98 protein-coding genes and 1 tRNA gene (1 of these 99 only partly in view) are annotated in these 113,255 nt (G+C 69.4%); 61 read left to right on the forward strand and 38 right to left on the reverse strand.

The features are described from left to right. Position 1 precedes the first annotated feature (1 nt). Positions 2–571, forward strand: coding sequence for a hypothetical protein (locus ACLBWX_RS04225; protein WP_447675830.1), 570 nt, complete (start codon positions 2–4; stop codon positions 569–571). Between the two features lie 27 nt (positions 572–598). Here ACLBWX_RS04225 and ACLBWX_RS04230 read toward each other — a convergent pair whose 3' ends face one another. Beyond that, positions 599–886, reverse strand: coding sequence for a hypothetical protein (locus tag ACLBWX_RS04230; protein ID WP_447675831.1), 288 nt, complete (start codon positions 884–886; stop codon positions 599–601). A gap of 275 nt (positions 887–1,161) precedes the next feature. Between ACLBWX_RS04230 and ACLBWX_RS04235 the strand changes: the two genes are divergently transcribed. Next, a complete protein-coding gene (locus tag ACLBWX_RS04235; RefSeq protein WP_447675832.1) occupies positions 1,162–2,223 on the forward strand; it encodes a hypothetical protein in 1,062 nt (353 codons plus the stop codon). Positions 2,224–2,255: 32 nt separating this feature from the next. On the opposite strand, the gene ACLBWX_RS04240 is transcribed toward ACLBWX_RS04235, so the two are convergent. Further along, positions 2,256–3,086: an oxidoreductase gene (locus ACLBWX_RS04240; RefSeq protein ID WP_447676057.1), complete on the reverse strand. Its 831-nt coding sequence runs from the start codon at positions 3,084–3,086 to the stop codon at positions 2,256–2,258. A 109-nt stretch (positions 3,087–3,195) separates the two neighbouring features. Next, positions 3,196–6,189, reverse strand: coding sequence for an FAD-binding and (Fe-S)-binding domain-containing protein (locus ACLBWX_RS04245; RefSeq protein WP_447675833.1), 2,994 nt, complete (start codon positions 6,187–6,189; stop codon positions 3,196–3,198). Between the two features lie 92 nt (positions 6,190–6,281). Here ACLBWX_RS04245 and ACLBWX_RS04250 point away from each other — a divergent pair, with 92 nt between their 5' ends. Further along, positions 6,282–7,328, forward strand: a complete 1,047-nt coding sequence (locus tag ACLBWX_RS04250) for a threonine aldolase family protein (RefSeq protein WP_447675834.1) — start codon at positions 6,282–6,284, stop codon at positions 7,326–7,328. Positions 7,329–7,368: 40 nt separating this feature from the next. Here the strand turns inward: ACLBWX_RS04250 and ACLBWX_RS04255 are convergent, their stop codons facing one another. After that, positions 7,369–8,097 (reverse strand): GntR family transcriptional regulator, encoded by a 729-nt coding sequence (locus tag ACLBWX_RS04255; protein WP_447675835.1) that lies wholly within the window; start codon positions 8,095–8,097, stop codon positions 7,369–7,371. A 236-nt stretch (positions 8,098–8,333) separates the two neighbouring features. On the opposite strand from ACLBWX_RS04255, the gene ACLBWX_RS04260 reads away from it, so the two are divergent. Continuing rightward, entirely contained in the window at positions 8,334–9,509 is a 1,176-nt protein-coding gene (locus ACLBWX_RS04260; RefSeq protein WP_447675836.1) for a pyridoxal-phosphate-dependent aminotransferase family protein, read from the forward strand. 148 nt (positions 9,510–9,657) lie between these two features. Here the strand turns inward: ACLBWX_RS04260 and ACLBWX_RS04265 are convergent, their stop codons facing one another. Further along, positions 9,658–9,804 (reverse strand): hypothetical protein, encoded by a 147-nt coding sequence (locus tag ACLBWX_RS04265; RefSeq protein WP_447675837.1) that lies wholly within the window; start codon positions 9,802–9,804, stop codon positions 9,658–9,660. On the opposite strand from ACLBWX_RS04265, the gene ACLBWX_RS04270 reads away from it, so the two are divergent. The 9 genes from ACLBWX_RS04270 (at position 9,803) to ACLBWX_RS04310 (ending at position 18,380) form a co-directional block, all read left to right on the forward strand. Then, positions 9,803–11,059, forward strand: a complete 1,257-nt coding sequence (locus tag ACLBWX_RS04270; RefSeq protein WP_447675838.1) for an MFS transporter — start codon at positions 9,803–9,805, stop codon at positions 11,057–11,059. The genes ACLBWX_RS04265 and ACLBWX_RS04270 overlap by 2 nt on opposite strands. Before the next feature lie 121 nt (positions 11,060–11,180). Next, on the forward strand, positions 11,181–12,410 hold the full coding sequence (locus tag ACLBWX_RS04275; RefSeq protein ID WP_447675839.1) for a CaiB/BaiF CoA transferase family protein: 1,230 nt from the start codon (positions 11,181–11,183) through the stop codon (positions 12,408–12,410). Then, a complete protein-coding gene (locus tag ACLBWX_RS04280) occupies positions 12,407–13,192 on the forward strand; it encodes an enoyl-CoA hydratase (RefSeq protein WP_447675840.1) in 786 nt (261 codons plus the stop codon). Before ACLBWX_RS04275 ends, ACLBWX_RS04280 begins: the two co-directional genes overlap by 4 nt. A 30-nt stretch (positions 13,193–13,222) precedes the next feature. Next, complete coding sequence (locus tag ACLBWX_RS04285) at positions 13,223–13,753, forward strand: gamma carbonic anhydrase family protein (protein ID WP_447675841.1); 531 nt, start codon at positions 13,223–13,225, stop codon at positions 13,751–13,753. 308 nt (positions 13,754–14,061) lie between these two features. Then, entirely contained in the window at positions 14,062–14,643 is a 582-nt protein-coding gene (locus tag ACLBWX_RS04290) for a helix-turn-helix transcriptional regulator (protein ID WP_447675842.1), read from the forward strand. A 254-nt stretch (positions 14,644–14,897) separates the two neighbouring features. Beyond that, positions 14,898–15,140, forward strand: a complete 243-nt coding sequence (locus ACLBWX_RS04295; protein WP_447675843.1) for a hypothetical protein — start codon at positions 14,898–14,900, stop codon at positions 15,138–15,140. 333 nt (positions 15,141–15,473) lie between these two features. Then, positions 15,474–16,895, forward strand: a complete 1,422-nt coding sequence (gene pyk / locus ACLBWX_RS04300; RefSeq protein WP_447675844.1) for a pyruvate kinase — start codon at positions 15,474–15,476, stop codon at positions 16,893–16,895. 320 nt (positions 16,896–17,215) lie between these two features. Then, complete coding sequence (locus ACLBWX_RS04305) at positions 17,216–17,863, forward strand: FecR family protein (RefSeq protein ID WP_447676058.1); 648 nt, start codon at positions 17,216–17,218, stop codon at positions 17,861–17,863. Positions 17,864–17,879: 16 nt separating this feature from the next. After that, complete coding sequence (locus tag ACLBWX_RS04310) at positions 17,880–18,380, forward strand: DUF3307 domain-containing protein (RefSeq protein ID WP_447675845.1); 501 nt, start codon at positions 17,880–17,882, stop codon at positions 18,378–18,380. Positions 18,381–18,411: 31 nt separating this feature from the next. On the opposite strand, the gene ACLBWX_RS04315 is transcribed toward ACLBWX_RS04310, so the two are convergent. After that, positions 18,412–20,538, reverse strand: a complete 2,127-nt coding sequence (locus tag ACLBWX_RS04315; RefSeq protein ID WP_447675846.1) for a CHASE2 domain-containing protein — start codon at positions 20,536–20,538, stop codon at positions 18,412–18,414. 177 nt (positions 20,539–20,715) lie between these two features. On the opposite strand from ACLBWX_RS04315, the gene ACLBWX_RS04320 reads away from it, so the two are divergent. Next, on the forward strand, positions 20,716–21,984 hold the full coding sequence (locus tag ACLBWX_RS04320) for an EAL domain-containing protein (RefSeq protein ID WP_447675847.1): 1,269 nt from the start codon (positions 20,716–20,718) through the stop codon (positions 21,982–21,984). A gap of 57 nt (positions 21,985–22,041) precedes the next feature. Here ACLBWX_RS04320 and ACLBWX_RS04325 read toward each other — a convergent pair whose 3' ends face one another. The 4 genes from ACLBWX_RS04325 to ACLBWX_RS04340 all read right to left on the reverse strand — a co-directional run bounded on the left by ACLBWX_RS04325 (position 22,042) and on the right by ACLBWX_RS04340 (position 25,897). Beyond that, positions 22,042–23,706 carry an OFA family MFS transporter gene (locus ACLBWX_RS04325; RefSeq protein WP_447675848.1) on the reverse strand — a complete coding sequence of 555 codons (1,665 nt, stop codon included), beginning with the start codon at positions 23,704–23,706 and terminating at the stop codon, positions 22,042–22,044. Positions 23,707–24,035: 329 nt separating this feature from the next. After that, positions 24,036–25,067: an arsenic resistance protein gene (locus ACLBWX_RS04330; protein ID WP_447675849.1), complete on the reverse strand. Its 1,032-nt coding sequence runs from the start codon at positions 25,065–25,067 to the stop codon at positions 24,036–24,038. Beyond that, positions 25,067–25,702: a DUF938 domain-containing protein gene (locus tag ACLBWX_RS04335; RefSeq protein ID WP_447675850.1), complete on the reverse strand. Its 636-nt coding sequence runs from the start codon at positions 25,700–25,702 to the stop codon at positions 25,067–25,069. Before ACLBWX_RS04335 ends, ACLBWX_RS04330 begins: the two co-directional genes overlap by 1 nt. Positions 25,703–25,735: 33 nt before the next feature. Next, entirely contained in the window at positions 25,736–25,897 is a 162-nt protein-coding gene (locus ACLBWX_RS04340) for a hypothetical protein (protein ID WP_447675851.1), read from the reverse strand. Between the two features lie 22 nt (positions 25,898–25,919). On the opposite strand from ACLBWX_RS04340, the gene ACLBWX_RS04345 reads away from it, so the two are divergent. The 3 genes from ACLBWX_RS04345 (at position 25,920) to ACLBWX_RS04355 (ending at position 29,524) form a co-directional block, all read left to right on the forward strand. Next, on the forward strand, positions 25,920–27,056 hold the full coding sequence (locus ACLBWX_RS04345) for an S-(hydroxymethyl)glutathione dehydrogenase/class III alcohol dehydrogenase (RefSeq protein WP_447675852.1): 1,137 nt from the start codon (positions 25,920–25,922) through the stop codon (positions 27,054–27,056). Positions 27,057–27,244: 188 nt separating this feature from the next. Continuing rightward, the gene (gene fghA, locus ACLBWX_RS04350; protein ID WP_447675853.1) at positions 27,245–28,078 is read left to right on the forward strand and encodes an S-formylglutathione hydrolase; all 834 of its coding nucleotides are present in this window, start codon (positions 27,245–27,247) and stop codon (positions 28,076–28,078) included. 516 nt (positions 28,079–28,594) lie between these two features. After that, positions 28,595–29,524 carry an AEC family transporter gene (locus tag ACLBWX_RS04355; protein WP_447675854.1) on the forward strand — a complete coding sequence of 310 codons (930 nt, stop codon included), beginning with the start codon at positions 28,595–28,597 and terminating at the stop codon, positions 29,522–29,524. A 5-nt stretch (positions 29,525–29,529) separates the two neighbouring features. Here ACLBWX_RS04355 and ACLBWX_RS04360 read toward each other — a convergent pair whose 3' ends face one another. Next, positions 29,530–30,786, reverse strand: a complete 1,257-nt coding sequence (locus ACLBWX_RS04360) for a D-amino acid dehydrogenase (RefSeq protein WP_447675855.1) — start codon at positions 30,784–30,786, stop codon at positions 29,530–29,532. A gap of 209 nt (positions 30,787–30,995) precedes the next feature. Here ACLBWX_RS04360 and ACLBWX_RS04365 point away from each other — a divergent pair, with 209 nt between their 5' ends. The 6 genes from ACLBWX_RS04365 to ACLBWX_RS04390 all read left to right on the forward strand — a co-directional run bounded on the left by ACLBWX_RS04365 (position 30,996) and on the right by ACLBWX_RS04390 (position 34,465). Then, positions 30,996–31,436: an Lrp/AsnC family transcriptional regulator gene (locus tag ACLBWX_RS04365; RefSeq protein ID WP_447675856.1), complete on the forward strand. Its 441-nt coding sequence runs from the start codon at positions 30,996–30,998 to the stop codon at positions 31,434–31,436. Positions 31,437–31,535: 99 nt separating this feature from the next. Continuing rightward, complete coding sequence (locus tag ACLBWX_RS04370) at positions 31,536–32,192, forward strand: DUF47 domain-containing protein (protein WP_447675857.1); 657 nt, start codon at positions 31,536–31,538, stop codon at positions 32,190–32,192. Positions 32,193–32,200: 8 nt separating this feature from the next. Further along, positions 32,201–33,211, forward strand: a complete 1,011-nt coding sequence (locus ACLBWX_RS04375; RefSeq protein ID WP_447675858.1) for an anion permease — start codon at positions 32,201–32,203, stop codon at positions 33,209–33,211. A gap of 48 nt (positions 33,212–33,259) precedes the next feature. Continuing rightward, positions 33,260–33,943 carry an MgtC/SapB family protein gene (locus ACLBWX_RS04380; protein ID WP_447675859.1) on the forward strand — a complete coding sequence of 228 codons (684 nt, stop codon included), beginning with the start codon at positions 33,260–33,262 and terminating at the stop codon, positions 33,941–33,943. Positions 33,944–33,989: 46 nt separating this feature from the next. Then, entirely contained in the window at positions 33,990–34,208 is a 219-nt protein-coding gene (locus tag ACLBWX_RS04385) for a hypothetical protein (protein ID WP_447675860.1), read from the forward strand. Continuing rightward, positions 34,205–34,465 (forward strand): hypothetical protein, encoded by a 261-nt coding sequence (locus tag ACLBWX_RS04390; RefSeq protein ID WP_447675861.1) that lies wholly within the window; start codon positions 34,205–34,207, stop codon positions 34,463–34,465. Before ACLBWX_RS04385 ends, ACLBWX_RS04390 begins: the two co-directional genes overlap by 4 nt. A gap of 12 nt (positions 34,466–34,477) precedes the next feature. Here ACLBWX_RS04390 and ACLBWX_RS04395 read toward each other — a convergent pair whose 3' ends face one another. Then, positions 34,478–34,894, reverse strand: a complete 417-nt coding sequence (locus tag ACLBWX_RS04395; protein WP_447675862.1) for a hypothetical protein — start codon at positions 34,892–34,894, stop codon at positions 34,478–34,480. Positions 34,895–35,740: 846 nt separating this feature from the next. Here ACLBWX_RS04395 and paoA point away from each other — a divergent pair. From paoA to paoC, 3 genes are read left to right on the forward strand one after another with little or no spacing between them, the layout of a single operon-like run. After that, positions 35,741–36,340, forward strand: coding sequence for an aldehyde dehydrogenase iron-sulfur subunit PaoA (paoA, locus tag ACLBWX_RS04400; protein WP_447676059.1), 600 nt, complete (start codon positions 35,741–35,743; stop codon positions 36,338–36,340). Further along, a complete protein-coding gene (locus ACLBWX_RS04405; RefSeq protein WP_447675863.1) occupies positions 36,337–37,287 on the forward strand; it encodes an FAD binding domain-containing protein in 951 nt (316 codons plus the stop codon). The genes paoA and ACLBWX_RS04405 overlap by 4 nt, the downstream gene beginning before the upstream one ends. 3 nt (positions 37,288–37,290) lie before the next feature. Further along, positions 37,291–39,510: an aldehyde oxidoreductase molybdenum-binding subunit PaoC gene (gene paoC / locus ACLBWX_RS04410; protein ID WP_447675864.1), complete on the forward strand. Its 2,220-nt coding sequence runs from the start codon at positions 37,291–37,293 to the stop codon at positions 39,508–39,510. A 97-nt stretch (positions 39,511–39,607) separates the two neighbouring features. Here paoC and ACLBWX_RS04415 read toward each other — a convergent pair whose 3' ends face one another. The 8 genes from ACLBWX_RS04415 to glyA all read right to left on the reverse strand — a co-directional run bounded on the left by ACLBWX_RS04415 (position 39,608) and on the right by glyA (position 48,113). Beyond that, positions 39,608–41,755 (reverse strand): sodium-translocating pyrophosphatase, encoded by a 2,148-nt coding sequence (locus ACLBWX_RS04415; protein ID WP_447675865.1) that lies wholly within the window; start codon positions 41,753–41,755, stop codon positions 39,608–39,610. A gap of 344 nt (positions 41,756–42,099) precedes the next feature. Then, entirely contained in the window at positions 42,100–43,089 is a 990-nt protein-coding gene (gene thiL, locus ACLBWX_RS04420) for a thiamine-phosphate kinase (protein WP_447675866.1), read from the reverse strand. Between the two features lie 5 nt (positions 43,090–43,094). Then, entirely contained in the window at positions 43,095–43,571 is a 477-nt protein-coding gene (gene nusB, locus ACLBWX_RS04425; RefSeq protein WP_056474401.1) for a transcription antitermination factor NusB, read from the reverse strand. A gap of 23 nt (positions 43,572–43,594) precedes the next feature. Next, on the reverse strand, positions 43,595–44,101 hold the full coding sequence (ribH, locus tag ACLBWX_RS04430; protein ID WP_447675867.1) for a 6,7-dimethyl-8-ribityllumazine synthase: 507 nt from the start codon (positions 44,099–44,101) through the stop codon (positions 43,595–43,597). A 207-nt stretch (positions 44,102–44,308) separates the two neighbouring features. Then, positions 44,309–44,953 carry a riboflavin synthase gene (locus ACLBWX_RS04435; RefSeq protein WP_447675868.1) on the reverse strand — a complete coding sequence of 215 codons (645 nt, stop codon included), beginning with the start codon at positions 44,951–44,953 and terminating at the stop codon, positions 44,309–44,311. Between the two features lies 1 nt (position 44,954). Beyond that, the gene (gene ribD / locus ACLBWX_RS04440) at positions 44,955–46,067 is read right to left on the reverse strand and encodes a bifunctional diaminohydroxyphosphoribosylaminopyrimidine deaminase/5-amino-6-(5-phosphoribosylamino)uracil reductase RibD (RefSeq protein WP_447675869.1); all 1,113 of its coding nucleotides are present in this window, start codon (positions 46,065–46,067) and stop codon (positions 44,955–44,957) included. 41 nt (positions 46,068–46,108) lie between these two features. After that, positions 46,109–46,690, reverse strand: coding sequence for a transcriptional regulator NrdR (gene nrdR, locus ACLBWX_RS04445; protein ID WP_447675870.1), 582 nt, complete (start codon positions 46,688–46,690; stop codon positions 46,109–46,111). A 118-nt stretch (positions 46,691–46,808) separates the two neighbouring features. Further along, on the reverse strand, positions 46,809–48,113 hold the full coding sequence (gene glyA, locus ACLBWX_RS04450; RefSeq protein ID WP_447675871.1) for a serine hydroxymethyltransferase: 1,305 nt from the start codon (positions 48,111–48,113) through the stop codon (positions 46,809–46,811). Between the two features lie 214 nt (positions 48,114–48,327). On the opposite strand from glyA, the gene ACLBWX_RS04455 reads away from it, so the two are divergent. Beyond that, on the forward strand, positions 48,328–48,930 hold the full coding sequence (locus ACLBWX_RS04455) for a hypothetical protein (RefSeq protein WP_447675872.1): 603 nt from the start codon (positions 48,328–48,330) through the stop codon (positions 48,928–48,930). A 200-nt stretch (positions 48,931–49,130) separates the two neighbouring features. Further along, positions 49,131–49,502: a hypothetical protein gene (locus ACLBWX_RS04460; RefSeq protein WP_447675873.1), complete on the forward strand. Its 372-nt coding sequence runs from the start codon at positions 49,131–49,133 to the stop codon at positions 49,500–49,502. An 84-nt stretch (positions 49,503–49,586) separates the two neighbouring features. On the opposite strand, the gene ACLBWX_RS04465 is transcribed toward ACLBWX_RS04460, so the two are convergent. Next, a complete protein-coding gene (locus ACLBWX_RS04465; RefSeq protein ID WP_447675874.1) occupies positions 49,587–50,885 on the reverse strand; it encodes a L,D-transpeptidase family protein in 1,299 nt (432 codons plus the stop codon). Between the two features lie 269 nt (positions 50,886–51,154). On the opposite strand from ACLBWX_RS04465, the gene ACLBWX_RS04470 reads away from it, so the two are divergent. The 4 genes from ACLBWX_RS04470 to ACLBWX_RS04485 all read left to right on the forward strand — a co-directional run bounded on the left by ACLBWX_RS04470 (position 51,155) and on the right by ACLBWX_RS04485 (position 55,971). Then, positions 51,155–51,541 carry a hypothetical protein gene (locus ACLBWX_RS04470; RefSeq protein ID WP_447675875.1) on the forward strand — a complete coding sequence of 129 codons (387 nt, stop codon included), beginning with the start codon at positions 51,155–51,157 and terminating at the stop codon, positions 51,539–51,541. 43 nt (positions 51,542–51,584) lie between these two features. Further along, entirely contained in the window at positions 51,585–52,574 is a 990-nt protein-coding gene (locus ACLBWX_RS04475) for a DUF1775 domain-containing protein (protein ID WP_447675876.1), read from the forward strand. Between the two features lie 227 nt (positions 52,575–52,801). Further along, positions 52,802–54,928: a TonB-dependent receptor family protein gene (locus tag ACLBWX_RS04480; RefSeq protein WP_447675877.1), complete on the forward strand. Its 2,127-nt coding sequence runs from the start codon at positions 52,802–52,804 to the stop codon at positions 54,926–54,928. A gap of 62 nt (positions 54,929–54,990) precedes the next feature. Then, on the forward strand, positions 54,991–55,971 hold the full coding sequence (locus tag ACLBWX_RS04485; RefSeq protein ID WP_447675878.1) for an alginate O-acetyltransferase AlgX-related protein: 981 nt from the start codon (positions 54,991–54,993) through the stop codon (positions 55,969–55,971). Between the two features lie 54 nt (positions 55,972–56,025). Here ACLBWX_RS04485 and ACLBWX_RS04490 read toward each other — a convergent pair whose 3' ends face one another. Then, on the reverse strand, positions 56,026–58,458 hold the full coding sequence (locus ACLBWX_RS04490) for a penicillin-binding protein 1A (protein WP_447675879.1): 2,433 nt from the start codon (positions 58,456–58,458) through the stop codon (positions 56,026–56,028). Positions 58,459–58,693: 235 nt separating this feature from the next. Beyond that, positions 58,694–59,977 (reverse strand): N-acetylmuramoyl-L-alanine amidase, encoded by a 1,284-nt coding sequence (locus ACLBWX_RS04495; RefSeq protein ID WP_447675880.1) that lies wholly within the window; start codon positions 59,975–59,977, stop codon positions 58,694–58,696. A 782-nt stretch (positions 59,978–60,759) separates the two neighbouring features. Between ACLBWX_RS04495 and ACLBWX_RS04500 the strand changes: the two genes are divergently transcribed. After that, positions 60,760–63,792, forward strand: a complete 3,033-nt coding sequence (locus ACLBWX_RS04500) for an Rne/Rng family ribonuclease (protein ID WP_447675881.1) — start codon at positions 60,760–60,762, stop codon at positions 63,790–63,792. A 60-nt stretch (positions 63,793–63,852) separates the two neighbouring features. Here the strand turns inward: ACLBWX_RS04500 and ACLBWX_RS04505 are convergent, their stop codons facing one another. Next, positions 63,853–65,031, reverse strand: a complete 1,179-nt coding sequence (locus ACLBWX_RS04505) for a pyridoxal phosphate-dependent aminotransferase (RefSeq protein WP_447675882.1) — start codon at positions 65,029–65,031, stop codon at positions 63,853–63,855. Positions 65,032–65,193: 162 nt separating this feature from the next. On the opposite strand from ACLBWX_RS04505, the gene ACLBWX_RS04510 reads away from it, so the two are divergent. From ACLBWX_RS04510 to aat, 6 genes are all read left to right on the forward strand, one after another. Next, complete coding sequence (locus tag ACLBWX_RS04510; protein ID WP_447675883.1) at positions 65,194–65,997, forward strand: DsbA family protein; 804 nt, start codon at positions 65,194–65,196, stop codon at positions 65,995–65,997. A gap of 129 nt (positions 65,998–66,126) precedes the next feature. After that, on the forward strand, positions 66,127–66,606 hold the full coding sequence (gene accB / locus ACLBWX_RS04515) for an acetyl-CoA carboxylase biotin carboxyl carrier protein (RefSeq protein WP_447675884.1): 480 nt from the start codon (positions 66,127–66,129) through the stop codon (positions 66,604–66,606). A gap of 14 nt (positions 66,607–66,620) precedes the next feature. Next, the gene (accC, locus tag ACLBWX_RS04520) at positions 66,621–67,976 is read left to right on the forward strand and encodes an acetyl-CoA carboxylase biotin carboxylase subunit (protein WP_447675885.1); all 1,356 of its coding nucleotides are present in this window, start codon (positions 66,621–66,623) and stop codon (positions 67,974–67,976) included. A gap of 111 nt (positions 67,977–68,087) precedes the next feature. Further along, positions 68,088–68,426 carry a hypothetical protein gene (locus ACLBWX_RS04525; protein WP_447675886.1) on the forward strand — a complete coding sequence of 113 codons (339 nt, stop codon included), beginning with the start codon at positions 68,088–68,090 and terminating at the stop codon, positions 68,424–68,426. A gap of 436 nt (positions 68,427–68,862) precedes the next feature. After that, a complete protein-coding gene (locus ACLBWX_RS04530; protein WP_447675887.1) occupies positions 68,863–69,195 on the forward strand; it encodes a hypothetical protein in 333 nt (110 codons plus the stop codon). Positions 69,196–69,334: 139 nt separating this feature from the next. Beyond that, positions 69,335–70,003: a leucyl/phenylalanyl-tRNA--protein transferase gene (aat, locus tag ACLBWX_RS04535; protein WP_447675888.1), complete on the forward strand. Its 669-nt coding sequence runs from the start codon at positions 69,335–69,337 to the stop codon at positions 70,001–70,003. 16 nt (positions 70,004–70,019) lie between these two features. On the opposite strand, the gene ACLBWX_RS04540 is transcribed toward aat, so the two are convergent. Next, on the reverse strand, positions 70,020–70,661 hold the full coding sequence (locus ACLBWX_RS04540) for a DUF2155 domain-containing protein (RefSeq protein ID WP_447675889.1): 642 nt from the start codon (positions 70,659–70,661) through the stop codon (positions 70,020–70,022). Positions 70,662–70,801: 140 nt separating this feature from the next. After that, on the reverse strand, positions 70,802–71,218 hold the full coding sequence (locus ACLBWX_RS04545) for an NADH:ubiquinone oxidoreductase subunit NDUFA12 (protein ID WP_082511312.1): 417 nt from the start codon (positions 71,216–71,218) through the stop codon (positions 70,802–70,804). 495 nt (positions 71,219–71,713) lie between these two features. Between ACLBWX_RS04545 and ACLBWX_RS04550 the strand changes: the two genes are divergently transcribed. Next, entirely contained in the window at positions 71,714–75,460 is a 3,747-nt protein-coding gene (locus ACLBWX_RS04550) for a vitamin B12-dependent ribonucleotide reductase (RefSeq protein WP_447675890.1), read from the forward strand. Between the two features lie 288 nt (positions 75,461–75,748). Here ACLBWX_RS04550 and ACLBWX_RS04555 read toward each other — a convergent pair whose 3' ends face one another. Beyond that, positions 75,749–76,759 carry a LacI family DNA-binding transcriptional regulator gene (locus ACLBWX_RS04555; RefSeq protein ID WP_447675891.1) on the reverse strand — a complete coding sequence of 337 codons (1,011 nt, stop codon included), beginning with the start codon at positions 76,757–76,759 and terminating at the stop codon, positions 75,749–75,751. 180 nt (positions 76,760–76,939) lie between these two features. Here ACLBWX_RS04555 and ACLBWX_RS04560 point away from each other — a divergent pair, with 180 nt between their 5' ends. From ACLBWX_RS04560 to ACLBWX_RS04580, 5 genes are all read left to right on the forward strand, one after another. After that, on the forward strand, positions 76,940–78,097 hold the full coding sequence (locus tag ACLBWX_RS04560; RefSeq protein ID WP_447675892.1) for a Gfo/Idh/MocA family protein: 1,158 nt from the start codon (positions 76,940–76,942) through the stop codon (positions 78,095–78,097). Positions 78,098–78,233: 136 nt separating this feature from the next. Then, positions 78,234–79,508, forward strand: coding sequence for an MFS transporter (locus tag ACLBWX_RS04565; protein WP_447675893.1), 1,275 nt, complete (start codon positions 78,234–78,236; stop codon positions 79,506–79,508). A 93-nt stretch (positions 79,509–79,601) separates the two neighbouring features. Beyond that, positions 79,602–80,480 carry an SMP-30/gluconolactonase/LRE family protein gene (locus ACLBWX_RS04570; RefSeq protein WP_447675894.1) on the forward strand — a complete coding sequence of 293 codons (879 nt, stop codon included), beginning with the start codon at positions 79,602–79,604 and terminating at the stop codon, positions 80,478–80,480. 108 nt (positions 80,481–80,588) lie between these two features. Further along, positions 80,589–81,875: an MFS transporter gene (locus ACLBWX_RS04575; protein WP_447675895.1), complete on the forward strand. Its 1,287-nt coding sequence runs from the start codon at positions 80,589–80,591 to the stop codon at positions 81,873–81,875. A gap of 257 nt (positions 81,876–82,132) precedes the next feature. Beyond that, positions 82,133–84,670, forward strand: a complete 2,538-nt coding sequence (locus tag ACLBWX_RS04580; RefSeq protein ID WP_447675896.1) for an MASE4 domain-containing protein — start codon at positions 82,133–82,135, stop codon at positions 84,668–84,670. On the opposite strand, the gene ACLBWX_RS04585 is transcribed toward ACLBWX_RS04580, so the two are convergent. After that, the gene (locus ACLBWX_RS04585; RefSeq protein ID WP_447675897.1) at positions 84,577–85,803 is read right to left on the reverse strand and encodes an acyl-CoA dehydrogenase family protein; all 1,227 of its coding nucleotides are present in this window, start codon (positions 85,801–85,803) and stop codon (positions 84,577–84,579) included. The two genes, ACLBWX_RS04580 and ACLBWX_RS04585, sit on opposite strands and share 94 nt — an antisense overlap. 240 nt (positions 85,804–86,043) lie before the next feature. On the opposite strand from ACLBWX_RS04585, the gene ACLBWX_RS04590 reads away from it, so the two are divergent. Genes ACLBWX_RS04590 through ACLBWX_RS04600 form a run of 3 tightly spaced genes read left to right on the forward strand, consistent with a single transcriptional unit; the run spans position 86,044 to position 90,633 of the window. After that, entirely contained in the window at positions 86,044–88,404 is a 2,361-nt protein-coding gene (locus ACLBWX_RS04590) for an ATP-binding protein (protein ID WP_447675898.1), read from the forward strand. A gap of 4 nt (positions 88,405–88,408) precedes the next feature. Continuing rightward, a complete protein-coding gene (locus ACLBWX_RS04595) occupies positions 88,409–88,873 on the forward strand; it encodes a response regulator (RefSeq protein WP_447675899.1) in 465 nt (154 codons plus the stop codon). Beyond that, entirely contained in the window at positions 88,855–90,633 is a 1,779-nt protein-coding gene (locus ACLBWX_RS04600) for a response regulator (RefSeq protein WP_447675900.1), read from the forward strand. Before ACLBWX_RS04595 ends, ACLBWX_RS04600 begins: the two co-directional genes overlap by 19 nt. An 18-nt stretch (positions 90,634–90,651) precedes the next feature. Here the strand turns inward: ACLBWX_RS04600 and ACLBWX_RS04605 are convergent, their stop codons facing one another. The 7 genes from ACLBWX_RS04605 to ACLBWX_RS04635 all read right to left on the reverse strand — a co-directional run bounded on the left by ACLBWX_RS04605 (position 90,652) and on the right by ACLBWX_RS04635 (position 97,382). After that, the gene (locus ACLBWX_RS04605; protein ID WP_447675901.1) at positions 90,652–91,551 is read right to left on the reverse strand and encodes an NmrA family NAD(P)-binding protein; all 900 of its coding nucleotides are present in this window, start codon (positions 91,549–91,551) and stop codon (positions 90,652–90,654) included. A gap of 120 nt (positions 91,552–91,671) precedes the next feature. After that, the gene (locus ACLBWX_RS04610; protein WP_447675902.1) at positions 91,672–92,403 is read right to left on the reverse strand and encodes an MIP/aquaporin family protein; all 732 of its coding nucleotides are present in this window, start codon (positions 92,401–92,403) and stop codon (positions 91,672–91,674) included. Between the two features lie 56 nt (positions 92,404–92,459). Further along, positions 92,460–93,965, reverse strand: coding sequence for a glycerol kinase GlpK (gene glpK / locus ACLBWX_RS04615; RefSeq protein ID WP_447675903.1), 1,506 nt, complete (start codon positions 93,963–93,965; stop codon positions 92,460–92,462). Positions 93,966–94,046: 81 nt separating this feature from the next. Further along, complete coding sequence (glpD, locus tag ACLBWX_RS04620; protein WP_447675904.1) at positions 94,047–95,579, reverse strand: glycerol-3-phosphate dehydrogenase; 1,533 nt, start codon at positions 95,577–95,579, stop codon at positions 94,047–94,049. Between the two features lie 77 nt (positions 95,580–95,656). Beyond that, positions 95,657–96,499 (reverse strand): DeoR/GlpR family DNA-binding transcription regulator, encoded by an 843-nt coding sequence (locus ACLBWX_RS04625; protein WP_447675905.1) that lies wholly within the window; start codon positions 96,497–96,499, stop codon positions 95,657–95,659. A 190-nt stretch (positions 96,500–96,689) separates the two neighbouring features. Next, a complete protein-coding gene (locus ACLBWX_RS04630; protein WP_447675906.1) occupies positions 96,690–97,025 on the reverse strand; it encodes an alpha/beta fold hydrolase in 336 nt (111 codons plus the stop codon). 75 nt (positions 97,026–97,100) lie between these two features. After that, positions 97,101–97,382: an alpha/beta fold hydrolase gene (locus tag ACLBWX_RS04635; RefSeq protein WP_447675907.1), complete on the reverse strand. Its 282-nt coding sequence runs from the start codon at positions 97,380–97,382 to the stop codon at positions 97,101–97,103. A gap of 161 nt (positions 97,383–97,543) precedes the next feature. Between ACLBWX_RS04635 and ACLBWX_RS04640 the strand changes: the two genes are divergently transcribed. Further along, complete coding sequence (locus ACLBWX_RS04640) at positions 97,544–98,764, forward strand: MFS transporter (protein WP_447675908.1); 1,221 nt, start codon at positions 97,544–97,546, stop codon at positions 98,762–98,764. Between the two features lie 23 nt (positions 98,765–98,787). Here the strand turns inward: ACLBWX_RS04640 and ACLBWX_RS04645 are convergent. Further along, a tRNA-Arg gene (locus tag ACLBWX_RS04645) sits at positions 98,788–98,864 on the reverse strand. Positions 98,865–99,078: 214 nt separating this feature from the next. Here ACLBWX_RS04645 and ACLBWX_RS04650 point away from each other — a divergent pair. The 6 genes from ACLBWX_RS04650 to ACLBWX_RS04675 all read left to right on the forward strand — a co-directional run bounded on the left by ACLBWX_RS04650 (position 99,079) and on the right by ACLBWX_RS04675 (position 103,107). Further along, positions 99,079–99,465, forward strand: a complete 387-nt coding sequence (locus tag ACLBWX_RS04650) for a YciI family protein (RefSeq protein ID WP_447675909.1) — start codon at positions 99,079–99,081, stop codon at positions 99,463–99,465. After that, on the forward strand, positions 99,462–100,715 hold the full coding sequence (locus ACLBWX_RS04655) for an RNA polymerase sigma factor (protein ID WP_447675910.1): 1,254 nt from the start codon (positions 99,462–99,464) through the stop codon (positions 100,713–100,715). The genes ACLBWX_RS04650 and ACLBWX_RS04655 overlap by 4 nt, the downstream gene beginning before the upstream one ends. A gap of 137 nt (positions 100,716–100,852) precedes the next feature. Continuing rightward, the gene (locus tag ACLBWX_RS04660; RefSeq protein ID WP_447675911.1) at positions 100,853–101,275 is read left to right on the forward strand and encodes a VOC family protein; all 423 of its coding nucleotides are present in this window, start codon (positions 100,853–100,855) and stop codon (positions 101,273–101,275) included. 44 nt (positions 101,276–101,319) lie between these two features. After that, positions 101,320–101,784, forward strand: a complete 465-nt coding sequence (locus ACLBWX_RS04665) for an SRPBCC family protein (RefSeq protein ID WP_447675912.1) — start codon at positions 101,320–101,322, stop codon at positions 101,782–101,784. A 62-nt stretch (positions 101,785–101,846) separates the two neighbouring features. Continuing rightward, positions 101,847–102,329, forward strand: a complete 483-nt coding sequence (locus tag ACLBWX_RS04670) for a VOC family protein (RefSeq protein WP_447675913.1) — start codon at positions 101,847–101,849, stop codon at positions 102,327–102,329. 115 nt (positions 102,330–102,444) lie between these two features. Continuing rightward, positions 102,445–103,107 carry a L,D-transpeptidase gene (locus tag ACLBWX_RS04675; RefSeq protein WP_447675914.1) on the forward strand — a complete coding sequence of 221 codons (663 nt, stop codon included), beginning with the start codon at positions 102,445–102,447 and terminating at the stop codon, positions 103,105–103,107. A 92-nt stretch (positions 103,108–103,199) separates the two neighbouring features. On the opposite strand, the gene ACLBWX_RS04680 is transcribed toward ACLBWX_RS04675, so the two are convergent. Then, positions 103,200–103,514, reverse strand: coding sequence for a hypothetical protein (locus tag ACLBWX_RS04680; RefSeq protein WP_447675915.1), 315 nt, complete (start codon positions 103,512–103,514; stop codon positions 103,200–103,202). A 187-nt stretch (positions 103,515–103,701) separates the two neighbouring features. Further along, complete coding sequence (locus ACLBWX_RS04685) at positions 103,702–104,193, reverse strand: phasin (protein WP_447675916.1); 492 nt, start codon at positions 104,191–104,193, stop codon at positions 103,702–103,704. 327 nt (positions 104,194–104,520) lie between these two features. Between ACLBWX_RS04685 and ACLBWX_RS04690 the strand changes: the two genes are divergently transcribed. The 6 genes from ACLBWX_RS04690 to ACLBWX_RS04715 all read left to right on the forward strand — a co-directional run. Continuing rightward, positions 104,521–106,977 (forward strand): ATP-binding protein, encoded by a 2,457-nt coding sequence (locus ACLBWX_RS04690; RefSeq protein WP_447675917.1) that lies wholly within the window; start codon positions 104,521–104,523, stop codon positions 106,975–106,977. Positions 106,978–107,067: 90 nt separating this feature from the next. Further along, entirely contained in the window at positions 107,068–107,313 is a 246-nt protein-coding gene (locus ACLBWX_RS04695) for a hypothetical protein (protein WP_447675918.1), read from the forward strand. A gap of 147 nt (positions 107,314–107,460) precedes the next feature. Beyond that, positions 107,461–109,410: an acetate--CoA ligase gene (gene acs / locus ACLBWX_RS04700; protein ID WP_447675919.1), complete on the forward strand. Its 1,950-nt coding sequence runs from the start codon at positions 107,461–107,463 to the stop codon at positions 109,408–109,410. A gap of 146 nt (positions 109,411–109,556) precedes the next feature. Next, positions 109,557–109,865 carry a DUF485 domain-containing protein gene (locus ACLBWX_RS04705; protein WP_447675920.1) on the forward strand — a complete coding sequence of 103 codons (309 nt, stop codon included), beginning with the start codon at positions 109,557–109,559 and terminating at the stop codon, positions 109,863–109,865. Continuing rightward, the gene (locus ACLBWX_RS04710) at positions 109,862–111,556 is read left to right on the forward strand and encodes a cation acetate symporter (protein ID WP_447675921.1); all 1,695 of its coding nucleotides are present in this window, start codon (positions 109,862–109,864) and stop codon (positions 111,554–111,556) included. Before ACLBWX_RS04705 ends, ACLBWX_RS04710 begins: the two co-directional genes overlap by 4 nt. Positions 111,557–111,889: 333 nt before the next feature. Further along, positions 111,890–113,255, forward strand: partial view of an MFS transporter gene (locus ACLBWX_RS04715; RefSeq protein ID WP_447675922.1) — the 5' portion only. It continues 392 nt past the right edge of the window; only the first 1,366 of its 1,758 coding nucleotides appear in the window; it begins with the start codon at positions 111,890–111,892; its stop codon lies off the right edge, out of view.

Raw genomic sequence — 113,255 nt, forward strand, 5'->3', positions numbered from 1 at the left:
GTTGGCGACCATCGCCTGCGAGCGCCTGACCGGTCGTTCTGCGCCCCGCATCCTGATCGGTGGCTTGGGCATGGGCTTCACGCTTCGGGCCGCCCTCGCTGCTCTCGGACCGGACGCGAAGGTGGTCGTCGCCGAACTGATCCCAGCCGTGGTGGTTTGGGCGCGGGGCCCCCTCGCCCATCTCTTCGGCGACAGCCTCGACGATCCACGGGTCGAGATCATTGAGTCGGATGTCAATCGCGTGATCCAGTCAGGACCCGAGCTATTCGACGCGATCCTGCTCGACGTGGACAATGGTCCGTCGGGCATGACCCGGCGGGAGAATGACCGCCTCTACGATACTTGGGGCTTGAGGCGCGCGCATTTTTCCCTGCGGAGCGGCGGCACCCTCGCGGTCTGGTCCGGCAAGCCGGACCGACGCTTCAAGGCGCGTCTACGCCTGCACGGCTTTGCGGTCGACGAATTCCGCATCCACGCCAATGGCCGCGCGGACGGCCCCCGCCACGTTCTCTGGATGGCGACGCGCCCCGCCGAACCGCTGCGGTTCGCATCACCGGAAAACAGGGACTGACGCCATCTGCGGCCCCGGTACAGAGCGTCAGTAGCTGTAGTTGCGGCGCGCGGGACCCTGGACCTGACCGTAGCCGGCCCCGCGCGGCTCGACCCGAGAGCCGTAATCGATGTCCCGCTGCCGCTTCGCCTGACGATTCGCGAGGTAGCGGCCACCGAGGCATCCCGCGACCGCGCCGACCACGCCGCGCTCGGCAAGGTAGTGCCCGGCAATTCCGCCGATGATCGCGCCCTTGATGCAACCCTTGGCCTCGGCCGCGCCGACACTGCCGAAGGTGAGGAGCACGAGGGCCGACGCTGTTGCAATGATCCGCATGTTCAATCTCCCGGCTGATGCGTCGAAGAAACCGTCCCGCACTCCACCCGTTCCGATCGGAATGGGCGGATCCGGGAAATTCTTGGTCAGACTGCTGTCCGAGCCCGCTCGCGTATGAAGCTGTGTTCTTAATCCAGCGGCATCGTCATTTTCTCGATCTGTGTCTCATTCGCAGCAGGCGGAATAGGCGAGGGCGTGTCTAACGTGAGGATCAGGGTCCGCCAGTCATCGCAGCGGGAGCCGGGACAGGATTTCGCCAGATGACTTTGGGTTGCGTGCGTCCGATCATGTGCATCGTCGGTGTCATCGTGGCGCTGTCTTCACCGACGGCTGGTGCTGCTCAGAAGGACGATCCAACGGCCGCCAAGCCTCAGGTCCGAGCATCGAAGGACAGACGATCCGGCGTAGCACGCACAGGTGCTCAGGCGCAGAAGGATCAGGCGGACGGCCGGGACGCCAAAGCGGGCGGGTCCTCGAAGGACGACCAGGGAAGTGGCGGCGACGGTGGACAGTCCAAGGACGTCGACACCGAGCATCTCTTCGGCTTCACCGAAGGCTCGGATGCGGGCGAGAAGGGTGAGCAGGAAGTCACTGTCGATACGATTTCACGGCTGGGTAAGCGGCTGTCCGGCCCGGGCGGGGGGCGATATCGCGTCCTCGACACCAAGCTAGGATACCAATTCGACCCGATCGACCGCCTCAGCATCGAGTTCGGCGCGTTCGGTACCTTTCGTCAGGTCCGCAACATCATCGATCTCGACGAGAAGTCCTACGGGACGTTCGATGGGGTCTCCGTGGAGGTGAAGTACCAGTTCCTGAAGGGCGACAAGGATCAGCCGCTCGGGCTCGCCCTCGAACTCCGGCCGCGCTTCTCCCGTGTGTTGCCCATCGAGGGAAATGGAGCCGACATCTTCGACATGGAGACCGTGCTCCAACTCGATCTGCAACTCGTGCCTGACAAGCTCTGGTACGGCAGCAACATCAGTTTCGAGCCGGCGGCCGGTCGGCAGCGCGGTCCGGGTGCACCCGGTTACCGCTCATCGACCTTTCTCTGGTCCAATGCCCTGGTGGCTCGCGTCGGAGAAAGCACCTATCTCGGGCCGGAGATTCGCTATCTGCGCGGTTACAACGGCACATTCCTCAACGAATTGGAGAGCGAGGCGCTGTTCGTCGGCCCTGCCCTGCACCATCGCTTCACCGAGAAGATCTGGCTGACGGTGGCGTATGCCGGACAGGTCTGGGGTCGCGATGCCGACCCGACCCTGGCCGGTCGTGCTCTTGGCCTGAACCAATTCGAACGGCACAATGTTCGGGTCAAGTTCGGGATGGAGTTCTGAACGATGCCAGCAGGCCTTTTGCCGGACCCTCTTCAATTCGGCAGCTTCATCTGCTTCCTGAGGCTCTTGTCGAAGAGGTGGGCGGGGACGAAGCGCCGAAGCAGGCTGATCTGGCGCGCGACCTTGCCGGCCGTGTAGCGCCGCCGCGGGACGGAAGCCTCGGCTGCGGCGAGTACGGTATCGGCCACGACCTCAGGCGCGTCGGCCGTCGTCATGGCCTCCTGCATCGTCCGGTCGACGCCGGCTCGGGCCTCGGCGTAGAAGCTCAGCTGAGCATCGGGCGCGACCAGGTTCTGGTCGAACGCCGTGCGTGTATAGGCCGGTTCGATCAGGACGACGCGGATCCCGTGACTACGGACCTCGTGGTCGAGGGATTCCGAATAGCCTTCCACCGCGTGCTTGCTGGCGGCATAGAGGGCCATGTACGGGGCCGGAATCAAGCCGAGCACCGAGCTGATATTGACGATGCGGGCGCTCTTCTGCGCGCGCATCGCCGGCAGCACCGCGCGGATGGCGCGGATCACGCCGAACACGTTCACGTCGAACAGCCCCTGCGCCTGGACGATCGAGGATTCCTCCGCGCCACCAGTGATGCCGAAACCGGCATTGTTGACGAGGAGGTCGATCCGGCCGGTCTCGTCCAGCACCGTCTTCACCATGGCGCCGACCGACGCCTCATCGGTGATGTCGCAGGTCAGAAGGGTGCCGGCATCGCCGAGGACGGCGCTGCTGCGGCGGCTTGTCCCGAACACCCGATAACCGGCCTTGTGCAGCGCCCGCACGGTGGCGAGGCCGATGCCGGAGGAGGCCCCGGTGACGATGGCGGTTTTCCGAATGGTCTGCTTGCGATTCAGTTGGCTCATGACGCGCTCCCGGCGGGTCCGATCCACCGGCCCCTCTCGACTTAGATGACGTACGTAATCTAAAATCACAAGCGGACGGGGGTGCTGTGGCACACGCGCATCGTTGGTATTACAGCGGCAAAAAGGGCTTTCCTTTTCGCAACGCGGGCGAAGGACGTGTCGAGGTCACGAGGGCTTCGTCGAGAACGCGCGCGACGTGACGTGCGGTCAGACCGAGCCCGTCGTGGATCTGGTGGCGGCAGCTCGTGCCGTCGGCCACGACGAGATCGTCGGGGCCGGCTTGCCGCAGGGCCGGGAACAGCGACAGCTCGGCCATGGCCAGGGAAACGTCGATGGTTTCGGCGCCGTAGCCGAAGGCGCCGGCCATGCCGCAGCAACTCGACTCGATCGGCCGGACGTCGAGACCGGGCACTGCGCGCAGGACCGTCTCCACGGCGCCCATGGCGGCGAAGGCCTTCTGGTGGCAATGGCCGTGGAGATGGGCGACCCGGCCGCCCTGGTCGGCGAGCGGCAGGTCGATCCGACCCGCCGTGAGGTCGGCGGCGAGCAACTCCTCGAACAGGAAGCTCGCGCCCCCGAGTTCGGCCGCCTCGGCGCCTGGAAGGAGCGAAGCGAACTCGTCGCGGAAGGTGAGGAGGCAGGAGGGTTCGAGGCCGACGACGCGGGCGCCGGCGCGGATGAAGGGCAGCAGCGCGGTGAGCGTCCGCCGGGCCTCGGCGCGGGCCCGGTCGGTCTGGCCGGAGGCGAGGTAGGTCCGTCCGCAGCAGAGCGGGCGACGGCCACGATGGGGGAAGACCCGGTGCAGGCGGTAGCCGGCCGCGATCAGCACCCGCTCCGCGGCCTCCAGGTTCTCGCGCTCGAAGGCCCGGTTGAAGGTGTCGCCGAACAGCACGACGTCGCGGAAATCGCCGGACACGTCGCCGGGATGCGCGGGCTCCCCGGATTCGCGCCAGGGCCGGCGCCATTGCGGCAGGGTCCGGCGGGCCGAGAGGCCGATCAGGCGCTCGGACAGCCGGGCGAGGGCCGGCACGCGGTCGCGCAGGTTGAGGAGGGGCGCCAGCCGCGCCGCCGTGCTCGCGTAGAGCGGAAGCGCGGCCACCAGCCGCTCCTTCAGGGGCAGGCCGTGGCGGGCATGGTAATGGTGCAGGAACTCGACCTTCATCTTAGCCATGTCGACGCCCGTGGGGCATTCGCGCCGGCAGGCCTTGCACGAGACGCAGAGATCCAGGGTCCGCTTCATCTCGGGACTGGTGAAGGCGTCCGGCCCGAGTTGGCCCGAGATCGCCAGCCGCAGGGAATTGGCCCGGCCGCGGGTCAGGTGCTGCTCCTCCTTGGTGACGCGGTAGGAGGGGCACATCGCGCCGCCGGCCAGCTTCCGGCAGGTGCCGTTGCTGTTGCACATCTCGACGGCGGGGCCGAACCCGCCCCAGTCCGACCAGTCGAGGGCCGTGGTGGCGGGTTGCGTCACCGCGTAGCCCGGCTGGAAGCGCATCAGCGCGCGGTCGTCCATGCGCAGGGGCCGGACGATTTTGCCGGGGTTCAGGCGGTTGTCCGGGTCGAAGCCGTCCTTCACCGTCTCGAAGGCGCGCGTGAGGCGGGCGCCGAACATCGGCTCGATGTATTCGGAGCGCGAGATGCCGTCGCCGTGCTCGCCGGAATAGGAGCCCTTGAAGCGGCGCACGGCGGCGCTGGCCTCCTCGGCGATGGCCCGCATCTTGGCGACGTCGCCGCCCTGCTTCATGTCGAGGATGGGTCGCACATGCAGGCAGCCGACCGAGGCGTGGGCGTACCAGGTGCCGCGGGTGCCGTGCCGGGCGAAGACCTCGGTGACGGTGTCAGTGTAGTCGGCGAGGTGCTCCAGGGGCACCGCGCAATCCTCGATGAAGGAGACCGGCTTCGCGTCGCCCTTCATCGACATCATGATGTTGAGGCAGGCCTCGCGCACCTCCCAGACCGATTTCTGGCGGACGGTCTCGGGCACCTCCACCACGGCGTCCCGGAAGCCGTGGTCGCTCATGCAGGCGTCGAGGCGCCTGAGGTCGGCCAGCAGCGTGTCGCGGTCGTCGCCGGCGAATTCCACCAGCAGCAGGCAGTTCGGCGTGCCGCGGGTGATGTCGGCGAGCGTCGTGCGAAACAGCGGGATGTCGGCCCCGAGCACGAGGACGTTGTTGTCGACGAGTTCGACGGCTACCGGGCCGAGATCGACCAGCGCCTTCGTGGTCTCCATGGCGGAGCGGAAGGACGGGAAGTGGCAGACGCCCATGACCCGGTGGGCGGGCAGCCGCGACAGCTTCAGGGTGACGCCGGTGGTGGCCGCGAGCGTCCCCTCTGAGCCGACGAGGAGATGGGCGAGGTTCGGCCGGGGCTCGATGAGCGCATCGAGGTTGTAGCCGCCGACCCGCCGCTGGACCCGCGGATAGCGCGCCAGGATCTCCTCACGCTCGGACTCGGCGAGCGCCCGCATCGCCGCGGCCAGGTGCTCGGCCCGGTCCGGACCCGTCACGCCGGTGCCGTCGTTGCCGGTCGGCCCGAAGCCGAAGGGGGTGCCGTCGGGAAACAGCGCGTCCACCGCCAGGACGTTGTCGCTCATCTTGCCGAACCGCAGCGAGCGCGCACCGCAGGAATTGTTGCCGGCCATGCCGCCGATGGTGCAGCGGGTGGCGGTGGAGGGCTCGACGGGAAAGAACCAGCCGTCCGCCTTCACCCGGGTGTTCAGGCGTTCCAGCACCATGCCCGGCTCGACGGTGATGGTGCCCCCCTCGGGATCGTAGGCGATGATGCCGTTGAAGTGGCGGGAGCAATCGACCACGAGGCCGTGCCCGATCGGCTGGCCGTTCTGCGAGGTGCCGCCGCCGCGCAGGATGACCGGCACGTCGTGCTCGGCCGCGATCTTCAGCGTCGCGGCGATGTCCGCCGCGGAGCGCGGCAGGACGATTCCGGCCGGCATGATCTGGTAGATCGAGGCGTCGGTGGCGTAGCGTCCGCGTGTGAAGGGATCGAAGCGGGCCTCGCCCTGCAGCGCCTCGGCCAGCCTGCGGGCGAGTCCGGCGTTCCGGCGGGTGGCCGCCCGGGGCGTGGTCGATGGCTCAGCCGTGGCGGTCATGCTTCATCGTCCTCGCGAGCCGGATGGGGTGGCGGCCGGGGCCGCCGCAGCTAAGATGCCGGTGATATTTTGAATGCAAACGGGCTTGCAAGATGATCGACCTGTTCAGCGACACCCAGACGCGGCCCACGGCGGGGATGCGGGACGCCATGGCGCGGGCCGAGGTGGGCGACGAGCAGTCGGATTCCGACCCGACGACCCTCGCGCTCTGCGCGCGGGTGGCGGACCTGCTCGGCCAGGAGGCGGGCGTCTTCATGCCCTCCGGCACGATGTGCAACCTGGTCGCGATCCTGGTCCAGACCCGGCCCGGTGACGAGATCATCGTCGACGACCAGTCCCACATCTACAACACCGAGGCCGCGGGCTCGGCCGCCATCGGCGGCATCTCCGTGGCGGCCCTGAAGACCCCGGCGGGGGTCTACACGCCGGAGGCCTTCGAAGCCGCGATCCGGCCGCCGGCCCGGACGGCGCCGCGCTCGGCCCTGGTGTCGATCGAGCAGACGACGAGTTTCTCGGGCGGTTCGGTCTGGGCGCTCCCGGACATGCGGCGCATCCTCGACATCGCCCACGCGAGTGGTCTGCGGGCGCATATCGACGGCGCCCGGCTCCTCAACGCGGTGGCGGCCACCGGCATCGCCGCGAAGGACTACGCGCAGGGCTTCGACAGCGCCTGGATCGATCTCAGCAAGGGCCTCGGCTGCCCGGTGGGCGCCGTCCTGTGCGGGAAGCAGGATTTCATCACCGAAGCCTGGCGCTGGAAGTACCGCCTCGGCGGGGCCATGCGCCAATCCGGCATCCTGGCGGCGGCGGGCCTCTACGCCCTCGATCACCACCTCGATCAACTGATCCGCGACAACAACCACGCGGCCCTGCTGCGCGACCGGATCGCCGAGGCGCCCGGCCTCGCCATCGAGGCCGGCGCGGCCCAGTCCAACATCCTGTGCTTCTCGGTGGAGCCCCTGGGGGTGACGGCCGCCGCCTTCGCGAAGGCCTGCCTCGCGCACGACATCCGGGTCCGGGCGATCGGCGCACATCAGATCCGCGCCACGACCCATCTCGAGGTGGACGAGGCCGGCGTGTTCCGGGCGGCCGCGGTGATCCGCGCCGAGGCCGAGCGCCTGGCGGCGAGCGCCGTCTGATCCGTTCGGCGTCCGGTGGAGGCGGCTCCCGGCGCCGCCATCAGGCTTCGGCCGCCGCGGACTCCCGAACCGCCGCGGCGCGGCGCTTGTTGCGCAGGTGGCGGAACAGGATGTCGCTGAGTTCCGTGCCTGCCCGCCGCCGCAGGGCGTCGAGGATTTCCTCGTGCTCGCGCATGGCCTCGCCCCAGCGGTCCCGGTCCTTGTCGAGGTTGGCCGCGTAGCGCACCCGGCGGAGGCGGCCCGCGAAATTGGCGTAGGTCGTCCGCAGCGGCTCGTTGTCGGCGGCCTCGACGATCCGGTCGTGGATCGCCTGGTTGCCGGTGAAGTAGCCGTGCAGGTCGCGCCGCAGGTAGGCGGCGTACATCGCGTGGTGCAGGCGCTCGATCTCGGAAAAGGCCGCCTCGGTGATCTTCTCGCAGGCGAGCCGCCCGGCCAGGGCCTCGAGCCCGCCCATCACGTCGAACAGCGCCACCATCTCCTCGGGGCCGAGCTGGCGGACCCGGGCGCCCCGGTTCGGGAGCAGGTCGATCAGCCCCTCCGAAGCCAGCACCTTGAGGGCTTCGCGCAGGGGCGTGCGGGAAACGCCGAAGCGCTCGCAGAGGAGCCGTTCCGGCACCCGGGCACCGGGGGCGAGGTTGCCCTCGACGACGTAGTCGCGCAGCTGCGCCAGCAGGGTCCCGTGCAGGGAGGCGGCGACCGTTCCCACGATCCGGGGCAGGGACGGAGCCTCCGGGTCGACCGCGGAATCCGGGACGGAATCGAGCATCATCGTTCCAGAATTATCAGCCGGGAGCGCCGGGGTCGAGGGCGATCGAGCGCAAAATAATGCTTGTGTCGCGCAGAAATGAATGCAAATTTTTGGTCGACCAAATCGGATGCGGATCGTATCGACGACAATTCAGAGCTGTCTGGGGTCGCATCCCCTGGCGCTCCTCCCGTCCCGCGACCTGCCAGCCGCGATCCGCCAGCCTCGTCTGGCGCCCCCGAAAGCCTGCGAGGCCCCCGATGACGACACGAACCGGACGCCATTTCCTGCACATCCCGGGTCCGAGCCCGGTGCCCGAGCGCGTCCTGCGCGCCATGGACATGCCGGTGATCGACCACCGTGGCCCCGACTTCGCCAAGCTCGGGCGGGCGGTGCTGGAGGGCGCGCAGGCCGTGTTCCAGACCCGGGCGCCGGTCATCCTCTATCCCGGTTCGGGCACGGGGGCCTGGGAGGCCGCCATCGTCAACACGCTCTCGGCCGGCGACCGGGTGCTGATGTTCGAGACCGGGCACTTCGCCACCCTGTGGCGCCAGATGGCGGCGCGCTGGGGCATCGAGGTCGAGTTCGTGCCGGGCGACTGGCGCCGGGGCGTCGATCCCGCGAAGGTCGAGGCGATCCTGGCCGAGGACCGCGCCAAATCGATCAAGGCCGTGATGGTGGTCCACAACGAGACCTCCACCGGCGCCACGAGCCGGATCGCCGAGATCCGCAAGGCCATCGACCGGGCCAACCACCCGGCGCTGTTCCTGGTCGACACCATCTCGGGCCTCGGCTCCGCCGAGTACGCCCACGACGCCTGGGGCGTCGACGTCTCGGTGAGCTGCTCGCAGAAGGGCCTGATGCTGCCGCCCGGCCTCGGCCTCGTCGCCCTCTCCGACAAGGCGCTCGCCGCCACCAAGACCGCGACCCTGCCGCGCTCCTACTGGGACTGGCAGGACATGCTGAAGCCGAATGCGGCCGGCTACTTCCCCTACACCCCGGCCACCAACCTGCTCTACGGCCTGCGCGAGGCCATCGCCATGCTGCTGGAGGAGGGCTTGGCCTCGGTCTTCGCCCGACACCAGCGCCTCGCTGCGGCCACCCGCGCCGCCGTCGAGGCCTGGGGCCTCGAGGTGCTGTGCCAGGAGCCGTCGGAGTATTCGCCGGTCCTCACCGCCGTGGTGATGCCCGACGGCCACGACGCGGACGCCCTGCGCAACCTCATCCTCGAGAAGTACGATCTTTCCCTCGGCACCGGGCTCGCCAAGGTCGCCGGCAAGGTCTTCCGCATCGGGCATCTCGGCGAGACCAACGATCTCACGCTGATGGCCGCCCTGTCCGGCGTCGAGATGGGTCTCAAGGCCGGCGGCGTGCCCCATGCGCGCGGCGGCGTCCTGGCGGCGATGGACGCGCTCCGTTCCGGCCTCGACGATTGAGGGACAGGTTCCCCTCCCCCAGGTTCCCCTCCCCCTTGCGGGGAGGGGTCAGGGGTGGGGATGGCGCCGCCGGCCTTCGCCCCCTGAGGGTCACCCAACCGCCCCCACCTCCAACTCCTCCCCGCAAGGGGGAGGAGAGCCGCGCCGATCACACCACCCGCGTGCCCTTCGCAAAAAGCCCGGCGATCAGATCGGGCGGGGGGACGCGTTCAACCGAGGAAACCCCGATGACGCCAGCCAGTGGACGCGTTACCGCGTCGAAACCTGCCAAACGACGCGTCTCCGCGTCGAACATGGTCCTGTTCCTGCTCTGCCTGATGTACTTCGTCACCTATCTCGACCGGGTGAACATCGCGACGGCGGGCGGCGAGATCATGAAGGATCTCGGCATGTCGAACACCCAGTTCGGCCTGATCCTGTCCGCCTTCGCCTATCCCTACGCCATCTTCCAGGTGATCGGCGGCTCGGTGGGCGACAAGTTCGGCGCGCGCCGCACGCTGCTCGTCTGCGGCCTGATCTGGGCCTCGGCGACGATCCTCACCGGCTTCGTCGGCGGGCTGGTGAGCCTCTTCCTCGCCCGCGTGCTGCTCGGCTTCGGCGAGGGCGCGACCTTCCCCACCGCCACCCGTGCCATGCAGAACTGGACGGCGCCCGGCAAGCGCGGCTTCGCGCAGGGCATCACCCATGCCTTCGCGCGGCTCGGCAACGCGGTGGCGCCCCCGATCGTCGCGGTGCTGATCTACCATGTGGGCTGGCGCCTCGGCTTCGTCGTCCTGGGTGTCGCCAGCTTCGCCTGGGTCGTGGTCTGGTACCTGTACTTTCGCGATGATCCCAAGGATCACCCGGCCATCACGCCGGAGGAGCTCGCGGTGCTGCCCGAGCCGCGGAAGGTCGGTGCCAAGCAGAACATTCCCTGGAGCCGCCTGACGATGCGGATCCTGCCCGTCACCCTGACCTACTTCTGCTACGGCTGGACCCTGTGGCTGTTCCTCGGCTGGCTGCCGAGCTTCTTCAAGCTGAACTACGGCCTCGACCTGAAGAACTCGGCGCTGTTCGCCTCCGGCGTGTTCTTCGCCGGCGTCGTCGGCGACACCCTGGGCGGCGTCTTCAGCGACCGCATTCTCAAGCGGACCGGCGATCTCAAGCTCGCCCGGCTCAGCGTCATCGTGGTCGGCTTCCTCGGGGCGGCGGCCAGCCTTACGGGGGTGTTCTTCACCAAGGACCTGACCCTCGTGGCGCTGCTGCTGAGCTCGGGCTTCTTCTTCGCCGAGCTCGTCATCGGCCCGATCTGGTCGGTGCCGATGGACATCGCGCCGACCTATTCGGGCACCGCGGCCGGCTTGATGAACACCGGCTCGGCGGTGGCGGCGATCATCTCTCCGATCGTCTTCGGGATGATCGTCGACATGACGGGGAGCTGGACCCTGCCCTTCGTCGGCTCGATCGGCCTCTGCCTCCTGGGCGCCGGGCTCGCCTTCACCATGCACCCCGAGCGCCCCTTCGTGGAGGAGCCCGCGGTGCCGCTGGCGCGGGCCGTCCCGGCGGAGTAGCGGGCCTTCCCCTCCCCCTTGCGGGGAGCCGCCCCGGGGGTCGCCCAGCCACCCCCACCTCCGACTCCTCGCCGCGAGGGGGAGGTGGGCCGCGTCGCGCAACACACAGGACCTGAGCACGATGGACGAACCCGTGCACGACACCCCCGCGCCCCGCCCCCTCCCCCTCTCCGGCCTGCGCGTCCTCGACGTCACGCAGGTGATGGCGGGGCCGGTCTGCAGCATGCTGTTGGCGGATCTCGGGGCGGACGTGATCAAGATCGAGCCGCCCGGCACCGGCGACCAGACCCGCGGCGCCATGGGGTTCAAGATGAAGGGGCCCGACAGCATGGGCTTCCTCAACATGAACCGGAACAAGCGCAGCCTCGCCCTCAACCTGAAGAGCCCGGCCGGGCGCGACCTCCTCCTCGACATGGCGGAGGGGGCCGACATCGTGGTCGAGAACTACCGCCCCGGCGTCATGGCCCGGCTCGGCCTCGGCTACGAGGCCATGCGGGCGCGCAACCCCGGCCTGATCTACGCCAGCATCTCGGGGTTCGGACAGACCGGACCCTGGGCCAAGCGCCCCGGCTACGACCTCATGGCCCAGGCCATGTCCGGCGTGATGAGCGTCACCGGCCATCCCGGCGGGCCGCCGGTGAAGGCCGGCGTGCCGGTGGCCGATATCGGCTGCGCCCTGTTCGCGGTCTACGGCATCCTCAGCGCCTATATCGGCCGGCAGGCCAGCGGCGAGGGCCAGTACGTCGACGCATCGCTGTTCGATTCGGCGCTGGCCTTCTCGATCTGGGACGTGTCCGAGTACTGGGGCACCGGCCGGATTCCCGAGCCCCTCGGCACCGCCAACCGCATGAGCGCGCCCTATCAGGCCGTGCGGGCGGCGGACGGCTACTTCGTCATGGGGGCGACGAACCAAAAGCTCTGGCGCCTGCTCTGCGACGTCCTCGGCCGCGAGGACCTGCTCGCCGACGACCGCTTTCGCGACATCGCGGGGCGGCTCGCCCACCGCGAAGCCCTGATCGCCGCGCTGGAGACGAGTTTCGCCGCCAAGGACGCCGAGGACTGGGTCGCCGATCTGCTGGCCGCCGGCATTCCGGCCGGGCGCATGAACACCTACCCGGAGGCCTTCGAGAGCGCCCATGGCCGGCACCGGGAGATGCGCATCGAAGTGCCCCATCCGAACGAGGGCAGCGTGCCGAATATCGGCTTCCCGGTGAAGCTCTCGGGCACGCCCGCCCGGGTGCGCCGCCACGCGCCGCTGCTGGGCGAGCACGCCGACGAGATCCTGGCCGAGCTCGGCCTGTCCGCGGAGGCGGTCGAGCGCCTGCGCACGGAGGGAGCCTTCGCCCCATGAGTGCCACCGACGACGACGGCGCCGTCCGCTACCGGGTCGAGGGCGGCGTCGCCCACCTCACCTTCGACCGGCCGGCCGCCCGCAACGCCCTCACCTTCGCCATGTACGACGCGCTGGCGGAGGGCCTCGCGCGGATCGAGGCCGACCCGTCCGTGCGCGTCGCCGTGCTGCGGGGCGCCGGCGGCAAGGCCTTCGTGGCCGGCACGGACATCGAGCAGTTCGTCGGCTTCACGGGCGCAGACGGCGTCGCCTACGAGGCCCGCATCGAGGGGTACGTCGCCGGGCTGGAAAGCTGCCGCGTGCCGACCGTCGCCGTGATCGAGGGCTTCGCGGTGGGCGGAGGCCTCGCCATCGCCAATGCCTGCGACATCCGGGTGGCGCAGGCCGGTGCGCGGTTCGGAGTGCCGATCGCCCGCACCCTGGGCAACTGCCTCTCGCCGGCCAATCTGCGGCGCCTGACCGCGACCCTGGGCCAGGGGCTCGTCACCCGCATGATGCTGCTGGCCGAGATGCCCGCCGCCGAAACCCTGGCGCCGCTCGGTTACCTCGCCGCCGTGGCGGAGCCGGTCGAACTCGACGCCGCGGTGACGGCGATCTGCGATCGCCTCCTCGGGCACGCCCCCGTGACCCTGCGGGTGACGCGGGAGATGCTGCGCCGGCTGGAACGCGACCCCGCTGCCGAGGCGACGGACCTGATCGCGGAATGCTATGGCAGCGGCGATTTCGCCGAGGGCGTCGCGGCCTTCCTGGCCAAGCGCCCCGCGGCCTGGACCGGGTCCTGATCCGGCCCCCCGAAACACCATGGATTCCGCATGACCCTCTACGCCCTGGGCCCCCATCGGCCGCAGATCGCCGACGCCGCCCGCCTCTGGATCGCTCCCGGCGCGCACGTGATCGGCCAGGTCCATCTCGGACTCGACGTCTCGATCTGGTTCGGGGCGGTCATCCGCGGGGACAACGACACGATCCGGATCGGCGCGCGCAGCAACATCCAGGACGGGGCCGTGCTGCACGCCGATCCCGGCTTTCCCCTCGACCTCGGCGAGGACGTCACGGTCGGCCACCGCGCCATCGTGCACGGCTGCACCATCGGAGCCGGAACCCTGGTGGGCATGGGCGCCACCATCCTCAACGGCGCCCGGATCGGGCGCAACTGTCTCATCGGCGCCAATGCGCTGGTCACGGAGGGCAAGGTGTTTCCCGACGACAGCCTCGTCGTCGGCGCCCCCGCCAAGGCCGTGCGAACCCTGGACGCCGAGTCCGCCGCGCGGCTCGCGCAGACCGCCGGGAACTACGTCACCAACGGCCGCCGCTTCCGGCAGGACCTGCGCGGGCTCGACTGAACCCGTCACCCGTCCCGCGCGCGACGATGGCTGATCCGTCGAGCGCCGGCGGGAAATGAAGGGTCGGATTGTGCGCATCGTCCGCCGCCGACGCGGGCGGACGGCAGGCGACTGCGTTCGTGCGAGGGCCGGGCGCGGTACCGGGTCTGTTGAGACCTCGGCGGCGTTCCGGCAGTCGCCGAAAAACGATCCGGCGGGATGACAAGTATCCATCACAGCGCGGGTGTATTGACCCGATCTGGATATTGCCTAACCTCCCGTATGACAGGCTCTGCGCCGAACCGGCATACGGGGGACGTGTTGCGACCATGCTTGTCGGGATACCATTCCTGCAGGTCTTCGACCGGATGGGCTATGGCGGGCTCGTCATCTCGACCAGCGGCGACGTGCTCGCCATGAACGACCACGCCCGACGCATCTTTCAAAATCTCTTCTGCCTCAGCCGGTCGGAGGTCGAAGTCGATGTCCTGAACGGCCTGGGGCGCGGGATCGTCAAGCGGCTCCTCGGTCAGGGACAGCCCCGCGTGCAACTGGACAACGAGAGCTGGATCCTGGTCGAACGCGCGGACCAGCGCCCGCTGATCATGAACGCCGTTCCGGTCCCGCTGACCGGCGACGGCGGGCCGCGTTCGGTCCTCCTGCTGATCGACCTCGACGCGACGCCGGCCCTGAACTGCGGTGCGCTCAAGCAGATCTTCGGGTTGACCCCGAGCGAGGCGAAGCTCGCCACCCTGATGGCGAAGGGCGCCTCCCTGGCGGAGGCGGCCACCCTCCAGGGCGTGCGCGTCGCCACGGTGCGGGCGCAGCTCCGTTCGATCTTCACCAAGACGCACACCCATCGGCAGGCCGAACTGGTCATGCTGGTCTCCCGGCTCTCCAGCCTTCCCTGAGGGGAAGGCTGCCTTCGCGTCGATCGAAGACAGCGCTGCGGGTCTCGGGGATGATCCGTGTTCGGACTGCCATTTCCACTCATGGCGCGGGCGATTGCCGAGGATTGGAATACCAGCGTCTATAGGATCGTGTATTCGGGTATCGATGAACCAGATCTATTTTCGAATATTGTTCATCTGTAATCAATATGGGGGATGACAAGTTTTCGGATTGATCGATTCTCCCGCTGTCGCAAAGACGACGGGAGGAAACGATGAAACATTCAGTCTCTGTGATCGTATTGGCCGGCCTGTCCGTGGCCGCCACGGCCTTCGTACCCGCCTCGGCCGCCGCGAAGCGTCACCGTCCCCCGGCGCAGTACACTTCGATGAATGCGGAACGCACCACACCGACCGTCCCGGTCCAGCCCATCACCGCAGGCCAGGACTTCGGCGGCGACGGCACCGACATCGCCATCCGCCTGCAGGATGGCCATCACGGCGAAGGCCAGCTCTGAAGACGGTACGCCGGTCCGGAACGGACCTGCACCGGATCTTCGACCCGCGCCCCATCGGAGTCCCGCCCCGGGCGCGGGCCCCGGCGCGCGTGCCACCCGCGTGGGCAGGGTCCTGCGGGACGGCCCTGCGCGCCACCAAAGCCCCAGCATCAGCCCCTCCGGCGGTTTACAGCCGGGCCGGCTTCCGGGAACATGGCACGTGTTCGGTCGCGCCGACCTTCGGGCGGGCGCGGTCGGGCGCCCGGGAGGCGCAGGTGGGCGCGCGACGATGCGCCTCGCCGCGATCCTCCGCCCTCGATTCCAGGGAGGCGGCCGCGCGCGGTCGCGGGACACATGCGCCGCAACCGCCACGCCAAGATCGTCGCCACCGTCGGGCCGGCTTCGTCGACGCCGGAGATGCTGCACCGCCTGTTCCTGGCGGGGGTCGATACCTTCCGCCTCAACTTCAGCCACGGCACCCAGGACGATCACGCCCGGGTCCACGCGGCGATCCGCGCCCTGGAGCGCGAGACCGGCCGTCCGATCGGCATCCTGCAGGACCTGCAGGGACCCAAGATCCGCGTCGGGACCCTGGCGGGCGGACGCTTCGACGTCGTGCCCGGCGAGACCCTGCGCTTCGTGCTCGACGGCGCCGAGGGCGACCGGGACGCCATCCCCCTGCCCCATCGCGAGATCTTCCTGGCGGTCGCCCCGGGGCAGGATCTGCTCATCGACGACGGGCGCGTGCGCGTGCGCATCACCGGCCTGACCGGCGACAGTCTGGACGCCGAGGTGATCACCGGCGGCACGATCTCGAACCGCAAGGGCGTGAACCTGCCCGGCACGCTCCTCGACCTCTCGCCCCTCACCGCCAAGGACCGGGCCGACCTCGCCTTCGGGCTCGATCTCGGGGTGGACTGGGTGGCACTCTCCTTCGTGCAGAAGCCGGCCGACCTCATCGAGGCGCGCGCCCTGATCGGGGACCGGGCCGGGGTGATGACCAAGGTCGAGAAGCCCCAGGCCCTGGAGCGCATCGACGACATCATCCGCCTCTCCGATGCCGTGATGGTGGCGCGCGGGGACCTCGGGGTCGAGATCCCGCACGAGGACGTGCCCGGGCGCCAGAAGGAACTGATCCGCGCCTGCCGGCTGGCGGCCAAGCCCGTGATCGTGGCCACCCAGATGCTCGACTCGATGGTCTCGGCCCCGACCCCGACCCGGGCGGAGGCCTCGGACGTGGCCACCGCCATCTACGACGGGGCGGACGCGGTGATGCTCTCGGCGGAATCCGCCACGGGGCAGTACCCGGTCGAGACCGTGGCGATGATGGCGCGCATCATCCACCGCACCGAGACGCACAAGCTCTACCGGTCGCTGATCACCGCCACCGAGCCGGGCGAGGAGGAGACGCCGCCCCATGCCGTCGCCAGCGCCACCGCGACCCTGGCCGATGCCGTGGGAGCGGCGGCCATCGTGGCCTATACCTTGAGCGGGACCACCGCGGCCCGGATCGCGCGGCGCCGGCCGCAGGTGCCGATCCTGGCGCTGACGCCGGACCTGGCGACCTCGCGCCGCCTGAGCCTGCTCTGGGGAGCGCACAGCCTGCGCGCCGACGAGGTGGCCTCCTACGAGGCGATGGTGGAGAACGCTCTCGCCCACGCGGTGGAGGAGGGCTTCGCCCTGCCCCATGCCCGCGTGGTGATCGCCGCCGGCATCCCCTTCGCAGTGGCCGGCACCACCAACAACATCCGCGTCGCGCAGGTTCCGCCCGCCTGAGCGCAGCCACGGCCCGGTACCCCCGGTGCCGCGAGGCTCCATGCACCGGGCACACCGTTCGCCCGGCCGCAACGACCTTGCCTTGTTCTTGGCCTTCGGGGTCACGCTCGGGAATTCGGGAAGAAGAACAGACGGTTCATCTGGATCGGATGCGGTGACTTAGCGATGCCTTAAGAGCATCGGCCTTAGGCAGGACGTGCACCGATGCCATCCCGTCCGGCGCCCAGGCGGACGGGCGCGCCGCGCCATCGACGTGCTCGATTTCCTTCCCCTTCCCCTACGCTTCCCCTTCCCCTGTTTCGTGGACGATCACCGTGACGATGAAAGTTGCCGGCGCCTTCGCTGCCCTGTCCCTCGCCGCGCTCGTGCCGGCCCAGGCCGCCCCCCAGCAGGTCGGCGTCGTCGCGAAGGTCGACCGCCAGGCCGTGGCCTCGCAGGCCGGCCAAGCCCGCGACATGGCTCCGCAGGGACCGGTGTTCTTCAAGGACATGATCCGCACCGGCGCCGAATCCCGCCTCGAGGCGAAGCTCGCCGACGACACCGTCCTGACCCTCGGCGAGAACGGCAGGATCACGGTGGACGAGTTCGTCTACAAGCCCGGCGCCCAGGGCGGGAAGCTCGCCCTCTCGGTGGCCCGCGGCGCCTTCCTCTTCGTGGGCGGCAAGATCGAGGGGCCGAGCGGCGGCAACGTCGCGATCAAGACGGCCGTCGGGACCCTCGGCGTGCGCGGGACCACGGTCTGGGGCGGCGCCATCGACGGGGGCTACGGCGTCCTCGTCCTCGACGGCGAGGTGCTGCTGAAGACCAAGCGCGGCAGCGTGCTGATGCGCAAGGGCGAGGGCACCATGGTGTATGGCGGCCGGGCGCCGGAGGCGGCCGCTCCCTGGCCGGAGGACCGCACCAAGCGGGCCGTCGCGACGATCACGATCAGCGACCAGGCCCGCTTCGTTCCGACCCTGAGGCGCTGACGCCCCGCGCAACCGGATGCCGGGCGGTGGGATCTCGCCTGCCGTTCCGGTCGCCTTCGACCATGGTAAGCCGGGCGGTGCGGCGCGCCCGGCCCGCCCGACCCTCCTGGAGATCGTCCTGGTGCAGGCCCTCGACACGCCCGTCCCCCTGTCGACGCTGGCCGCCCTCATGGTCGCGATGGCGGCCAAGCACTACCTCATCGACTTCGTCGCGCAGACCGACTGGATGGCCCGCGGCAAGGAGCGGGTCGACGGCTGGGCGGCGCCGCTCGCGGTCCATGCCGGCACCCATGCCCTCGGCACCCTGGCGATCGCCCTGCTCTACCGGCCGGCCCTGTGGTGGCTCGCCCTTCTGGACCTCGTCGTCCACGGGCTGATCGACCGCGGCAAGACCCTGGTCGCCCAGCGGACGCGCTGGCCCATGACCGACCCGCGCTTCTGGTGGCTGATGGGCTTCGACCAGTTCCTGCACCAGGTCACGAACATCGCCCTCGTGGTGCTGCTGATCGTCGGCTGATCCGGCGTTCAGGCGCCGATCAGGCCGCCGATCAGGCCGCCATGCGGACCGAGCGCTCGCCGGCGCGGATCCGGCGGGCATGCAGCGCCAGGATCGGGTCGTCCGGGTCGGCCTCGTGCAGGCGCAGCAGGGCCTCGGCGGCCCCCGCCTCGCCGGCGACCAGGCGTCCGAAGGCCTCGCGATAGGCGCTCAGGTTGCCGGCGGCCTGCCGCACCGGCTCGAACACCTCGACGCCCACGGACTTGCCCTTCAGCATCAGGGTCCCGATCGGGCGGAAGCTGACGCCGGAGACCTGGTCGCAGGTGGTGCGGGCGATGCAGATGCGGGTGCCCAGGGCCTTGTTGGCGGATTCGAGCCGCGCGGCCGTGTTGATGGCGTCGCCGTGGGCCGTGTAGTCGAAGCGCCGCGTGCCGCCGAAGTTGCCGACCACGGCGCGCCCGGTGTTGATGCCGATGCGCGTCGCCCCGAAGGGCACGCCCTCGGCCCGCTGCCCCTGCCGGAAGGTCTCCGCGAAGTCGTCGAGGGCGAGCGCGCAGGCCACCGCCCGCTCGGCATGGTCGGGCTGGTCGAGGGGCGCGTTGAACATGATGTGCACCGCGTCGCCGACGATCTTGTCGACGGTGCCCCCATGGGCCATCGCGATGGAGCACATCCCGTCGAGATAGGCGTTGAGCAGGTTGACCAGGGCCTCGGCGCCGGAGGCCTCGGTCATCGCCGTGAAGCCCTCGAGGTCCGTGAACAGGAACGTCATCTCGCGGCTCTCGCCGCCGAGCTTGAGCCGGCCGGGATCGCTCGCCAGCACCGCCACGAGGTCCGGCGAGAGGTAGTGCGTGAAGGCCGCGCGCAGGCGCTGGGCCGCGCGCTCCGATCCGGCGTAGCGGGCGAGGCTCCCGCCCGCATGGGCGACGAGGAGGCCGAAGGTCGGCAGGGTCGGATCGAGGAGCAGGCCGCCTCGGGCGAAGAGCGCCACGGCGGCGAAGGCCGGCACGGGGGCCAGGAAGGCGATGCCGAGCCCGGCGCTGCGCAGGCGGGCGAAGGCGCAGGCCAGGGCCGCGGCGAGGCCCAGCAGCAGCGCGGCCACGACCTCCGCGCCGAGCGCCCAGGCCGGGCGGATCAGCGCCTCCCCGGTGAGCATCTGGTCGAGGCCGATGGCGTGCAGGTTCACGCCCGGCTCGAACGGCGACATCGGCGTCGGGCGCAGGTCCGACAGGCCGAGCGCGCTGGTGCCGACGAAGATCGCCCGGCCCGCGATCTCGTCGCGCCGGCCGGCGCGCGTGGCGGGGTCGAGGACGTGCCAGGCGGGGATCGTGCGCGTCGAGCGGGCCGCCGGGAAGCGCAGGGCCAGCGCGCCGGTGGCGTCCACCGCCACGTCGACCGCGCCGACGCGGATCGTGTAGCCGGTCAGGATGGCGCCGTCGCGCTCGGCCCGCACCTTGAAGATCTCCTCGTCCTGCATCACCCGCAGGGCGTCGAGGGCGAGGGACGGGACCAGGCGCCCGCCGACCGACATGAGGAGCTGCAGGCGCCGGTTGATCTCGTCGCTGCCCGCGCCGACGCCGAAGCTGCCGTGGCCCGCCGCCGCCGCATCGAGCACCGGCAGGTTGGGGACGGAGCCGCCGAAAGACGGGACGGTGGCGACGGGATCGCCGTCGATCGTCGCGAAGCCGGCGCTGCGCGGGACGGGAGCGCCCTGCGGCCCCGGGGTGAGCGCGAAGCCGGCGACGACCCGCCCGCGCGCGAAGACCGCCGCCAGGGCGGCGTCGTGATCCGGCAGGGGCGTCGCGGTCTCGGCCGCGCGAAAGCCGAATCGCTGCGCCCATTCCGGGACGAGGAGCGCCGGAGAGGTGCGGTCGGGCTCGGCGAAGACCATGTCGAGGGCGACGACGCCGGCCCCAAGATCCTGCAGGGCCGCCACGAGATCCGCCACCACGTGGCGGGGCCACGGCCATTGGCCGTACCGCTTCAGGCTCTCCTCGTCGATGTCCACGACCCGGACCGGACTGTCCGCGGTGACCCGGGGGCTCAGACGCTGGAAGCCGTCGAAGGTCGCCTGCCGCAGGCGCTCGAACGGCGCCGGGGCCGCGCTGCGCAGGCCGAGCAGCGCCAGCACCAGCGCAAGGGCCGCGCCCACCGGGACGAGGCGTCGTGACAGGATCATCGGGGCGTCGGGCTCCGCGCGGGGACGTCTTCGCGGACAGTCTCGCGCCGCGGTGCTGAGATCCCGTTAAGGATAGGACGCAGGGCGGGGTAGAAAGCGCTTGCCGTTCGCCTGCCCTTAACCCGCGACGGCCACGGTCCGGCCCTGGCCACCACTGCGCCCTGCCTGGAACCTTCCGTGCCGAGTTCCCAAGCGACGACCCTGGACCATCTTCACCTGCCTGCGGGCGCGCGCCTGTTCTCGGCCGGAGACGTGGGGGGCGCCGCCTACCTCATCGTCAGCGGCCGGCTGGAGATCGTCCTGGAGCGCCCGGAGGGCGACCTCATCCTCGCCCATCGCGGTCCCGGCGAGATCGTCGGCGAGATGGCGATCCTCGATCAGCAGCCGCGCTCGGCCGCGGTCCGTGCCCTGGAAGCCAGCGAACTCGTCATCATCACCGAGGAGCAGCTCTCCCACCGGATCGCCCAGACGGATCCGATCCTGCGCATGTGCCTCGGCGTGGTGCTGTCCCGCTACCGCCAGACCGTGGCGATCCTGGAGCAGATGAAGGGTGTCGCCCCGCCGCCCATCCTCGGTGCCGATGCGCCGCCTTCGGAAACCTTCGCGGCCGCCCTCGGCGCCCTGTCCCTCGAGCGCGAGATCCGCGCCGGCCTGCGCAACGGCGAGTTCGAGCTGTTCTTCCAGCCGATCGTGCGGCTGTCGTCCCGGCGGCTCGCCGGCTTCGAGGCCCTGATGCGCTGGCGCCACCCGACCCGCGGTCTGGTCGCCCCCATCGAGTTCATCCCGGCGGCCGAGGCGTCCGGCCTCATCGTCGACCTCACCGCGTACGCCTTCGACGAGGTCGGCCGCGTCTTCCCCGAGCTGATGCTCGCGGCTCAGAACAACGAGGGCGCGCTCGACGGCCCCCTGTTCATGACGGTCAACGTCTCGGGCCGCGACCTCGCCGGCGCCTCGTTCCCGCAGATGATCGCCGACTTCCTCGCCCGCACCGAGATCGCGCCCGCCAGCCTCAAGATCGAGGTGACGGAGAGCATGCTGATGGACGATCCGGAGCGCGCCGCGGCCGCCCTCACCCAGTGCCGGCAAGCCGGCCTCGGCATCGCCATCGACGATTTCGGAACGGGCTATTCCTCGCTGAGCTATCTCAGCACCCTTCCGGTGACGACGCTCAAGATCGACCGGGCCTTCGTGCGGACCCTGCTCGCCGACCAGACCAGCCGGGGCATCGTGCAGACGATCCTGCGCCTGGCGGACGACCTCGCCGTCACCGTGGTGGCCGAGGGCATCGAGCAGGCGGCCGAGGCCGACCTCCTGACGGGGATGGGCTGCGCTTTCGGTCAGGGCTACCATTTCGGACGGCCGGCTCCCCTGGCCGGCGCGCTCCAGGCGATCCGCGACTGGCCGGCGGCACGGCCCGTGCCGGCCGGCCTCCGCCTGATCGCCTGACCGGCACGCCGCCCGGACGCCGGGAGGCGTCGGGATCCGGCGGCGGGCCTGTGGCGATCAGCCGAAGAGGATCATCGCCTTCGACACCGTGCTCCAGATGCCCCAGGCGATCGGCAGGCCGACGGCGGCCCAGGCCAGCACCGCGAGCGGCGTGACGCCGCCACGGCCGATGCCGCCATCGCCCGACCGGCCCGCCACCGCGGCGTTCCCGCCCTTCGTCGTCGCGGCGAGTTCGGCATCGTTCATGAACCAGCGGGCCGCGAGCGGTCGTACCAGGAGGTTGGCGACGAAGCCCGCCGCCAGGAAGCCCGCCAGGATGTACATGGTGCGGGTATAGAGCGCCGCACCCTGGATGCCGGCATCGACCTGGGCCTGGCGGATCGCCGTCACGACGAAGGGCCCGACCACGCCCGCCGTCGACCAGGCGGTGAGGAGCCGCCCGTGGATGGCGCCGACGAACTGCGTTCCGAAGATGTCGGCGAGGTAGGCCGGGATCGTGGCGAAGCCACCGCCATACATCGACAGGATCACGCAGAAGAACGTCACGAACAGCGCCTTCGAGCCGATCGACGCCGCCCAGGGCGCACCCGCGTAGAGCAGGCATCCGAGGGCGAAGAAGGTCGCGTAGGTGACCTTGCGGCCGATCTTGTCCGACATCGAGGCCCAGAAGAAGCGCCCCAGGATGTTGAACAGCGACAGCAGCCCGACGAACCCGGCCGCCACCGCCGCGATCTGGGTCTTCTGTCCGGCATCGAGCTGGCCGAAGCCGAGCCCGGGCTGGCCGATCAGCGCGCCGCCGAAGATCTCCTGCAGCATCGGCGACGCGAGGGCGAGCACGCCGATGCCGGCCGAGACGTTGAGGCAGAGCACCGCCCAGAGCAGCCAGAACTGCGGCGTCCGGTGCGCCCGGTCGAGGTGGACGTGGCCCGAGGTGATCATCGCGCTCCTGGCGGCCGGTGCGGTGAAGCCCTCCGGCTGCCAGCCGGCGGGGGGCACGCGGTAGCCGAAGGCGCCGCAGAGCATCGCCACGATGTAGACTCCACCCATGACCGCGAGGGTCTGCCAGACCCCGGCCGAATCCGGGGTCTTGAAGGTATTGATCAGCAGGGTGGCGAGGGGCGAACCGATCATGGCGCCGCCGCCGAAGCCCATGATGGCCATGCCGGTGGCCATGCCGCGGCGGTCCGGGAACCACTTCACCAGGGTCGAGACCGGCGAGATGTAACCGAGGCCGAGGCCGATGCCGCCGATCAGGCCCATGCCGAGCCAGATCAGCCAGAGCTGATGGATGTAGACGCCGAAGGCTCCGATCAGAAAGCCGCCGCCCCAGCACAGGGCCGCGACGAGGCCGGCCTTTCGGGGGCCGGCCCGCTCCAGCCAGCCGCCGAACACCGCCGCCGACAGGCCCAGCATGACGATGCCGATGGAGAAGACGATGACGAGATCGCTGATACGCCAATCGCAGGTGGTGGTGACGAGAGCGGTGGCGATGCTCATGTCCGGGCAGGAGGCCGGTGCCGGCTGGCCGACGCTGAGCGCCCGGGACAGGGGCAGCCAGAACACCGACAGCCCGTAGGACATCCCGATGCAGAGATGGATGGCCAGGGCCGCGGGCGGCACCAGCCACCGGTTGAAGCCGGGCTTGGCGACGATCGCTTCGCGAGAGAGCCACCCTGGCGTGTGTGCATCCGACAAGGACACGTCTGATACGCGAACGTCCATCGCCAGCTTTTCTCCCCTCGATATGCCGCCATTCGGCTATTTTGAGGGATTAAAGCATGTGGAAAAACGTGACGCTATGGCGGGCGGTCGCGTTCGTCGGATGAATTGCTTGTCCTGTCAGCACGGCATGGCGGGCTGCAGCGTTTCGATCGCAGGCCCGTCTTGGTTTCAGGGCGATCCCACGCTGGATGCCAGCGCGCGGCTTGGGGATGTTTCACGCCGACGAGATCAGCCGAAGCGATCGGGCGCGGTTCGACGACCGTTCGTCGTTGCGCGGCCCTCTCGCGATCATCCGATGCCGGCCGCTCGGAGAAGAGTCCGAACGCTCTTCATTCCGCAGGCGCCGGTCCCGCTGCCCCGCGCCCCAGCCTCGGGAGCAGCCGCACATAGATCAGCGCGCTCGCCAGCTCGATCAGGGTCTGCGTGACGATCACCGCCGGCAGCAGGGGAGCCCCGCCGGGGACCGCGAAGGCCAGCGGCAGGACGACGAGCGAGTTGCGGGTCGCGGCGCTGAAGGCCAGGGTCCGGCCGATGGACGCGTCGAGCCGGAACAGGCGTCCGGTTCCCCAGCCGATGAGCGGTGCCGCGACGGCATAGGCCACGTAGACCGGAACGACCTGGGCGGCCTGATCCAGGGCCGAGCCGAGTTGCGGCAGCATCGCGGCGATGACCGCGAACAGGACCAGGGCCGTCGCGGGCACCGGCAGAAGTCCCAGCACGGCTGCGGCCCATCGGCCGGTGCGGCTCCGCCCTGCCCAGGCCTGCACGAGGAATGCCGCCGCCAGCGGCAGCGCGATCAACCAGACGAAGGCATGGACGAACGGTCCGACCCGCACGAACCGCGCCGCATCCTCTCCGAGGAAGACGGTCAGGTAGAGGGGCAACAGCGCCATCTGCGCCGCGAGGAGCGCCGGGGTCGCGGCCAGAAGGATTCCGGAATCCGCACGCCCGAGATGCGCGAACGTCACGACGTAGTCGATGCAGGGCGTCAGCAGGACCATCAGCACGCCGAGACGCAGCATCGGGTCGACCGGAAGCAGTTGAACGAGACCGGCGACCAGCAGCGGGATCGCGAGGAAGTTGACGCCCATGAGGGCGGCCAGGAAGCGGACACGGATGAAGGTACGGCCGAGCTCCCGCAGGGGCACCTGCAGGAAGGTCACGAACAGCATCAGCGCCAGGGCCGGATCGATCCCGGCCTCCAGCGCGGCGGTTCCCGGCACGGTGAGTGCCGCGCCGGCGGCCGCGGCCATCGCGGCGAAGTAGATCCCGATCTGGCGGTCCTCGAACAAGTCCCGAAGCGGCCCGATGCGGTCGCGCGGGGATCGATTCTCGGGGCTGGTCCCGGGGCTGGCGGACATCAGGCCCCGACCGCCGACGCATCGCGCCGAAAGACCAGCGCGAGGTTGTTCGCCGGCAGGGTCAGACGGGAGTCGAGGCGCAGGCCGCGCCGTGCGGCGGTCTCGACGACGGCCTCGAGGTCGCGCACGCCCCAGCGCGGGTCCCGCGCGCGCAAGTCCTCGTCGAAGGCGGCATTGCTCTCCGCCGTGTGCCGCCCACCCTCGCGGAAGGCGCCGTAGAGGAACAGGACGCTGCCCGGCGCAAGCGTGCGGGCCGCTGCCGCCATCAGCCCCTCGGTGGCGGCCCATGGCGCGATGTGGACCATGTTGATGCACAGGACGGCGTCGGCGTGCGGGATCGGCCAGGCCGAAGAGGTGGCGTCGAGGTCGAGGGGCGGCCGGAGGTTGGCGAGGCCCGCGGCCTCCGCATGGGCCGCGATGCTGCGGCGATAGGCCGGCTCGGGGTCGCTCGGCTGCCAGGTCAGCCCCGGCAGGGCGGCGGCGAAGTGCACGGCGTGCTCGCCCGACCCGCTGGCGATCTCCAGGACCGTGCCGGTCTCGGGCAGGACGTCGCGCAGCACGGCGAGGATCGCCGCACGGTTGCGCGCCACCGCCGGCGCGACCAGTGCGCTGTGTCCCGAATCCCAATCCTTCATGGCCCGTCCGATCCTGCCGCCTCGCCGCGCCCGTCATTCCAAATTCGCATCCCTGGCGCAAACGGACGAGCACGGCTGTTGCATCTCGACGCCGGAGGCATCAAACACCATCCAGATTTTCGGGCCGTTCGGCTTGCCACCCTCCGGGTGCAGCGAGGCGAAGCGCCGGCATCCATCGCCGCCGTCCGTCATCATCACAGCTCTGAAGGACAACGCTATGAAGACGCGCGCCGCGGTCGCGTGGGAGGCCAAGAAGCCGCTCACGATCGAGACCATCGACATCGAGGGACCCAAGGCCGGCGAGGTTCTCGTCGAGCTGATGGCCACCGGCATCTGCCACACCGACGCCTACACCCTGTCGGGCCTCGATTCCGAGGGCAAGTTCCCGGCGATCCTCGGCCACGAAGGGGCGGGCATCGTCCGCGAGGTCGGCGCCGGCGTGACCGCGCTGAAGCCGGGCGACCACGTCATCCCGCTCTACACCCCGGAATGCCGCAACTGTAAGTCCTGCCTGTCGCAGCGCACGAACCTCTGCACCGCCATCCGGGCGACGCAGGGACAGGGCGTGATGCCGGACGGCACCTCGCGCTTCTCCTGCGTCTCCACCGGCGGCAGCCCGGGCGGCGCCAACACCTTGTTCCATTACATGGGCTGCTCGACCTTCTCGAACTTCACGGTGTTGCCGGCGATCGCGCTGGCCAAGATCCGGGAAGACGCGCCCTTCGACAAGATCTGCTACATCGGCTGCGGCGTCACCACCGGCATCGGCGCGGTGATCTACACCGCCAAGGTCTGGCCCGGCGCCAACGTCGTGGTGTTCGGCCTCGGCGGCATCGGCCTCAACGTGCTCCAGGCCGCCCGCATGGTCGGCGCCGACAAGATCATCGGCGTCGACATCAATCCGGACAAGCAGGAGATGGCGGCTAAGTTCGGCATGACCCACTTCATCAATCCGAAGGAGGTCGGCAACGACCACGTCGTCCAGGCGATCCTCGACGTGACGGGCGGCGGCGCGGACTTCTCCTTCGACTGTACCGGCAACGTCAACGTGATGCGCCAGGCCCTCGAGTGCTGCCACCGCGGCTGGGGCGAGTCGATCGTCATCGGCGTGGCCGAGGCCGGCAAGGAGATCGCGACCCGTCCGTTCCAGCTCGTCACCGGCCGCGTCTGGAAGGGCTCGGCCTTCGGCGGCGCCCGCGGCCGCACCGACGTGCCCAAGATCGTCGACTGGTACATGGAGGGGAAGATCAACATCGACGATCTCATCACCCACACCATGCCGCTCGAGGAGATCAACCACGGCTTCGACCTCATGCACGAGGGCAAGTCGATCCGGTCGGTGGTGGTTTACTAGGAACGATGCGCTTTCCCCTCCCCCTTGCGGGGAGGGGTCGGGGGTGGGTGGCTCCGCCAGCCTCCGGAGCTTCAGGGTCGCCCAACCACCCCCGCCTCCGACTCCTCCCCGCAAGGGGGAGGAGCGGCGCGGATCCGAGACGCGTTCGGCGACGGCGACAGCCTCGCCCCCATCAGGAGAGCAGCTTCATGGAAACCATCTCGAAGGCCCGCGCCCATGGCGGCATGCAGGGCGTCTACAAGCACGATGCGCAGACCACGGGCTGCCCGATGACCTTCGCGGTGTTCGTGCCGCCGCAGGCCGAGGCCGGCCCGGTCCCGGTGCTGTGGTACCTGTCGGGGCTGACCTGCACCCACGCCAACGTCATGGACAAGGGCGAATACCGCAAGGCGGCCGCCGAGCACGGCGTGATCATCGTGGCCCCCGACACCAGCCCGCGCGGGCCCGGCATCCCCGACGGGGCGGATAACTGGCAGTTCGGCTCCGGCGCCGGGTTCTACCTCGACGCCACCCAGGCCCCCTACGCCACGAACTACCGGATGTGGAGCTACGTGACCGAGGAGCTGCCCGCCCTCATCGCCAAGGAATTCCCGGCCGACATGTCCCGCCAGGGCATCTTCGGCCACTCCATGGGCGGCCACGGGGCGCTCACCATCGCCCTCACCTACCCCGACCGCTTCAAGTCCTGCTCGGCCTTCGCGCCGATCGCCCAGCCCTCCACCGCCGGCTGGTCGAAGCCCGCCTTCGAGAAGTATCTCGGCCCCGACGCGAGCACCTGGCGCGCCCACGACGCCACCGCGCTGATCGCCGATGGCCATCGCTTCTCGGAATTCCTGGTCGACCAGGGCACCGCCGACAGCTTCCTCGACGACGGTCTGCGTCCGTGGCTCCTGGAGGAGGCCTGCAAGACGGCGGGCATTCCCCTGACCCTGAACATGCGCGAGGGCTACGACCACTCGTACTACTTCATCTCGACCTTCATGGCGGACCACATCGCCTGGGCGGCCGCCCGCCTGAAGTGAGCGCTCCTCCCCGGATGCGGCGACCGGCCGGTCGGCGCGTCGGTGCGCCCATCGGCGTCGGTGACGACGCTCTTGACGAGGCGCCGGGCGCCGCCCGCCCTCACCGAAAAATCGACGCGAACCTCCGGTGCCGAGCGCCCGCGATCCGCGTCGACGACCTGTGGTGATACCGGCCAGGACGCCTCGGGCTTCGCGAAGGCTGCGGCGCGTGAAGGCCACGGGTCCATGGCGTCCGTTCCTCCGGGTCGGGCGGGTTCGCGCGCGGCGTGCGGGCGGGCCGGGGCTGCGGGTTCGGCGGGACGAGGGTGACGTTTTTTCGTCCAGGATGAACCCGGTGCGCGAATCGGTCTCGGCGCGGCGGCGATGTGCCGAGCCGGGTACGATTCTGCAATCCGCCCCCTGTAAGAGGACGCATCGCCCTCCCTCCCAGCCCCGTCCCATGTGCCTGTATTCCGCTGCCGGTCTCGCCGCTGCCGGTCTCGCCGCCGCCGGCCCCATCTTCGTCGGCTGCGGCGCGTGACCGCGACGGTCGTCCTCGCCCTCGTGCCGATCGCGTTTTTGATCGGACTCGGCGTGTATCTGCGCCGCAGCGGCCTCCTGGCCGAGTCGTTCTGGGCTCAGGCGGAGCGCCTCGGCTACTACGTGCTGCTGCCGGCGCTCTTCGTTCACGGCCTCGCCACCGCCCGACTCGACGGCGTCCCGGTCCTGGCGCTCGCGGGTGTCCTCGTGGGGTCGACCCTCGCGGTGGCCCTGGTGCTGCTGGCGATCCGGCCGTGGCTCGGCCTCGATGGAGCGGCCTTCACCTCGGTGTTCCAGGGCGGGGTGCGGTTCAACAACTATGTCGGGGTCTCGGCGGCGGCCGGGCTCTTCGGTGCGCAGGGGATCGCCCTCGCGGCCGTCGCCAACGCGGCGATCGTGCCGACCGTCAACATCCTGTGCGTCCTCGTCTTCGCCCGCTTCGGTTCGGGCGGCCGGCTTTCGTCGCGGGCGATCCTTCGACAGCTCATGCTCAACCCGCTGGTGGTCGCCTGCGCCGTCGGTATCTCCCTGCAGGCCACGGGCCTCGGCCTGCCGCCGGGCCTCGAGCCGACCCTGAAGGCGCTCGGCCAGGCCTCCCTCCCCCTCGGGCTCCTGTGCGTCGGTGCCGCCCTCGATCCCGGCACGGTGCGAACCTGGCTCCGGCCGGTCCTCGTCGCCTCGGCCGCGAAGTTCGTCCTGATGCCGGCGGTGACGATCCTGGCCTGCCGCGCCGCCGGCCTGCACGGCCCGGCCGCCGCCACAGCCCTGCTGTTCCAGACCCTGCCGACGGCCTCCTCGTCCTACATCATGGCCCGCCAGCTCGGCGGCGATGCCCCGCTGATGGCCGGCATCCTCGCCCTGCAGACGGTCCTCGCAGGGCTCGCCATTCCGCTGGTGATGCTCATTCTGGAGGGCTTCACGGCCTGAGATCCTCAGGCGCCGTAGCGGGCGAGCGCCAGATCGGAATGGTCGATGTCGGGCGTGCGGCCGGACATGAGGTCGGCCAGCATCCGCCCGGAGCCGCAGGCCATCGTCCAGCCCAAGGTGCCGTGCCCGGTATTCGTGTAGAGGTTGGCGTAGCGGGTGGCGCCGACGATGGGCGTGCCGTCCGGCGTCATCGGACGCAGCCCGGTCCAGAACTTGGCCGCCGAGAGATCGCCGCCGTCCGGAAACAGGTCGCGGACGCAGCGCTCCAGGGTCGCCCGGCGCGGCGCGCGCAGGGCGTCGCTGAAACCGGCGAGCTCGGCCGTGCCGCCCACCCGGATCCGGTCGCCCAGGCGCGTCAGCGCGACCTTGAAGGTCTCGTCCATGACGGTGGAGACCGGCGCCTTGTCGGGGTCGGTGACCGGGAGGGTCAGCGAGTAGCCCTTCACCGGATAGATCGGCAGCCGCAGGCCGAGGGGATGCAGCAGGGCGGCGGTGAACGAGCTCATGGCGGCGACGTAGGCATCGGCCCGGAGGGTCTCGGCGCCGCAGACCACGCCCGTCACCGCATCGCCCGCGGTCTCGAGGCCGTCGATGCGGGTCCCGTAGCGGAAGCGCACGCCCAGCCGCTCGCACAGGACCGCCAAGCTTTGCGTGAACAGGTGCGCGTCCCCGGTCTCGTCGCCGGTCAGGCGAAGGCCGCCGACGATCTTGTCCCGCACCGCGGCCAGCGCCGGTTCGGCCGCGATGCACCCGGCGGGGTCCAGCACCGCATAGGCGACGCGGTAGGTGTCGAGGACGCGGGTGTCGTCGCCGACGTGATCGAGCTGCTTCTGGGTACGGAAGAGCTGGAGCGTGCCGCGCGTGCGATGATCGTAGGCGATTCCGGTCTCGGCGCGCAGGTCGCGCAGGACGTCGCGGCTGTACTCGGCGAGCCGGACCATGCGGCCCTTGTTGCGGATGTAGGCGTCCTCGGTGCAGTTCGCGAGCATGCGCGCGAGCCAGCCGTAGAAGCGCGGTTCGAAGGTCGGCCACAGCACAAGGGGCCGGTGGCGCATCATCAGCCACTTCATGGCCTTGATCGGGATGCCGGGCGCCGCCCAGGGGGCCGAGTAGCCCGGCGAGACCTGCCCGGCATTGGCGAAGCTGGTCTCCATGCCGGCGGCGGGCTGCCGGTCCACCACCGTGACCGCGTGACCGGCCTTGGCGAGATAATAGGCCGTGGTGACACCGACCACGCCGCTTCCGAGCACCAGAACCCGCATCGCACGTCTCCCGCAGAGTCGAAGGCCCCAAGCATGGGCGAGGCCAGGACGCGGCGGCCTCGATCGCTCCCGGGTCTCCACCCGTAGAGACACCGTTTCCTGCGAGCGGTGCCACGGATATGCTGCAGATCCTGCGGCGTTTGCCGCACATTGCACGTGATCCTGCGAACCGACGCATGATCCTTGTGAAACCCGGTGTGGGAACGGACATGCCGCTGGACGAGATCGATGCCGCCATCATCCGGGTCCTGCGCGAGGATGCGCGGATCCCGAACGCCGCCCTGGCCGAGCGCGTCGGACTTTCGGCCTCCGCCTGCCTGCGCCGCCTGCGGATGCTGGAGCGCAACGGCACGATCCGCGGCTACACCGTGCTCCTCGACGGGCCCGGCTCCGCCGGCCTCGTGGTGATGACCCGGATTTCCCTGGAGCGGCAGACCGAGGATTGCCTCAATCGCTTCGAGGCGGCCGTGCGGCGCTGCCCGGACGTCCAGGACTGCCACCTGACGACCGGGGATTCCGACTACCTGCTGAAGATCCGCGTCGCCGACATGGCGGAGTACGAACGGCTTCATCGCTCGGTGCTCTCCAAGCTGCCCGGCGTGGCCCGCATCCAGTCGAGTTTCACCATCCGCAGCGTCGTCGGCCGCTGACCCCGCTTCGAAAGGCGTGGCCGTGAACGCGCTGGCCCTGGTCCCGCTCACATCGGAACCCTAGTTGGCTAACGAAGCGGGTCGGGGCCGGAGTCCGGGATGTTGGGTTGGTTCAAGGCATTGATGCCGCGCGAGGACCGGTTCTTCGACCTCTTCGAGCGGCATTCGCGCACCCTCGTGGCCGGCGCCGAAGCGCTGCAGGGCGTTCTCCAGGGGGGCGACGCCGTTCCGCGCTACTGCCAGCAGGTGGTCGAGCGCGAGCACGAGGCGGATACCATCACCGCCGAGGTGCTGCTTGCCGTGCGCCGCAGCTTCATCACGCCCTTCGACCGCGGCGACATCAAGGATCTGATCCAGTCGATGGACGACGCCATCGACCAGATGAACAAGACGGTCAAGACGATCGCCCTCTACGAGGTCCGCAGCTTCGAGCCCCTGATGCGGGAGATGGGCGGCACCGTGATCGAGGCGGCCCGGCTGACGGCCGAGGCGATCCCGCTCCTGACCGCCGTCGGAACCCATGCGGGGCGCATCAACACGCTGACCGAGCAGATCACCCGGGTCGAGGGGCTCTCGGACGAGATGCAGGAGCGTGGCCTGAAGGCCCTCTACCAGGCCCACCGCAAGGATGGCGGCGATGGCGACACCATGGCCTACCTCATCGGCGCCGAGATCTACGGCCATCTCGAGGACGTGGTCGACCGGTTCGAGGACGTCGCCAACGAGATCAGCGGCATCGTGATCGAGAACGTGTAGGCGACCCGATGACCGAGGCCACCGCGCTCGCCCTGCCCGCCCTCGCCGGCCTGATCGCCGTCGCGCTGTTATTCGATTTCCTCAACGGCCTGCACGATGCGGCCAACTCCATCGCCACCATCGTGTCGACGCGGGTGCTGCGGCCGCAATACGCGGTGCTCTGGGCCGCGTTCTTCAACTTCATCGCGTTCCTGTTCTTCGGGCTGCACGTGGCCCAGACCCTCGGAACCGGCATCGTCGATGCCGGGATCATCGATCCGCGGGTGATCTTCAGCGCGCTGCTGGGTGCCATCGCGTGGAACATCGCCACCTGGATCTTCGGCATCCCGTCGAGCAGTTCGCACGCCCTCGTCGGCGGCCTCGTCGGGGCGGGCATCGCCAAGGCGGGCTTCAGCGCGGTGGTCTGGAGCGGGCTGACCAAGACGGCCGCGGCCATCGTGCTCTCGCCGCTCCTCGGATTCCTCCTCGCCCTGCTCCTGGTACTGATCGTGTCCTGGCTCTGCGTGCGCGCGACGCCCTTCGCGGTCGACCGACGGTTCCGCGCCCTGCAGTTCGTCTCGGCCTCGCTCTACTCCCTCGGGCACGGCGGAAACGACGCCCAGAAGACCATGGGCATCATCGCGGTGCTGCTCTACTCGCAGGGCCATCTCGGGGCCTCGTTCCACGTGCCGCTCTGGGTGGTGATCTCCTGCCAGTCGGCCATGGCGCTCGGCACGCTCTTCGGCGGCTGGCGCATCGTGCACACCATGGGTTCGAAGATCACGCGGCTGAACCCGATGCAGGGCTTCTGCGCGGAGACCGGCGGGGCGATCACGCTGTTCGCCGCGACCTGGCTCGGCATACCGGTCTCGACCACTCACACGATCACGGGCGCCATCATCGGCGTCGGCGCGGCGCGGCGGACCTCGGCGGTGCGGTGGGGGATCGCGGGCAACATCGTGATCGCCTGGGTGCTGACCCTGCCGGCCGCCGGCCTGATCGCGGCAGCCTGCTACGGGCTCACCGCACTCCTCGGGTGAGGCCGTGCCGCGCCCCCTCGCGACCCCTTCACCGGAGGTGACGGAAGCATGCTCAGCAATGTCGAGATCGTCTGGCGCCTGCTCCTGGCCGCGATCCTGAGCGGGCTGATCGGCATCGAGCGCGAGCGCCTGCTCTGGGCCGCGGGCATGCGGACGCACATGCTGGTCGGCGTCGGCGCCTGCCTGATCATGATCGTCTCGGCCTTCGGGTTCGCCGACGTGCTCGGGACGCAGAACGTCAGCCTCGATCCCTCGCGCATGGCCGCCCAGGTCGTGTCGGGCATCGGGTTTCTCGGGGCGGGGACGATCCTGCTGCGCGGCGAGGTGGTGAAGGGGCTCACCACCGCCGCCAGCCTCTGGGCGGTCGCCGCGGTGGGCCTCGCGGTCGGCGGCGGCCTCTACGTGGCGGGCATCGCCACCACGGTGATCCTGCTCGTGATCCTCGTGGGCATGAAGCCGCTGCAGGAGCGCTACCACGACCGGATGCATGTTCGTCCCCTGCGGGTGGTCGCCAAGCCCGGCTGCCTCTCCATCGACCTCCTCCAGGCGGTGTCCGGGGTGCGGTCTTCCCGCGTGCGCCAGTTCGTGACCCGGCGCGGAGACGATTCAGAGTTCGACGAGACGCTGATCACCTTCGCACGGCTCTCGCGCCGCTCTGTGCAGGGCATCGCACAGAAACTTCGGGATCATCCCGGTGTCATCAAGGTCGAAGATCTTCCGGATGCCGGCTAGGCATGCATGATGGCGCCGCGGACGCTGGCGGCACGACAGCGGCGTCATGTCGGATGGAACCCAAGTGCTGGCGAAAGGCTTCGATGCCATGCAAATCGTCGGCATTGGATCGACCCGGACCGGGCACTCGGTGCAGGGCGCCCTGAGCCTCGCAGGGATTCCGGGGACCATCGCGGCTCAGGAAATCGAGGGAGGTTCGGACGTGAGGTTTCGAAGCACGGCGGCGCGGATCGCCGACCCCGAGCGGGTGCCGGTCCATCCTTGAGCGGTCGGAGCGCAGTCCCGATTCCCGCCCCCGAGGACAAGCGCAAGCGGGCCAAGAGCCACGTCTTCCTGATCGCCGTGAAGCAGCGGCGCGAGGGGCTGCGGGTCTATGCCGTGCGGGCGTCCTCCCAGGACGACGCTCTGGCCATCGTGGCCGCTTCGAGCTCCGAGGGGGCCGCGGTCGAGGCGGCGGGACGCCTCTCCAAGAAACTGGCGCGGCCCCTCAAGCTGCAGCCGGAGGTGCCGCGCCCGGTCTGAGGGGCGCGACGCCTAGCGCGGCCCGCAGACCGCGCGGTCGGTGTACAGCACCACATCGCCCTGCTTCGGGTTGTTGACGGAGAACGGCTCGAGGCTCTCGCGGGGCAGGAAGCCGCGGCCGAGTTCGCGATCGAAGAAGTCGTGCCCGATCTCGACGTAGCAGCGGTCGAGGACGGCGGTGTAGCGCAGGGAGGTCTGAACCGCGGCCGGCCCGCCCGAGACACCGTCGGCCGAGCAGTAGCCCGACAAGTCGAGGCTGCCGGGACCCGAGAGTCGGATCGCGCGCGAGGCGCCCGGCCGCACCAGGAAGGACGGACCGCCCTGTTGCGAACCCACCAACGTCAGGGGGGAACGGTTGTAGACGTGCCGGATGCAATCGGCGCTCGCCGCGCCTCCGACGACGACCAGCGCCGCGACGGGCAGCGCCATCCGGACGAACCATCGAATTCCGTTTCGCATCACGCACCTTCCGCCAGGACGGCCTGCTTCGAGACCCTGTGCAGGGAGCTAGGGCGACCCGTCCTCCATGGCGAGGCCGCGCCAGGTCGTGATCGGCCGCGTCGGAGTGCGGATGGTGCCGAGGGTTTCCAGAGTGTTCAGCCGACCGATGCGTTCGTCGTCTTCGTCGAGGCGGGTGACTTCGCCGGGGCCGATGACCGGCCGGGTGAGATCGCGAACCTGTCCTCACGCGCCCGGTGTTCGCCGGTTCTTCCTCGTGGCGGGAGGATGCTGGCTCATGGGCTCGACGGTATGCCCGTCGATACAGGATGTCCGGTCGCCGCGCACGCCGTGAAGCGCCCCCCTGTCGCGTCCCGGACAGCGCGCCCGCCTGCGTACGTGCGGAAAGCGCCCGGCGTCCCCCCGCAAGCTTGAGTGCGGCGTCCTTCCGCGCGTCGGCCGCAATCCTCGCTCGCTTTCCGACGACGAAGAGCTCGTTTTACGAGCCCAGAGGATGTCGAATTCCGCGACGTCGTGCGACGCCGCGAAGTGTTCGTGCGCACACGAAGACGCAGACACGTGCAGTCTGGAGAAATTCCAGGGACCGGTATCCGCCGTTCCGCGTTCTCCCCTCAGCGCTCCTTGCAGAGGGCAGGCGCATGTCTGGACGGATCCTGCGTGGTCCCGTGTCACGTCTCGGACCGAGTTCGCCTCGTCGGGCGTTCTCCCGGCCTGCAACGTATCCGGGTGCCCGCCCATCGGCAGCCTCCTCCCGCAACAGGTTCGAAGAACGCCATGCCAAGTTTCGGAGAGAACGAATTGAGTCGACGTGACGTGATGGCCGGCGCAACGGCCTGTGCGGCCCTCGCGGCGGTCCCGGCGCGAGCCGAAGGTCGCCCCGACGCCGCCGGCCCCGACAAGCCGGTGCTCGCCAAGGTGTCGCTCACGGTGAACGGGCAGCGCCGCGAGCTCGAACTCGACACCCGCACCAGCCTGCTCGACGCGGCGCGCGAACACCTGCACCTGACCGGCTCCAAGAAGGGCTGCGACCACGGCCAGTGCGGCGCCTGCACGATGATCGTCGACGGCCGGCGCATCAATGCCTGCCTGACGCTGGCGGTCATGCACCAGGGCTCGGAGATCACCACCATCGAGGGACTGGGCCAGCCCGAGAACCTGCATCCGATGCAGGCCGCCTTCATCAAGCACGACGGCTTTCAGTGCGGCTACTGCACCCCGGGCCAGATCTGCTCCGGCGTCGCGGTGCTCGCCGAGATCAAGGCCGGGATTCCGAGCCACGTCACCGCTGACCTCAATGCTCCGATGCAGGTCACGGATGCCGAGATCCGCGAGCGCATGAGCGGCAACATCTGCCGCTGCGGCGCCTACTCCAATATCGTCGAGGCGATGACCGAGGTCGCCGGGAGGCCCGCATGAAATCCTTCACCTACGAGCGCCCGAACTCGCCCGCCGAAGCCGCCGCGGCCGTGTCCCGCAACCCGAACGCCAAGTTCATCGCCGGCGGCACCAACCTCCTCGACCTGATGAAGCTGCAGATCGAGACGCCGACGCACCTCGTGGACGTCAACGGGCTGGGGCTCGACCAGATCGAAGCTGCGCCGGAGGGCGGGCTGCGCATCGGCGCGCTGGTCCGCAACACCGACCTCGCCGCCGATGCCCGCGTGCGCAAGGACTACGCCGTCCTCTCCCGTGCCCTGCTCGCGGGTGCGTCGGGCCAGCTGCGCAACAAGGCGACCACCGCCGGAAACCTCCTGCAGCGGACCCGGTGCCCGTATTTCTACGACACCGCGCAAGCCTGCAACAAGCGTCAGCCGGGCTCCGGCTGCTCGGCCCTCGACGGCGTCTCGCGCCAGCTCGCCGTGATCGGCGCCAGCGACGCCTGCATCGCCACGCATCCGGGCGACATGGCGGTGGCCATGCGGGTGCTCGACGCCACCGTCGAGACCGTCGATGCCAAGGGCGGGCAGCGCAAGATCCCGATCGCCGAGTTCCACCGCCTGCCGGGCGACCGGCCGGAGGTCGACACCACGCTGGCACCGGGCGAGCTGATCACGGCGGTGACGCTGCCGAAGCCGCTCGGCGGTACGCACATTTACCGCAAGGTCCGCGACCGGGCCTCCTACGCCTATGCGTTGGTTTCGGTGGCGGCCGTGGTGCAGCCGGACGGCAGCGGCCGGGCGGCCTTCGGCGGCGTGGCGCACAAGCCCTGGCGCGTGGAAGCGGCGGAGGGCGAGATGGCCCGGGGTGCCAAAGCGGTGACCGCACAGGTCTTCGCCGGCGCCAAGCCGACCCACGACAACGCCTACAAGCTCACTTTGGCCGAGCGCACGCTCGGCGCGGCGCTGACCGAAGCGAGGGCCTGAGCCATGAAGTTCGACACCCCCGCCGGCCAGAACCCCATCGACCGACTGAAGCGCGTCGGAAAGGCCACGGACCGCATCGACGGCAAGTTCAAGACCACGGGCACCGCGCCCTATGCCTATGAGCGTCACGACGTCGTGGCGAACCAGGCCTACGGCTACGTGCTCGGCGCCGGCATCGCCAAGGGCCGCGTCCGCGCCATCGACGCGAAGGCGGCGAAGGCGTCGCCCGGCGTCGTCGCCGTCGTCACCACCCTCGATATGCCCGCCCTCGGCCTCGGCCGGATGAACGCCGCGAACCTCTTCGGCGGGAACGAGGTCCAGCATTACCATCAGGCCGTCGCCGTCGTGGTGGCCGAGACCTTCGAGCAGGCCCGGGCCGCGGCCTTCCTGGTCAAGATCGACTATGTCCGCGAGGCCGGTCAGTTCGACCTCGCCGCCGTGGCGGCGTCCGCCAAGCCCGTGCCCGGCGACAGCGGCGAGGGCAGCGGCGGCGGTGGCGAGGATCGGCATGGGGATTTCGAGGGCGCCTTCGCGTCGGCCGCCGTCAAGTTCGACGAGACCTACACGACCCCCGACGAGAGCCATGCGATGATGGAGCCGCACGCGACCATCGCCGCCTGGGAGGGCGACAAGCTCACCCTCTGGACGTCCAACCAGATGATCGCCTGGACCAAGGGCAGCATCGCCAAGATCCTCGGCATCCCGGAGGCGTCGATCCGCGTCGACTCGCCCTATATCGGCGGCGGCTTCGGCGGAAAGCTCTTCGTGCGTTCCGATGCCGTCGTGGCGGCGCTGGCCGCCAAGGCCGCCGGTCGCCCGGTCAAGGTCGCGCTGACCCGGCCGCTGGTGGCCAACAACACCACGCACCGGCCGGCCACGATCCAGCGCATCCGCATCGGCGCGACGCCGGACGGGACGATCACCGCCATCGCGCACGAGAGCACCTCGGGCAACCTGCCGAAGGGCAAGCCCGAGACGGCGGTGGATCAGACCAAGCTCCTCTACGCCGGGGCCAATCGCCTGACCGGGATGAAGCTCGCCCATCTCGACCTGCCCGAAGGCAACTCGATGCGGGCGCCGGGCGAGGCGCCGGGCCTGATGGCGCTGGAAATCGCCATGGACGAGATGGCCGAGAAGCTGGGCATGGACCCGGTCGCCTTCCGGGTCCGCAACGACACGCAGGTCGACCCGGGGCATCCGGAACGTCCGTTCTCCCACCGCAATCTCGTCGGCTGCCTCAAGCTCGGTGCCGAGAGATTCAACTGGTCGGCCCGCAATCCCAAGCCCGGCCAGGTCCGCGACGGGCGCTGGCTCGTCGGCATCGGCATGGCGGCGGGCTTCCGCAACAACCTGCTGATGAAGTCGGGCGCCCGCGTCCGCCTCGGGCGCGATGGCATCGTGACGGTCGAGACCGACATGACCGACATCGGCACCGGCTCCTACACCATCATCGCGCAGACCGCCGCCGAGATGATGGGTGTCTCCCTCGACAAGGTCGTGGTGCGCCTCGGCGATTCGTCCTACCCGGTCTCGGCCGGTTCGGGGGGACAGTTCGGCGCGAACAACGCCACCGCCGGCGTCTACGCCGCGTGCGTCCAGCTCCGCGAGGCGGTGGCGCAGCGTCTCGGCTTCAACTCGGCCGACGTGGTGTTCGAGGAAGGGCAGGTCCGCTCCGGCAACCGCACCGAGGCGCTGGCGCAGGCGGCGCGCGACGGCGAACTCGTGGCCGAGGATTCGATCGAGTACGGCGACCTCGCCAAGAAGCAGCAGCAATCGACCTTCGCGGGCCATTTCGTCGAAGTCGGCGTCGACGTCGACACCGCCGAGATCCGGGTGCGGCGGATGCTGGCCGTCTGCGCGGCGGGCCGCATCCTGAACCCCAAATCGGCGCGCAGCCAGGTCATCGGCGGCATGACGATGGGTGTGGGCGGGGCGCTGATGGAAGAACTCGCCGTCGACACCAAGCGTGGCTTCTTCGTGAACCACGATCTGGCCGGCTACGAGGTGCCGGTCCACGCCGACATCCCCCACCAGGAGGTGATCTTCCTCGACGAGGTCGACCCGCAATCCTCGCCGATGAAGGCCAAGGGCGTGGGCGAACTCGGCATCTGCGGCGTCGGCGCGGCGGTGGCCAACGCGGTCTACAACGCCACGGGCGTGCGGGTGCGGAGCTATCCGATCACCCTCGACAAGCTCCTCGGCCAGATGCCGGACGCGGCCTGAGGGCGAGCGCGCGAGGGCCGCGTCAGATCATCCCGCCGCGGCCCGCGTTCCGGATCGCGACCTCCGGCGGCTCCGGGCCGCCGGGGGTCGTCCGCGTTCAGCTATGGGCCAGCACCGCCAGCAGCAGAAGGGCGATGATGTTCGTGATCTTGATCGCCGGGTTCACGGCGGGGCCGGCGGTGTCCTTGTAGGGATCGCCGACGGTGTCGCCGGTCACTGCGGCCTTGTGGGCCTCCGAGCCCTTTCCACCGTGATGCCCGTCCTCGATGTATTTCTTGGCATTGTCCCAGGCGCCGCCGCCCGAGGTCATCGAGATCGCGACGTAGAGCCCGGTGAGGATGACGCCGAGGAGCATCGCGCCCACGGTGGCGAAGGCCTGGCTCTTGCCGCCGATCGGCTGGATCACGAAGAACAGCACGATCGGCGACAGCACCGGCAGCAGCGACGGAATGATCATCTCCTTGATCGCCGCCCGAGTCAGCATGTCGACGGCGCGGCCGTAATCCGGCCGGTCGGTGCCCTGCATGATGCCGGGCTTTTCCCGGAACTGGCGGCGGACTTCCTCGACGACCGCGCCGGCCGCGCGACCGACCGCGGTCATCGCCATGCCGCTGAACAGGAACGGGATGAGGCCGCCGAGCAGCAGACCCACCACGACGTAGGGGTTGGAGAGCGAGAAATCGACGCTGACGCCCTGGAAGAAGCGGTACTGGGTCGGGCTCGCATGGGCGATGAAATAGTTCAGGTCGGAGGTGTAGGCGGCGAACAGCACCAGGGCGCCGAGACCCGCCGAACCGATGGCGTAGCCCTTGGTCACCGCCTTGGTGGTGTTGCCGACGGCGTCGAGCGCGTCGGTGGACTTTCGGACATCCGGCGGCAAGCCCGCCATCTCCGCGATGCCGCCGGCATTGTCGGTGACGGGGCCGAAGGCATCGAGCGCCACGATGAAGCCGGCGAGCGCCAGCATGGCGGTGACCGCGATGGCGATGCCGAACAGCCCGGCCAACGAGTAGGTGCTGATGATGCCGGCGACGATGACCAGCGCGGGCAGCGCGGTGGATTCGAGCGAGATCGCCAGCCCCTGGATCACGTTGGTGCCGTGCCCGGTCACCGATGCGTCGGCGATGGATTTCACCGGGCGGAAGTTGGTGCCGGTGTAGTACTCGGTGATGACGACGATGAGCGCCGTGATGACGAGGCCGATCACCGCGCAGCCGAGGAGGCCGCCGGAGGTGAAGGTCACCCCCGCATTGGTGGTGAAGGTCGTGGAAAAGCCGCCGAAGAGGGCGTAGTTCACGCCTGCGATGGCGACGATCGAGAGGGCGCCGGCGGTGACCAGCCCCTTGTAGAGCGCGCCCATGATCGACTGGTTGGCCCCGAGCCGCACCGCGTATGTGCCGGCGATCGAGGTCAGGATGCAGGCCGAGCCGATGGCCAGCGGATAGAGCAGCATCGCCTCGAGGACGTTCCGGCCGCCGACCTCGGTCTGTCCCGAGAAGAAGATCGCGGCCAGCACCATGGTGGCGACCACGGTCACCGCGTAGGTCTCGAACAGGTCGGCCGCCATGCCGGCGCAATCGCCGACGTTGTCGCCGACGTTGTCCGCGATGGTGGCCGGGTTGCGCGGGTCGTCCTCCGGAATTCCCGCCTCGACCTTTCCGACGAGGTCGCCGCCCACATCGGCGCCCTTGGTGAAGATGCCGCCGCCGAGACGGGCGAAGATTGAGATCAGCGAGGCGCCGAAGCCCAGCGCCACCAGGGCGTCGATGACGTCGCGGCTGGCCGGCGACAGGCCGGCGACGCGGGTGAGATAGCCGTAGTAGAGCGCCACCCCGAGGAGGGCGAGGCCCGCCACGAACATGCCGGTGACGGCGCCCGACTTGAAGGCCACGTCGAGCCCGCCGCCGAGCGACGTCGAGGCCGCCTGTGCGGTGCGCACGTTGGCGCGCACCGAGACGTTCATCCCGATGAAGCCGGCCGCCCCGGAGAGCACGGCGCCGATCAGGAAGCCGATGCCGACCTTCAACCCGAGGAAGTAGGCGAGCGCCACGAACAGCACGAGCCCGACGATGGCGATGGTGGCGTATTGGCGCCGGAGATAGGCCTGCGCTCCCTCGGCGATCGCCCCCGCGATCTCCTGCATGCGCGGGGTGCCGGCGTCGCGCTTCATGACGTCGTTGATCGTGATGATGCCATAGGCGACGGCGCACAGCCCGCCCAGGATGATAAGCAACAAAGCTGTCATTCGACCGTCCTTGATTGGCGATGCCCGTGCGGGTCTGTCGTGGCGTTGTTGGACGTTGTGGCCGTGCTTTCCGTCGATGCGAGGCTGATCGTTCACGCAGGCGTCTCGCGCCGCGCGTTTCGTGTTTGTGCATCTCCTCCCAAGGAATGCCTGCTCTGAGTGCCAAACTTCACAACCGCTTGCAAATGCTGCTTAGCTTTTTGCGCGACGAATAGTTGTGCGACGCAGCATCGGTCGGGCTCGGCGTAAGTTTTCGCAAGGGTATCGGGCTGTCGGATGGGTCTGGGGCCGAGCCGGACACTGCGGTGGAGGTCCGTCGCACGCGCGCGCGGCGCCGCCCAGGCTCAGAAGTGGCTGAAGGATCCGGCACCGAGCGCGCGCGCCGTGCCGTCCGCCTCACGGAAGATCGGCGGCGCCGAGCCGGTCGTGACGCTGCCGATGCAGGTCAGGGGCGTGCCGGCCGCGGCGGCCTCGGCCAGGCAGGCGTCCAGGGTCTCGGGCGCCACGGCGAAAAGGATCTCGTAATCGTCGCCACCGGTGACGATCGGAGTCATGAGGGCGGGCTCCAGCGACAGAGCCCTCGCGGCGGCAGGGGAGAGCGGGATGCGGGCGAGGTCGATCTCGGCGGAGCGCCCCTCCCCATTCAGCATCTTGGCGAGGTCGCCGGCGAGGCCGTCCGAGACATCCATGGCGGCCCGGGCGTGTCGCCTCAGGACCGGGGCCAGGGCGATGCGCGGGCGTGGATGCCAGTAGCGGTCGACGAGCGCGTCGCGGTCCGCCGCGGCAAGCGCCTGGCCCCAGCCCGGTGGCCGGGGGCTGCGCAGGTGCAGGCCCAGCGCAGCGTCCCCGATCGTGCCGCTGACGCAGATCCGGTCGCCGATCCGCGCGGTTCCGCGACGGACCAGGCCGCCCGCGGGCACCTCGCCGATGGCGGTCACGCCGATCATCGCCGGTCCGGCGGCCCGCACCGTGTCGCCGCCCAGGAGGTCGAGGCCGAAATCCGCGAGGCCGTCGCCGAGGCCGGCCGCGAATCCGGCGAGCCAGGCCTCGGTCCAGTCGTCGGGCAGGGCCAGGGTGAGCAGGATGGCGCGCGGGCGCGCGCCCTTGGCGGCGAGGTCCGAGACGTTCACCCCGAGGGCCTTTCGGGCGATCGAGCCCGGCGGATCGTCGGGAAAGTAATGCACGCCGGCCACGATGGCGTCGGCGGTCAGAACGAGGTCGCAGCCAGGGCTCGGCGTCAGGGTCGCGGCGTCGTCGCGCAGGCCGTCCGCACCGGGTCCGGCCAGGGGCGCGAAGTAGCGCGCGATCAGCCCGTCCTCGTCGGGCCGGGCCACGGGGCTCAGGCCCGGCCGGAAGCCGGCAGGCCGGCGAACTCGTTGCCGCGCACGTCGCGGGCCACCTTGTCGAGGACGCCGTTGACCATGCCGGGCTCATCGCCGCCGTAGAAGCTGTGGGCGACGTCGACGTATTCGGAGATGACCACCCGAGCCGGCACGTCGCGACGGGACATCAGTTCGTAGGCGCCGGCCCGCAGGATGGCGCGCAGCACCGCCTCGATCCGCTTGAGGGGCCAGCCGGCCGCCAGCGCCCCATCGAGGACCGGATCGATCGCGCGCTGCTCGTCGACGACCCCGCGCAGGAGGTCGCGGAAGAACGCGATCTCAGCGGCCGGATGTTCGATACCGTCGACCTCGCGGCCGATCCAGAAGGTCTCGAACTCGGCGAGCGCCTCGATCACGCCCTTGCCCGAGATCTCCATGTCGTAGAGCGCCTGCACCACGGAGAGGCGTGCGCCGCTGCGCTCTGCGGTCTTCATCCCAGGGTCGTTGGCCATGATGCTCAATCCTCTCCGACCGACGCCGCCGACGCGTCGCGCTTCAGCGACAGCACCGCGAGCGCGGCCTCGGCGGCACCGCCGCCCTTGTTCAGTTCGGCGACCCGGGCGCGCGCCTGGGCCTGGGCCTCGGTCTCCACCGTCAGGATGCCGTTGCCCAGCGGCAGGCGCAGGGTGACCGACAGGTCCATCAGCGCCCGCGCGCTCTCGCCCGCCACGATGTCGTAATGTCCGGTCTCGCCGCGGATGACGCAGCCGAGCGCCACGACGGCATCGTAGGGCTGGCCGGCGCGGGCGGCGGCCTCGACCAGGATCGCGATCGCGGCGGGGATCTCCAGGGCTCCGGGCACGGTCACCACCGTGGCCACCGCCTCGGCCGCCGCCAGGGCGCCCTCCGCGCCGGCCAGGAGCTCGTCGGCGAGATCCTCGTAGTAGCGGGCCTCGACCACCAGGACGCGCGCGCCCTTGACGTTCGTGGGGGCGGTGCGGGAAGCGTAGGCGAGCGATACCATCGAGGGGCCTTCACGGGACACGGTCGGCGGACGGCGCGGCGGCCGGGACCGGGCGCGCTTGGCGGGACCCGCGGGGTTCCGTCGGCGCGCAAGACTCGACCGGCCGGACGTGCCCTGCGCCCGCAGGCGCGAGCGATAGACCGAAGGCGGCGTGGCGACAAGCGCGGGGCCCGCTTATCGAACCTGCGTGCGCGGGCAGGCCGTCGCTCAGGTCTCGATCGCGGCGCGGCTCTCGGACAGGCGCGCGGCATAGCGGGCGATGAGGTCGACCTCGAGATTGAGGCGGTCCCCGGCCCGGCGTTCGCCCCAGGTGGTCACCGCCAGGGTGTGCGGGATGAGCAGCACAGAGAACAGGTCGCCCTCCACCGTGTTCACGGTCAGCGAGGTCCCGTCGAGGCAGACGGAGCCCTTCTCGGCGATGAAGCGCGCGAGCTGGGGCGGCGCCCGCAGGGTGAAGCGATCGGAGGGCGCCCATTGCGGATCGCCTTCGCCGCCCGTGACGGGATCGCGGGCCACGAGCTCGGCGAGGCCGTCGACATGGCCGGTGACGAGGTGGCCGCCGAGCTCGTCGCCGATCTTCAAGGAGCGCTCCAGGTTCAGGCGCCGCCCTTCGCGCCACGATCCGACATGGGTGCGGGCCAGCGTCTCGGCCGCCGCGTCCACGGCAAAGATGCATCCGCCCTCCGTCGGCTCGACCGCCACCGCCGTCAGGCAGGGACCGGAGCAGGCGATGGAGGCGCCCAGCGCGATGGTGGCGGGATCGTAGTGGGAGCGGATGCGGATGCGGCGCAGGCGGTCGTCGCCTGCGACCGACACGACTTCCCCGACATCCGTGACGAGACCGGTGAACATCTCAGGCACTCCGTTCGTGGGTGACGGCCCGGTCGGGACCGAGAATCCGGGTCTCGACGACTCTGAGGTGGCCGCCCTCGAGCCGGTCGCGCAGGACCGGGCCGATCGCGGGGAGGCCGCCCGTCTCGCCAAGGGTGTTCGGGCCGGTGATGAGCGTGAAGACGTCGACGAGGTCTGCGGCCGCCAGCGCGTCGGCGAGGTGCGGGCCGCCCTCGCAGCAGAGCCGCGTCACGCCACGCTCGGCCAGCGCCTTCAGCGCGGCGAGCGGGTCGACCCGTCCGGCGCCGTCGGCATCGACGCCGATCACCTCGACGCCGAAGGAGGCCAGCATGCGCCTGGCATGGACCGGCGCCCGGCGGGTGGTGAGCACGAGCGTCGGGACGTCCCGGGCGCTGCGCACCAGGGTGGCGGAGGGCAGCAGGCGCAGGTTCGAGTCGAGCACGACCCGCAGGGGCGAGCGGTCTGACAGGCCGGGCAGCCGGACCGTGAGCGAAGGATCGTCGGCGCGCGCGGTGCCGATGCCGACGAGGATCGCATCCGCGCGCGCCCGCCAGAGATGCACGGCGCCGTCGGCGATGGGGCCGGTGATCCGCAGGCGCTCGGTGGGGGCTCCGGCGAAGCCATCCCGGGTCTGGGCGAGCTTGAGATGCAGGCTCGGGCGCCCCTGCGTCACCCGGGTGACGTGACCGCGATGGTCTCGGGCGGCCTCCGGTGCCAGGACACCCGTGGTCACCGCGAGGCCGGCGGCGGCCAGGAGGCCGTGGCCGCGCCCGGCCACCCGCGGATCGGGGTCTTCCAGGGCGGTGACGACACGGGCGATGCCGGCGGCGACGATGGCGTCGGTGCAGGGGGGCGTGCGGCCGTGATGCGAGCACGGCTCCAGGCTGACGTAGAGCGTGGCCCCGCGCGCGGCCTCGCCCGCCATGGCGAGGGCGATCGGCTCGGCATGCGGCCGCCCGCCGGGGGCGGTGACGCCCTGCCCGACGATCCGCTCCGCGCTGGGCGGACCCGCCACCACGACCGCACCGACGGAGGGGTTCGGCCAGGTCCGGCCGAGATTGCGATGCCCGAGGGCGAGCGCGAGGCGCATGTAGCGGCGGTCCGTCTCGCTCATCGCCGTGCTCCCCATGCCCATGCTGCCGACGCCGACGCTCCTCACGGCCGGGATTTCGGCTGTCGCTTCGGGCGAAGGGGCGTGACCTTCGCCGAGATGTCCGTGGCGGCCGGTTCGTCGGTTTCGTCCTCCACGGTGAGCGCGCCGGAGGTCGATCCGGACGGAAGGGCGGCCGGGTCCGAGAGAGTCCCGAGCAGCGCCTTGAAGTCGCTGGCCTCGCGGAAATTCTTGTAGACCGAGGCGAAGCGGACGTAGGCGACGTCGTCGAGACCCTTCAGGCCCTCCATCACCAGTTCGCCGATGGCCTCGCTGCCGATCTCGGCCTCGCCGCCGCTTTCCAACTGCCGGGTGATGCCGCTGACGAGGCGCTCGATCCGTTCCGGGTCCACGGGGCGCTTGCGCAGGGCCACGCCGATGGAGCGCTGGAGCTTGTCGCGGTCGAAGGGGACGCGCTTGCCCGAGCGTTTGAGCACCGTGAGTTCGCGCAGTTGAACCCGCTCGAAGGTGGTGAAGCGGCCCCCGCAATCCGGGCAGACCCGGCGCCGGCGGATCGCCGCCGCGTCGTCGCTGGGACGCGAATCCTTCACCTGGGTGTCGGGACCGCCGCAATAGGGACACCGCATCGGACGGATACCTGGGAAGGGGAGCGTTGGAAAAGACAACGGCCGNNGATGGTCCGCGGCCGTTGCATGGCATGGTGAGGGGCGCCGGTTCAAGCGCCCCCGGTCGGGGCGTTGCGCCTCAGCCGTAGATGGGGAACCGGTCGGTGAGGGCGTGCACCCGCTGCTTCACGTTCGCCTCGACGGCGGCATCGCCCTGTTCGCCCTTGGCCACGAGTCCATCGAGCACCTCGACGATGAAGCCGCCGATCTGCTTGAACTCGGCGACGCCGAAGCCGCGCGAGGTGCCGGCCGGCGTGCCGAGGCGGATGCCCGAGGTGATGGTGGGCTTCTGCGTGTCGAACGGCACGCCGTTCTTGTTGCAGGTGATGTCGGCACGGCTCAGCGCCGCTTCCGCCGCCTTGCCGGTCAGGCCCTTGCTGGTGAGGTCGACCAGCATGAGGTGGTTGTCGGTGCCGCCCGAGGTGATGTTGTAGCCGCTCGACATCAGGGTATCGGCCAGCGCCTTGGCGTTCTCGATCACCTGCTTGGCGTAGATCTTGAACTCGGGCTTCAGGGCCTCGCCGAAGGCCACGGCCTTTCCGGCGATGACGTGCATGAGCGGGCCGCCCTGGATGCCGGGGAAGATCGCCGAGTTGAACTTCTTGGCCAGCGCCTCGTCGTTCGTCAGGATCATGCCGCCGCGCGGTCCGCGCAGGGTCTTGTGCGTGGTCGTGGTGACGACGTGCGCGTGCGGGAACGGCGACGGATGGACGCCCGCCGCGATCAGGCCCGCAAAGTGCGCCGCGTCGACGAAGAAGTACGCGCCGACGGCATCGGCGATCTCACGGAACTTGGCGAAGTCCCAGTGGCGCGGGTAGCCCGAGCCGCCGGCGATGATCACCTTGGGCTTGTGCTCGTGCGCGAGGGCCTCGACCTGCTCCATGTCGATGCGCTGATCGTCGCGGCGCACGGTGTAGGAGACCGGCTTGAACCACTTGCCCGAGACGTTCGGGGGGGCGCCGTGGGTCAGGTGGCCACCGGCCGCGAGGTCGAGGCCGAGGAAGGTGTCGCCCGGCTGCATGAGAGCCAGGAACACGCCCTGGTTCGCCTGGCTGCCGGAGTTCGGCTGCACGTTGGCGAAGCCGCAGTTGAAGAGGCGCTTGGCGCGCTCGATGGCCAGGTTCTCGGCGATGTCGACGAACTGGCAGCCGCCGTAGTAGCGACGGCCCGGATAGCCCTCGGCGTACTTGTTGGTGAGCACCGAGCCCTGCGCTTCGAGGACGGCGCGCGAGACGATGTTCTCGGAGGCGATCAGCTCGATCTCGTGCTGCTGGCGGCCGAGTTCCTGGGCCACCGCCTGCGCGATCTCCGGATCCGCCTCGGTGAGGGGGGCTGCGAAGAACGAGTTGGAGAAATGCTTGTCGGCAGCAGTACCGGCGCTCATGGAAAGCCTCGATTGTTCAACGGGCGGACGCACCCGTAATCCGCTGGCGTAGGGCGGGCGGGCGTTCGAAGGCTGGATTACTACACGCGACGGGTTCCAAGGCCAAGGCACAGGAATTTGCCGGGTACTTCAAAAAATCTTTTAGAAGGCTTTTGGCCTGGGTCGGTGGATCCGACGCGGCTGCACCCGTCGATCCCGACCGCATTTGACGTGGGTGCTTCCGGAACAAATAAAGAACATATTGCCTTTCTCGCTTAAATTTAGGAAAATCAACCTGATTCGAGGGGGGCGTTACGATGTGCTGCCGCTGCCTGTGACTCACCGCCGCTGCGAAATCGCTGCGATCCGTTTGCGGATCGCTGTTCTTCGGGCTGCGTGCGATGCTCTGAAGGCCGGATTCAACAAAGACCAATCCCGAAATCCGAAAGGTCAATGGGATGGCGGTCGAGGTGGGTCGAGTGTCGTTGTCGTCCGAAGGGATCGAACTGACAATGCAAAGATCGATCTAGCAGCAGATCGTCTGATCGATGTTGTGAAAGATGTTGTCGCCAAGGTGGGGCCAGGAAGAGGCTCTGTGTGTAGGACTGTCATCCACAGTGAAGCCGCAAAACTCATCAGCCATTACGATCTGCCAGATGTAGGTCCGCGCGGTGTCGGGCAGAGCTTCAGCATGGGCGATCTCGTCCGGTACGGCCTCGACGGCAGCATCCGAACCGATGCCATTCTACGCGACGGGCGCACCGTCGCCGCACCGATCCTGGCCGTGTTCGACATCAAAACCGGCGGCGCCAGGCTAACCCGAGAAGCGTGCGAATGAGATTCGAATGCACCTTCGGGTCGGCAGCGACGTGCCTGTGATCGAGCTGCATACTTCGAAGGAATTGGACGTAAAGAGCTGTATGTCTGTTTTTACTTATTAATCCAAGCTGTCAGGAGGGCCCCATGAGTATGGACCTCTATGGTGTCTACAATGGAGAGCTGCCAAGCATTGAAAGATGGTAGAAAAAGATCGAAGAATTGAATTTCGATCTGACCTTTTCACCGAATCTTGTGATGCCCGACGAGGGCGCGATCGTCACGGGTCTCTGGAAAGGCCGTGCCGTACAGTTCGAGTGCCGTCCATTCCAGTTCGATGCGTTGAGAAGTACTTACGATGACATCGATTTCGAGTGTGGATGGACCCAGGTGCGCGCGTTCTACTGGTTGGGGCTGCCCGATTGCGTCGCGGCCGGTATTGCGGCGGCAACGCTCACGCAAATCTGCGACGGGATCGTATTCGACCCGCAGGACAGTCTGTTTCTCGATGGCGAGGCGGCGACGCTCATGGCTCGTGAGAACGAATTGCTTCTCCCGAAGATCGAGGCCTCACTTCAGCATGGACGCCAGTAGGGAGTCGGATGAACGGCGTGAGCTTCCTGACGCTCACGCCGTTCGAAGAGTATCGCTGAGGGGATCGATCTCCGCCGCGCTGGATCAATTCTCCTCGTCGCCCGGCTCGAAGCTCTGGACCTGCTCGGCGCTGGCGACCGGCGTCGGCGCTGAGAGGGTCGAGGGCACGTTCACGCCGTCGCGCTTGTAGATGTCGTCGCGGAACTGGACGAGGCCGTCCGGGGTCGACCAGGCGGTGATGTAGGTCCAGTAGACCGGCACCGGCGAGGACAGCGTGGCGTCGACGCGCTTGCCGCTCTCGATGGCCTGCTCGACCTGCTCGCGGCCCCAGCCGGGCGTGTCCTTGAGCAGCCAGGTGATGTACTCGCGCACGTTCTGCACGCGGACGCAGCCCGAGGAGATGAAACGGAAGTCGTCGCCGTAGACGCCCTTCGAGTTCGTGTCGTGCATGAACACGCCGTAGGGGTTCGGGATGTTGATGCGCACGATGCCCATCGAGTTGAAGTCGGCGCCCGAATCCTGGCGGTAGCGGTAGCGCGTGCCCTCGTCCGAGTTCCAGTTCACCGAGGTCGGCGAGATCTCGTTGTCACCCGCGAAGATGCGGATCTTGTTCTCGGTGAGGTAGGTCGGGTCCTTCTGCATCTTGGGGATGAGGTCCTTCTTCACGATGGAAGCCGGGACCGTCCAGAAGGGGTTGAAATTGATCTGCGTGGCCTTGGTGTTCATGATCGGCGACTGGCGGTCGATCTTGCCCACGCCGGCGGCGTGCAGGGTCACGACCTGGCCGTTCTCCACCGTCTGGACCAGGGCGGCGGGGATGTTGGTGATGACGAAGCGGTTGCCGAGATTGCCGGCGTAGGAGCGCAGGCGCACCACGTTGATCTCGAGCTGGTGCAGGCGCACGTCGGCCGGCACGTTCATGGCCGCCTGCGTGGTCTGGCTCATGGCGCCGGTCTGGCTCAGGCCGTGTCGGGCCTGGAAGCGCTTCACGCCGGCCGAGACGTAGGAATCGTAGACGCCCGAGCCTCCGGAGGCCGGGTCGAGGTCGCCCGTGACGATCAGGCGCTGGCGCAGGGCGGCCACGGCCGGACCCTTGGCACCGACGCGCAGGCGGTCGGCGCCCGAGACCGGCTTCCAGCCGCCGCGATTGACGATGTCCCGGTAGCGCTCGATCATCTGCTCGGTGGCGGTCACGGTCTGCGGCGACAGGATCGGCGTCGAGGAGCGCTGCACCTGCATGGTGGCCGGCGAGGCGTAGTCCTGCGCCCACTCGGCCTGGGCGAAGCCGCCGGCCTCGCGCGCCGTCGCCGACTGGCCGATGACGGCCGCCGATGCGAGCAGTGCAACGCCGAGGGCGCGGGTGTGGAAAGCCTGATTCAGCATCGGACGTGAACTCTGATCTGATTTACGAAGCGACATGCGGTGTCGTCGGTCCCGGCGTCGCACGCCGAGGTCTTGGAGCACCCCCTGTCACGACCGTGTCGGGGTAGCGTTAAGAACTCATGGGGACCCGGCCACATTGTGGCATGGCCCGGCTTATCCCCGTGATCCCCGGACACATCCTCTCGACTGCGGCCCGTGTGCCACAGCACCGTGTCCGGCCGTTCGATCGGCATGGCGGAACGATGGCCGATGGCGTAAGCCGAACCACGATGACGCTTCCGGCGAACCAGGCTGGCCACCAGGGGTGGGCCCCGCTACGCGCGATCACTGCGGTGATCGCGCTCTACGCGTTCGTTCTCCATGCGACCTTGAGCGGTCTCGTGCCCCTGCCGGTCTCGTCCGCGCACGGAATCCTCTGCCTCGGGCAGAGCGATGATGCGGGTCCCGGTGCGCCCGATCCGGCCCATGCGCATCACCAGCCCTGCTGCACCGTAGCCGGGCCGATGCTGCAGGCCGCCCTGCCCGAGGTCGTCGCCCGCACGATCATTTGGCCGGTCCGTACGGCGAGCCGTGTGGCCTGGCGGCGCGAATCATTGGTCTCCGCCCGCGGGCCGCCGGGCGCGATCCCCCATCCCCGAGGTCCCCCCGTCGTCTGATCCGATCGCCGCTTCCCGATCCCATCAGACACGGACCCATCCGATGAACCGTATTCCCCGGGCCGAGCTCTTCGCGGGCCTCGCGCTCACCCTCTCCGCCACCGCCGCCCTTGCGCACGCCACTCTGGAGCGCAAGGAGGCGAGCCCGAACGCCGGATACCGCGGCGTGGTGCAGATCACCCATGGCTGCGACGGCCAGCCCACCAACCGCGTCAGCGTCACCATCCCGGAGGGCGTCATCGGCGCCAAGCCGATGCCGAAGCCCGGCTGGACCGTGACGACCGAGAAGGGCGCCTATGCCCGCGCCTATCCGTATTATCACGGGGACATCCGCGAGGGCGTGAAGGCCATCACCTGGACCGGTGGCAGCCTGCCCGACGATCAGGTCGACGAGTTCACGTTCCTCGCCCGCGTCAGCGACGCCTTCCCGCCCGGCAGCACGGTCTACTTCCCGGTCGAGCAGGATTGCGCCACCGGCCAGTATCGTTGGCGTGAGATCCCGGCGGCCGGGCAGGATGCGCACGCGCTGAAATCCCCCGCCCCCGGCGTCCGGATCGTGGCCGCCGCTTCGGGGCCGGCCCGGACGGAGGCGTCGAGCGTGCAGGCCGGCGGCCTCAGCATCGAGACGCCCTGGATGCGCGCGACCCCCGGCGGCGCCAAGGTGGCGGGTGGCTACGTCCGCGTGACCAACACCGGCGCGCAACCCGACCGCCTCGTCGGCGCCGCGATCCCCCTGGCGGGACGTACCTCGATCCACTCCATGAGCATGGAGGGCGGCGTGATGAAGATGGCGCCGGTCGAGGGCGGCCTCGTCATCAAGCCGGGCGAGACGGTGGAACTGAAGCCCGGCGGCCTGCACATCATGTTCGAGGATCTCGTGAGCGGCCCGAAGGCCGGCGAGACGATCCAGGGCACGCTGCGCTTCGAGCGCGCCGGCACCGTGCCGGTCAGCTTCAGCGTGGCGCCCATCGGCGCGATGAAGCCGGGCGCGCCCGCGGCCGCTCCGTCGGCACCGGGAAACCACGATCACTGACGCCGCGCGCAGAGCCCCGAGAGCCCAAGACCGACCTGGCCCTCCGCCCCCCGCCTCCGCGCGGGGTCGGCTCAGGCCGTGATCCGAGGCCTCTCGGGCTCGTCCGATCGAACGATCCGCCGCGCGAGCACCCGCGCGGCTTCCCCCTCCCCCTCCTTCCCACCGGGATCATGCCCGGCCCCGTCGCGTCGTCGCGAAGCGCGGGCCCATGATCCGGAGCCTGTCCGATGTCCGCGCCCCAGCCCCGCCGCCCCGCCGCCCTCGCCTTCGCCCTTCTGGGCGGCGCGTCCCTCCTGCCCCTGCTCGTCAGCCCCACACCGTCCCGCGCGGAGGAGACGGCCGCCGCGACGCTGTCCGAGCTCAGCATCGAGGGCGCCTCGGCCGGCTCCCTGACGGTGCCGAGCGTCGCGGCGCAGCGTGCCACGGTGAACGCCACCGTCGGCTCGGTCGCCTTCGTCGATGCCAGGGAATTCCAGAATCGCTACGCCAATACCTTGCGCGACACGCTCAAGGACGTGCCCGGCGTCTATGTGCAGGAGCGCTACGGCCAGGAATTGCGCCTCTCGGTGCGCGGCTCCGGCATCTCGCGCGGCTTCCACCTGCGCGGCCTCGAACTTCTTCAGGACGGAATCCCGCTGAACCTCGCCGATGGCAGCGGAGACTTCTACCAGGTCGACCCGCTCGGGCTGCGCTCGATCGAGGTCTACAAGGGCGGAAATGCCCTCACCTTCGGGGCGACGACCCTGGGCGGTGCCATCAACGTCGTCACGCCGACGGCCCAGACCGCGTTCGCGCCCAACATCCTGCGCATCGACGGCGGCGCCTTCAACACCATCCGCGAGAACTTCCAGGTCTCGCGGATCTCCGGCCCGGTCGATCTCCTGGTGAACGGCACGATCACGAACTCCGACAGCTACCGGGACCACGAGACCCAGCGGACGCAGAACTTCAACGCCAATCTCGGCTATCAGCTCGCTCCGGGCGTCGAGACGCGCTTCTACGCCGGCGTCTACCTGACGGACCAGAAGCTGCCCGGTACGCTGAGCCTCTTCAACGCCCTCAACAATCCGACCCTGGCCAACCCGGCGGCGATCGCCGGCAACCAGTCGCGCAAGGTCGAGACCGAGCGGATCGCCAACCGCACCTCGTTCCTGCTCGATGTCGGCAAGCTCGATATCGACACCTGGGCGATCCACAAGTCGCTCTACCACCCGATCTTCCAGGTCATCGACCAGGACGGCTGGACCTACGGGATCGCCCCGCACTGGGCCGGGACCTTCGACGTCGCCGGCTATCGAAACGACCTGATCCTCGGCCTGCGGGCCTTCGCCGGCCAGAACTCGGCGCTGCAGTTCGTCAACGTCGCGGGCCAGCGCGGCGCTCAGACCCTGCGCTCGGTGCAGAGCGCCTCGAACTACGAGGCCTATGGCGAGAACCGGTTCTGGTTCCTGCCGGACGTGGCGCTGATGGCCGGCGCGAAGGCGTTCTCCTCCAACCGGACCTACAGCAACAAGGGCGGCTTCTCGGGCGCCAACGCATTCCCGTCCTCGGCCAACGAGACCTATGCGGGGATCAATCCGAAGGTCGGCCTCCTCTGGCAGCCGCTGCCCGACATCCAGGTCTTCGGCGACATCACCGGATCGCGCGACGTGCCGGACTTCTCAGACCTCGTGCAGATGAATTCGCTCAACAGCACCTTCGTGCCCCTGCGGGCGCAGCGCGCCGTGACCTACGAGGCCGGCACCCGCGGCCGGATCGACCGGCTGTCCTGGGACGTGACCCTCTACCGCTCGGAGATCCGCGACGAGCTGATCAACTTCTCGATCAATCCCGGCCTCAACATTCCGGCCGCGACCTTCAACGCGCCCCGCACCCGCCACCAGGGCGTGGAGGCGGCGGTCTCCCTCGACCTCGCACGGGACCTGATCGGTGCCGGCGACGGCCTCGTGGTCTCGCAGATCTGGACCCACAACGACTTCCGCTTCATCGCCGACCCGGTCTTCCGCGATAACCAGATCGCCGGCATCCCGCGCGACGTGCTGCGCACGGTGCTGACCTATCGCAACGCGCAAGGCTTCCACGTCAGCCCCTCCGTCGACTGGGTTCCGCAGGGGGCCTTCGCCGACCACGCCAACACCCTGAAGGTGCCTGGCTACGCCCTCCTCAACATCGCCGCCGGATTCGACTTCCAGAACGGCGTCTCGGTGTTCGTCGATGCGCGGAACCTGACCGATGCCCGCTACGTCTCGGACATCTCCGTCGTGACCGATGCCCGCACGGTCTCGGGCGGACCGGTGGCCTTCTACCCGGGCGTCGGCCGCAGCATCTTCGGCGGGATCCGCGCCGGGTTCTGATCGGGTGGATCAGCCGACCGGATGAGGGTGCGCCATTCCCGCGCGCCCGCTAGAAGCACGCGATGACCGAGGGTTTCACCATCGCGCGCCCGTCCGGCGTTCGTACGCCGGACCAACATCCGGATGTGCATGTCGGCCGCGACGGCTGGCTCTTCCTGACCGGCGGCACCAACGCCGTCCTCGCGCAGTATCGCGAACCGGGGCTGCCGCGCGCCACCCTGTGGCGCTGGCGCCGCATCCTGGAGGCGCGGGTGCGGCGCTGCGCCGGGCTCGGCGCCCGCTACGCCCACGTGGTGGCACCGGAGAAGCTCACGATCTATCCGGAGGCCTGCGACGGGCTGGCCTTTGACCCCGGGCGCGCCCCGGTGCTGCGTTTGGAGCGTTGGCTCCGCCTCTCGTCGGCCCGGCGCCACTGGATCGATCTCGTGCGGCCGTTCCGGGCCCGCGCCGCCGAGACGCCGCTCTATTGCCGGACGGACAGCCACTGGACCTTCGCCGGGTATCTCCTCGCCTATGGTGAGATCTGTCGCCATCTCGGCCTCGTTCCGCGCCAGGACATCGCCCGGCGCCGCATCGGCGGCGCCATGCCCTATGCGGGCGACCTCGGCCTGAAATTCGAGCCCATCCGCACCGAGATGGCGGAGGCCTGCCGCTTCGAGACGGCGGCGCGGCGCATCTACGCCAACAGCCTGGTCACGGCCTTCGAGGCGGAGGGCCGGGGCCAGGAGGCGCATATCGGCGCCCACGTCGTCTACCGGAACGATTCGGCCGACGCCGACCCGCGCCGGCTGGTGCTGTTCGCCGATTCCTACGGCCATCACGCGTCCACCCCGCATACCGGGAGCCTGACGCCGCTCCTGGCCGACACCTTCCGCGAGGTCCACGTCCTGTGGTCCACCAGCATCGACTGGGGTTACGTCGCACGGGTGAAGCCGGATTTCGTGGTCGCGGAGATCGCCGAGCGCTTCATGGTCGAGCTGCCGCAGAGGGGCTTCGATATCGGCAAGCTCGCGGACCTGGCGCTCGCGCGAAAATCGGCCTGAAACGACGAACGCCCCGGAGGTGGCCCCGGGGCGCGCGGTCGACGGGTGGCGGGTCTAGTAGAGGCCTCCGGCCTGGGCGGCGCGATCGGCGTCCGGCGGAACCGCGGCCGGACCGCTGGATTGCTGCGCCGGCGCGGCGACGTAGGCATCGGGCGGGGCGGTGCCGGGCTTGAAGGCCTCGAGGATGGTGCCGCCGCCCTCGCCCGAGCCGGCGCGCATGCCGGAGGAGGCCGAGACGCGGATCAGCTTGATGCCCGGGGGCACGCGGAACGGCGTCGGCGGCTTGTCCTTGAGCGCCTGCTTCAGGAAGTCGAGGGCGATGGGGGCGGCGAGGCCGCCGCCGGTGGCGCGGTCGCCGAGGGAGCGCGGCTTGTCGAAGCCGATATAGACACCCACCGCGAGGTCGGGCGAGAAGCCGACGAACCAGGCGTCCTTGGCGTCGTTCGTCGTCCCGGTCTTGCCGGCGAGCGGCTTGCCGATCTGCTTCAGGATGGTGGCGGTGCCGCGCTGGACCACGCCCTCCATGATCGAGACCATCTGGTAGGCGGTCAGCGGATCGAGGACCTGCTCGGATTCGTCGACGAGTTTGGGCTCGTCCTGACCGGACCACTTGTCCGCGTCGCAGCCGAGGCACTTGCGGTTGTCGTGCTTGTAGATGGTCTCGCCGACGCGGTCCTGGATGCGGTCGATGAGGGTCGGGCGGATGCGCCGACCACCATTGGCGAGCATCGAGTAGGCGGTGACCATGCGCATGACCGTGGTCTCGCCGGCGCCCAGCGACATCGGCAGCACCGGGAGCATGTCGTCGTAGACGCCGAAGCGGCGGGCATACTCTGCGATGAGCGGCATGCCGACATCCTTGGCGAGGCGCACCGTCATCAGGTTCTTCGAGTGCTCGATGCCGTAGCGCAGGGTGTGCGGACCGCCGGACTTGCCGTCGTAGTTCGAGGGCGTCCAGGCCTCCTGGCCGGGACCGGCCTCGATGGTGATCGGCGAGTCCTGAACGATCGACGACGGGGTGTAGCCGTTGTCGAGCGCCGCCGAGTAGACGATCGGCTTGAACGACGAGCCCGGCTGGCGCATCGCCTGGGTGGCGCGGTTGAACTGGCTCTCGTCATAGGAGAAGCCCCCGACCATCGCGTGCACGCGCCCGGTATAGGGATCCATCGCCACGATGGCGCCCGAGACCTCGGGCCGCTGGCGCAGGCGGTACTGGTTGCGGCTGGTATCCGTCGCCTCGACGTAGACGACGTCGCCCGGGTTCAGCGCCGCGGCGGGCGAGCGCCCGGTCCAGCGGGTGCCCTCGGCGGCGATCGTGCCGGTCTCGCGGTCCTTCGACACCTGGCCGGAGGCCTCGCGACGGGGCTGCAGGCCGATCTGCGCGGAGCCGCCATTGGTGTTCAGCACGACGGCGAGGCGCCACGGGGCGACGTCGCCGAGGCCGGGCACTTCGGCGACGGCCAGGCCCCAGTCGCGGCCGACGAGGTCGACCTTGGCCTGGGCGCCGCGCCAGCCATGAGACTGGTCGTAGCGGATCAGGCCGTCCACCAGGGCCTTGCGCGCCCAGGACTGCATCTTCGGGTCGAGGGTCGCGCGCACCGAGAGGCCGCCCTCGTAGAGCTTCTTCTCGCCGTAGCGCTCGGCGATCTCGCGCCGGACCTCTTCGGTGAAGTAATTGGCGTTGGCGGCGTTGGCGAAGGCCACGCGGGGATTCACGCCGAGGGGCATCTTGCGGGCGGCCTCGCCCTCTTCCTTGGTGATGTACCCGTTCTGGGCCATCAGCCCGATGATCTCGTTGCGCCGGTCCAGGGCCTTCTGGGTCTGCCGGTACGGGTGATAGTTGTTCGGCCCCTTCGGCAGGGCGGCGAGGTAGGCGGCCTCGTTGATCGTCAGCTCGTGGACCGACTTGCCGAAATAATCGAGCGCGGCCGCCGCGACGCCGTGCAGATTGCGGCCGGGCACGATGGTGCCGAGAAAGATCTCATTAAGGTAGAGTTCGAGGATCTTGTCCTTCGAGTAGGCCGCCTCGATCCGAAAGGCGATCAGCGCCTCCTTGGCCTTGCGCTCGAAGGTCTGCTCCGGAGACAGGAGGAAGTTCTTGGCCACCTGCTGGGTGATGGTCGAGGCGCCCTGCTTCTTACCGCTCTTGAAGTTCGTCAGTGCGGCGCGCACGAGACCCTCCGGGTCGACGCCGCCGTGCTTGTAGAAGTTCTTGTCCTCGGCCGAGAGAAAGGCCGCGACCACGATCTTCGGCATGGCCTGGATGGGCAGGTAGAGCCGGCGCTCGCTGGCGTATTCGGCCAGCAGAGAGCCGTCCGCGGCGTGGACGCGGCTCATCACCGGCGGCTCGTAATTGGCGAGCGCGGCGTGGTCCGGCAGGTCCTGGCTGAACTTCCAGTAGAAGACCGCGGCCGCAGCGGCGCCGATCACGAAGACCATCGCGCCGACGCTGAACAGGAAGCCGAAGAAACGAAGGATGAAGCGCATCCGGGTCCCGTCCGTCGATGATCCATCGCCGCCGGCCGGCCGCGAGAGCACCCGCCACGATGGCGCGTGCCTCCTCCGACCGTGTCCCATCCCGAAATGCAAGAGTCCCGCCGCGATAAATGCGGTCGAGCCCACGATGTCGGCGGCGTTCGCTCGAGAGCGCCGCGATCAATCCTGCCGAGACGATCGGCAGCGGTTCGACCGGAGCGCTGTGAGCCCCGGTTTCACACGCATTCTATGGTGAAACTGGGGCGATTGCCGCCGATCTGCGGGGCGGCTGCGGCCGGGTCAGCGACGTCCGGTTGCCGAAGAACGCGTCGATCGCCTTGGCCATGCCGCCGGTGACCTCGGCGCGCCAGCCCTCCGACTGCAGCAGGTCGAGGTCGTGCTTGCTCGACAGGTAGCCGAGTTCCACGAGGACCGAGGGCACGTCGGGCGAGCGCAGCACCTGGAATCCCGCCTCGCGATGCGGCTTGGCGCTCATCTCCATCACCGGGTTGAGATGGCTCATCAGCCCCCTGGCGAAGCTTGACGAGAAGGTTCGGGTCTCGCGCAGGGTGAGCTCCTGCAGGATGTCCGCGACGTGGCCGGGACCCTCGTTCGACTCGGTGCCGGCGGCCGCATCGGCGCGATTCTCGCGCTCCGCGAGCCTGGCCGATTCGGCGTCGGTCGCCTTCTCGGAGCCGGTGTAGATGGTGGCGCCGCGCACCTGCGGGGCCGACGAGATCGAGTCGGCATGGATCGAGACGAAGAGGTTCGCCTTGGCCTCGCGGGCGAGGCGCACGCGCTCGGAGAGCGGCACGAACACGTCGCGGTCCCGGGTCATCCGCACCCGGTAGCGGCCGTTCGCTTCGAGCCGGGTCACGAGGGCCTGCGCGAAGCCGAACACGATGTCCTTCTCGAACACCCCGCTGGCTGCGATGGCGCCCGGATCGGTCCCGCCGTGGCCGGCATCGACCATGATCAGCGGCCGGGCATCCGTCGCTTCCGGCGCGGCCGCGACCTTGCGCTGGGCCGGTGCCGGATCGCTCGCCACGGCGGCGCGGCGGAAGCCCTCGCGGTCGGAGCGCTGGAACTCGATGCTGAGGAGCACGGCGCCGTCGCGGGGGCGCGTGACCGTCTCGATCCGCCCCACGGTGGCGGGTTGGGCGAGGTCGACGACGATGCGCGAGCGGCCGGGTGCGAACAGCCCGTAGCGGAACGACGCGACGACGCCGTCGCGCTTGCGTCCGGTCTCGGGCCCGAGCTGGAAGTTCACTTCTGCGAGATCGATCACCGCCCGGTCGGGCCGCTCCATCACGAAGGCCTTGGCGTCGATCGCCTTCGAGAGCGTCAGGGTGAGCTTGGTGGTGGCGTTGCTGGTCGCCAGATCGGCCGCGATGGCGACCGCCGCCTGAGAGTTCGTACCGCGCAGCTTGTCGGTGTCCTGGGCGAGGGTGCCGGAACCGGCGGCCGACAGCGCGCCGGCGCAGGCCAGGGCGAGGAGGACGGAGCGGAGAAGGCGGGCGCGTCTCGGCATCGTTCCGGCAATCATCCCCGTGTGGACGAGCTTGCCCCTGGGACGTGCTCGCGAGCGGGCTGTGGCGTGAGCCTGCCTCTACGGGATACCGACGGGATGGTTAACCGTTCCTCAAAGGCCCGGCTTCACTTCCGGGCTCCTTGTGTCCCGGCGGCGACAGGTCGGCGGAGCGGCGGGTGGATCGCCGCGCCGGCCCGGTGCGTTCGCGCCGCCGCGATGCCTGTCCAAGATTAAGGACCTTGCCAAAACGTCGCGACGCTCTGTAATGATGCGGTCCCCTTCCCGGTGCCGTGCGGTTTGCTCCGCGGCCCGCGGGCGCGGCCCGGCCTCGCGCCGGATCGCCTTCGCAGTCGGTTCCCCGCGTCAGACATGGCGGCATACCAAGGCCGGGTGGGAGTCGGTTCATTCGGTGGCCTTTTTCGGCCGCCGCACCGTTCTTCAAATGCCGGCCTGTCCTCGGACGGGCCCATACAGTCTTCGCGAGGTCAGGGAGAGAATGAGCGGACACACAGCATCGGTTGCCGTTGCTCGTGTTCAACGCCAGCGCGTTTCGCGTGGCGCCGCCTTCTCGTCGACCCTGGCCAGGATCAACCCCACGCGCGCCGAGATCCGGCGCCCAACGGCGGTTGGCGGCAATCCCTTCCCCACAGCTTCCGCGACCCCCTTCCCCGGGTCGTCACGGGCGCCGATCCTCCTGGCCGACGAGCCCGGACCGGACGGCGCTCCATCGGGACCGCGCGGTTCGAGGAGAACGACGTCGACCGCCATGTCGAAAGTTCGTCATGGCCAACAACAACAAGATGCTCATCGACGCGATGCACCCGGAGGAGACCCGGGTCGTCACGGTCCACGGTTCTAGGGTCGAGGAATTCGATTTCGAGGCGGCGAACCGGCGCCAGCTTCGCGGCAACATCTATCTCGCCAAGGTGACCCGCGTGGAGCCCTCGCTCCAGGCCGCCTTCATCGAGTACGGCGGCAACCGCCACGGCTTCCTCGCCTTCAGCGAGATCCACCCGGACTATTACCAGATCCCCCTCGCGGACCGTCAGGCCCTGCTCGAGGACGAGGCCCGCGAGGCCGAGGAGCACCGGGAGCGGGAGGAGCGCAAGCCCCGCCGCCGCTCGCGCGGTCGTCGCGACGGCACCTCGGCCAAGAAGGCCCGTACGTCCGAGACAGTGACGTCCGAGGACGTCGTCGACCTGTCGGCGATCGGGACCTTCGACGATCAGGATCCCTCGAACGATCCGGCGATCGGCGTCGCCGACGCGCTGCTCGAAGGCGGCCTCGGCAACGCGACGCCGTCGGTCCTGCCCGGCAGCGACGAATCCGCCGACCTGCCGCAAGCCGCCCTGTCCAGCGGCGAGACCTCGGAGGCATCCGAGGCTTCCCCGTCGGACGCTCCGTCGTCCGACGAGGCGGGCCTCCCCGGCGCCACCGCCGAGGCTCCGGTGGAGCCGGCCTCCGAGCTCGCGCTCGAAGCTGCGCCCATGGGGGAAGCCGTTGCCTCCGAGGCCCCGGTCGCAGAGCCCGCGTCCGACGATGAGTCGGACGAGGACGATTTGGACGAGGGCGACGAGGATTCGGACGAGGACGAGTCGGACGACGAGTCCGAGGATGACGACGACGATTCCGACGAGGACGACGAGGACGACGACGAGGAGAGCGAGGGCGAGGACGGCGAGCGTCCGCAGAAGATCGCTCAGGTCGGCGGCGATGCCCTGGCCGAGATCCCCGAGCGCCCGCGCACCTACCGTCGTCACTACAAGATCCAGGAAGTGATCAAGCGCCGCCAGATCATCCTGGTGCAGGTCGTCAAGGAGGAGCGCGGCACCAAAGGGGCGGCGCTGACCACCTACCTGTCGCTGGCCGGGCGCTACTCGGTGCTGATGCCGAACACCGGCCGTGGCGGCGGCATTTCCCGCAAGATCACGTCGGCCGCCGATCGCAAGCGCCTCAAGGAGGTCGCTCAGGACCTGGAGGTGCCCGAGGGGATGGGCGTGATCCTGCGCACGGCCGGCGCCTCGCGCACCAAGCCCGAGATCAAGCGCGACTTCGAGTACCTGATGCGCCTGTGGGAGAGCGTGCGGGAGCTGACGCTGTCCTCCTCCGCCCCGGCCCTGGTCTACGAAGAGGGCTCGCTGATCAAGCGCGCCATCCGCGACCTCTACAACAAGGACATCGACGACATCCTGGTGGCCGGCGACGAGGCCTACCGCGAGGCGCGCGACTTCATGCGCATGCTGATGCCCGGTCAGTCCAAGGTCGTGCAGCCCTATCGCGATTCGACGCCGATCTTCGCGCGCTACGGGGTCGAGCAGCAGCTCGATGCGATGTTCTCCACCCACGTCACCCTGAAGTCGGGCGGCTACCTCGTCATCAACCCGACGGAGGCGCTCGTCTCCATCGACGTGAACTCGGGTCGCTCGACCCGCGAGCACGACATCGAGGACACGGCGCTCCGAACCAACCTGGAGGCGGCCGAGGAGGTCGCCCGCCAGCTGCGTCTGCGCGATCTCGCCGGCCTCGTCGTGATCGACTTCATCGACATGGAGGAGAAGCGCAACAATCGCGCCGTCGAGAAGAAGCTCAACGACTGCCTGAAGAACGATCGCGCGCGTATCCAGGTCGGGCGGATCTCCCCCTTCGGTCTGCTCGAGATGAGCCGGCAGCGCATCCGCACCGGCATGCTGGAAAGCTCGTCCCTGCCCTGCATCCATTGCGGCGGTTCCGGCTACGTCCGCGCGACCGCGTCGGTGGCGCTGCAGATCCTGCGCGCCATCGAGGAATCGCTCCTCAAGAGCACGACCCACAACCTCGTCCTGCGCACCCGCACCGAGGTCGCGCTCTACATCCTCAACCAGAAGCGCGCGCACCTGCGCGAGCTGGAAGTGCGCTTCGGCGTCTCCCTGACCATCGCGGCCGACGAGCGCCTGGCTGCCACCTCCGCCTTCCAGCTCGACCGCGGCGAGCCGGCGGTGCGCGCCGAGGGTCCGGTGACCGGCGTCCGCGCCGTGGCGATCAGCTCCGCCCTGGAGCCGGAGGAGGATTTCGATCCGGAGATCGAGGAGGAAGCCATCGAGGCCGAGGCGGAGTCGGAGGAGACCGAGGCCGGCGCTCCCGCCGACGAGTCCCGCGAGAAGGCGGCCGATGGCGGCGAGGGCCGCGGCGGTCGCCGCCGTCGGCGTCGGCGTCGCGGCGGTCGCCACGAGACCGGCGAGCAGGCCGGCGGTGAGGGCTCGGCCTCCGAGAACGACGAGGACGGCGAGGGCGAGGGCGAGGAGTCCGAGGACATCGCTGCGCAGGCCGAGGGCGACGAGATCGTCGCCTCGGCCGAGATGCCGGCCTCCGGCGAGGACGATGGCAGCGGCCGCCGCCGCCGCCGGGGCCGCCGCGGTGGCCGGGGTCGCGACCGCGACGGTCGTGGCCGCGACGGCGAGGGCGCGAATCCGGAGGCCGCTCGTCAGGAGCCGGGCCAGCAGACCTTCGGTGACGAAACGCAAGGCGATCGGCCGGTCGCTTCGGTCGAGGGCGACGAGGGGACGGCCGACGCGCCGTCCGCCTTCCTCGGCGGCGAGGAGCCGGTGAGCGCCGAGGCGGTGTCCGAGGCGGTGGCGCCCGCCGCGCCCGAGAGCACCGCGCCGGTGGCGATGGAACTGCCCGTGGATCCCGAGCCCCAGGCCGAGGCGCCGCAGGCTGCAGAGCCGGCGCCCAAGCCCGAGCCGGTCGCGGTGGTGCTGACACCGCCGTCCGACCCGGATCGTCCGAAGCGTGCCGGCTGGTGGTCGCGGACCAAGGCGGCCCTGACGGGTGAGTGATCGTCCCTGAAGGATCGACAGGAAACGGGGTGGGCGTCGAGCCCGCCCCGTTTCGCGTTCTCAGCGCAGCCAGCCCTGGAGGCGCCGGACCGCCTCGACGCAGTCGGCATTCGAGCCTGCGAACGAGAACCGGACGTGGTGGCCGCCGTCCCGGCCGTCGAAATCCAGGCCCGGCGTCGCCGCGACGCCCGCCTCGTCGAGCATGCGCCGGCAGAACGCGACCGAGTCGTCGGTGAGGCTGGAGACGTCGGCGTAGAGGTAGAAGGCCCCGTCGGCCGGGTGCGTCCGCCCGAGGCCGAGGGCCGGGAAGGCATCGAGGAGCAAAGCCCGGTTGGCGGCGTAGCCGGCGCGCACGGCCTCGACCTCCTCCACCGCGTCGAAGGCCGCGAGTGCCGCCACCTGCGAGAGGTAGGGCGCCGAGATGTAGAGGTTCTGGGCGAGCCGCTCGACGGGCCGGACGAGCCAGTCCGGCACCACCATCCAGCCGATGCGCCATCCGGTCATGCACCAGGTCTTCGAGAACGAGTTGATGACGATCGCATCGTCGTCGCAGCGCAGGGCCGTCTCGGTCGGCACGCCGTAGGCGAGCCCGTGATAGATCTCGTCCGAGATGAAGCGCAGGTTGAGGGCGCGGGCCGTGGCGCAGAGGTCGGCGAGGCGCGCCGGCTCGATCACGGTGCCGGACGGGTTGGCCGGGCTCATCACCAGGATGCCTGAGAGGCCCTCCCGTTCGTGCAGCGCCCGCAGCGCGGCGCCGGTCGGGGCGAAGCGGTCGGCATCCTGAAGCACCAGGGGCGCCGGCACGAGGTCGAGGGCGTGGAGCAGGCTGCGATAGGCCGGGTAGCCCGGCTGGGGAACCGCGATGCGGGCGCCGGCATCGAACAGGCCGAGGAAGGCGAGTACGAACCCCGCCGAGGAGCCGGTGGTCACGACGATCCGGCTCGGCGAGACCGTGACCCCGTAGGTGTCGGCATAGTGGCGTGCGATGCGCTCGCGCAGGGCCGGAAGCCCGAGGGCCTGGGTGTAAGGCAGGGCGCCGGTCGCGAGGGCCGCCTGCGCCGATGCGATCACGGCGCGCGGCGCCGGCGCGGAGGGCTGCCCGACCTCCATGTGGACGACGCCCTCCCCGCGCGCCTCGCGGGCGGCGGCGGCGGACATCACATCCATGGCGAGGAACGGGGCGACGCGGGCCGCGCGCTCGGAGGGCAGGTTCGGGGAGAGGATCGGCGGCTGGTTCATCGGCTCCGTCATAGCCGCTGCGCCGGGCCGGGGCCAAACCCGCCATTCGGTGATTGACCGGCCGCCGCGAAAACGCCTAACCCGGCCGCTAACCGCATGTCGCACCGACGACGATCCCTGATGGCCGGCCTACGCCTGACCGGTCCCGCCCCGCGAGGACGTATGCCTCTCTTCCGTTCCCTGCTTTGCGCGACGATCTTCGCCGGCACCCTCGGCGCCGCGGTAGCCCAGACCACCCCGGCCCAGATCACGCCGAGCCAGACCGCCCCGGCCGCCGCCTTCTCGGATACGCAGCGCCAGGCGATCGAGGGGATCATCAAGGATTTCCTCGTCAAGAACCCCGAGGTGCTGCAGGAGGCGATCGCCGAGGGCGAGCGCCGCCAGCAGGAGACCCAGAAGCTCGCTCAGTCGGCGGCTCTGAAGGAATCCCGCGAGGCTCTGGTCAACTCGCCCCACGGCGTCGTGGCGGGCAATCCGGCCGGCGACGTCACGCTGGTCGAGTTCTTCGACTACAATTGCGGCTATTGCCGCAAGGCCCTCACGGACATCCAGGCCCTGATCAAGGGCGACCCGAAGCTGCGCGTCGTGCTCAAGGACTTCCCCGTGCTCGGCGCCGAGTCCCTCGAGGCGAGCAAGATCGCCCTCGCCGCCAAGCAGCAGCTCAAGGGCGACAAGATCTTCGAGTTCCACACCAAGCTCCTCGAGTCGAAGGGCCGGGTGAACGGCGAGCGGGCGCTGGCCGTCGGCAAGGAGATGGGCCTCGACGTCGCCCGCTTGGCGAAGGACGCGCAGGGCCCCGAGGTGAAGGCCGCCCTTTCCGAGAATGTCGGCCTGGGCGACAAGCTCGGCCTGTCGGGTACGCCCGCCTTCATCATCGGCGACGAGATCATCCCCGGCGCCGTCGGCATCGATCCGATCCGCAAGACGATCACCGATGTCCGCCAGTGCGGCCACGCCAGCTGCTGAGCCGATCCACCACCGAAGATCCGAGCCGACGCCGCCTTGCGAGTTCCGCGCGGCGTCGACATCTCCGAGCGACACGAGCCGCACCCTGCGCCTGACCTGAAGACGACCGAGCCGATGCCCAAGGAGCCGATGTCCAAGAACGACCCCTTCGATCCGGAGCTCGTCCGCGAGCTCGCCAAGCTCATCAACGAGACCGATCTCAGCGAGATCGAGGTCGAGAAGGGGGATCTGCGCATCCGCGTCGCCCGCCGCATCGAGGCGGTCCAGGTGCAGGTGGCGGCTCCCGCGCCGGCCCCGGCCCCCGCGATGGCCGCCGTCGCGGCCCCGGTCCCCGGTCCCGGCGGCGGCTTCGACCGCAAGGCCGGCGCCGGTCATCCCGGCTCTGTCCCCTCGCCGATGGTGGGCACCGCCTATCGCCGGCCGTCGCCGGAGGCGAAGCTGTTCGTCGATGTCGGCTCGACGGTCGCGGCGGGCGACAAGCTCCTGCTCATCGAGGCGATGAAGACCTTCAACGAGATCGTCGCGCCCCGCGCCGGGACCGTCACCGCCGTCTTCGTCGAGGACGGTCAGCCCGTCGAGTTCGGCGAACCCCTCCTCGTCATCGAGTGAGCAGGGCCGCACCCATGTTCGACAAGATCCTGATCGCCAACCGGGGCGAGATCGCCCTGCGCATCCTGCGTGCGGCCAAGGAACTCGGGATCGCCACGGTGGCGGTCCACTCCACCGCCGATGCCGACGCCATGCATGTGCGCCTCGCCGACGAGAGCGTCTGCATCGGGCCGCCGGCGGCCCGCGACAGCTACCTCAACATCCCCTCGATCATCGCCGCCTGCGAGATCACCGGCGCCGACGCGGTCCACCCGGGCTACGGCTTCCTCTCCGAGAACGCCCGGTTCGCCGAGGTGCTGGCACACCACGACATCGGCTTCATCGGTCCCAAGGCGGAGCACATCCGCATCATGGGCGACAAGATCGAGGCCAAGCGCACCGCCAAGCGCCTGGGGATTCCCTGCGTGCCGGGCTCCGAGGGCGGCGTCGAGGATCCCGAGGAGGCCAAGCGGATCGCCGCCGAGATCGGCTATCCGGTCCTGGTCAAGGCGGCCTCCGGCGGCGGCGGCCGCGGCATGAAGGTCGCCCGCAGCGAGGCCGATCTGGAGCAGGCCCTGGGCATGGCCCGCACCGAGGCCAAGGCGGCCTTCGGCGACGATGCGGTCTACCTGGAAAAGTACCTGGAGAAGCCGCGCCACATCGAGGTGCAGGTGCTCGGCGACGGGCGCGGCAACGCGGTCCACCTCGCCGAGCGCGACTGCTCGCTCCAGCGCCGGCACCAGAAGGTCTGGGAGGAAGGCGGTTCGCCGGCCCTCAATGCCGGGATGCGGGCCGAGATCGGCGGGATCTGCGCCCGCGCGATGCAGGAACTGCAGTACCTCGGCGCCGGCACCGTGGAGTTTCTCTACGAGGACGGAAACTTCTACTTCATCGAGATGAACACCCGCATTCAGGTCGAGCATCCGGTCACCGAGATGATCACCGGGATCGACCTGGTGAACGAGCAGATCCGCGTCGCCGCCGGCCTGCCGCTGTCGATGACGCAGGACGAGATCAGGGTCGAGGGGCACGCCATCGAGTGCCGGATCAATGCCGAGCACCCGGCGACCTTCCGCCCGTCGCCCGGCCTGATCACCTACTTCCATCCGCCCGGCGGCCTCGGGGTCCGGGTCGATTCCGCGGTGTTCCAGGGCTACCGCATCCCGCCCCACTACGATTCGCTGATCGGCAAGCTCATCGTTCACGGGCGTACCCGCAACGAATGCCTGATGCGCCTGCGCCGGGCGCTGGACGAGTTCGTGGTCGACGGCGTCGACACCACGCTGCCGTTGTTCCGCACGCTCGTGCGCAACGCGGACGTGCAGAACGGAAACTACGACATTCACTGGCTCGAGGGATTCCTCGCCGACGGCGGCCTCGACGAGCCTTGAGCACCACGAGGAGTGGGAACAGGGCGGGTGTACGCCCGTTTCTCTGCGTTCTCACAGGCTTGGCGGTGTGTTCCGCATCGGCCGAGCCGCATTCGAAGGAACGACACTCCCGTGCGCCTGACGATCCCTCTCCTCGCCGGCCTCCTCCTCGCCGGTCCCGCCCTCGCCGGTCCCGCCCTCGCCGGTCCCGCCCTCGCCCAGTCGCCCTCCGGCAATGTCGGCCAGCCCGAGCGGGCCGTGCCGCAGGCCGGCGGGACCACCCGCGGTCCGATCGACAATCCGTCGACCCGCGACGTGGCCCCGGCCCCGGGTGCCGCGACGGCGCCGGTCGGCGAGCGCGGCATGACCCCCGGCGCCGGCGCGACCGACTCGGCCAAGGGCGGCAACGCCAACGACACCAACCGCGGCGTGCCGAACACCGGCGGCACCTCCGGCGGCCCGGCCCGCTGAGACCCGGGCAGGCGCCGCCCTGCCCCGATCGACGAACCCAGGAAGCCGGCCCCGAAACGGGCCGGCTTTTCTCATCGCCTCCCGCTCGGAATGGCCGCGGTCGGACACCAGATGTGCGATTGCGCACAACCGAGTTGTGCGTGAATGACTGCGCCCCTGAGCTGAGCAGTACCTTTCCACGGTCAAGATGCCGTCTTCTGGTCTCAGACTGATCTTTTAAAGCGCCATCCGGGGGCGCGTGGGAATGATCTCAGCGTCTTCCAGGGCGTCGCCCTGCGACCGATTGCCAGCAAAAGACGTCCCGGAACGCTTTGTTCGATCAGGACTTCTTCCACCACATTGGTCGGGCGGAGACGGTTTGGGCCCTGCGGCCCAGAGACCCAATCCTCCACCAGCGACCAAATTTTCCTAACGATCGAACGTCCGAAAGACCTCCATGCGCACCTTCACGCTCACCTTCGTTGCCGCCTCCCTGATCGCCTCGGCCGCCTTCGCGCAGTCGCCGTCCGGCAATGTCGGCCAGCCCGAGCGGGCCGTCCCGCAGGCCGGCGGCACGACCCGCGGCCCGATCGACAATCCGTCGGTCTACGGCGCTTATCGCAATGCCGACGGCCGAGTCGACATGGACGTGACTGGTTCCGTGGTCGAGGCACCCTACGCCACCAACCGTGAGGCGATCTTCGAGGACTCCGCGAAGGGCGGCAATGCCGAGCAGCCGAACCGGATCGTTCCGAACCTCGGCACCACGTCGGGCGGCCCGAACTTCTAAGCGGAATCCTGATCCAGGCGGCGAGGGCGGGGCCGCGAGGCTCCGCCCTTTCTCGTGTCTCGCCCTTTTCGTGTCTTCTGATGGCCATGCGACCCGCCTGCCTCTGGCCTTCCGTGCGGTGCCGCTTCAAAATCGAACCATGTACGATGGCGACCGCGTCGAGATCACGCCCGAGATCCTGCTGAAGGCGTATGCGGCCGGCATCTTTCCCATGGCGGAGGATGCCGACGACCCGGCCATCTACTGGGTCGAGCCGCGGGCACGGGGCGTGCTCCCCCTCAATGGCTTCCACGTCGCAAAGCGGCTTGCCCGCACGGTGCGCTCGGACGTGTTCGAGGTTCGGACCGACCAGGATTTCGATGCGGTCATCGCCGGCTGCGCCGCGCCGCGGGGCGATGCCGAGCGGACCTGGATCAACGGCCGGATCCGTGAGCTCTACGGAGCCCTGTTCGATGCCGGGCACGCCCATACGGTGGAGGTGTTTCTCGACGGAGACCGGGTCGGCGGCCTCTACGGCGTTTCCCTCGGGGCCGCCTTCTTCGGGGAGAGCATGTTCCACACCGTGCGCGACGCCTCGAAGGTCGCCCTGGTGCATCTCGTGGCCCGCCTGCGCGCGGGTGGCTACCGCCTCGCCGACACGCAGTTCGTGACCGAACACCTGATGCAGTTCGGGGCCGAGGAACTGCCGCGCCATGTCTACAAGCGACGTCTGGGCGAGGCGATCGTCCTGCCGGCGGACTGGAACGTATGGCCCGGAGACGGTTCCGTATGTGGCCAGCAGGCGCTCGACGCACTGACCGCCCGTTGAAGCCGGCCGACGCGTCCTAGCGGAACAGCGCGTCGAACAGCGTTTGCGGCTGCGGCGGCGGCGGCGCCGGGGCGGGACCCTCGTTCGACGGGAAGAACTTGCGCGACGGCTTTTGCTTGGGCTGGACCGGGACACCGCGCGGCGCCTCGACATCCACCTGGCCGTTCGGATTGACCTGCTGGGCAGTGCGGGTCGCGTCCTGGCCGCTCTTCGGGCGTCGGGTCTTCTCCGGCTTCGAGGCCATGGCGGGCATGTCCTCCTGCTCGCGGGCCTCGGCGATCACGTCGGAGCCGCCCTTACAATCGACGAGCCAGACGTCGTAGATCGGATGCTCGATCGCGTGCAGGCCCGGGCTCGACGCGAACATCCACCCGGTGAAGATGCGGCGGTACTTGTTGTCGAGGGTGACCTCGTCGACTTCGAGGAAGCCCGTGGTCTTCGGGCTCTCGGTCGGCGGGCGGCTGTAGCAGACCCGCGGTGTCAGTTGCAGCGCGCCGAACTGTACGGTCTCGTCCACCGCCACCTCGAAGGAGACGATGCGCCCGGTGATCTTGTCGAGGCCGGAGAACACCGCGGTCGGGTTCTTGATCTTGTCGGCGGTCGCCGGGAGGCTGCACAGGCCGATCGCGACCGACGCGAGGAGGAGGCGCTTGATCACGGAGCGAGACGATCCTGCTGTGCTGCGGCTCACGGGCGACCCTCCTCGCTGGCACCCCGGACGGGCGCGACGACGCGAGGTCTTCTTAAGCGCGCGAAGATTGGTGGAAAAAGGGCCGGTCCCCGATCGGTGGCTTGCCTTCAGTTGCCCGGGCTCCAGGGCACGTAGTCGCCGGTCGCGGCGGGGCGCTGGCCGACATTCAGCTGCGAGCCGCGCGGCCGATAGGCGCCGCTGGTGCCGGTGAGATTCTCCACGTGGGGCTTCTGCCAGGCGCGCGGGACGTAGTCCTGCTCGCTCGGGGGCACGTCGCCGTTGTGGCAGAGCCAGGCGCGCCAGCCCGGCGGCACCTTCGAGGCATCGGCGTAACCGTTGTAGACCACCCAGCGCCGCTCGGTGCCCACCGAGCGGTCGATCAGCGGTCCCTGGGCGCGGTAATAGACGTTGCCGAGATCGTCGGTGCCGACGCGCTGCCCGCTGCGCGCCGTGTAGAGCGCGAGCGACATCGTCTGCCCGTTCCACCAGGTGAAGATCCGCAGGAGCGTGTCCTTGAGAGCCATCGCGTTCGCCTGAATGGGGCGCCCGCGCCCCGCCATCGAGTGTCGGCGCGGACTATGGTGAGGCGCATCCCCGAAGTCCAGTCGCGCGGCAGCGTCCGCGACCTGAGGGGCCGGCGGCGATTGCGGCTGAAATCCCACACCACCGGCATTGACGATGGCCCGACCGGCGCGGCGCCCGGCGCAGCCTGTGGGGAGAAAATTTTTCGCGTCGGAATCCGTCATGCCGAAAGGGCACTTACGAACCGCACGGCGATATCCACAGGATTAAGCGACGACCTACTACATCTAGCCTGGAACACGCAGGCGGCACACTAGTTGTTGACGTGAGACCACCGCCTGGCATACCTTCGGATCATCGCCGAGGCTGTCGCGTCACCGGCGGATCACCGAATTTTCGACACCCGTTCCAGCGCTTCGCAGCGTTCGCGGACGCGTGCCCTCATCATTCTTCGACACGGCGCCGCGCTTCTTCGAGCGGCTCGGGAGACAGGTTCCATGCGGTTCGAGCGGCGCCATACCACGGCCGGACAATCCCCCTACGCCACGATCCCGTTTCGCAAGACCCTGAGCGAGATCCGCAATCCGGACGGCTCGACGGTCTTCCGTCTCGACGGCATCTCGGTTCCCGAGAGCTGGTCCCAGGTGGCCAGCGACGTGCTCGCGCAGAAGTACTTCCGCAAGGCCGGCGTGCCCGCTGCCCTGAAGAAGATCGAAGAGAACGACGTGCCGTCGTTCCTGTGGCGTTCCGAGGCGGATCTCGCCGCCCTGGCCGAGTTGCCCGAGGCCGAGCGCTACGTCTCAGAGATCTCCTCGACGCAGGTCTTCGACCGCCTCGCCGGCTGCTGGACCTACTGGGGCTGGAAGGGTGGCTACTTCACCTCCGAGGAGGACGCCTCGGCGTTCCTCGACGAACTCCGCTTCATGCTCGCCCGCCAGATGGTGGCGCCGAACTCGCCGCAATGGTTCAACACCGGCCTGCACTGGGCCTACGGAATCGATGGTCCGGCCCAGGGTCACTACTATGTCGATTATCGCACCGGTGAGCTGACGAAGTCCGCCTCGTCCTACGAGCATCCGCAGCCGCATGCCTGCTTCATCCAGGGCGTGCAGGACGACCTCGTGAACGAAGGCGGCATCATGGACCTGTGGGTCCGCGAGGCGCGCCTGTTCAAGTACGGCTCGGGCACCGGCTCGAACTTCTCCCTGCTGCGCGGCGAGAACGAGAAGCTCGGCGGCGGCGGCAAGTCTTCCGGCCTGATGTCCTTCCTCAAGATCGGCGACCGGGCGGCCGGCGCGATCAAGTCGGGCGGCACCACCCGGCGTGCGGCCAAGATGGTCATCGTCGACATCGATCACCCGGATATCGAGCAGTACATCGACTGGAAGGTGAAGGAGGAGCAGAAGGTCGCCGCCCTCGTCACCGGCTCCAAGATCGTCTCCAAGCACCTCACCGCCGTGATGAAGGCCTGCACCCAGTGCGAGGCCGAGGGCGACGCCTGCTTCGACCCGGAGCGCAACCCGGTCCTGAAGAAGGCCGTCAAGGCCGCGCGCAAGGACGCGGTGCCGGATTCCTACACGAAGCGCGTGATCCAGTTCGCCCGCCAGGGCTTCACCAAGATCGACTTCCCCGTCTACGACACCGACTGGGATTCCGAGGCCTACCTCACGGTGGCCGGCCAGAACTCGAACAACTCGGTCTCGCTGACCGACGACTTCCTGCGCGCCGTCGAGAATGACGCGTCCTGGGAGCTGAAGGCCCGCACCACCGGCAAGACCACGAAGACCCTGCCGGCGCGCGAGCTCTGGGAGAAGATCGGCGAGGCCGCCTGGGCCTCGGCGGACCCGGGCCTGCACTTCAACACCACCATGAACGACTGGCACACCTGCCCGGCGGGCGGGCGGATCCGGGCCTCCAACCCGTGCTCCGAGTACATGTTCCTCGACGACACCGCCTGCAATCTGGCCTCGGCCAACCTGCTGACGATGTACGACCGCGCTTCGAATCACTTCGACGTGGCCGCCTTCGAGCACCTCAACCGTCTCTGGACGGTCGTGCTCGAGATCTCGGTGACGATGGCCCAGTTCCCCTCGAAGGAGATCGCCGAGCTCTCGTACCGCTACCGCACGCTGGGCCTCGGTTACGCCAACATCGGCGGCCTCCTCATGAGCATGGGCCTGCCCTATGATTCCGAGAAGGGCCGGGCGCTGGCCGGTGCGCTGACCGCGATCATGACCGGCGTGGCCTACGCCACCTCCGCCGAGATGGCCGGCGAGCTCGGGGCCTTTCCGGCCTACGAGGAGAACGCGGACGCCATGCTCAAGGTGATCCGCAACCACCGCCGCGCCGCCTACGGCGAGGCGGAGGGCTACGAGTTCCTTTCCATCGCTCCCGTGCCGCTCGACCTCGCCAACGTGCCCCAGGCCGACATCGCCGAGCGGGCGAAGCTCGCCTGGGACCGCGCCCTGGCGCTCGGCGAAGAGCACGGATACCGCAATGCGCAGGCCACCGTGATCGCGCCGACCGGCACGATCGGCCTCGTGATGGATTGCGACACCACCGGCATCGAGCCCGATTTCGCCCTGGTGAAGTTCAAGAAGCTCGCCGGCGGCGGCTACTTCAAGATCATCAACCGCGCGGTGCCCGACGCCCTGCGCACCCTCGGCTACCGCGAATCCGAGATCGCCGAGATCGAGGCCTATGCGGTCGGCCACGGTTCGATGGGCCAGGCTCCGGCGATCAATCCCGGTTCGCTCCGCGCCAAGGGTTTCACCGATGACAAGCTCGCGGTGATCGAGGCGGGCCTGAAGGCGGCCTTCGACATCAAGTTCGTCTTCAACCGCTGGACGCTCGGCGACGACTTCCTCAAGGACGTCCTCAAGGTCCCGGCGGACAAGCTCGCCGACCCGACCTTCGAGATCCTGCCCTTTCTCGGCTATTCGCGGAAGGACATCGAGGCGGCCAACACCCATATCTGCGGTGCCATGACCCTCGAGGGAGCCCCCTTCTTGAAGCTCGAGCACTTCGCGGTGTTCGATTGCGCCAACCCGTGCGGCCGCATCGGCAAGCGCTACCTCTCGGTGGAGAGCCACATCCGCATGATGGCGGCGGCGCAGCCCTTCATCTCGGGTGCGATCTCCAAGACCATCAACATGCCCAACGATGCCACCGTCGAGGATTGCAAGAACGCCTACAAGCTGTCCTGGACCCTGGCGCTCAAGGCCAACGCCCTCTACCGCGACGGCTCGAAGCTGTCGCAGCCCCTGAACTCGGCCCTGATCGCCGACGAGGACGACGATGCCGAGGAGATGATCGAGGCGCTGATCGCGGCTCCGGCCGCGGCCAAGGCCGCACAGGTCGCGGAGAAGATCGTCGAGCGGGTGATCGAGCGCGTCGAGCGCATCCGCTCCCGCGAGAAGATGCCCCACCGCCGCAAGGGCTACACCCAGAAGGCCGTCGTCGGCGGTCACAAGGTCTACCTGCGCACCGGCGAGTACGACGACGGGCGCCTCGGCGAGATCTTCATCGACATGCACAAGGAGGGCGCCACCTTCCGCAGCCTGATGAACAACTTCGCCATCGCGATCTCGCTCGGGCTCCAATACGGCGTGCCGCTGGAGGAATACGTCGAGGCCTTCACCTTCACCCGCTTCGAACCGGCGGGCTTCGTGCAGGGCAATGACGCGATCAAGAACGCGACCTCGCTCCTCGACTACGTGTTCCGCGAGTTGGCCGTGTCCTATCTCGGTCGCGCCGACCTCGCCCACGTCAACCCGTCCGAGATCGGCGGCACCGTGATCGGCGGCGGCGAGACCGACACCACCCGCGAGCCGGGCCGGACGGAGGCCACCGCGTCGAGCGTCGTCTCCCGCGGTCTGCTGCGCGGCTCGGCCGACCGCCTCACCCTGATCCAGGGCGGTCCGGCCGGCGGCACCGTCGGGGTCGGCGCGGCGACCTCCGGCCAGACCGCCCCGGCCGGCGGGGTGGTCCATGCCCTGCGCGGTGCCACGGCGCTCAAGGTCGAGCCGGTGCAGGCCGGTCAGGCCGAGGCGCTGGTCGATGCCCTGCCCTTCGCCAAGCCTGACGCGATGAAGCCCGAACGCTCGGTCTCCGACCGCCGCGCCGAGGCCAAGATGAAGGGCTATGTCGGCGAGGCTTGCCCGGAATGCGCGAACTTCACGCTCGTCCGCAACGGCACCTGCCTGAAGTGCGATACCTGCGGTTCGACGACCGGCTGTTCGTAGCAGGCGCCCGACCGATGCCGTGAGCCGAGGCGTCGAAATCTGAACCACGTCGAGACGATCCAGGGCGGCCGACGGTTCGGCCGCCCTGGCCCTGGAATAGGGGCAGAGGTCCGGTACCCCCGACCGCATGCGGATCTCGCCCGTCGCGTGCAGGCGGCGGGTGCGCCGGTTCGTGACCGACCGACTTTCGAGACGTGGAGCTCGCCTACCCTTCGATCTCGTCTCAGGCGCAGACCCTCGGCGTTCCGCGATCGGCGTCGCCTCGCGAGTGGGGACCGGCGCACTTCGTCAGCGACGGGTGCTCGCCCGCATGACGAGCCGCGGCTTCACCAGGACCTCGGACGGTCCGCCATCCGTCGCTTCCATCAGCGCGAAGGCCTCGTCCGCGATCCGGTCGAGACCGACATCGACGGTGGTCAGGCGATAGGGCGGCCAGGACGAGGCCGCGACGTTGTCGTAGCCGGCGATCAGCACGTCCTCCGGGCAGCGCAGACCGAACGCGTCCCTGAGCGTGTCGATGGCGCCCATCGCGGTCAGGTCGTTCAAGCAGAACAGTCCGTCCGGTCCCGTCGCCGGGTTCGGCCCGCCGGCCGTGGCATAGAGCGCCCGCACCGCCGCGCAACCGCCGCCATGGTGATGGTCGCCCTGCGCCCGTGCACACTGCGTGATGCCGAGTTCCGCCAGACCCTGCCGGAAGCCGGCTTCGCGGCGTTCCTGGGCGAGCGTGCCCGGCCGGCCCGCGACGTAGCCGAAGCGGCGGGCGCCCTGCGCGTGCAGGTGTTTCGCGATCGCGATTCCGGCCCCGTGATCGTCGGCCGCCACCGTGCGGACCCAGCGGGTTGTCACCGAGGAGTTCATCGTCACGATGGGGACGGCGAAGCGCGTCAGGGCTTCGGCGACGTCCGCCGCGTTCACCGAGAGCGAACTGAGCACCGCATCGACCTGATACCCGGACAGGAGTTCCACGGCCGAGCCCAGGGCCCATTCGTCCGCGACGACCACCAGCATGACCTGCCGTCCCATCCGCTGCAGTCCGGCCGCGAAGCTTTCGAGGGCCATGGCGTGGAAGGGATTGGAGAGGCCGCCCACCGCCACGGCGACGATTCCGGAGCGCCCCGTCGTAAGGGAGCGTGACAGGAGGTTCGGCCGGTAGCCCAGAGCCTCGGCGGCCGCGAGAACCTTGGCGCGCGTCGCCGGGGAGACGATGCCTCCGGGCGTGAACGTCCGCGACACGGCCGATTGCGAGACTCCCGCCAGCTGCGCGACGGCGATCGAGGAGGGCGGACGCGGCCTGGGCACCTGTCGTGTTCTCCGGCGCGTCCTGCATGGGGCGCAGGGCGATCATGTGCGTCGGACTGCATCCGTATGCAACATTCGCTGCGGCGCTCGGTTTACCAGACACGCATCCCTTCAGCGGTCTGGCCCCGGCATCGCGCTTCCAGCGCGGGTCGCTCATCCGGCCGCACCCTCGGAGACCCCATGAGCCTCGCATCCACCCTCGGCCTGACCTCGGGAAAAAAGGTCCGCTACGCCTTCGTGGCACTCGGCGACATCACTCAGGAGGCCATGCTGCCGGGCGTGGCGCATACCGGCAATTCCGAGGTGGTGGCCTTCGTCACCGGCGATCCCGAGAAGGCCCGCGGCGTCGGCGAGCAGTACGGCGTCGCCGACGCCTACACCTACGCGCAGTTCGGCGACCTCCTGGCCTCGGGCAAGATCGACGCGATCTACCTCGCCACGCCGAACTGGCGCCACGCGGAGTTCGCGATCCCCGCGCTGAAGGCGGGTATCCACGTGCTGGTGGAGAAGCCCCTGGAGGTCACGACCGACCGGTGCCGCGCGATCCTCGACGCTGAGAACGCGTCCTCGGCGAAGCTGATGGTGGCCTACCGGCTGCACTTCGAGCCCGCGACCCTCGCGACCATCGACCTCATCCGCTCAGGACAACTCGGCGATCTGCTGACCTTCTCCTCGACCTTCACCCAGATGGTCTCGCCCGAGAACCACCGCGCGAAGAGCGGCGTCGAGGCCGGGCCGGTCTTCGACATGGGTCCCTATCCGGTGAACGCCGCCCGCTACGTCTTCGGCGACGAGCCCACCGAGGTTGTCTCGGCCGTCGGTGTGAGGCACCCCGAGACGGGCCTCGGTGACTTCGACGACACGGTCGCGGTGACGCTGCGCTTCCCCGGCAACCGCCTCGCGCAGTTCGTTCTGTCCTACGTCGGCAACACCCTCGACACCTACGCGGTGGTCGGCACGAAGGGCAGCGTCGAGGTGAACCCGGCTTACATGTACGGCAAGTCGCTGGAGCACATCGTGACCCTCGGCGAGAACAAGGCGCACGAGAGCTTCGAGAACACCGATCACTTCGGCGGGGAGCTCAAGTATTTCTCAGACTGTATCCTGAATGGCCGGGATCCCGAGCCGGACGGCGAGGAGGGCTACGCGGACGTCCGGGTGCTGGAGGCCATCGTCGAGGCCCTGAAGACAGGCGGGTCCGTCAAGCTGGAGCCGTTCACCCGGACCAGACGGATCGACACGAAGGCCCAGCGCGAGACCCTGCGGGCGCAGAGGTCGCCCGAACTCGTCAACACCTCGAATCCGGGCAAGGGCAAGGACAAGGTGCCGAAGAACTGATCGCGGCCCGATCTCGAACCCGCCTCCCGCAAAGGATCCCGCAAGACATGAGCGCATATCCGAGGCCCGAGCGGGGCCTGTCGCACGACTGCGCCGGGCCCGGTGCCGACGCGGTACGTTTCGTCGGTGCTCGCCGATGAGCCTCGTCGATCTCCCCAGGGTCGACCTTCCGGGGACGCCCCCGCGCGATGTCGGGGGCGCCGCGGAGGGAGTACCGGTCACGCCGGCGCCTGGGCCGAATCCGACCCTCGTCCTCATCGCGCTGGCGACGGGGGGCTTCGCCATCGGCACCACCGAATTCGCCGCGATGAGCCTGCTGCCGGCCTTCGCGCCCGATCTCGGGATCGATGCCGCCACGGCCGGCCACGTCATCAGCGCCTACGCCCTCGGCGTGGTGGTGGGCGCACCCATCATCGCGGTGCTGGCGGCCCGGATCGCGCGGCGCACCCTTCTCGTCGCCCTGATGGTGCTGTTCGCCCTCGGCAACGGACTCTCGGCGCTGGCGCCGAGCTACCCCTGGATGCTGGCCTTCCGCTTCCTCGCGGGCCTTCCGCACGGGGCCTATTTCGGGGTCGCGGCCCTGGTTGCCGCCTCCCTGGTCCCGCGCGAGCGCCGCTCGCAGGCGGTCTCGCGCGTGATCGCGGGCCTCACCGTCGCGACGGTGGTCGGCGTGCCGCTGGCCAACGGAATCGGCCAACTCGTCGGTTGGCGCTGGAGCTTCGGTCTCGTCGCACTCCTCGCCACGGGCACCGCGATCCTGGTGCGGATCCATGCGCCGCTGGGCGAGCCGGCACGGGGCGCCAGTGCCTTGCGGGAACTCGGCGCCCTGCGGCGCGGCCAGGTCTGGTTGACGCTGGGCACCGGCGCCATCGGCTTCGGCGGCCTGTTCTCGGTCTATACCTATCTCGCCTCGATGATGCTGGAGGTCACGCACGCTTCGCCGGGCGCGATCCCGCCGGTGCTCGCCCTGTTCGGGCTCGGCCTCACGGTCGGCAACCTCGTCTGCGCCTGGGCCGCCGACCGTATGCTGCTGCCGGCGGCCGGGGCTACCCTGGTCTGGAGCGCCTGCGCGCTCGCCCTGTATCCCTTCGCCACCGGCAGCCTCTGGACCCTCGGACCGGTCGTCTTCCTGATCGGCTGCGGCGGCGGCCTCGCTACCATCCTGCAGACCCGGCTGATGGATGTCGCCGAGGATGCGCAGACCCTGGCCGCGGCTCTCAACCACTCCGCCTTCAACGTCGCCAACGCCCTCGGGCCGTGGCTCGCCGGTCTCGCCCTCACGGCCGGGTTCGGCCTGCCCGCGACCGGCTGGGTCGGCGTCGCCCTGGCTCTCGGGGGCCTGGCGATCTGGGTCGCGTCGGTCCTTGCCGAACGCGGCGGTGGCGACCGGGCGCGCCCGGCCGGGCCGTGAGCCGGGAAGCGCCGTGTGGCCGACCGAGCCTTCACCGGTTACCAAGGCGGCGGATCGGGCGACGCCCCGGGGCAGACTTGCGGAGGAACCGCTATGGATGGCATCACGATCCTGGATGCGCCCCGCTGCCATCTCGGTGAGGGTCCCTGCTACGATCCGCACAGCGACACCGCCTGGTGGGTCGACATTCTGGAGCGGCGCCTGTTCGCGGCGCCTCTCGCCGGGGGGACCGCGCGGCTCCACGCGCTGCCCGTCATGGCGAGCGCGGTGGTGGCCGTCGACGCGCGCCGCCACCTGCTGGCGGCCGAGGACGGTCTCCATCTCCGCGCCTTCGAAGACGGCGCGCTGACCCTCTTCTGCCCGCTGGAGGCGGAGGCGGCCGGCACCCGTTCCAATGACGGCCGGGTCCATCCCTGCGGCGCCCTCTGGATCAGCACCATGGGGCGCAACGCCGAGCCGGGGCGCGGCACGATCTACCACGTGGCCGGCACCCGCGTGACCCGCCTCTACGGCGGCCTCACGATCCCGAACGCCATCTGCTTCTCGCCCGACGGTGCCACCGCCTACTTCGCCGACACCGATGCGGGACTGCTTCAGCGCGTCGACCTCGATTCCCGTACGGGCCTGCCGACGGGCGATCCCGCCACGCTCTACGATCATCGCGGCGGCACGGGCGGCCTCGACGGGGCGGCGGTCGACGCCGAGGGCCGGATCTGGTGCGCCCGCTGGGGGGCGTCCTGCCTCGACGCCTACAGCCCGGAAGGCGCGCGCCTGCAGACGATCCCCCTGCCGGTGACGCGCCCGTCCTGCCCGACCTTCGCGGGTCCCAGCCTCGACCGCCTCCTCCTCACCAGCGCCTACGAGGGCATGACGCCGGAAGAGCGCGATGCCGATCCGCAGCACGGGCGCACCCTGCTGGTGCCGGTCGGCGTGCGCGGCCTGCTGGAGCCCGCCTTCCGACTCTCCGCCTGAGCTCGGCGCGCCCGACGCCTCGCTTCCGCTCGTCCGGCAGGGTGACGCGCCCGCGCTGCTTCGGATAAGGGAACCGGCACGCGTCAGGGGCGCACGAGGATCGAGCCGATGCCCCCTTGGCCGCCGAGTCTGCAGAATGCGCGCTGGCGGCTCATCCTCTTCACGCTGCTCTACCTCTACCAGGGCCTCGTCGCAGGTTTCGCCCTCACGGCGCTCGCCAACCACTTCGCCGCCGCCGGCGCTTCCGCGACGGAGGTCGGCCGCCACCTCGCGATCGTCGGCCTGCCCTGGGTGCTGCAGCCGCTGCTCTGGGGTCCGCTGATCGATCGCCAGACGCCCCATCGCATGGGCCCGTATCGCCGATGGCTCGTCCTCGCCCTGGCCTGCGCGCAGGCGAGCCTCGTCGGTTTGCTCCTCCTCGGTGCCAGCCCGGGCCTGACGGCCGTCAGCATCGTGCTGCTCCTGCACAGCCTGGCCGCCTCCCTCGCCGACACCGCCACCGACCGGATGCTCGCGGGCAGCGTCCCACCCGGCGAACTCGGACGCACCAGCGCCGGGACGCGGGCAGGCTTCGTGATCGGGAGCGCCGCCGGAACCGCGATCTTCGCCTGGCTTCTCGACACCGGAGGATTCTTCGCGGCGGCCGTCGCGCTCGTCTGCCTGACCACGCCGCCGGCGCTCATGGCCGTGCTCGTGCGCGAGTCCCCCGACGACTCGGCCTTCGCGATGGAGTGGCGCGATCCGTCGCGCGCGGCTGGCGCGTCGCGGGCGGACGAGACGGTGTCCTTCGTGCGCCGGCTCGTCGACGCCTTCCGGACCCGGGAAGCGGCGATCCTGCTGACGCTGTGTTTCGCCATCGACTTCGCGCTCGCGCTGTTCCAGGTGCCCTTCGGGGTCGCGCTGGTGCAGGTCCATGGCTGGGATGCGGGCGCACTCTCGCGGCTGCAGGCGCTGCTCGCGCTCCTCGCCGGAACCCTCGGCGCGGCGGGCGTCGGCACCTCCGTCGATCGCCTCGGACCGGGGCCGGTCCTCCGTGCGCTCCTGTTCGCCTGCGCGGTGGCGTTCGCGGCCGCGGCCGGACTGATCGCCGCCGGGCTCGAGGCCGCGACCGGTCCCTTCATCCTTGGCCTCGCCAGCGTCGTGCCGGCCCTCCTCTACGTCGCCCTGCTGCCGGCCGTGCTCCTGGCGGGCCGCGCTTCCGCCACGCAGTTCCAGATCTACATGGCGGCGATGAACTTCGGCGACGTCGCCGGGTCGGCGCTCGCCGGCGGCCTGGCGGCGGCGGTGTCCCCAACTGGTGTCGCCCTCGGCGTCGCGGCGCTCTTCCTGGTCTGTGCCCGCGTCGTGCGTGCGCCGGGCGCCACGGCGCCCGCCGGCTCCGACCGGCCGGGCTGATCGTGGGAGGGACTGGTCCGCCGGGTCGATGTGCCTTCGGCCAGGGCCGTCGGTGCGATGCCGTACCGGGCCACGCGATCCTGCCGACGGCACCGATTTCGGGCGGAGCGCATCCTGTCGTGCCGGGGCCACGGGACGCCGCTTTCCGCGGCCGCCGGGCGGTCCGGACCGTTTTGCCACAGGAAGGATGATGCTAGACCGGAGGCGGTCCTGCCGGCCGGGCGATCCGCCCACGGCGTGCGGCCAGGAGCCACATCGTGCAGGGATTCGCTGGCGGTCCGAACCTTTCCACTTTTGCGGACGCCGGCACCACCGCGCCGCAGAGGCGTTTCGCGGTCGCCGTCGCGGCTGCCTTCGGGCTGCTGACGCTCGGGCTCCTGCCCATCGTGGCCGACCCGGTCGGGTCGATGCCGGGCTTCGTTCCGAGTTATCAGGCCGCGCTGATCACGGTCTATGCCGTCACCACCTATCTGTTCTTCGCCCAATACCGGCGCACGCGCTCGGTTCCGCTCCTGGTTCTGGCCGCCGGCAGCCTCTACACGACCCAGATCGTCGCGATACAGCTCCTGAGCTTCCCCGGCGTGTTCGGACCGGGGCGCATCGTCGGCGCAGGACCCGACACCACCACCTGGCTCTGGACCCTCTGGCACATCGGACCGCCGCTCTTCGCCCTGCCCTACGCGATCATGGAGGGCGACCGGCGTCCGCGTCTCGTGCCGCGTTCCCGTGTCGGACGGGCCGGGATCCTGACGGCTCTGGCGGTCACGGTCGCGGTCGCCGCGCTGACCTGGGTCGTCACGGCGTATGTCGGGTACCTGCCGCGCAGCGTGGAAGGTGACAATTACTGGCTGCTGACCACTTCCGGGGTCGGTCCGACCGTGGTGCTCCTCACGGTGTCGGCTCTCGCCACGCTGTGCTGGCGCACGCGTCTGCGCAGCGTGCTGCAGCTCTGGCTCGCGGTCTCGCTGCTCCTCCTGATCTTCGACAATGTCATCACCCTGCCGGGGGCCGCACGCGGCACGGTGGGCTGGTTCGCCGGGCGGCTGGAAGCCCTCGCGGCCGGCATCGTCGTCCTCGCCGTCTACCTGCGTGAGGTCGACGTGCTCTACGGCGCCGCCGAGGCCGCCGCCGTCCAGAGCGAACGGCAACGCGCCGAGCTGGAGATCGCCCGCGACAACGTCACGGTCGCCCTCGAGGCCGCCGACATGGGCAACTGGACCCTCGATCTGAGGACGGGCGAGTCGGTGCGCACCCTGCGCCACGACCGGATCTTCGGCTACGACAGCCTCCTGCCGCGGTGGGGCCTCGCCGAATTTCTCGCGCACGTCGTCGCCGATGACCGCAGCGTCGCCGAGGCCGCCATGACGCGTGCGCAGGCGGAGAGCATCCTCTGCTTCCAGTGCCGCATCGTCCGGGCGGGCGACGGTGCCGAGCGCTGGATCGACGTCCGTGGGCGGCTCCGCCGCGACCCGGACGGCACGCCCGCCACCATGGCGGGCGTGGTGATCGACACCACCGACCGGCGCGAGGCCGAGCAGCGCCTGAGCCAGGCGCAGAAGATGGAGGCGATCGGCCAACTGACCGGCGGTGTCGCCCACGACTTCAACAACCTCCTCACGGTCATCGTCGGCAACCTCGACATGATCGTGCGCCGGCCCGACAACGCCCAGCGGGTCGAGCGGCTGGCGACCTCGGCGATGACGGCGGCCCGGCGCGGAGCCGAGGTCACCGAAAAGCTCCTGTCGTTCTCGCGCCGGCAGGTGCTGCGGCCCGAGACGGTGAACCCCAACCACCTGGTCAAGGACTTCCAGGGCCTTCTGCAGCGGGCGGTCGGCGAGACGGTCGGCCTCGTCCTCGACCTCGACGCGGCCCTCGATCCCGTGCGCCTCGATCCCGGTCAGTTCGAGAGCGCCATCCTCAACCTCGCGGTCAATGCCCGCGACGCCATGCCGGGCGGCGGCACCCTGACGATCCGGACCGAGAACCTCGCCGTCACGCCGGAGCGCCGCGCGGCCTGGCCCGACCTCACGCCCGGCGACTACGTCCGCGTCTCCGTCAGCGATACCGGCCTCGGCATGGATGCGGCGACCGCGGCCCGGGCGTTCGAGCCGTTCTTCACCACCAAGGATGTCGGCAAGGGCACGGGCCTCGGCCTGAGCCAGGTCTACGGCTTTGCCCGCCAGGGCGGTGGGCAGGTCCGGGTCGCGAGCGTGCCGGGCCAGGGCACCACGATCACCATCGACCTGCCGCGCTCGGCCCAGCCGGCGGCCGAGGCTCCGCGGGCGGACGCGCTCCTCCCCTTGCGCCGGGCCGCGGAGGGCGAGGTCGTCCTCGTCGTCGAGGACGAGGCGGCGGTTTTGGAGATGGCCGTCGAGAGCCTGTCGGAACTCGGCTACCGAACCTTGACCGCCACCCATGCGGCCGAGGCGCTCGATCGCCTGAAAGGACCGGAGCGCATCGACATCATGTTCTCCGACGTGGTCATGCCCGGGGGCATGAACGGGGTCGAACTCGCCACCCACGCCCGCGCCCTGCGCGCCGGGCTGCGCGTGCTGCTCGCCTCGGGCTATACCGGCTCTGCTCTCGGCGAGCAGGGCGTGCCCGTCGACCTGCCGCTCCTCAGCAAGCCCTACCGGCGCGAAGATCTCGCCGACAAGCTGCGGCTGGTGATGGGGGGGGCGCTGACGCCCGCTCCGGCCGGTCAGGGCTTCGGCAGCATCCGATCGCTGATGATCCGGCGCTGGATCTCGCTGGTCCCCTCGAAGATCGTGGTCAGGCGCGCATCGCGCCAGTAGCGCTCCACCCGCCGTTCCGTTGTGTAGCCGTTGCCGCCATGGAGTTGCATCGCCTGGTTCGTCACCCGCACCGCCATCTCGGTCGCGACGAGCTTGACCATGGCCGATTCGCTCTCGGCCGCTTCGCCGGCATCGAGCAGGTGCGCCACCTGGTTCCAGAAGGCGCGGGCCTGGGCGACGTCGGCCGCCATGTCGGCGAGCGCGAAGCGCAGGGCCTGGAAGTCGCCGATCGGGTGGCCGAACTGTTCGCGCTCCTGCAGGTAGGCCTGGCAATCCTCGAGGGCCGCACGGGCGACTCCGACCGCCCGGGCCGCCGTGTGCACACGCGCGATGTTGAGCCCGCGCTGAACCGAGGCGAAGCCACCGGAATCCGCGTCGGCGCCCTGATCGCCGTAGAGGCCGGTCAAGCGGTCGCTCTCCGGCACCCGCACCCCGTCGAGGTCGAGTTCGAAGGTGAGGAAGCCGTGATAGCCGATCTTGTCGATCACCCGGCCGGTCATGCCGGGCGGAAAGGTGCCGGGTTCCTTGACCACGAGGAAGGGTTCGAGCCCGGCCGAGCGCGGCTCGCCGGGTTCCGGGTCGCGGGTCCGGGCCAGGACCTCGACGAAGTCGGCGGCCTGGGCGAAGCCCGCCCAGCGCTTGGTCCCGGTCAGCACCCAGGTGTCGCCCTGGCGCTCCGCCCGGGTCTGCACGCCTGCGAGGTCGGAGCCGGCGGTCGGCTCCGACAGGGCGATGCCGCCGATCCATTGCCCCTTCGCTGATTTCTCCAGCAGAGCCTGCCGGCGCTCCGGGTCGAGGGTCTGGGTGCCGAGGCCCTGGCCCCGCGCCAGGATGCTGCCGACCGAGAGCCAGGCCCGGGCGAGCTCCTCCGAGACGAGGCAATATTCGAACACGCCGAGGCCGAGGCCGCCCTGCTCGGCCGGAATGGTGATGCCGAACCAGCCCTTGGCGGCCATCTGGTCGATGAGGCTTCGGGGCATCTCCGCCTTCTGCGGATCGAGTTCGTCCGCCAACGGCGTCACGACGTCCCGGGCGAAATCCCGCGCCTCGGCCTGGAGCTTTGCCCGCGCCTCCGTGCGCCAGGGGCTCAGCAGCTCCGGCGGAATGGGTCCCATGCGCTCGCGCTTGGCCATGTCGTCCCCCCTTGTCGCTGATCCGGCCTCGTCGGACCGGATCATGCCTGTGCGCAAGCTAGAGCGACCGCCGGCGATGTCGACCGGAGATTGCGACGCCGCCTCGCGCGACGCATTGCGGGAGTACTCGCGGTCTGTTGTGAGTTCGAGCCTCCGGCTCGCGTTGCGCCGTCCGTCCGATCCGCGTAACCCAATCTGCTGGGACGCGCAGAGCGGGGGCGGCCAGGGGGAGTAGGCGTTTTGGAGGCCGACGCGCGGGGGTTGGAGACGGGCTCGGCGCCCGCCGGAGTGCTGACCCTCTGCGACCGGGAGCCGATCCATCGCCTCGGAACGCTGCAGCCGCATGGCTTCCTCCTCGCCCTTCGCGACCCGGACGGCCGGATCGTGCAGGCGAGCGCGAACGTCCCCGGAGGAGTCGAGGCCTGTCTCGGCCGACGCTGCGACGTGGCGTTTCCAGAACTCGACGGCCTCGTTCCGGTAGACTCGACCGAGCCCGAGCGCGACGGCGCGCAGTACCTGCGCACGGTGTCGCTGAGGACACCGGAGGGTCCCCGTGCCTACGACCTCGCGATCCATCGCTCGGGCGCTCTCACCATCCTGGAATTCGAGGCAGTGGCGAGCGTCTTCGCCTCCAACCATAGCCTCGACGCGCTCTATCCGCGTCTGAGCCGCTTCGTCGAGGGCCTGCACGCCGCCGCTTCCGTTGCCGAGCTATGCCACCTCGTGGCCGTCGACATCCGCCACATCACCGGCTTCGACCGGACGCTGGTCTACCGCTTCGACCGGGACTGGCACGGCACCGTCATCGCCGAGGACGGCAACGGCGCCCTGCCCTCCTACCTCGACCTCCGTTTCCCCGCGACCGACATCCCGGCCCAGGCCCGCGAACTCTACCGCCGCAACCGCCTGCGGATCATCCCCGATGCCGGGTACCGGCCGGTCCCGATCCTGCGGCAGTCCGGCGAGGACGAAGAGCCCCTCGACCTCAGCCAATCGATCCTGCGCAGCGTCTCGCCGGTCCATGTCGAGTACATGCGCAACATGGGAACGATGGCGTCGATGTCGGTCTCGATCCTCGTCGACGGCGCCCTGTGGGGCCTGATCTCCTGCCACAACGCCGCGCCGCGCCGCGTGCCGCTCCAGGCCCGCAACGCCTGCGACTTCCTCACCCGCATCTTCGCACTCCAGCTCGCCGCCAAGGAACGCGGTGCCGAGGCGGAGCAACGCCTGCGCCTGGGGGCGATCCAGTCCCGGCTCCTCGGCTTCATGGCGGAGGAGGAGAACTTCCTCGACGGCCTGCTGAAGCATTGCGACGACGTCCTGGCCCTTGCCGGCGCTTCCGGGGCGGCGGTGATCACCTCAGACACCTGCCGGCTTCTCGGCGCGACCCCGCGGGACGTGGAAGTGCGGGGGATCTACCAGTGGCTTTCCAGCGGACCCGGCGGCGCCGACCTCGTCGCCACCGACGCGCTGGGCGACGTCTATCCGCCGGCCCGCGCCTTCGCCGCGCAGGCGAGCGGCCTCCTGGCGATCTCGATCTCGCAGAAATATGCCAGCTACGTGCTCTGGTTCCGACCCGAGGTGGTGCGCACGGTGAAGTGGGGGGGAGACCCGACCAAGGCGGCGACCCCCGATCCGGCCGGCGGCCCGGAGCGGCTGCACCCCCGGCAATCCTTCGAGATCTGGAAGGAGACGCTCCAGAACCGCTCCCTGCCGTGGTCGCGGGCCGAGACCGAGTCGGTGAAGGATCTGCGTGCCTCCGTGCTCGGGATCGTGCTGCGTCGGGCCGAGGAACTCGCATCCTTGAGCGAGGAACTGCAACGCTCCAACAAGGAGTTGGAAGCGTTCTCCTACTCGGTGAGTCACGATCTTCGCGCGCCCTTCCGGCACATCGTCGGCTATGCGGAGCTGCTGCGCTCGCGCGAAGGCGGCCGCCTCTCCGACAAGGGCCGGCACTACATCAACACGATCGTCGAGGCGGCCTTCTCGGCGGGCACGCTCGTCGACAACCTGCTGCGCTTCTCGCAGATGGGCCGCAATGCCCTGAATCCCGTCGCCGGTGACCTCAACGCCCTGGTGGAGGAGGTCCGCCGCACGGTGATGCGGGAGGTCCCGCCCGAGCGGACGATCCGCTGGGCCATCGGGTCGCTCGGCCGGGTGAACGCCGACCCGGTGATGCTCCGGCTGGCGATCGAGAACCTGCTGTCGAACGCGGTCAAGTACAGCCGCGACCGAGCGGAAGCGGTGATCGAGGTCGGCCGCCTCGACGGGCGCAGTCCGGACCAGACCCCGGACGGCGATGGGGCGGAGCAGGCCGTGTTCTTCGTGCGCGACAACGGCGTCGGCTTCGACATGGCCTATGTCGACAAGCTGTTCGGCGTGTTTCAGCGCCTGCACCGTGTCGAGGAATTCGAGGGCACCGGCATCGGCCTCGCGAATGTCCGCCGCATCGTCGAGCGCCATGGCGGCCAGACCTGGGCCGAGGGTGCGATCGGGGTCGGGGCGACCTTCTACTTCACGCTGCCGACCCCGACGGCGGTACCAAACCCGAATGCCGCGACCCGGAGCCGGTCGCCGCGGAACCCGAGGGACGCGCGGTGAGCCCATGCCGGATCTGAAGCCGATCCTCCTCGTGGAGGACAACCCGAACGACATCGAGCTCACGCTCGCCGCCCTGGAGAAGAGCCAGCTCGCCAATGAGATCGTGATCTGCCGCGATGGCGCCGAGGCCCTGGATTTCCTCTATCGACGGGGTCTCTTCGCGGATCGCGACACCCGCGACCCGGCGGTCGTGCTCCTGGACCTCAAGCTGCCCAAGGTGGACGGCCTCGAGGTCTTGGCTCAGGTCAAGGGAAACGTGCGCACCCGGGCAATTCCCGTGGTGATGCTGACCTCGTCGCGGGAGGAGACGGATCTCGTGCGCTCCTACGATCTCGGTGTGAACGCTTTCGTGGTCAAGCCCGTTGGGTTCACGGAATTCTTCGAGGCGATCCAGGATCTCGGCGTGTTCTGGGCGGTGCTCAACGAGCCACCACCGCACCGCGGAGGAGGTTGGCCATCGAACACGTGACGCTGCCTGAGCCCGATCAGGGACTGCAGAGCGGGTTCGCCTCCGTCCTGCTGAAGATCCTTCTCCTCGAAGACAGCGACCTCGACACGGAACTCCTCGGCGCGCTGCTCGACGATCTCGGGTACCGCTATACGATCGACCGGGTGATGACCGCGCCGGACTTCACCGCCGCGGCCGCCTCCTGCACGCATCACCTCATCCTCGCCGACTACGTGCTGCCGACCTTCGACGGCCTCAGCGCCTTGGCGATTGCCCGCGCCCATTGCCCGGGCATCCCGTTCGTCTTCGTCTCGGGCACCCTGGGTGAGGACGTCGCGGTCGAGGCCCTGAAGCGGGGGGCGACCGACTACGTCACCAAGCAGCGCCTCGATCGCCTGCCCCGGACCATCATGCGGGCGCTGGCCGAGGCGCGCGCGCATGCCGAGCGCGAGCGCGCGCTCCAGGAGCTGCGTGATCTCAACGCGACCCTCGAGGCGCGCGTCGACGCGCGAACGAGCGACCTGGCCGCCGCCAATGCCGAACTGCACCGCCAGATCGCCGAACGCGAGCGCGTCGAGGAGGCCCTGCGCCAGGCCCAGCGCCTGGAGGCCGTCGGCCAGCTCACCAGCGGCGTCGCCCATGATTTCAACAACCTGCTGACGGTGATCTCCGGCAACATCGAGTTTCTGGAGCGTGCGGTCCCGGACGAGCGTTCGAAGCGCCGCCTTCAGATGATGCGCGGGGCTGCCGACAGGGGTGCCCGCCTCACGGCCCAGCTCCTCGCCTTCTCCCGTCGTCAGCGCCTCGAGCCGACGCCGGTGGAACTGAACCAGACCGTCGCCTCCATGCGCGATCTGCTCCAGAGCTCGATCGGCGGCGCGGTGCGCATCGAGATGACGCTGCAGCCAGACCTGTGGTCGGCCCTCGTCGACGCCACCCAGATCGAGCTCGTGATCCTGAACCTCGCGATCAACGCCCGCGATGCGATGGCGGTGGGTGGCTGCCTCACGATCGAGACCGCCAACGTGGCCCTGACCCAGGCGCCCGCCCGCCCGGAGGAGCCGGCGCCCGGCGAGTACGTGATGCTGGCGGTGAGCGACACCGGCAGCGGCATCGCGCCCGAGGTGCTGGCGCGGGTGTTCGAGCCCTTCTTCACCACCAAGGCCGTCGACAAGGGCTCCGGTCTCGGGCTGGCCCAGGTCTACGGCTTCGTGAAGCAGTCGGGCGGCGCCGTCTGCATCGACACCAGGGTCGGCGAAGGCACCTCCGTGCGGATCTACCTGCCGCGGGCGGAGGTCGCCTCCCCGTCCCGCGAGGCCCCGCGGCCCGCGATCGACTGCGCCGCCCTGCGGCACGCGGGAGACTGTCCCGTGGTCCTCGTGGTGGACGACGACAGCGCGGTCCGCGAGATCACGACGACGATCCTGTCCGAGACCGGCTACCGCATCCGCGAAGCCGGCTCGGGCCTCGCCGCCCTCACCTCCCTGGAGGGCGATGCCTGCGTCGACCTGATCGTACTGGATTTCGCCATGCCGGGCATGAATGGCGCCCAGGTGGCCTGCGAGGTCCGGCGGCGCTGGCCGCACCTGCCGGTGATGTTCGTCACCGGCTATGCCGACACCGCCGCGCTGATGCAGGCGGGTGAGGTCGGCGCCGAGCGCATCGTCCAGAAGCCGTTCCAGGGCGGCGAACTGGAACGCAAGGCTGCGGCGATCCTGGCCGGTGCGCCTGCCGACCGGACCGGGCTTCGTCTCGTGGTCGGGCAGCGCGATTCGGCCTGATCCCCGGAACGCGCTCGCTCAGGGGGCGGAGGCGAGAACCGCCCGGGCGTCGAGCCACGGCATGCGGCCGTAGCGGTCGTTGTCGAGGGGCGCGAGTCGACCCCGGCCGCTGGACATGTCGCGCAGGTACTGCATGCCCTGCCAGGCCGGAAACACGGCGTCGCTGGCCGGCGTCACCGCGCGTGCGACCCGGATCAGCAGACCGAGCCGTCCAAGGCCACCGGCGCGCCAGAGGCCGTAGGGCCGTCCGGTCAGGTCCGTCATGATCGCCGCCAGGGCACGCGGCGTCACGGAATCGCCGGCGATCCGCAGAATGCGCGGCGCCTCGGGATCGAGAGCGGCCGCCGCGGTGTAGCGCGCGACGTCGTCCTTGGCGGTGAAGTCGAGGATCTGGTCGGCCTCGCCCCAGTAGAGGATGCGCCGCGGCTTCGGCAGGACGATCGGTGCCTGCCCGGCGAGCAGGTCGGCGAAGGCGCCGTTGAGGATCGAGGTGGCGCGGATCGGCGTCCGGTCGACCCGGGCCATGAAGCTGCGCCGCAGGTCCAGGTTTCGGTTGTCGCCCGGGCGTGTGCGCGTGAAGTCGAGGGAGAAATCCGAGGGGATGAAGCGCGGGACTCCCGCCGCGACCGCCGCGTCGAGAAGCCGGCCCTGCGCCTCCAGGATGACCGGCTCCAACCCGTTCAGGGCCGAGACCACGCAGGCGGCCCCTTCGCACGCGCGCACGAGCGCGCCCGGATCTGCGTAGTCGACGACGACCGGGATCACGCCGGACGGGAGGCTCCGATCCAATGCGCCGGCACGCTTCAAGGCCCGGACCTCGATGCCCTGCGCGATCAGAGTCGTCGCGATGCGGCCGCCGAGATCGCCCCCGATGCCGGCAAGGACGATGGTTCGAGTGGAAGGACGAGTCGAATCCATGGGCGGCCGTGGTGCTCCTCGCGCCGATCCCGGACTGGGAAAGCCCGCGATGCCGCGTCGCGCTCAAGGTAGGGCCGGCGCCTGGAAGTCCAGGCCGCGACGCACGATCGGGCGCGGCCTTCAGAAGCCGATCGCCAGGATCGCGAGCGCCGCGAGGATCGCGCCGATGGCCGGGCCCGCGACCGGAATCAGGGCGTATCCCCAGTCCGAATCGCCCTTGCCGGCGATGGGCAGGACCGCGTGGGCGAGGCGGGGTCCGAGATCGCGGGCCGGATTGATCGCGTAGCCGGTGGTTCCACCGAGCGACAGGCCGATGCTCCAGACCACCATGCCGACGAGATAGGGCGCGAGCCCGGTGGGGATGGTGCCGGCCGCGCCCACGGTCCGCGACAGCAGCGCGCTGACGATGAGGATCAGCAGGAACGTGCCGATGATCTCGCTCAGCCAGTTCGCGCCGGACCGCCGGATCGCCGGATCGGTGCAGAAGCAGGCCCGCTTCGCCCCCTGGTCGTCGGTGACCGCCCAGTGGGGCAGGTAGTGCAGCCACACCACGGCCGCTCCCAGGAAGGCGCCGATCATCTGCGCCGGCACGTAGACGAGGAGCTTGGCCATGCTGCCGGTGGTGATCGCCGCGGCGATCGTCACCGCAGGGTTGATGTGCGCATCGGGGCTGCCCGCCGCGGTCGCGACGAAGATCCCGGCCAGCACGGCGAAGGCCCAGTCGGCGGTGATCGCGATCCAGCCCGCCCCCTCCGCCTTGGATCCGCGCAGCAAGGTCCCGGCCACGACGCCGTTTCCGAGGATGATCAGCACCATCGTGCCCAGAAGCTCGCCCAGGAACGGCGACGTCATGGCATGTCCTCCACAGTCTTTTGACGTGTTCGGATCGATCCAGAACCGCGCGGGCGTCAGTCGTCCTGCATGTCCCAGTCGAAGGAGCGCTCGACCGCCCGGCCCCAGGCCGCGGTGATCCGCCGGCGCTGCGTCGCATCCATGTTCGGCTCCCAGCGGTGGTCGACGCCCCAGTTGCGCACGAGGTCGTCCGTGCTCTTCCAGTAGCCGGTCGCGAGGCCGGCGGCGTAGGCGGCCCCGAGCGCGGTGGTCTCGGTCACCTTCGGGCGCACCACCGGCACGTCCAGGATATCGGCCTGGAACTGCATCAGGGTCACGTTGGCGACCATGCCGCCATCCGAGCGCAACTCGCGCACGGGGATGCCGGAATCCTTCTCCATCGCCTCCAGCACCTCGTGGGTCTGGAAGGCCGTCGCTTCCAGGCAGGCCCGGGCGATGTGGCCGCGATTGGCGTAGCGGGTGAGGCCGATGATCAGGCCCCGGGCGCCCTCGTTCCAATGCGGCGCGTAGAGACCCGAGAAGGCGGGCACGAAGTAGACGCCGCCATTGTCCTCCACGGTTGCGGCGAGGCGCTCGACCTCGGCGCTGTCCTGGATCATGTGCAGGTTGTCCCGCAGCCACTGGACCAGGGCGCCCGTGATGGCGATCGAGCCTTCGAGGGCGTAGACCGCCGGCTGTCCATCGAGCTTGTAGCCCAGCGTCGTCACGAGGCCGCAAGTCGAGGGCACGGGCGCCTCGCCGGTGTTCATCAGCGCAAAGCAGCCGGTGCCGTAGGTGTTCTTCGCTTCGCCGGGCTGAAAGCAGGTCTGTCCGAACAGGGCCGCCTGCTGGTCTCCGAGGATCCCGGCGATCGGCACGCCGGCGAAGGGCACCCGGGTTTCACCGTAGATCTGGGAGGACGAGACGATCTGCGGCAGCATCGCGCGTGGGATGCCGAACATGGCGAGCATGCCGTCGTCCCAGGCCAGGGTCTCGAGGGACATGAGCTGCGTGCGGCTCGCATTGGTCACGTCGGTGAGGTGGAGCCCGCCGTCCGGCCCGCCGGTGAGATTCCAGACCAGCCAGGTATCGATGTTGCCGAACAGGACGTCGCCGGCTTCCGCCTTCTCCCGCGCGCCCTCGACGTGGTCGAGGAGCCAGCGCAGCTTCAGGCCCGAGAAATAGCTCGCGAGCGGCAGGCCGGTCAGCGCCCGGAAGCGGTCGCGGCCACCCTCCCGCGCGAATTCGGTCACCAGGCGGTCGTTGCGGGTGTCCTGCCAGACGAGGGCGTTGTGGAGCGGATTGCCGGTGCGCCGGTCCCAGATCAGCGTGGTCTCGCGCTGGTTGGTGATGCCGATCGAGAGCAGGTCCTTCGGCGTCAGACCGGCTGCGTTCAGCGCATCCTGCATGACGGCCTGGGTGTTGCGCCAGATCTCCATCGGATCGTGCTCGACATGGCCGGGTCGCGGATAGACCTGCGCATGCTCCCGCTGCTTGCAGGAGATGATGTGCCCTTCGCGATCGAAGACGATGAAACGGCTGCTGGTGGTGCCCTGATCGATCGCGCCGACGAACTGGGTCATGGCTGGCTTCCTCCCTTGGAAGGTTCGAAGGGGTCCGGGCCGGTCTTCGCGCCGGCCCGGCCTGTCTCGGGATCCGCGGATTCAGGCGGCCTCGGCCTTGCGGGCCAGGTAGGCAGCGAGGCGCGCGGCGCTCTCCGGGCTCGTGCGCAGACCGAGCTTGGACCGGCGCCACAGGATGTCCTCGGCAGTCCGCACCCATTCAGCACGGACGAGATAATCGACCTCGGCCGCCATGAGTCCACCGTCGAAGGCCTCGCCGAGATCGGCGAGGTGGCGGGCACCTGCGACGATGGTCCGTGCTTCGGTGCCGTAGGCCCTGGCAAGCCGTCGCGCGGTCTCTGCGGGGAGGAATGAGGCTTCCCGGGAGAATTGCGCCAGGAAGGTCTCGAAATCGGCATCCGGCATGGCTCCGCCGGGCAGGACCGCGTCGCCGGTCCAGCTCTTCGCCAGCCCGGGGAAATGCGGCGCGATCTTCTCGATCGCGTGTTCGGCGAGGCGCCGGTAGGTCGTGATCTTGCCACCGAAGACCGAGAGTGCCGGGGCCTGGCCGCCGGCGTCGTCGAGGTCGAGCACGTAGTCGCGGGTGACCGCCGAGGCATTGGCCGCCGCGTCGTCGTAGAGCGGGCGCACACCCGAGTAGCTCCAGACCACGTCCTTCGGCCCGATCGATTTCGCGAAGGAGCGGTTGATGCAGTCGCACAGGTAGCGCGTCTCCTCCTCGGAGATCGACACCGGGCCGGGCGCGTCCTCATACGGCACGTCGGTGGTGCCGATCAGGGTGAAATCGTGCTCGTAGGGGATCGCGAAGATGATGCGCTGGTCGGGTTGCTGCAGGATGTAGGCCTGGTCGCCCTCGTAGAGCTTGCGGACGACGATGTGGCTGCCCTTGATCAGGCGCACGGCCGCGCGGCTGTTCACGCCGAGCGTCGTTCCCAGCGTCTCGCTGACCCATGGGCCGGCGGCGTTCACGACCGCCTTCGCCCGAACGGTCTCGGTCCGACCGGTCGCGCCGTCGCGCAGGGTCGCCGTCCAGGTCCCGTCGATGCGCCGTGCCGTTTCGACGCCGGTGCGCGTCCGGATCTCGGCACCGCGCGCCCGCGCGTCCATGGCGTTCAGGACGACGAGGCGGCTGTCCTCGACCCAGCAATCCGAATAGACGAAGCCCCTGCCGAGACGATCCTGCAGCGGGGCGCCCATCGGGGATGTTCGCAAACGAACCATTTTCGAGCCCGGCAGTGTGCGCAGGCGGGCCAGATGGTCGTACAGGAACAGGCCGATCCGAAGCATCCAGGCCGGCCGCAGGCCCTCGTCGTGGGGCAGCACGAAACGGAGGGGCCAGATGATGTGCGGCGCCAGGCGCAGCAGGCGTTCCCGCTCGGCCAAGGCCTCCCGCACGAGACGAAACTCGTAATATTCCAGGTAGCGCAGGCCGCCGTGGATGAGCTTTGTGCTGGAAGACGAGGTGAATTCCGCCAGGTCTCCGCGTTCGCAGAGCAGGACCGACAGGCCGCGCCCGGCCGCGTCGCGAGCGATGCCCGTGCCGTTGATGCCGCCGCCGATGACGAGCAGATCGTAGGGAGCATCCGCCGTCCGCAGGGTCGATACGGTCGTCATGATTCGCCTCCCGCTCCGGCCGGCGGCCGGTCAGGCAGAATATTGCCTTATGATACAATGTTCGCAAGCGAAAGTTCTTAGGTTCGTTTTGGATGATCCCGATTTGTCACTGCGAGGGCGACGCCGTGGCGTTCCATCAGGGCGACGATCTCGGGCGGAGGCATCCGATCGGTGAAGACGGTGTCGATCTGCTCGAGACGCCCCACCTCGACCATCGGGCGGCGGGTGAATTTGGTATGATCGGCCACCAGGAAGGTTCGGCGCGCGTGCTGCAGGATGGTCTGGGTCGCGCGCACCTCCTCGTAGTCGTAATCGAGCAGCGCGCCGTCGGCGTCGATCCCGCTGATCCCGATGACCGCGACGTCGACCCGGAACTGGCTGAGCGTATCGCAGGTGAGCTGACCCAGCACGGCGCCGTCCCGATTGCGCATGGTGCCGCCCGCCACCACGATGCGGAAGGCGGTCGCCGCCGCCAGGCCGATGGCGACGTTGAGGTTGTTGGTGATGATGCTGAGGTCGTCGTGCTGCACGAGTTCGCGCGCAACCGCCTCCGTCGTCGTGCCAATGTTGAGGAAGACCGAGCAATGCGAGGGAATGCGGCTCGCGGCCAGGCGCCCGATCAGCGTCTTCTCGGGCAGCAGCGTGGCCCGACGATCGGCATAGTCGATGTTCTCGACGCTGGACGGCAGGCCGCCGCCGCCGCGGTAGCGCTCCAGGCGCCCTTCCGCGCTCAGTTCGTTGAGGTCGCGCCGGATCGTCTGGACGGTCACGCCGAACTGGCTCGCCAGCGCCTCGATCGTCATGAAGCCGCGCTGGCGCACCGCCGCGACGATGGCGACGCGGCGCGTCTCGACCGCGGAGGCTTCGGCGCGCTCCGTCGCCTTTCGCTCGAAGCCAGCTCGTTCGGGCAGACCCGTCATGCCAGATCCTGCCGAAAACCTGTGCGATCGGCGCAGCGCCCGATGCGCCGCACCGTCCAAACCATGTTCGAGCGTACTCGGCTGTTTTCGGAAACGAAATACGGGGGCGTCGGACAAACAGACCCATCCCCACCTGTCGCGAAGCGGTCCGAACCCGGCACGGGGGCTGAGCGGCGCAGCACGGGTCCGCTCAGGGTTCGCGGAGCCATGCCCTCAGGGCTTCGGTGACCGCCTCCGGCTGTTCGATCGGCGTCATGTGCCCGGCGCCCGGCACGATCACGAGGCGGGCGCGCGGAGCGAGTGCGGCCATCTCCCGGTGCATCGCGGGCGGCGTCACGGCATCGCTCGCGCCGCACAGGACCAGGAGCGGGCAGGCCACGCTCCGCAGGGTCTCGCTTCCGTCGCGACGCACGATGGCGTTCTGGCGAAGGAAGACCTCCGCGCCGAGCCGCTCGGTCATCCCCCGGATGCGAGCGACGATCGCCGCGTCCGCCAGATGCGCCGGGTCGAGATAGGTCGCCAGCAACCGATCGCCGAAGCCATGAAAGCGGCCGGGAATGCGGACGGCCTTGTCGAGGGCGCGGCGCGTCGCGGCCCGGTCCTACCCATCGGGTCGGATCGAAGTATCGAGCAGGGCGAGCCGCGTGACCCGCTCCGGAGCGCGCCGGACGATCTCCTGCGCCACGTATCCGCCCAGCGAGAAGCCGGCCAGGGCAAAGGTCTCCGGCGCCTCGGCGAGAACCGACTCCGCCAGCGCGTCGAGCGTCTCCCCGCGTGTCAGGTCGGCGACGGTGCAGGCCGCGACGTCGGCCAGGGCCGCGACCTGATCGCGAAACAGGTCCGCGTCGTTGAGGAGGCCGGGCAGGAGCACGAGCGGAATCATGGGAACCTTGCAGAGAGGCCCGCCCGTCACCGGCCGGCCTCAGGGTCGACCAGGCGGCAGCAAGGTGCGTCGCGATGCCTTGAGCGGGGCGGTCATCCAGGCTCATAGAACGGGATACCGTTCGAAACCACCGAGGGCAGACCCATGATCGGCGACAGCGCGTGACGCCATCGACCGTGCGGCCTTTCACCGAACACCCTTCTCCGACGCTCGCCGGCAACGCCGCCCTCGGATTCACCCAGATCATCCTGTGGGGCGGCTCGTTCTTCCTGATGGCGGTGCTGGCCGATCCGATCGTCCAGTCGACCGGCTGGCCGCAGGGCGTCGTCGTCGGCGCCCTCTCGCTGGCGATCCTCGTCTCGGGCCTGTGCTCGCCCTGGGTCGGGCGCAGGATCCGGGGTCATGGCGGCCGGTCCGTTCTCATCGCCGGCTCCCTGATCATCGCGCTCGGCCAGGTCGTGATGGCGCTGGCTCCGAACCTGCCGGTCTTCCTGTTCGCCTGGGTGATCATCGGCCTGGGTATGGGCGGCGCTCTCTACGATCCGCTCTTCGCCGCCATCGGGCAGGCCTACGGCGCCTCGGCGCGCGGGGCGATGACCCAGATCGCGATCGCCTCCGGCTTCGCCATCACCCTGTGCTGGCCGGCGTCGAGCGCCCTCGTGGGATTGGTCGGCTGGCGCGGCACCTGTCTCGTCTATGCGGCCCTGGCCGTCCTCGTCGTGGTTCCGCTCTTCGCCTTCGCCCTCCCGGCCGGGGCCCGGTCCCCGCCGGCGCCGCTCGCGCCGTCCGGGGCCACCCCCTTGAACCGCCCGGCCGGCCGTGGCCCGCTCCCCGGCGAACGCATCCTCGCCGTCACCTTCACCAGCGCGGCCGTGCTGATGACGGCCGTCTCCGTCCAATTGCTCCTGCTGCTCCAGGCCAAGGGCGTCGCGGCGAGCGCGGCCGTGGCGCTCAGTGCCCTGATCGGCCCATCGCAGGTCGGCGCACGCATCATCGAGCTCCTGTTCGGCCGGAGGGCGCATCCCGCCTGGGCGCTGCTCGTCTCGAGCGGAAGCGTCGGCCTGGGTCTGCTGCTGCTCGCCACCGCGCCCGACTTCGCCTGGCTGGCGATCGTGCTCTACGGCGCCGGCAACGGAATGCGCACCGTGGTGCGCGGAACCCTGCCGCTCGCGCTCTATGGCCAGCACGATTACGCGGCCGTGATGGGTCGCCTCGCCCGGATGCCGTTGCTCGGACAGGCGGCGACGCCGTTGATCTGCGGCTATGTCGGCGCTTGGTTCGGGCTCGATCGTCTGCTCGAGCTGATGCTGGCCATCGCGGCGCTCAACATTGCTCTCTCGATCACCGTCGCCCGCCGGGCGCTGCGGATCTCCGCTGCCTGACCGCTCTGCCGGGCGCGGTGGCATGGCGACCCCGGTTGGGCTCGAACCAACGACCTGCCGCTTAGAAGGCGGCTGCTCTATCCAGCTGAGCTACGGAGTCGGGGGTGCCGTCGCCGGTAAAAGGCATGGGTCCCGCCTGGGGTCAAGCCTTTCGACCCCGGCGGGCGGACCGGCGCGGCGCCGCGTCATCGCGGTCGTTCTCCGGCCCGGCGCAGGAAGCACGGATCACGAGACCATTCCCGGCGGCGCAAAAATTTCGTCAGGTGCTGTCTGCCGAAGGTCGCCTCGTGCGTCCTGTGAGAGAAGGAATCGCCATGCTCTATGCCATCCTCTGCTACAAGGACGAGGACGTCGTCACCGCCTGGAGCGCCGATGAGGACGCTGCCGTCATGGGGCGGCTCGGGCAGGTGCACGAGCGGCTGGTGAACGAGGGCAAGCTCGGGCCGTCCTTGCGGCTCCTTCCGACGACCTCCGCCACGACCCTGCGCAAGGCGGGCGACCCCCCCCTCGTCATCGACGGCCCCTTCGCGGAGACCAAGGAGCAACTGCTGGGCTTCTATGTCGTCGACGTGGCGGACCTCGACGAGGCGCTGGCGATCGCCCGCGATCTCGCGGCCGCCAATCCGGGCGGCGCCTACGAATTGCGGCCCGTTCTCCTGTACAATCCGGATCCGCGCGACGCGGCGAGGACGGGAGGATGAGCGCGTCCGGTCCCGATGCGGCCTGGATCGCCGCGTCCGTCTCCGTGGCGCGTCCGCGGGTCCTGGCCGCCCTGCTGCGCGTCTTCCGCGACCTCGATACGGCCGAGGAAGCGGTTCAGGACGCGACCCTTCGCGCCCTGCGGACCTGGCCCCGCACCGGGCCGCCGCGGGACGTCGTTGCCTGGCTGATCCTCGTCGGCCGCAATGCCGGCCTCGACGGTAAGCGCCGGCTCGCCCGGTTCGCACCCTTGCCGCCGGAGGACGCGCTGTCGGACCTCGACGACGCCGAGGTGTCCTTGGCAGAGGCGCTCGATTCGGACTCCTACCGCGACGATGTCCTGCGCCTGCTCTTCGTCTGCTGCCACCCCGAGCTGCCGGCGACGCAGCAGATCGCCCTCGCCCTGCGGGTGGTCGCGGGCCTGAGTGTGACACGCATCGCCCGTGCCTTCCTCGTCAGCGAAGTCGCGATGGAGCAGCGCATCACCCGGGCCAAGGCGCGCATCGCCCGCAGCGATGTGCCCTACGAAACTCCCGGCGCCGCGGAGCGCGTCGAGAGGCTCACGGCGGTCGCGGCGATGCTCTACCTCGTCTTCAACGCCGGCTATTCGGCGGCGGGCGACGCGGAGCGGGCGGTGCTCTGCGACGAGGCCGTCCGTCTCGCCCGCCTGCTGCTGCGCCTGTTCGGCACCGACCCGGAGGTGATGGGGCTTCTCGCCCTGATGCTCCTCCAGCATGCCCGAACGCCGGCACGCTTCGATGCGCAAGGGGGAATCGTCCTTCTCGACGACCAGGACCGTGCTCTCTGGCGGGGGCCGATGATCGCGGAAGGGCTGGCCCTCGTCGACAAGGCGATCCGGCATCGGAGGCCGGGACCCTACCAGATCCAGGCGGCGATCGCCGCCCTCCATGCCCGCGCGCAGCGTCCCGAGGAGACCGACTGGTCCGGAATCGCCGCCCTCTACGAAGCACTGGAGCGCCTGCAGCCCTCGCCGGTCGTGAGGCTGAACCGGGCGGCGGCCGTCGGGAGGGCCGCCGGACCAGAGGCCGGTCTCGCCCTGGCGGACCCCCTGGCACGGCCGCTCGACGGCTACTTCTACTTCCATGGTCTGCGCGGCGCCCTCCTCATGCAACTCGGACGGTCCGCGGAGGCGCGCGAGGCCATGGGCCGGGCGATCGCGCTGGCCGGTACACCGGCCGAGGCCGCGCAGATCCGTGCGGAGCTCGACCGCCTGAGCCTCCCGACGCCCTGAGCGCCGGGAGGCTTGAAAAAAAATCGTCGTCCCTGTCGGATGCCGCTCCGCCCACGCGTCCTTGCGACGAGGCCGCGCGATCGGCACGGAGTCGTGCCGGGAAACGGTGTCGCGAGGCCCGAGAGGAGAGGACCACGATGAGCAGCACGAACCAACCCGAGGCGCCGCCCCCGGCCCCCGTGAAGAGCGGTCTCGTCCCCTATCTGACCGTCGCGGGCGCCATGAAGGCGGCGGAGTTCTACGTCCGCGCCTTCGAGGCCGAGATCGCCACCGCGATGCCCGTCGACGACCAGGGCCGCACCATGCACGTGCACCTCCACCTCAACGGCGCTTCGCTGATGCTGAGCGACGCCTTTCCCGAGCACGGGCATTCCCTCCAGCCTCCGCAGGCCTTCAGCCTGATGCTGATGGTCGACGACATCGACGCGCGTTACGCGCGGGCCGTCGAGGCGGGCGCGGTCGCGGTGATGCCGCCGGCCGACATGTTCTGGGGCGACCGCTACGGCCAGCTGCGCGACCCCTTCGGGGTCGTCTGGGCGATGAACCAGCAGAAGCGCTGACCGTCTCTCGCGCCCTTCCGCCACCTCTGAACGGGAATACCGCCATGACCGATTCGACCGGACGCGAACTCGTCCTCGAACGCCTCATCCACGCCGCTCCCGCGGCGCTCTATCGGTGCTGGACCGAGCCGGATCTGATCAAGCGCTGGTTCGCGCCGAAGCCCTTCGTCGTGACGGAGGCGGAGACCGATCTGCGTCCCGGCGGCGCCACCCGCATCGTCATGCGAGGGCCGGACGGCTCGGAGTTTCCCAGCGTCGGCGTCTATCTCGAACTGGTGGAGAACGCCCGGATCGTTTTCACGGACGCCTATGTCCGGGCCTGGGAGCCATCGGCCAAGCCGTTCTTCACGGGCATCGTCACCTTCGAGCCGGAAGGCGAGATCACCCGCTACACCGCGCGCGTGCGCCACTGGTCGGCTGAGGACTGTGCCGCGCACGAGGCCATGGGCTTCCACGATGGCTGGGGCCGCTGCGCCGATCAGCTCGGCGAGCTGGCCGGGCGCCTCTAGCGCGGCGGGAGCCTCCGTCGAAACCGGAGGCAATCGGGATGCAGTCTCGGAGGAGCGGATCCATGTCGAACGTCAGTACTTGCCTCTGGTTCGAGCGGGGCGCGGAAGACGCCGTGCGCCTCTACGTTTCCCTGGTGCCGGGTTCCCGCATCGGTCACTTCCAGCGCGCGCCCGGTCCGTGGCCCGGTGGCGAGCCCGGCGACGCGATCCTGATCAGCTTCACCCTCGGGGACCAGAGCTTCCAGGCTCTGAACGGCGGCGTACCCGCGGATTACGGCACGGCCGCCTCGATCTCCGTGACCTGCGCCGATCAGGCGGAGGTGGATCGGATCTGGAGCGGTCTGGTTTCGGAGGGCGGTTCGGAGATCATGTGCGGCTGGCTGCGCGACCGCTGGGGCGTGCCCTGGCAGGTCGTCCCGGAGGTCCTGCCCCGACTCCTCGCAGATCCCGATCCCACCGTCGCGGCGCGGGTGTTCGCCGCCATGCAGACCATGGTGAAGCTCGACGCCGCGGCCCTCGCGCGGGCCGCCGAGGACCCGAATTAACCGCGGTTCCACTCGATCTGCCGCAAAAATGTCGGATTCAATGGATGGCCATGGAACCACTGTCCCATGCTTACGCTTGTACAGCAAAGGTTACGGCACAGGTAAGGGATCCATCATGAAGACCTTGGCGACTGCCCTCACGGGCCTACTCGGTGTCTGCGTCCTCTCCGCGAGCCCTGTTCTGGCAGCTCCCTATGATCCGTTCGGCACGAATGCCAGCGAGGATTACTACTCGTCCGATCCGGCCTACGGTTATGGCCGGACGACCGATGATCCTTATGGCTACCCCGGCACCGTCGGACAGGGCTACCAGGCGGCCCCCCAGGCCCAGGTCGCTCCGATCCCGCGCGAGATCGTGGCATTCGACGGGAACTACAAGCCGGGCACCATCGTCGTTTCCACGGCTGAACGGCGCCTCTACTTCGTGATGCCGAATGGCGAGGCCATCCGCTATGGGGTCGGCGTCGGCCGTCCCGGCTTCACCTGGTCCGGCGTGAAGACCGTCACCGCGAAGAAGGAATGGCCGTCGTGGACGCCTCCGGCCGCCATGATCGCCCGCCGTCCCGACCTGCCCCGCTACATGGCTGGCGGCGTCGAGAATCCGCTCGGTGCCCGCGCCATGTATATCGGCAATACCGAGTACCGCATCCACGGCTCCAACGAGCCGGACACGATCGGCCAGGCCGTGTCGTCGGGGTGCATCCGGATGACGAACGAGGATGTCACCGATCTCTACGAGCGGGTGAAGGTCGGCGCCAAGGTCGTCGTCCTGAACTGAAGTCGTTCCGCCGTAACCGAATTAGGAAGGCCGTGTCGTCCGGGAGGATGCCGCGGCCTTTTTCGTGTGGAGGTCGCGTCGGGGGCCGGATCTCAGGGCACCACGCGGCCCACCGCCGTCTGCGGCGAACTGAGGGGCGCGATCGGCATGTCGCAGAAGCAGCGGGCGCCGAGGGGCCGCGGACTCGTCAGCGGACAGGAATAGGGCTGGAAGCCCGTCAGGCCCGACTGCACTGCATCGCAGTTGAGACCAACTTCGCGGCGGGGCGGCAGGCGGCGCTCGTCATAGGCGCGGCGCGGCGGCGGACGGTCGTAGCCGTCTTCGTAATATTGAGCACTGGCGCCCTGCGCCGCGAACAGCCCGACGAGGACGGTGAGGATCAGACTGCCTCGGGAGATACGTCGCATGGTCTCACGCCCTTGTTGACGCCGCGGCCCGGGAAGCTTGGGCACGGGGTGGCGGTAAGGGTTAGGAGACCCGCCAGCCCTCGGCAAGTCTCACCGTATGTCTCGGACCCCCGACGAGAAAAGCCCGCTCGGATTGGAACCGAGCGGGCTGCAAAGGGGCGCCGCGTGGGCGCCGGTCTATGAAGGATCAGGAGTTGGTCGCGTTCCGCATGGCCTGCTCGGCATCGGCGCCCGCCTTGCGGGCCGCCTCGGTGCCCTGCTCCATCGCCTTGCGGGCGTGCTCTGCGCTCTCCTGCATGGCGCCCTTGGCCTTCTCGGCGCTCTGCTGGATGGCCGACTGGGCGAGGCCGCCGAATTCCTTGGCCTGGGCCTGGATCGCGGCGAACTGGCTGCGCACGAACTCGGCCTGATGCTGCATCGCTTCCTGCAGGTCGCGCGAGCGGACCAGCTTCTGCGCGAGGTCGAAGGCGGCCGTGACGTTCTGCTCGGCGAATTCGAAGCCGCGGGCGGACACGTCCTGCGCGTTCGTGCGCGCCATCTCGGCTGAGCCCTGCACGGAGTCGGCGGTCCGCCGGGCGGCGCTGATGAAGGTGTCGAACGCCTTGCGCGCCTGATCGACGCTCTTCTCGGCGAAATCGCGCATCTCGGCGGGAACCTCGTAATTCGGGGTGCTGCTCATTATCCTCTCCTCGTACTCAATTGTTGGCGGCGTGTTGTGCGCTGCACAATAGCACAGCTCCAGCCCTATGCCACCCTGCTCGGACGCATTAAGGTTGACAACAGGTAAACGTGCGGCGGCCGCTCTCGTGGCTTATGAGGGGGCGGTGGCGCGGTAAAAAGGACGTCACGTTCCAAGATTCGTCACGATAAACGGGTGCGGATGTTCGAGAGTGGAGCCTCAGGGCCCGTTGAGACCGACGAATCGGCGATCGCTGCGCTCCTGCGCCGATGCGCCGGTGATTCGCCGCTGGCGCCCCGCATAAAAGATCCTGAGAGCGTCCTCCTTGTGCTCGACGCGAGCGGGGGCCGGGTGCTCCATGCCTCGCCGCGCGGAGCGGCTTTTCGTCGGGCGATCAGCGAATCGGACGGGCGCGTCGCTCCGGCTCTCGGGCTCGGCGAGCAGATCACGCGGGCCCGCCTGCGCCCCGACCGCCCGCTGCTCCTGCGGCTTCGGCTGGATGCCCGCCGCCTCGCGCCACCGGTGCTGGTCACCCTGATGCGGATGTCTCTCACCGATACGCGGGACGTGGTTGTCCTCGTCGCCAACGCGCCCCTGCCGGATCTTCGCGCGAACCTTCGCGGACGGGAAACTTCCGCGCCCGATTCGTCAGAGGGCCACGCGGAGCCCTGCCCCGCGCCTGCCCCTGGCGACCCGAGGGCCTGTTCCCCCGAACTCGCGGCGGAGGCGCCGGAGCCGCTCGTCGTGCGGCAGCGCTTCACCTGGGAGAGCGACGCGGCGGGCACGATCGTCCAGGTTTCGCAGGTCGCCGGATCAGCGCTTCGCCGGAGGCTCCAAGGTCGGACATGGCACGCGCTCGCAGAGGCCGCGGTTCTGCGCGATGCCGGCGGGCTCCTCGCCGCCCTGGAGAGCGGACGCACCTTCCGGGCGATTCCGATCACGATGATCGATGCCGGCGGGGCCGTCTGCGAACTGGAACTCTCCGGCGCCCCGGCCAGCCGGAGTGCATCCGGGTTTCGCGGGTTCGGCCAGGTCCGTTCGATCGCTGATGCGCCGCCTGAGCCCGATGCGGCGAAGGCATCCCCGGCCCCGGAGCCGGTCGTCGAAGCCTCGGAGCCTTCGGCCTCTGCGCCGGACGTCGGCCCAACTCCGTCGGACCCGCACCTTTCGACTCACGAGCACGCCGCTTTCCGCGAGATCGCGCGCGCTCTCGGTGCGCGGTTCGCCGGCGATGAGCGCCCGGATCACGAGGCCGAGCCGAATCTCCCTTGTGCGGTGATGCCGTTCCCGGTGCAGCCGCCGCGACCGGCAGGGGATGCCGCGCCGGATGCCGCCATGGTGGCGACCCTGGAGCGGATCCCCTCCGGAGTGCTGGTCTACCGCGACGAGACCGTGCTGTTCGCCAACCGGCCCCTGCTCGATCTCGTCGGCTACGCGAATCATCAGGAACTCACCATCGCCGGCGGGGTCGACCACCTGTTCGGCGGGGTAGACCCGCGCCGGCGGTCGGCGGGCGACGCGCCGCTGATCCTGGCGACCCGGGAGGGCGGGCGCACCGGCGTGCTGATCGAGCACTCCGTGCTGGACTGGGCCGGCCGGCCGGCGGATCTGCTGCTCGCCCGCGATGCCGAGCCGAGCGCGGAGGCCCGCGCCGCGACGGCGACGGCGATCGCGCAGGATTTCGCCGCCCGCCACGGCTCGGAGGCCCTCGCGGTCCTCGCCGCCCTGGAGGACGGCATCGTGTTGCTCGACCATCAGGCCCGAATCCTGTCCCTGAATCGAAGGTCCGCCGAGATTTTCGGACTCGATCCCCGCGAGGTCGTGGGGGCGAGCTTCCTCGGCCTGTTCGCCTCGGAGCATGCCGTCGATCTGCTGGCGCGCCTGCATGTCGAACCCGGATCCACCGCGACGGACGATGTACCGGCCGCGGCACGCGGCTCGCGCAGACGCCTGCGCGTCAAGGTCCTGCCCTTGGCCGGCGACGCCGAGAACCGTCAATGCGCCGTGATCCGCGACGACGTTCCGGCATCCGAGCGCCGCGAGGCGAACGTGCGGGAGCAGTCCGCCGCGCAGGGTCACGTCGTGCGCCAGGCCGAGCTCCTGACGCAGGTCGGCCGGACGGTTCAGGCGCCGGTCAAGGGCATGCTTTCATCGATCGAAGGGCTGATCTCGGAATCCGTCGGACCGCCGGGATCGGAGCAGTACCGCGCCTGCCTCCAAGAGGTTCGCGCCTCCGGCGCAAGTCTGCTCGATCTGGTGAACGATCTCCTGGACCTTGCCCGCATCGAGTCCGGGAAGATCGATCTCGCCGTCGCGGAAGTGTCCCTGAACGACGTGGTGACGCGCTGCGTCGCCGGCCTGCAGCCGGAAGCGTCGCGTCGGAGAATCGTCCTACGCACCAGCTTCTCCACGGATCTGCCGAGCCTGATGGCCGACGAGCGCTCGGTGCATCAAGCGACGGTCAACGTGATCGCGAACGCCATCGCGCTCACCGAGGCCGGTGGACAGGTCATCGTGTCGACCACCCTGGCGGATCGTGGCGAGATCGCCCTGCGCATCCGCGACACCGGGACCGGAATGACGGCAGCCGAGGTCGAGGATGCACTCAAGCCGTTCGGAACCGGTGCGACCGCGGCGCCGCGCCGAGGGACGGGCCTCGGTCTGCCGCTGACGAAGGCGCTGGTCGAGGCCAATCACGGGCGCTTCCGGATCTCCAGCCGGAAAGAGGAGGGAACGCTGGTGGAGATGCTGTTTCCGGTGTGCGGCGCCACGATGCGGGCCTGACCGGTGCGGCCGGCGCTGCAACCGGCCCGATCAGCGCGCGTTGGATCGTCGACGGGGGAGAATACCCCTTTGCTGCCGATGGAGACGACGATGCGCGCTGTGACTCTGATCGCTGTCCTCGGAATCGGATTGCCGGGCATGGCCCTGGCACAGCAATCCGACACCGAGTCGAACCTGAATTCCGCCGGCCAGTTCCGCAGCATCACGTCCACCGGGGTCACGAAGCCCCCGGGCCGGGCGGAGGCGCCGTCCGAGGACCGCCTGTCCGAGACCACGCGCAAGCAGCAGGCCATCGACAGAAAGGTCGAGACCGGCATCTGCATTGGGTGCAATTGACTAGCACACAAACAAAATATCGGTCCTGTCCCGCACCTAGCCATATGGGTGCTTGCGGGGAATATCTCGTTGAGCCTATGACGGTATTCGGAAGACCCGGCTGCGTGAACAGTCGCGATACGATCGGGCACCGATAGGGAAAACGCGATGGACGAGAAGGTGGTCGAAGTGCGTTCGACGTGGAGCCAGGGTGCCCACGTCGACAACGCGAAGTACCTGGCCATGTATGAGGCCTCCGTCTCCGATCCAGAGACTTTCTGGAGCGAGCACGGCAAGCGCATCGACTGGATGACGCCCTTTACGAAGGTGAAGGACACCAGCTTCGAGCCGGGAAACATATCGATCAAATGGTTCGCGGATGGGCGCACGAACGTCGCTCATAACTGCATCGACCGTCACCTCGAGACGCGCGGCGACCAGGTCGCGATCATCTGGGAAGGCGACGACCCGAGCGAGTCCAAGCACATCACCTATCGCCAGCTTCACTCGGAAGTCGGCAAGATGGCGAACGTGCTGCGCAACCGCGGCGTGTCGAAGGGCGACCGGGTGACGATCTACCTCCCGATGATCCCCGAGGCCGCCTACGCGATGCTCGCCTGCGCCCGCCTCGGCGCGATCCACTCCATCGTCTTCGGCGGGTTCTCGCCCGACTCCCTGGCCGGCCGCATCGAGGGCTGCGCGTCGAAGATGGTCATCACGGCGGACGAGGGCCTGCGCGGTGGCCGCAAGGTCCCGCTGAAGGCCAATGTCGATGCCGCCATCGCTCGCCTGCCGAAGGACAGCGTCGACCATGTCGTCGTGGTCCGGCGCACCGGCTCGACGATCGAGATGGAGCCCGGCCGCGACGTCTATTACGACGAGGCGGCCGCCCAGGTGACCGACGAATGCCCGGCCGAGCCGGTGGAGGCGGAGCACCCGCTCTTCATCCTCTACACCTCGGGCTCGACGGGCCAGCCGAAGGGCGTCGTCCACACCACCGGCGGCTACCTCGTCTACGCCTCGATGACGCATCAGTACGTCTTCGATTATCGCGAGGGCGAGGTCTACTGGTGCACGGCCGATGTCGGCTGGGTCACCGGTCACAGCTACATCGTCTACGGGCCACTTGCGAACGGCGCGACCACGCTGATGTTCGAGGGCATCCCGACCTACCCGTCGAATTCGCGCTTCTGGGACGTGGTCGACAAGCACAAGGTCAACATCTTCTACACGGCGCCCACCGCGATCCGTTCGCTGATGGGCGGCGGCGAAGGCCCGGTGAAGAAGACCTCGCGCGCCTCCCTGCGCGTTCTCGGCTCGGTCGGCGAGCCGATCAATCCGGAAGCCTGGGACTGGTACTACAAGGTCGTCGGTGATTCGCGCTGCCCGATCGTCGACACCTGGTGGCAGACCGAGACCGGCGGCATCCTCATCACGCCGCTGCCGGGCGCGACCAACCTGAAACCCGGTTCGGCCACGCGCCCGTTCTTCGGCGTTCAGCCCATCGTGGTCGACGCCGAGGGCAAGACCCTCGAAGGTCCTTGCGAGGGCAACCTCTGCATCCAGGATTCCTGGCCCGGCCAGATGCGCACGGTCTACGGCGACCACGAGCGCTTCGAGCAGACCTATTTTTCGACCTACCCCGGCAATTACTTCACCGGAGACGGCTGCCGGCGCGACGCGGACGGTTACTACTGGATCACCGGCCGCGTCGACGACGTCATCAACGTCTCGGGGCACCGGATGGGCACGGCGGAGGTGGAATCCTCCCTCGTCGCGCATCCGAAGGTCTCGGAAGCCGCCGTCGTCGGCTATCCGCACAACGTCAAGGGACAGGGCATCTACGCCTACGTCACCCTGATGGAAGGCGAGGACGGCTCGGACGAACTGCGCAAGGAACTCGTGACCTGGGTCCGCAAGGATATCGGGCCGATCGCCTCGCCGGACCTGATCCAGTTCGCGCCCGGCCTGCCCAAGACGCGTTCGGGCAAGATCATGCGCCGCATCCTGCGCAAGATCGCCGAGAACGAGTTCTCGTCGCTGGGCGATACCTCGACCCTCGCCGAGCCGGCAGTGGTCGACGACCTCATCGAGAATCGCCAGAACCGGACGCACTGAGCGCTCCGGCCCTTCGATCGCGCGGAGGCGGTGACCCCGCATCCGCGCGCACCTGCAGCCCACCTCTTTCCGAAATCCGACAATCCGAGAAGCCTTCAATCCGGAAGCCGCCCTGCCAAGAGGCGGATCCTTGGGAGAAACACGTCATGGCCGACCTGGAGACTGCGCGCATCGCGCAGAGCCCGCACTTCAAGGAACTCGTTCACGAGCGCACGCGCTTCGGCTGGACGCTGACCATCATCATGCTGCTGATCTACTTCGGCTTCATCGGGCTGATCGCCTTCGACAAGGCGCTTCTGGCCGTGAAGATCGGCGGCGGCACCGCGTCCCTCGGCCTCGTCCTGGGCGTCACCGTGATCGTGCTCGCCTTCATCCTCACCGGCATCTACGTCCAGCGCGCCAACGGCCGCTTCGACCAGCTGACCGCTGCCCTCAAGCGGGACGTCGGCCGATGATCCGCCTCAAGCACCCTCTCGTCCTCGGCACGGCGCTGGCGGCGCTGGCCGTCACGGCTGCCTTCGCCGCCGGTCCCGACCTCGGCGCGGTCAAACAGTCGGCGACGAACTGGCCGGCCATCGGCATGTTCGCGTTCTTCGTGCTGTTCACCCTCGGCATCACCTACAAGGCTGCCAAGGGCACCAAGTCGGCGGCCGACTTCTACGCCGCCGGCGGCGGCATTTCGGCCGGCACCAATTCGCTCGCCATCGCAGGCGACTACATGTCCGCCGCCTCGTTCCTCGGCATCTCGGGCCTCGTCTACACCTCCGGCTTCGACGGCCTGATCTACTCGACCGGCTTCCTCGTCGGCTGGCCGATCGTGCTGTTCCTGATCGCGGAGCGCCTGCGCAACCTCGGCAAGTTCACCTTCGCCGACGTGGCGAGCTTCCGCCTCGACCAGACCTCGATCCGCATCATCTCGGCCACCGGCACGCTGGTGGTGGTGGCGTTCTACCTGATCGCCCAGATGGTCGGCGCGGGGAAGCTGATCCAGCTCCTGTTCGGCCTGCCCTACCTCTACGCCGTCATCATCGTCGGCGTCCTGATGATCGTCTACGTCGCCTTCGGCGGCATGAAGGCCACGACCTGGGTGCAGGTGATCAAGGCCTGCCTGCTGCTCGGCGGCGCGACCTTCATGGCCGGCGCCGTGCTCTACCGGTACGGCTTCAACCCCGAGACTCTCTTCGCCGCCGCCGTCGCGACCCATCCCAAGGGTGATGCGATCATGGCGCCGGGCGGCCTCGTCAACAATCCGGTCGAGGCGATCTCGCTCGGCGTCGGCCTGATGTTCGGCACCGCCGGCCTGCCCCACATCCTGATGCGCTTCTTCACGGTGTCGGACGCCCAGGCGGCCCGCAAGTCGGTGTTCTACGCCACCGGCCTGATCGGTTACTTCTACATCCTCACCTTCATCATCGGCTTCGGCGGCATCGCCCTGCTGATGTCAGACCCGGCCTACTTCTCCCTCGACGCGGCCGGCGCCTTCGACAAGCTGAAGGGCATGATCGGCGGCACCAACATGGTGGCGGTGAACCTCGCCAACGCGGTGGGCGGCCCGTACTTCCTCGGGTTCATCTCGGCCGTGGCCTTCGCGACCATCCTGGCGGTGGTGGCCGGCCTGACGCTCGCCGGTGCTTCCGCGGTCAGCCACGACCTCTATGCCCAGGTGATCGCCCGCGGGCGCACCAACGAGGCGGCGGAAGTCCGGCTCTCCAAGATCGCCGCCGTGGTCATCGGCATCGTGGCGATCTATCTCGGCTACGTCTTCGAGAACCAGAACGTCGCCTTCATGGTCGGCCTCGCCTTCTCGGTGGCGGCGAGCTGCAACTTCCCGGTCCTGACCATGTCGATCCTGTGGAAGGGCACCACCACCTGGGGCGCCCTCATCGGCGGCCTCGTCGGCCTCGTGGCGGCGGTCGGCATGGTGGTGCTGTCGAAGGCTGTCTGGGTCACGACCTTCGGCAACCCGGTGGCGATCTTCCCCTACGACAACCCCGCCCTGTTCTCGATGCCGCTGGCCTTCCTGACGATCTTCCTCGTCTCGAAGCTCGACAACACTCGACGAGCCCAGCGCGAGCGGGCGTTGTTCGACGCACAGTTCGTGCGCTCGGAGACGGGCATCGGCGCCGACGGCGCGCACGCCCACTGAAACAGGCGCTTCGGCGAACCTGCAGGACCAGAAAGGGCGCGGCGCAGGCCGCGCCCTTTCTTTCATCCGCGCGGCTTTAATCCCGCGGGACGCCAAAATATACTTCGCTGGTGAATAAAAAAGATCTGAATTCGGTAGTCCGAGGCGGTCTTTCGGACTTGGGCCAAAACAAGGCATCGCTTAGCATCGGCCCGTGGGTATTGGACACCAGGACGGACTTGCGTTCGCTCGATCGGACGTGCGGGACGCCGACACCGCGCATCGATCCCCACAAGGTCCAACAAGCCACGGGCGGACTACGCCCGGGCGGAACAAGACTTGGAGAAACGTCCCATGGTTGCGTCGAGCGCAATTCCCGCCAGCGAGTCGGCCACACGGCCGATGAGCGCGGGCGAGAAGAAGGTCATTCTCGCCTCGTCCCTCGGTACCGTCTTCGAATGGTACGACTTCTATCTCTACGGATCGCTCGCGACGATCATCGGAGCACAGTTTTTCTCGGCCTACCCCGAAGCGACGCGAAACATCTTCGCCCTCCTTGCCTTCGCGGCCGGCTTCCTGGTCCGGCCCTTCGGCGCTCTGGTCTTCGGCCGACTCGGCGACATGGTGGGCCGCAAGCACACCTTCCTGATCACCATCCTGATCATGGGCATCTCGACCTTCTGCGTCGGCCTGCTGCCCTCCTACGACACCCTGAACGGCTATGGGATCGGCTGGGTCGCCCCGGTGACGCTGCTGGCCCTGCGCATGCTCCAGGGCCTCGCACTGGGCGGTGAGTATGGCGGCGCGGCCGTCTACGTGGCCGAGCACGCACCGCGCGGCCGCCGCGGGTTCTACACCGCCTTCATCCAGACGACGGCGACCCTCGGCCTGCTTCTCTCGCTGATCATCATCCTGTCGACGCAGGGCTACGTGAACGGCGCCTACGCGCCCACCGTGACCACCGCCGCCGACGGCACACAGACCACCATCACGGCCTTCCAGGCCTGGGGCTGGCGCATTCCGTTCCTCGTCTCCTGCGTGCTGCTGCTCATCTCCGTCTGGATCCGCCTGCAGATGAACGAGAGCCCGGCCTTCAAAAAGATGAAGGAGGAAGGCACGCACTCGAAGGCGCCGCTCTCGGAAGCCTTCGGCCAGTGGCGCAACGCCAAGTGGGCGCTCCTCGCCCTGTTCGGCCTCACCGCCGGCCAGGCCGTGGTCTGGTACGCCGGGCAGTTCTATGCCCTGTTCTTCCTGCAGAGCATCCTCAAGGTCGACCAGTTCACCGCCAACGTGCTGATCGCCTGGTCTCTGCTCCTCGCCACCGGCGGGTTCCTGTTCTTCGGCGCGCTCTCCGACAAGATCGGGCGTAAGCCGGTGATCCTCGGCGGCTGCCTGATCGCGGCGCTCACCTACTTCCCGCTGTTCGAGCAGCTGACCGCCAACGCCAACCCGGCCCTATACCAGGCGCAATCCACCGTACCGGTGGTGGTGAAGACCAACCCCGACGATTGTTCGTTCCAGTTCAATCCGGTCGGAACGGCCAAGTTCACCAAGGAGTGCGACGTCGCCAAGGCGCTCCTCGCCCGCTCCGCCGTGAACTACACCACCGAGCCGGTCGCCGCCGGAGCGCCCACCATCGTGACCATCGCGGGCAAGGACTTCCCCGTCGCCGACCCGGCCTTCGCCAAGGCGGTGCCGTCGGCGCTCACCGCGGCGGGCT

This window comes from Methylobacterium sp. M6A4_1b, assembly GCF_053345175.1.

Excerpts from the sequence above, each read along its gene's own strand:
- ACLBWX_RS04595 (WP_447675899.1), top strand. The coding sequence starts at position 88,409 with ATGCCGGATCTGAAGCCGATCCTCCTCGTGGAGGACAACCCGAACGAC.
- ACLBWX_RS04695 (WP_447675918.1), top strand. The coding sequence starts at position 107,068 with ATGCGCGCTGTGACTCTGATCGCTGTCCTCGGAATCGGATTGCCGGGC.
- ACLBWX_RS04635 (WP_447675907.1), bottom strand. The coding sequence starts at position 97,382 with ATGATTCCGCTCGTGCTCCTGCCCGGCCTCCTCAACGACGCGGACCTG.
- ACLBWX_RS04660 (WP_447675911.1), top strand. The coding sequence starts at position 100,853 with ATGAGCAGCACGAACCAACCCGAGGCGCCGCCCCCGGCCCCCGTGAAG.
- ACLBWX_RS04670 (WP_447675913.1), top strand. The coding sequence starts at position 101,847 with ATGTCGAACGTCAGTACTTGCCTCTGGTTCGAGCGGGGCGCGGAAGAC.
- ACLBWX_RS04470 (WP_447675875.1), top strand. The coding sequence starts at position 51,155 with ATGACGCTTCCGGCGAACCAGGCTGGCCACCAGGGGTGGGCCCCGCTA.
- ACLBWX_RS04415 (WP_447675865.1), bottom strand. The coding sequence starts at position 41,755 with ATGACAGCTTTGTTGCTTATCATCCTGGGCGGGCTGTGCGCCGTCGCC.
- ACLBWX_RS04510 (WP_447675883.1), top strand. The coding sequence starts at position 65,194 with ATGCCTCTCTTCCGTTCCCTGCTTTGCGCGACGATCTTCGCCGGCACC.
- ACLBWX_RS04370 (WP_447675857.1), top strand. The coding sequence starts at position 31,536 with ATGTTGGGTTGGTTCAAGGCATTGATGCCGCGCGAGGACCGGTTCTTC.
- ACLBWX_RS04290 (WP_447675842.1), top strand. The coding sequence starts at position 14,062 with ATGCTTGTCGGGATACCATTCCTGCAGGTCTTCGACCGGATGGGCTAT.
- glyA (WP_447675871.1), bottom strand. The coding sequence starts at position 48,113 with ATGAGCGCCGGTACTGCTGCCGACAAGCATTTCTCCAACTCGTTCTTC.
- ACLBWX_RS04495 (WP_447675880.1), bottom strand. The coding sequence starts at position 59,977 with ATGCCGAGACGCGCCCGCCTTCTCCGCTCCGTCCTCCTCGCCCTGGCC.
- ACLBWX_RS04530 (WP_447675887.1), top strand. The coding sequence starts at position 68,863 with ATGCGCACCTTCACGCTCACCTTCGTTGCCGCCTCCCTGATCGCCTCG.
- ACLBWX_RS04395 (WP_447675862.1), bottom strand. The coding sequence starts at position 34,894 with ATGGCGCTGCCCGTCGCGGCGCTGGTCGTCGTCGGAGGCGCGGCGAGC.
- ACLBWX_RS04710 (WP_447675921.1), top strand. The coding sequence starts at position 109,862 with ATGATCCGCCTCAAGCACCCTCTCGTCCTCGGCACGGCGCTGGCGGCG.
- ACLBWX_RS04375 (WP_447675858.1), top strand. The coding sequence starts at position 32,201 with ATGACCGAGGCCACCGCGCTCGCCCTGCCCGCCCTCGCCGGCCTGATC.
- ACLBWX_RS04405 (WP_447675863.1), top strand. The coding sequence starts at position 36,337 with ATGAAATCCTTCACCTACGAGCGCCCGAACTCGCCCGCCGAAGCCGCC.
- ACLBWX_RS04340 (WP_447675851.1), bottom strand. The coding sequence starts at position 25,897 with ATGATGACGGACGGCGGCGATGGATGCCGGCGCTTCGCCTCGCTGCAC.
- glpK (WP_447675903.1), bottom strand. The coding sequence starts at position 93,965 with ATGACCCAGTTCGTCGGCGCGATCGATCAGGGCACCACCAGCAGCCGT.
- ACLBWX_RS04560 (WP_447675892.1), top strand. The coding sequence starts at position 76,940 with ATGAGCCTCGCATCCACCCTCGGCCTGACCTCGGGAAAAAAGGTCCGC.
- ACLBWX_RS04385 (WP_447675860.1), top strand. The coding sequence starts at position 33,990 with ATGTCGGATGGAACCCAAGTGCTGGCGAAAGGCTTCGATGCCATGCAA.
- ACLBWX_RS04650 (WP_447675909.1), top strand. The coding sequence starts at position 99,079 with ATGCTCTATGCCATCCTCTGCTACAAGGACGAGGACGTCGTCACCGCC.
- ACLBWX_RS04675 (WP_447675914.1), top strand. The coding sequence starts at position 102,445 with ATGAAGACCTTGGCGACTGCCCTCACGGGCCTACTCGGTGTCTGCGTC.
- ACLBWX_RS04435 (WP_447675868.1), bottom strand. The coding sequence starts at position 44,953 with ATGTTCACCGGTCTCGTCACGGATGTCGGGGAAGTCGTGTCGGTCGCA.
- ACLBWX_RS04265 (WP_447675837.1), bottom strand. The coding sequence starts at position 9,804 with ATGTTCGACGCGGAGACGCGTCGTTTGGCAGGTTTCGACGCGGTAACG.
- ACLBWX_RS04275 (WP_447675839.1), top strand. The coding sequence starts at position 11,181 with ATGGACGAACCCGTGCACGACACCCCCGCGCCCCGCCCCCTCCCCCTC.
- ACLBWX_RS04360 (WP_447675855.1), bottom strand. The coding sequence starts at position 30,786 with ATGCGGGTTCTGGTGCTCGGAAGCGGCGTGGTCGGTGTCACCACGGCC.
- ACLBWX_RS04465 (WP_447675874.1), bottom strand. The coding sequence starts at position 50,885 with ATGCTGAATCAGGCTTTCCACACCCGCGCCCTCGGCGTTGCACTGCTC.
- ACLBWX_RS04570 (WP_447675894.1), top strand. The coding sequence starts at position 79,602 with ATGGATGGCATCACGATCCTGGATGCGCCCCGCTGCCATCTCGGTGAG.
- ACLBWX_RS04490 (WP_447675879.1), bottom strand. The coding sequence starts at position 58,458 with ATGCGCTTCATCCTTCGTTTCTTCGGCTTCCTGTTCAGCGTCGGCGCG.
- ACLBWX_RS04345 (WP_447675852.1), top strand. The coding sequence starts at position 25,920 with ATGAAGACGCGCGCCGCGGTCGCGTGGGAGGCCAAGAAGCCGCTCACG.
- ACLBWX_RS04310 (WP_447675845.1), top strand. The coding sequence starts at position 17,880 with ATGCCGGGCGGTGGGATCTCGCCTGCCGTTCCGGTCGCCTTCGACCAT.
- accC (WP_447675885.1), top strand. The coding sequence starts at position 66,621 with ATGTTCGACAAGATCCTGATCGCCAACCGGGGCGAGATCGCCCTGCGC.
- ACLBWX_RS04295 (WP_447675843.1), top strand. The coding sequence starts at position 14,898 with ATGAAACATTCAGTCTCTGTGATCGTATTGGCCGGCCTGTCCGTGGCC.
- paoC (WP_447675864.1), top strand. The coding sequence starts at position 37,291 with ATGAAGTTCGACACCCCCGCCGGCCAGAACCCCATCGACCGACTGAAG.
- nrdR (WP_447675870.1), bottom strand. The coding sequence starts at position 46,690 with ATGCGGTGTCCCTATTGCGGCGGTCCCGACACCCAGGTGAAGGATTCG.
- ACLBWX_RS04315 (WP_447675846.1), bottom strand. The coding sequence starts at position 20,538 with ATGATCCTGTCACGACGCCTCGTCCCGGTGGGCGCGGCCCTTGCGCTG.
- accB (WP_447675884.1), top strand. The coding sequence starts at position 66,127 with ATGTCCAAGAACGACCCCTTCGATCCGGAGCTCGTCCGCGAGCTCGCC.
- paoA (WP_447676059.1), top strand. The coding sequence starts at position 35,741 with ATGGCCGGCGCAACGGCCTGTGCGGCCCTCGCGGCGGTCCCGGCGCGA.
- ACLBWX_RS04260 (WP_447675836.1), top strand. The coding sequence starts at position 8,334 with ATGACGACACGAACCGGACGCCATTTCCTGCACATCCCGGGTCCGAGC.
- ACLBWX_RS04565 (WP_447675893.1), top strand. The coding sequence starts at position 78,234 with ATGAGCCTCGTCGATCTCCCCAGGGTCGACCTTCCGGGGACGCCCCCG.
- fghA (WP_447675853.1), top strand. The coding sequence starts at position 27,245 with ATGGAAACCATCTCGAAGGCCCGCGCCCATGGCGGCATGCAGGGCGTC.
- ACLBWX_RS04550 (WP_447675890.1), top strand. The coding sequence starts at position 71,714 with ATGCGGTTCGAGCGGCGCCATACCACGGCCGGACAATCCCCCTACGCC.
- ACLBWX_RS04605 (WP_447675901.1), bottom strand. The coding sequence starts at position 91,551 with ATGGATTCGACTCGTCCTTCCACTCGAACCATCGTCCTTGCCGGCATC.
- ACLBWX_RS04285 (WP_447675841.1), top strand. The coding sequence starts at position 13,223 with ATGACCCTCTACGCCCTGGGCCCCCATCGGCCGCAGATCGCCGACGCC.
- ACLBWX_RS04655 (WP_447675910.1), top strand. The coding sequence starts at position 99,462 with ATGAGCGCGTCCGGTCCCGATGCGGCCTGGATCGCCGCGTCCGTCTCC.
- ACLBWX_RS04270 (WP_447675838.1), top strand. The coding sequence starts at position 9,803 with ATGGTCCTGTTCCTGCTCTGCCTGATGTACTTCGTCACCTATCTCGAC.
- ACLBWX_RS04505 (WP_447675882.1), bottom strand. The coding sequence starts at position 65,031 with ATGAACCAGCCGCCGATCCTCTCCCCGAACCTGCCCTCCGAGCGCGCG.
- ACLBWX_RS04255 (WP_447675835.1), bottom strand. The coding sequence starts at position 8,097 with ATGATGCTCGATTCCGTCCCGGATTCCGCGGTCGACCCGGAGGCTCCG.
- ACLBWX_RS04240 (WP_447676057.1), bottom strand. The coding sequence starts at position 3,086 with ATGAGCCAACTGAATCGCAAGCAGACCATTCGGAAAACCGCCATCGTC.
- ribD (WP_447675869.1), bottom strand. The coding sequence starts at position 46,067 with ATGAGCGAGACGGACCGCCGCTACATGCGCCTCGCGCTCGCCCTCGGG.
- pyk (WP_447675844.1), top strand. The coding sequence starts at position 15,474 with ATGCGCCGCAACCGCCACGCCAAGATCGTCGCCACCGTCGGGCCGGCT.
- ACLBWX_RS04485 (WP_447675878.1), top strand. The coding sequence starts at position 54,991 with ATGACCGAGGGTTTCACCATCGCGCGCCCGTCCGGCGTTCGTACGCCG.
- ACLBWX_RS04305 (WP_447676058.1), top strand. The coding sequence starts at position 17,216 with ATGAAAGTTGCCGGCGCCTTCGCTGCCCTGTCCCTCGCCGCGCTCGTG.
- ACLBWX_RS04685 (WP_447675916.1), bottom strand. The coding sequence starts at position 104,193 with ATGAGCAGCACCCCGAATTACGAGGTTCCCGCCGAGATGCGCGATTTC.
- ACLBWX_RS04680 (WP_447675915.1), bottom strand. The coding sequence starts at position 103,514 with ATGCGACGTATCTCCCGAGGCAGTCTGATCCTCACCGTCCTCGTCGGG.
- ACLBWX_RS04365 (WP_447675856.1), top strand. The coding sequence starts at position 30,996 with ATGCCGCTGGACGAGATCGATGCCGCCATCATCCGGGTCCTGCGCGAG.
- ACLBWX_RS04545 (WP_082511312.1), bottom strand. The coding sequence starts at position 71,218 with ATGGCTCTCAAGGACACGCTCCTGCGGATCTTCACCTGGTGGAACGGG.
- ACLBWX_RS04245 (WP_447675833.1), bottom strand. The coding sequence starts at position 6,189 with ATGACCGCCACGGCTGAGCCATCGACCACGCCCCGGGCGGCCACCCGC.
- ACLBWX_RS04230 (WP_447675831.1), bottom strand. The coding sequence starts at position 886 with ATGCGGATCATTGCAACAGCGTCGGCCCTCGTGCTCCTCACCTTCGGC.
- ACLBWX_RS04325 (WP_447675848.1), bottom strand. The coding sequence starts at position 23,706 with ATGGACGTTCGCGTATCAGACGTGTCCTTGTCGGATGCACACACGCCA.
- aat (WP_447675888.1), top strand. The coding sequence starts at position 69,335 with ATGTACGATGGCGACCGCGTCGAGATCACGCCCGAGATCCTGCTGAAG.
- ACLBWX_RS04330 (WP_447675849.1), bottom strand. The coding sequence starts at position 25,067 with ATGTCCGCCAGCCCCGGGACCAGCCCCGAGAATCGATCCCCGCGCGAC.
- ACLBWX_RS04250 (WP_447675834.1), top strand. The coding sequence starts at position 6,282 with ATGATCGACCTGTTCAGCGACACCCAGACGCGGCCCACGGCGGGGATG.
- ACLBWX_RS04610 (WP_447675902.1), bottom strand. The coding sequence starts at position 92,403 with ATGACGTCGCCGTTCCTGGGCGAGCTTCTGGGCACGATGGTGCTGATC.
- ACLBWX_RS04575 (WP_447675895.1), top strand. The coding sequence starts at position 80,589 with ATGCCCCCTTGGCCGCCGAGTCTGCAGAATGCGCGCTGGCGGCTCATC.
- ACLBWX_RS04380 (WP_447675859.1), top strand. The coding sequence starts at position 33,260 with ATGCTCAGCAATGTCGAGATCGTCTGGCGCCTGCTCCTGGCCGCGATC.
- ACLBWX_RS04665 (WP_447675912.1), top strand. The coding sequence starts at position 101,320 with ATGACCGATTCGACCGGACGCGAACTCGTCCTCGAACGCCTCATCCAC.
- glpD (WP_447675904.1), bottom strand. The coding sequence starts at position 95,579 with ATGACGACCGTATCGACCCTGCGGACGGCGGATGCTCCCTACGATCTG.
- nusB (WP_056474401.1), bottom strand. The coding sequence starts at position 43,571 with ATGAAGACCGCAGAGCGCAGCGGCGCACGCCTCTCCGTGGTGCAGGCG.
- ACLBWX_RS04475 (WP_447675876.1), top strand. The coding sequence starts at position 51,585 with ATGAACCGTATTCCCCGGGCCGAGCTCTTCGCGGGCCTCGCGCTCACC.
- ACLBWX_RS04335 (WP_447675850.1), bottom strand. The coding sequence starts at position 25,702 with ATGAAGGATTGGGATTCGGGACACAGCGCACTGGTCGCGCCGGCGGTG.
- acs (WP_447675919.1), top strand. The coding sequence starts at position 107,461 with ATGGACGAGAAGGTGGTCGAAGTGCGTTCGACGTGGAGCCAGGGTGCC.
- ACLBWX_RS04500 (WP_447675881.1), top strand. The coding sequence starts at position 60,760 with ATGGCCAACAACAACAAGATGCTCATCGACGCGATGCACCCGGAGGAG.
- ACLBWX_RS04705 (WP_447675920.1), top strand. The coding sequence starts at position 109,557 with ATGGCCGACCTGGAGACTGCGCGCATCGCGCAGAGCCCGCACTTCAAG.
- ACLBWX_RS04625 (WP_447675905.1), bottom strand. The coding sequence starts at position 96,499 with ATGACGGGTCTGCCCGAACGAGCTGGCTTCGAGCGAAAGGCGACGGAG.
- ribH (WP_447675867.1), bottom strand. The coding sequence starts at position 44,101 with ATGGTATCGCTCGCCTACGCTTCCCGCACCGCCCCCACGAACGTCAAG.
- ACLBWX_RS04280 (WP_447675840.1), top strand. The coding sequence starts at position 12,407 with ATGAGTGCCACCGACGACGACGGCGCCGTCCGCTACCGGGTCGAGGGC.
- ACLBWX_RS04480 (WP_447675877.1), top strand. The coding sequence starts at position 52,802 with ATGTCCGCGCCCCAGCCCCGCCGCCCCGCCGCCCTCGCCTTCGCCCTT.
- ACLBWX_RS04585 (WP_447675897.1), bottom strand. The coding sequence starts at position 85,803 with ATGGCCAAGCGCGAGCGCATGGGACCCATTCCGCCGGAGCTGCTGAGC.